The sequence below is a fragment of the Pseudomonas sp. Marseille-Q5115 genome, assembly GCF_916618905.1.
Classification (GTDB): domain Bacteria; phylum Pseudomonadota; class Gammaproteobacteria; order Pseudomonadales; family Pseudomonadaceae; genus Aquipseudomonas; species Aquipseudomonas japonica_A.
In genome coordinates, this window is record NZ_CAKAKI010000001.1 from 2,797,672 (window position 1) to 2,913,014 (window position 115,343).

General features: G+C 61.0%; 96 protein-coding genes, 3 pseudogenes and 1 riboswitch (2 of these 100 only partly in view). Of the genes and pseudogenes, 48 read left to right on the forward strand and 51 right to left on the reverse strand.

The window, feature by feature from the left end:
- A protein-coding gene (locus LG385_RS12890) for an autotransporter domain-containing protein (RefSeq protein ID WP_225774610.1) crosses the window boundary here: on the reverse strand, positions 1-591 show its 5' portion. The gene continues 2,364 nt to the left of window position 1, outside the view; 591 of the gene's 2,955 nt are visible here — the first part of the coding sequence; its start codon is at positions 589-591; its stop codon lies off the left edge, out of view.
- A gap of 323 nt (positions 592-914) precedes the next feature.
- On the opposite strand from LG385_RS12890, the gene LG385_RS25450 reads away from it, so the two are divergent.
- The gene (locus LG385_RS25450) at positions 915-2,912 is read left to right on the forward strand and encodes a M10 family metallopeptidase C-terminal domain-containing protein (RefSeq protein WP_263974693.1); all 1,998 of its coding nucleotides are present in this window, start codon (positions 915-917) and stop codon (positions 2,910-2,912) included.
- A 43-nt stretch (positions 2,913-2,955) separates the two neighbouring features.
- On the opposite strand, the gene LG385_RS12905 is transcribed toward LG385_RS25450, so the two are convergent.
- From LG385_RS12905 to LG385_RS12915, 3 genes are all read right to left on the reverse strand, one after another.
- Positions 2,956-3,792: an amidohydrolase family protein gene (locus LG385_RS12905; protein WP_225774611.1), complete on the reverse strand. Its 837-nt coding sequence runs from the start codon at positions 3,790-3,792 to the stop codon at positions 2,956-2,958.
- Between the two features lie 27 nt (positions 3,793-3,819).
- Entirely contained in the window at positions 3,820-4,242 is a 423-nt protein-coding gene (locus LG385_RS12910) for an RbsD/FucU family protein (protein WP_225774612.1), read from the reverse strand.
- 218 nt (positions 4,243-4,460) lie between these two features.
- A complete protein-coding gene (locus tag LG385_RS12915; RefSeq protein ID WP_225774613.1) occupies positions 4,461-5,369 on the reverse strand; it encodes a helix-turn-helix transcriptional regulator in 909 nt (302 codons plus the stop codon).
- A gap of 472 nt (positions 5,370-5,841) precedes the next feature.
- Between LG385_RS12915 and LG385_RS12920 the strand changes: the two genes are divergently transcribed.
- From LG385_RS12920 to LG385_RS12950, 7 genes are all read left to right on the forward strand, one after another.
- Positions 5,842-7,089, forward strand: coding sequence for an MFS transporter (locus LG385_RS12920; protein ID WP_225776237.1), 1,248 nt, complete (start codon positions 5,842-5,844; stop codon positions 7,087-7,089).
- A gap of 159 nt (positions 7,090-7,248) precedes the next feature.
- On the forward strand, positions 7,249-7,938 hold the full coding sequence (locus LG385_RS12925; protein WP_225774614.1) for a fumarylacetoacetate hydrolase family protein: 690 nt from the start codon (positions 7,249-7,251) through the stop codon (positions 7,936-7,938).
- A 44-nt stretch (positions 7,939-7,982) separates the two neighbouring features.
- Positions 7,983-8,747 carry an SDR family oxidoreductase gene (locus tag LG385_RS12930; protein ID WP_225774615.1) on the forward strand — a complete coding sequence of 255 codons (765 nt, stop codon included), beginning with the start codon at positions 7,983-7,985 and terminating at the stop codon, positions 8,745-8,747.
- A gap of 25 nt (positions 8,748-8,772) precedes the next feature.
- Entirely contained in the window at positions 8,773-9,729 is a 957-nt protein-coding gene (locus tag LG385_RS12935) for a 2-hydroxyacid dehydrogenase (RefSeq protein WP_225774616.1), read from the forward strand.
- A gap of 150 nt (positions 9,730-9,879) precedes the next feature.
- Positions 9,880-10,089, forward strand: coding sequence for a DUF2945 domain-containing protein (locus LG385_RS12940; RefSeq protein WP_225774617.1), 210 nt, complete (start codon positions 9,880-9,882; stop codon positions 10,087-10,089).
- A 132-nt stretch (positions 10,090-10,221) separates the two neighbouring features.
- Positions 10,222-11,409 (forward strand): hypothetical protein, encoded by a 1,188-nt coding sequence (locus LG385_RS12945; RefSeq protein ID WP_225774618.1) that lies wholly within the window; start codon positions 10,222-10,224, stop codon positions 11,407-11,409.
- Positions 11,410-11,490: 81 nt separating this feature from the next.
- On the forward strand, positions 11,491-12,780 hold the full coding sequence (locus LG385_RS12950; RefSeq protein ID WP_225774619.1) for a Gfo/Idh/MocA family protein: 1,290 nt from the start codon (positions 11,491-11,493) through the stop codon (positions 12,778-12,780).
- A 33-nt stretch (positions 12,781-12,813) separates the two neighbouring features.
- On the opposite strand, the gene paaZ is transcribed toward LG385_RS12950, so the two are convergent.
- The 9 genes from paaZ to paaG all read right to left on the reverse strand — a co-directional run bounded on the left by paaZ (position 12,814) and on the right by paaG (position 22,338).
- Positions 12,814-14,868, reverse strand: a complete 2,055-nt coding sequence (gene paaZ / locus LG385_RS12955; protein ID WP_225774620.1) for a phenylacetic acid degradation bifunctional protein PaaZ — start codon at positions 14,866-14,868, stop codon at positions 12,814-12,816.
- Between the two features lie 29 nt (positions 14,869-14,897).
- Positions 14,898-15,980 (reverse strand): 1,2-phenylacetyl-CoA epoxidase subunit PaaE, encoded by a 1,083-nt coding sequence (gene paaE / locus LG385_RS12960; protein WP_225774621.1) that lies wholly within the window; start codon positions 15,978-15,980, stop codon positions 14,898-14,900.
- A gap of 22 nt (positions 15,981-16,002) precedes the next feature.
- The gene (paaD, locus tag LG385_RS12965; protein WP_225774622.1) at positions 16,003-16,536 is read right to left on the reverse strand and encodes a 1,2-phenylacetyl-CoA epoxidase subunit PaaD; all 534 of its coding nucleotides are present in this window, start codon (positions 16,534-16,536) and stop codon (positions 16,003-16,005) included.
- Positions 16,523-17,284 (reverse strand): 1,2-phenylacetyl-CoA epoxidase subunit PaaC, encoded by a 762-nt coding sequence (gene paaC / locus LG385_RS12970; RefSeq protein ID WP_225774623.1) that lies wholly within the window; start codon positions 17,282-17,284, stop codon positions 16,523-16,525. Before paaC ends, paaD begins: the two co-directional genes overlap by 14 nt.
- A gap of 9 nt (positions 17,285-17,293) precedes the next feature.
- A complete protein-coding gene (gene paaB, locus LG385_RS12975) occupies positions 17,294-17,575 on the reverse strand; it encodes a 1,2-phenylacetyl-CoA epoxidase subunit PaaB (protein ID WP_181115941.1) in 282 nt (93 codons plus the stop codon).
- Between the two features lie 18 nt (positions 17,576-17,593).
- Entirely contained in the window at positions 17,594-18,586 is a 993-nt protein-coding gene (gene paaA, locus LG385_RS12980; protein WP_225774624.1) for a 1,2-phenylacetyl-CoA epoxidase subunit PaaA, read from the reverse strand.
- A 71-nt stretch (positions 18,587-18,657) separates the two neighbouring features.
- Positions 18,658-19,992, reverse strand: coding sequence for a phenylacetate--CoA ligase PaaK (gene paaK / locus LG385_RS12985; protein ID WP_225774625.1), 1,335 nt, complete (start codon positions 19,990-19,992; stop codon positions 18,658-18,660).
- A complete protein-coding gene (gene paaH, locus LG385_RS12990; RefSeq protein WP_225774626.1) occupies positions 19,989-21,533 on the reverse strand; it encodes a 3-hydroxyacyl-CoA dehydrogenase PaaH in 1,545 nt (514 codons plus the stop codon). The genes paaK and paaH overlap by 4 nt, the downstream gene beginning before the upstream one ends.
- 1 nt (position 21,534) lies before the next feature.
- A complete protein-coding gene (paaG, locus tag LG385_RS12995) occupies positions 21,535-22,338 on the reverse strand; it encodes a 2-(1,2-epoxy-1,2-dihydrophenyl)acetyl-CoA isomerase PaaG (protein WP_225774627.1) in 804 nt (267 codons plus the stop codon).
- A 262-nt stretch (positions 22,339-22,600) separates the two neighbouring features.
- On the opposite strand from paaG, the gene paaX reads away from it, so the two are divergent.
- Complete coding sequence (gene paaX, locus LG385_RS13000; protein ID WP_225774628.1) at positions 22,601-23,524, forward strand: phenylacetic acid degradation operon negative regulatory protein PaaX; 924 nt, start codon at positions 22,601-22,603, stop codon at positions 23,522-23,524.
- A 20-nt stretch (positions 23,525-23,544) separates the two neighbouring features.
- On the opposite strand, the gene LG385_RS13005 is transcribed toward paaX, so the two are convergent.
- Both LG385_RS13005 and LG385_RS13010 read right to left on the reverse strand, forming a co-directional pair.
- Entirely contained in the window at positions 23,545-24,540 is a 996-nt protein-coding gene (locus LG385_RS13005) for an aldo/keto reductase (protein ID WP_225774629.1), read from the reverse strand.
- A gap of 179 nt (positions 24,541-24,719) precedes the next feature.
- Complete coding sequence (locus LG385_RS13010) at positions 24,720-24,941, reverse strand: VF530 family DNA-binding protein (RefSeq protein ID WP_181115961.1); 222 nt, start codon at positions 24,939-24,941, stop codon at positions 24,720-24,722.
- Positions 24,942-25,145: 204 nt separating this feature from the next.
- Here LG385_RS13010 and LG385_RS13015 point away from each other — a divergent pair, with 204 nt between their 5' ends.
- Positions 25,146-26,135 (forward strand): aldo/keto reductase, encoded by a 990-nt coding sequence (locus LG385_RS13015; protein ID WP_225774630.1) that lies wholly within the window; start codon positions 25,146-25,148, stop codon positions 26,133-26,135.
- 57 nt (positions 26,136-26,192) lie between these two features.
- A complete protein-coding gene (locus LG385_RS13020) occupies positions 26,193-27,086 on the forward strand; it encodes a LysR family transcriptional regulator (protein ID WP_225774631.1) in 894 nt (297 codons plus the stop codon).
- A 12-nt stretch (positions 27,087-27,098) separates the two neighbouring features.
- On the opposite strand, the gene LG385_RS13025 is transcribed toward LG385_RS13020, so the two are convergent.
- On the reverse strand, positions 27,099-27,644 hold the full coding sequence (locus LG385_RS13025; protein WP_225774632.1) for a histidine phosphatase family protein: 546 nt from the start codon (positions 27,642-27,644) through the stop codon (positions 27,099-27,101).
- A gap of 41 nt (positions 27,645-27,685) precedes the next feature.
- Positions 27,686-28,870, reverse strand: a complete 1,185-nt coding sequence (locus tag LG385_RS13030; protein WP_225774633.1) for a XylR family transcriptional regulator — start codon at positions 28,868-28,870, stop codon at positions 27,686-27,688.
- A gap of 153 nt (positions 28,871-29,023) precedes the next feature.
- Here LG385_RS13030 and xylA point away from each other — a divergent pair.
- The 4 genes and pseudogenes from xylA to LG385_RS13050 all read left to right on the forward strand — a co-directional run bounded on the left by xylA (position 29,024) and on the right by LG385_RS13050 (position 34,245).
- Positions 29,024-30,340: pseudogene (gene xylA / locus LG385_RS13035) on the forward strand (xylose isomerase).
- A gap of 142 nt (positions 30,341-30,482) precedes the next feature.
- On the forward strand, positions 30,483-31,484 hold the full coding sequence (gene xylF / locus LG385_RS13040; protein ID WP_225774634.1) for a D-xylose ABC transporter substrate-binding protein: 1,002 nt from the start codon (positions 30,483-30,485) through the stop codon (positions 31,482-31,484).
- Positions 31,485-31,551: 67 nt separating this feature from the next.
- A complete protein-coding gene (xylG, locus tag LG385_RS13045; RefSeq protein ID WP_225774635.1) occupies positions 31,552-33,108 on the forward strand; it encodes a D-xylose ABC transporter ATP-binding protein in 1,557 nt (518 codons plus the stop codon).
- Positions 33,109-34,245 (forward strand): sugar ABC transporter permease, encoded by a 1,137-nt coding sequence (locus LG385_RS13050; RefSeq protein WP_225774636.1) that lies wholly within the window; start codon positions 33,109-33,111, stop codon positions 34,243-34,245.
- A 103-nt stretch (positions 34,246-34,348) separates the two neighbouring features.
- Here the strand turns inward: LG385_RS13050 and LG385_RS13055 are convergent, their stop codons facing one another.
- Entirely contained in the window at positions 34,349-37,339 is a 2,991-nt protein-coding gene (locus LG385_RS13055) for an autotransporter domain-containing protein (RefSeq protein ID WP_225774637.1), read from the reverse strand.
- Positions 37,340-37,577: 238 nt separating this feature from the next.
- Between LG385_RS13055 and LG385_RS13060 the strand changes: the two genes are divergently transcribed.
- On the forward strand, positions 37,578-38,948 hold the full coding sequence (locus LG385_RS13060) for a gluconate:H+ symporter (RefSeq protein ID WP_225774638.1): 1,371 nt from the start codon (positions 37,578-37,580) through the stop codon (positions 38,946-38,948).
- A 12-nt stretch (positions 38,949-38,960) separates the two neighbouring features.
- Here the strand turns inward: LG385_RS13060 and LG385_RS13065 are convergent, their stop codons facing one another.
- Positions 38,961-39,845: a LysR family transcriptional regulator gene (locus LG385_RS13065; protein ID WP_225774639.1), complete on the reverse strand. Its 885-nt coding sequence runs from the start codon at positions 39,843-39,845 to the stop codon at positions 38,961-38,963.
- A gap of 102 nt (positions 39,846-39,947) precedes the next feature.
- Between LG385_RS13065 and argC the strand changes: the two genes are divergently transcribed.
- Positions 39,948-40,865 carry an N-acetyl-gamma-glutamyl-phosphate reductase gene (argC, locus tag LG385_RS13070; protein ID WP_225774640.1) on the forward strand — a complete coding sequence of 306 codons (918 nt, stop codon included), beginning with the start codon at positions 39,948-39,950 and terminating at the stop codon, positions 40,863-40,865.
- 16 nt (positions 40,866-40,881) lie between these two features.
- Here argC and LG385_RS13075 read toward each other — a convergent pair whose 3' ends face one another.
- Together LG385_RS13075 and LG385_RS13080 are read right to left on the reverse strand one after the other, a co-directional pair.
- Complete coding sequence (locus LG385_RS13075; RefSeq protein ID WP_225774641.1) at positions 40,882-42,366, reverse strand: APC family permease; 1,485 nt, start codon at positions 42,364-42,366, stop codon at positions 40,882-40,884.
- Positions 42,367-42,617: 251 nt separating this feature from the next.
- Positions 42,618-43,532: a LysR family transcriptional regulator gene (locus LG385_RS13080; RefSeq protein ID WP_225774642.1), complete on the reverse strand. Its 915-nt coding sequence runs from the start codon at positions 43,530-43,532 to the stop codon at positions 42,618-42,620.
- Between the two features lie 104 nt (positions 43,533-43,636).
- Here LG385_RS13080 and LG385_RS13085 point away from each other — a divergent pair, with 104 nt between their 5' ends.
- The 3 genes from LG385_RS13085 (at position 43,637) to LG385_RS13095 (ending at position 47,889) form a co-directional block, all read left to right on the forward strand.
- Positions 43,637-45,376 (forward strand): amidohydrolase, encoded by a 1,740-nt coding sequence (locus LG385_RS13085; protein ID WP_225774643.1) that lies wholly within the window; start codon positions 43,637-43,639, stop codon positions 45,374-45,376.
- Between the two features lie 22 nt (positions 45,377-45,398).
- Positions 45,399-46,478 (forward strand): C45 family autoproteolytic acyltransferase/hydolase, encoded by a 1,080-nt coding sequence (locus LG385_RS13090; RefSeq protein ID WP_225774644.1) that lies wholly within the window; start codon positions 45,399-45,401, stop codon positions 46,476-46,478.
- Positions 46,479-46,557: 79 nt separating this feature from the next.
- Positions 46,558-47,889, forward strand: coding sequence for an MFS transporter (locus LG385_RS13095; RefSeq protein ID WP_225774645.1), 1,332 nt, complete (start codon positions 46,558-46,560; stop codon positions 47,887-47,889).
- A 15-nt stretch (positions 47,890-47,904) separates the two neighbouring features.
- Here the strand turns inward: LG385_RS13095 and LG385_RS13100 are convergent, their stop codons facing one another.
- Positions 47,905-48,522 carry a TetR/AcrR family transcriptional regulator gene (locus LG385_RS13100; RefSeq protein ID WP_225774646.1) on the reverse strand — a complete coding sequence of 206 codons (618 nt, stop codon included), beginning with the start codon at positions 48,520-48,522 and terminating at the stop codon, positions 47,905-47,907.
- A gap of 130 nt (positions 48,523-48,652) precedes the next feature.
- Here LG385_RS13100 and LG385_RS13105 point away from each other — a divergent pair, with 130 nt between their 5' ends.
- A complete protein-coding gene (locus tag LG385_RS13105; protein ID WP_225774647.1) occupies positions 48,653-49,093 on the forward strand; it encodes a hotdog fold domain-containing protein in 441 nt (146 codons plus the stop codon).
- A 76-nt stretch (positions 49,094-49,169) separates the two neighbouring features.
- Positions 49,170-49,985 (forward strand): carbon-nitrogen hydrolase family protein, encoded by an 816-nt coding sequence (locus LG385_RS13110; protein WP_225774648.1) that lies wholly within the window; start codon positions 49,170-49,172, stop codon positions 49,983-49,985.
- Here the strand turns inward: LG385_RS13110 and yjdN are convergent.
- The 4 genes and pseudogenes from yjdN to LG385_RS13125 form a co-directional block, all read right to left on the reverse strand.
- Positions 49,982-50,401: a VOC family metalloprotein YjdN gene (gene yjdN, locus LG385_RS13115; protein ID WP_225774649.1), complete on the reverse strand. Its 420-nt coding sequence runs from the start codon at positions 50,399-50,401 to the stop codon at positions 49,982-49,984. The genes LG385_RS13110 and yjdN overlap by 4 nt on opposite strands.
- 58 nt (positions 50,402-50,459) lie before the next feature.
- Positions 50,460-50,993 carry a methyl-accepting chemotaxis protein gene (locus LG385_RS25755; RefSeq protein WP_413247380.1) on the reverse strand — a complete coding sequence of 178 codons (534 nt, stop codon included), beginning with the start codon at positions 50,991-50,993 and terminating at the stop codon, positions 50,460-50,462.
- A gap of 12 nt (positions 50,994-51,005) precedes the next feature.
- A pseudogene (locus LG385_RS25760) lies at positions 51,006-51,875 on the reverse strand (PAS domain-containing protein); the annotation flags it as partial.
- Positions 51,876-52,115: 240 nt separating this feature from the next.
- A complete protein-coding gene (locus tag LG385_RS13125; protein ID WP_225774651.1) occupies positions 52,116-52,391 on the reverse strand; it encodes a DUF2790 domain-containing protein in 276 nt (91 codons plus the stop codon).
- 206 nt (positions 52,392-52,597) lie between these two features.
- On the opposite strand from LG385_RS13125, the gene LG385_RS13130 reads away from it, so the two are divergent.
- Positions 52,598-55,438: an autotransporter outer membrane beta-barrel domain-containing protein gene (locus LG385_RS13130; protein WP_225774652.1), complete on the forward strand. Its 2,841-nt coding sequence runs from the start codon at positions 52,598-52,600 to the stop codon at positions 55,436-55,438.
- Here the strand turns inward: LG385_RS13130 and LG385_RS13135 are convergent, their stop codons facing one another.
- The gene (locus tag LG385_RS13135) at positions 55,439-56,485 is read right to left on the reverse strand and encodes a class I SAM-dependent methyltransferase (RefSeq protein ID WP_225774653.1); all 1,047 of its coding nucleotides are present in this window, start codon (positions 56,483-56,485) and stop codon (positions 55,439-55,441) included.
- A 244-nt stretch (positions 56,486-56,729) separates the two neighbouring features.
- Between LG385_RS13135 and LG385_RS13140 the strand changes: the two genes are divergently transcribed.
- The 3 genes from LG385_RS13140 (at position 56,730) to LG385_RS13150 (ending at position 60,111) form a co-directional block, all read left to right on the forward strand.
- Positions 56,730-57,125, forward strand: a complete 396-nt coding sequence (locus tag LG385_RS13140) for a hypothetical protein (RefSeq protein WP_225774654.1) — start codon at positions 56,730-56,732, stop codon at positions 57,123-57,125.
- A gap of 171 nt (positions 57,126-57,296) precedes the next feature.
- Positions 57,297-59,363, forward strand: coding sequence for a calcium-binding protein (locus tag LG385_RS13145; protein ID WP_225774655.1), 2,067 nt, complete (start codon positions 57,297-57,299; stop codon positions 59,361-59,363).
- Between the two features lie 244 nt (positions 59,364-59,607).
- Positions 59,608-60,111: a DUF1543 domain-containing protein gene (locus LG385_RS13150; RefSeq protein WP_225774656.1), complete on the forward strand. Its 504-nt coding sequence runs from the start codon at positions 59,608-59,610 to the stop codon at positions 60,109-60,111.
- A 409-nt stretch (positions 60,112-60,520) separates the two neighbouring features.
- Here LG385_RS13150 and LG385_RS13155 read toward each other — a convergent pair whose 3' ends face one another.
- Together LG385_RS13155 and LG385_RS13160 are read right to left on the reverse strand one after the other, a co-directional pair.
- The gene (locus LG385_RS13155; RefSeq protein WP_225774657.1) at positions 60,521-60,943 is read right to left on the reverse strand and encodes a cupin domain-containing protein; all 423 of its coding nucleotides are present in this window, start codon (positions 60,941-60,943) and stop codon (positions 60,521-60,523) included.
- Positions 60,944-60,945: 2 nt separating this feature from the next.
- Positions 60,946-61,389 carry a carboxymuconolactone decarboxylase family protein gene (locus LG385_RS13160; protein WP_225774658.1) on the reverse strand — a complete coding sequence of 148 codons (444 nt, stop codon included), beginning with the start codon at positions 61,387-61,389 and terminating at the stop codon, positions 60,946-60,948.
- A 115-nt stretch (positions 61,390-61,504) separates the two neighbouring features.
- Here LG385_RS13160 and LG385_RS13165 point away from each other — a divergent pair, with 115 nt between their 5' ends.
- Entirely contained in the window at positions 61,505-62,419 is a 915-nt protein-coding gene (locus tag LG385_RS13165; RefSeq protein WP_225774659.1) for a LysR family transcriptional regulator, read from the forward strand.
- Between the two features lie 67 nt (positions 62,420-62,486).
- On the opposite strand, the gene LG385_RS13170 is transcribed toward LG385_RS13165, so the two are convergent.
- Positions 62,487-64,880, reverse strand: coding sequence for a glucose/quinate/shikimate family membrane-bound PQQ-dependent dehydrogenase (locus LG385_RS13170; protein ID WP_225774660.1), 2,394 nt, complete (start codon positions 64,878-64,880; stop codon positions 62,487-62,489).
- Positions 64,881-65,184: 304 nt separating this feature from the next.
- Here LG385_RS13170 and LG385_RS13175 point away from each other — a divergent pair, with 304 nt between their 5' ends.
- Complete coding sequence (locus tag LG385_RS13175; RefSeq protein ID WP_181122656.1) at positions 65,185-65,520, forward strand: general stress protein; 336 nt, start codon at positions 65,185-65,187, stop codon at positions 65,518-65,520.
- A gap of 287 nt (positions 65,521-65,807) precedes the next feature.
- Entirely contained in the window at positions 65,808-66,086 is a 279-nt protein-coding gene (locus tag LG385_RS13180; RefSeq protein WP_225774661.1) for a DUF1652 domain-containing protein, read from the forward strand.
- A 30-nt stretch (positions 66,087-66,116) separates the two neighbouring features.
- Here the strand turns inward: LG385_RS13180 and LG385_RS13185 are convergent, their stop codons facing one another.
- Positions 66,117-66,809, reverse strand: a complete 693-nt coding sequence (locus tag LG385_RS13185) for a dihydrofolate reductase family protein (RefSeq protein WP_225774662.1) — start codon at positions 66,807-66,809, stop codon at positions 66,117-66,119.
- Between the two features lie 377 nt (positions 66,810-67,186).
- Here LG385_RS13185 and LG385_RS13190 point away from each other — a divergent pair, with 377 nt between their 5' ends.
- On the forward strand, positions 67,187-68,152 hold the full coding sequence (locus tag LG385_RS13190; protein ID WP_225774663.1) for a DMT family transporter: 966 nt from the start codon (positions 67,187-67,189) through the stop codon (positions 68,150-68,152).
- Between the two features lie 28 nt (positions 68,153-68,180).
- Here LG385_RS13190 and LG385_RS13195 read toward each other — a convergent pair whose 3' ends face one another.
- On the reverse strand, positions 68,181-68,942 hold the full coding sequence (locus LG385_RS13195) for an SDR family oxidoreductase (RefSeq protein ID WP_225774664.1): 762 nt from the start codon (positions 68,940-68,942) through the stop codon (positions 68,181-68,183).
- A gap of 336 nt (positions 68,943-69,278) precedes the next feature.
- Between LG385_RS13195 and LG385_RS13200 the strand changes: the two genes are divergently transcribed.
- From LG385_RS13200 to LG385_RS13225, 6 genes and pseudogenes are all read left to right on the forward strand, one after another.
- Positions 69,279-76,631 carry a putative Ig domain-containing protein gene (locus tag LG385_RS13200; protein ID WP_225774665.1) on the forward strand — a complete coding sequence of 2,451 codons (7,353 nt, stop codon included), beginning with the start codon at positions 69,279-69,281 and terminating at the stop codon, positions 76,629-76,631.
- A 338-nt stretch (positions 76,632-76,969) separates the two neighbouring features.
- Positions 76,970-78,292: an MFS transporter gene (locus tag LG385_RS13205; protein WP_225774666.1), complete on the forward strand. Its 1,323-nt coding sequence runs from the start codon at positions 76,970-76,972 to the stop codon at positions 78,290-78,292.
- A gap of 50 nt (positions 78,293-78,342) precedes the next feature.
- Complete coding sequence (locus LG385_RS13210; RefSeq protein ID WP_225774667.1) at positions 78,343-78,591, forward strand: DUF1654 domain-containing protein; 249 nt, start codon at positions 78,343-78,345, stop codon at positions 78,589-78,591.
- Between the two features lie 2 nt (positions 78,592-78,593).
- Entirely contained in the window at positions 78,594-79,025 is a 432-nt protein-coding gene (locus LG385_RS13215) for a LexA family protein (protein WP_225774668.1), read from the forward strand.
- Complete coding sequence (gene umuC, locus LG385_RS13220) at positions 79,012-80,292, forward strand: translesion error-prone DNA polymerase V subunit UmuC (protein WP_225774669.1); 1,281 nt, start codon at positions 79,012-79,014, stop codon at positions 80,290-80,292. Before LG385_RS13215 ends, umuC begins: the two co-directional genes overlap by 14 nt.
- 34 nt (positions 80,293-80,326) lie before the next feature.
- Positions 80,327-80,934 (forward strand): annotated as a pseudogene (locus tag LG385_RS13225) (SOS response-associated peptidase family protein).
- 171 nt (positions 80,935-81,105) lie between these two features.
- Here the strand turns inward: LG385_RS13225 and dmeF are convergent.
- The 4 genes from dmeF to LG385_RS13245 all read right to left on the reverse strand — a co-directional run bounded on the left by dmeF (position 81,106) and on the right by LG385_RS13245 (position 84,246).
- Complete coding sequence (gene dmeF, locus LG385_RS13230; RefSeq protein WP_225774670.1) at positions 81,106-82,044, reverse strand: CDF family Co(II)/Ni(II) efflux transporter DmeF; 939 nt, start codon at positions 82,042-82,044, stop codon at positions 81,106-81,108.
- A 17-nt stretch (positions 82,045-82,061) separates the two neighbouring features.
- Positions 82,062-82,337, reverse strand: coding sequence for a metal/formaldehyde-sensitive transcriptional repressor (locus LG385_RS13235; RefSeq protein ID WP_225774671.1), 276 nt, complete (start codon positions 82,335-82,337; stop codon positions 82,062-82,064).
- A 322-nt stretch (positions 82,338-82,659) separates the two neighbouring features.
- Entirely contained in the window at positions 82,660-83,226 is a 567-nt protein-coding gene (gene mntP / locus LG385_RS13240) for a manganese efflux pump MntP (protein ID WP_225774672.1), read from the reverse strand.
- Between the two features lie 8 nt (positions 83,227-83,234).
- Positions 83,235-83,399: riboswitch (yybP-ykoY riboswitch) on the reverse strand.
- Between the two features lie 460 nt (positions 83,400-83,859).
- A complete protein-coding gene (locus LG385_RS13245) occupies positions 83,860-84,246 on the reverse strand; it encodes a response regulator (RefSeq protein WP_225774673.1) in 387 nt (128 codons plus the stop codon).
- A 184-nt stretch (positions 84,247-84,430) separates the two neighbouring features.
- Here LG385_RS13245 and LG385_RS13250 point away from each other — a divergent pair, with 184 nt between their 5' ends.
- On the forward strand, positions 84,431-84,691 hold the full coding sequence (locus LG385_RS13250) for a hypothetical protein (protein WP_225774674.1): 261 nt from the start codon (positions 84,431-84,433) through the stop codon (positions 84,689-84,691).
- A 168-nt stretch (positions 84,692-84,859) separates the two neighbouring features.
- Here LG385_RS13250 and LG385_RS13255 read toward each other — a convergent pair whose 3' ends face one another.
- From LG385_RS13255 to LG385_RS13270, 4 genes are all read right to left on the reverse strand, one after another.
- The gene (locus tag LG385_RS13255; RefSeq protein ID WP_225774675.1) at positions 84,860-85,372 is read right to left on the reverse strand and encodes a DUF1097 domain-containing protein; all 513 of its coding nucleotides are present in this window, start codon (positions 85,370-85,372) and stop codon (positions 84,860-84,862) included.
- Positions 85,369-86,304: an SDR family oxidoreductase gene (locus LG385_RS13260; RefSeq protein ID WP_225774676.1), complete on the reverse strand. Its 936-nt coding sequence runs from the start codon at positions 86,302-86,304 to the stop codon at positions 85,369-85,371. Before LG385_RS13260 ends, LG385_RS13255 begins: the two co-directional genes overlap by 4 nt.
- 43 nt (positions 86,305-86,347) lie before the next feature.
- A complete protein-coding gene (locus LG385_RS13265) occupies positions 86,348-87,088 on the reverse strand; it encodes an SDR family oxidoreductase (protein ID WP_225774677.1) in 741 nt (246 codons plus the stop codon).
- Between the two features lie 234 nt (positions 87,089-87,322).
- Positions 87,323-87,595, reverse strand: coding sequence for a hypothetical protein (locus LG385_RS13270; protein WP_225774678.1), 273 nt, complete (start codon positions 87,593-87,595; stop codon positions 87,323-87,325).
- Positions 87,596-87,733: 138 nt separating this feature from the next.
- Between LG385_RS13270 and LG385_RS13275 the strand changes: the two genes are divergently transcribed.
- On the forward strand, positions 87,734-88,624 hold the full coding sequence (locus LG385_RS13275; protein ID WP_225774679.1) for a LysR family transcriptional regulator: 891 nt from the start codon (positions 87,734-87,736) through the stop codon (positions 88,622-88,624).
- A gap of 275 nt (positions 88,625-88,899) precedes the next feature.
- Here the strand turns inward: LG385_RS13275 and LG385_RS13280 are convergent, their stop codons facing one another.
- Together LG385_RS13280 and LG385_RS13285 are read right to left on the reverse strand one after the other, a co-directional pair.
- Positions 88,900-90,987 (reverse strand): calcium-binding protein, encoded by a 2,088-nt coding sequence (locus LG385_RS13280; protein WP_225774680.1) that lies wholly within the window; start codon positions 90,985-90,987, stop codon positions 88,900-88,902.
- Positions 90,988-91,300: 313 nt separating this feature from the next.
- Complete coding sequence (locus LG385_RS13285; protein ID WP_225774681.1) at positions 91,301-92,848, reverse strand: calcium-binding protein; 1,548 nt, start codon at positions 92,846-92,848, stop codon at positions 91,301-91,303.
- 280 nt (positions 92,849-93,128) lie between these two features.
- On the opposite strand from LG385_RS13285, the gene LG385_RS25530 reads away from it, so the two are divergent.
- The gene (locus LG385_RS25530; RefSeq protein WP_318781395.1) at positions 93,129-95,684 is read left to right on the forward strand and encodes a M10 family metallopeptidase C-terminal domain-containing protein; all 2,556 of its coding nucleotides are present in this window, start codon (positions 93,129-93,131) and stop codon (positions 95,682-95,684) included.
- Positions 95,685-95,772: 88 nt separating this feature from the next.
- Here the strand turns inward: LG385_RS25530 and LG385_RS25455 are convergent, their stop codons facing one another.
- Both LG385_RS25455 and LG385_RS13315 read right to left on the reverse strand, forming a co-directional pair.
- On the reverse strand, positions 95,773-97,716 hold the full coding sequence (locus tag LG385_RS25455) for a right-handed parallel beta-helix repeat-containing protein (protein ID WP_263974694.1): 1,944 nt from the start codon (positions 97,714-97,716) through the stop codon (positions 95,773-95,775).
- Positions 97,698-97,907: a glycoside hydrolase family 55 protein gene (locus tag LG385_RS13315; protein WP_225774682.1), complete on the reverse strand. Its 210-nt coding sequence runs from the start codon at positions 97,905-97,907 to the stop codon at positions 97,698-97,700. Before LG385_RS13315 ends, LG385_RS25455 begins: the two co-directional genes overlap by 19 nt.
- A gap of 552 nt (positions 97,908-98,459) precedes the next feature.
- Here LG385_RS13315 and LG385_RS13320 point away from each other — a divergent pair.
- The 4 genes from LG385_RS13320 (at position 98,460) to LG385_RS13335 (ending at position 102,386) form a co-directional block, all read left to right on the forward strand.
- Positions 98,460-98,984, forward strand: a complete 525-nt coding sequence (locus LG385_RS13320; RefSeq protein ID WP_225774683.1) for a hypothetical protein — start codon at positions 98,460-98,462, stop codon at positions 98,982-98,984.
- Between the two features lie 155 nt (positions 98,985-99,139).
- Positions 99,140-99,760, forward strand: coding sequence for a tyrosine-type recombinase/integrase (locus tag LG385_RS13325; protein ID WP_225774684.1), 621 nt, complete (start codon positions 99,140-99,142; stop codon positions 99,758-99,760).
- A 432-nt stretch (positions 99,761-100,192) separates the two neighbouring features.
- Positions 100,193-100,531, forward strand: coding sequence for a hypothetical protein (locus tag LG385_RS13330; RefSeq protein WP_225774685.1), 339 nt, complete (start codon positions 100,193-100,195; stop codon positions 100,529-100,531).
- A gap of 355 nt (positions 100,532-100,886) precedes the next feature.
- Positions 100,887-102,386 carry a M10 family metallopeptidase C-terminal domain-containing protein gene (locus LG385_RS13335; protein WP_225774686.1) on the forward strand — a complete coding sequence of 500 codons (1,500 nt, stop codon included), beginning with the start codon at positions 100,887-100,889 and terminating at the stop codon, positions 102,384-102,386.
- 1,111 nt (positions 102,387-103,497) lie between these two features.
- Here the strand turns inward: LG385_RS13335 and LG385_RS13340 are convergent.
- From LG385_RS13340 to LG385_RS13360, 5 genes are all read right to left on the reverse strand, one after another.
- On the reverse strand, positions 103,498-104,175 hold the full coding sequence (locus LG385_RS13340) for a hypothetical protein (protein ID WP_225774687.1): 678 nt from the start codon (positions 104,173-104,175) through the stop codon (positions 103,498-103,500).
- A 500-nt stretch (positions 104,176-104,675) separates the two neighbouring features.
- A complete protein-coding gene (locus tag LG385_RS13345; RefSeq protein WP_027601721.1) occupies positions 104,676-105,029 on the reverse strand; it encodes a hypothetical protein in 354 nt (117 codons plus the stop codon).
- A gap of 83 nt (positions 105,030-105,112) precedes the next feature.
- Complete coding sequence (locus LG385_RS13350) at positions 105,113-106,219, reverse strand: hypothetical protein (protein ID WP_225774688.1); 1,107 nt, start codon at positions 106,217-106,219, stop codon at positions 105,113-105,115.
- 906 nt (positions 106,220-107,125) lie between these two features.
- Entirely contained in the window at positions 107,126-108,499 is a 1,374-nt protein-coding gene (locus LG385_RS13355) for a transposase (protein WP_225774689.1), read from the reverse strand.
- 205 nt (positions 108,500-108,704) lie between these two features.
- Positions 108,705-109,181 (reverse strand): Imm42 family immunity protein, encoded by a 477-nt coding sequence (locus LG385_RS13360; RefSeq protein WP_225774690.1) that lies wholly within the window; start codon positions 109,179-109,181, stop codon positions 108,705-108,707.
- Between the two features lie 202 nt (positions 109,182-109,383).
- On the opposite strand from LG385_RS13360, the gene LG385_RS13365 reads away from it, so the two are divergent.
- Both LG385_RS13365 and LG385_RS13370 read left to right on the forward strand, forming a co-directional pair.
- Positions 109,384-110,004 (forward strand): tyrosine-type recombinase/integrase, encoded by a 621-nt coding sequence (locus tag LG385_RS13365; RefSeq protein ID WP_225774691.1) that lies wholly within the window; start codon positions 109,384-109,386, stop codon positions 110,002-110,004.
- A gap of 218 nt (positions 110,005-110,222) precedes the next feature.
- Entirely contained in the window at positions 110,223-110,633 is a 411-nt protein-coding gene (locus LG385_RS13370) for a hypothetical protein (protein WP_225774692.1), read from the forward strand.
- A 171-nt stretch (positions 110,634-110,804) separates the two neighbouring features.
- On the opposite strand, the gene LG385_RS13375 is transcribed toward LG385_RS13370, so the two are convergent.
- Complete coding sequence (locus LG385_RS13375; RefSeq protein WP_225774693.1) at positions 110,805-111,110, reverse strand: addiction module antidote protein; 306 nt, start codon at positions 111,108-111,110, stop codon at positions 110,805-110,807.
- Positions 111,111-111,393: 283 nt separating this feature from the next.
- On the opposite strand from LG385_RS13375, the gene ycaC reads away from it, so the two are divergent.
- Both ycaC and LG385_RS13385 read left to right on the forward strand, forming a co-directional pair.
- Positions 111,394-112,014 carry an isochorismate family cysteine hydrolase YcaC gene (gene ycaC / locus LG385_RS13380; RefSeq protein WP_413247326.1) on the forward strand — a complete coding sequence of 207 codons (621 nt, stop codon included), beginning with the start codon at positions 111,394-111,396 and terminating at the stop codon, positions 112,012-112,014.
- A gap of 132 nt (positions 112,015-112,146) precedes the next feature.
- Positions 112,147-112,713 carry an antibiotic biosynthesis monooxygenase gene (locus LG385_RS13385; RefSeq protein WP_181116080.1) on the forward strand — a complete coding sequence of 189 codons (567 nt, stop codon included), beginning with the start codon at positions 112,147-112,149 and terminating at the stop codon, positions 112,711-112,713.
- 311 nt (positions 112,714-113,024) lie between these two features.
- On the opposite strand, the gene LG385_RS13390 is transcribed toward LG385_RS13385, so the two are convergent.
- Entirely contained in the window at positions 113,025-115,097 is a 2,073-nt protein-coding gene (locus tag LG385_RS13390; RefSeq protein ID WP_225774694.1) for a calcium-binding protein, read from the reverse strand.
- A gap of 171 nt (positions 115,098-115,268) precedes the next feature.
- On the opposite strand from LG385_RS13390, the gene LG385_RS13395 reads away from it, so the two are divergent.
- On the forward strand, positions 115,269-115,343 hold the 5' end (the start) of the coding sequence (locus LG385_RS13395; RefSeq protein WP_225774695.1) for a hypothetical protein. 150 nt of this gene lie beyond the right edge of the window; 75 of the gene's 225 nt are visible here — the first part of the coding sequence; its start codon is at positions 115,269-115,271; its stop codon lies off the right edge, out of view.

Consider the following 115,343-nt stretch of genomic DNA (forward strand, 5'->3'; position numbering starts at 1 on the left):
CGTGATACCGCTGGTGAACACGCCGCTGTTCACGAAGCTGCCCAGCACATGGCTGTTGGCGATTTCCGAGCCGCCGCTGCGGCTGGCGATGTTGCCGCTGTTGCGCACGTCGCCGTACACCAGCGTGCCTACCACCTGCAGGGGTGTGCTACCCGCCGTGATGCTGCCGCTGTTGATGATCGAGCCCGCCACCGAACTGCCTTCCACCACCAAACCACGGTAGCGGCCTTCGAGGCTGCTGCTGTTGCGCACATCGCCGGCCAGGTTGCTGTCGCGGATCAGCACAGCACCTTCGCTGGCGCCCAGCGCCTGGATAAGCCCCGTGTTGCTGAGCTGCCCCAGCACCGAGCGGTCGATGTTCACCACAAAGTCATCCAGGCCTTCGCTGCTCAGCGTGCCGGCGTTGAGGATGCGCGCCGTAGAGAAGTTCGCCCCCTGCATCGCCACGGCGGCGCCTTGCGCAACGGCGACGCTGCCCGTGGCGCTTACCACCAGGCTCTCGCCCGCGCTCAGCTGGCACCGGGCCGTGACTGGCCCTTCTACTACGGTCAGCCGGCGGGTGCACGTGTCCTCAGCTCGCGCTTCGGTCAAGGGGCTGCCTATGGCAACCATTACTGCAATGGCAAGCGCATGCCCACGTGAGCACGGGTGCAGGTTTGCAGAGGTATAGACGTACGAAGGGGCGGCCGACTGCCGAGGCTGACCAGGGTTGCAGCTGTCCATAGGGCACCCGGGTGTAGAGGCGTGTGAAGTGGGTATAGGCAGCGGCATGTGCCCTGTCAAAGCCGTGTATCGGCGTAGGTACACAAGCGACTGACCGGCGGTATTGGATCTCTTCTGGCTAATCGGCGATTCACGGCTAGGGTGATGTTTTCGCCGCCGCTTCGGCGCGCTCTGCTAACAAGGGAATGCCCATGGCCACTGTATCGACTTCCACGTATTCCACTCGAACGTCTCCCGGGATCGCCGTGATCGACGTTGCCGGTTTCGAGGAGGTAAACCAAAGTGTCAGCGTGCAGGCCGACGGCAAGATCCTCGTAGCCGGTTTCAGCTTTTACGGGGGCATCTTTGAAACCGATTACGATTATTCGATCGTGCGCCTGAACGCCGACGGCACGCTGGACACTACCTACGGCACCAATGGCCGCACGGTGATCAGCGCCGAGGTGTCCATCGACGAAGGCTACAGCCTGGCGGTGCAGGCAGACGGTTCGGTATTAGTGAGCAGCATTCACTTCGGGCCGACCAGCAGCGACTACGGGGTGATTCGCATCAAGGCCAACGGCGCGCTGGATACCACGTTCAACACCAACGCCGCCGCTAGCTTCCCCAGCGACACCGGCGATTCCAGCGCAACGGTGATGGCAAACGCCGACGGCTCGGTGCTGGTGACCACCTTGAACGAGGGCGACGTGAATGTGGTACGCCTGAATTCCAACGGCACACTGGACACCACCTTCGTTGACAACGGCGAATTCAGCTTCGCCGCCCCGTTCGACATCGGTGCCGATGGCGTGGAAGTGCGTGCGCTCGCCAATGGTCAATGGCTGCTGGCTGGCCTGAAATATGGCGGCGACTATCCCTACACCCTCGCCCGGGTGAACGCCGATGGCTCGCCAGACACCACCTTCGGCGACCAGGGCGTACTGACGCTCGATTCCGGCACGCTGACCGATCCCCGTGGCGGCGTTACCGTGCAGGCGGACGGCAAGCTCCTGTTGGCCAACAACGGCGAAGGTTACGACAGCTACACGATTGTGCGGCTCAACGCCGATGGCAGCTACGACACCACGTTCGGCACCGATGGCGTGGTCACTATCAGTACGTCTGACGGCTACGAATCGCCGCGGGCGATCACCGTGCAGGCAGACGGCAAGATCATCGTCGCTGGCGACAGCGGTGGCGATTACGGCGTGATCCGCCTGAACGCCAACGGCACGCTGGACACCCACTTCGCCAGCCCGGATGGCAAGCACCATGTGGACGGTTCACCGAACGCCGATGTGCTGCCGGGCTCGAGCGAGGGGGAAATCATCAAGGGGTTGGCGGGCGCGGACGTGCTGCAAGGCAATGGCGGCCGCGACCAGCTGAGTGGCGGCGCGGGGGCGGACGTGTTCCGCTTCGAGGCGATCAGCGACAGCTACCGCACAGCCAGCACCAATGTCAGCGACCGTATACTGGATTTCAATGCCAGCCAGGACCGCATCGACCTTACTACGCTGGGCTTCACGGGCATCGGCAATGGCCATGACGGCACCCTGGCCATCCAGGTGAACGCCGCCGGCACCCTCACCTACCTCAAAAGCTATGATGCGGACGCGGACGGCCAGCGCTTCGAGCTGACACTGGACGGCGACCTTTCCGGAAAATTGAATACCAGCAACCTGCTGTTCGAGCCGGCGCCAATCACCGGCACCGCAGGCGCGGATACGCTGATCGGTACCCCGGTGCAGGAAATTCTGCGAGGCCTGGCGGGTAACGACCGCCTGGACGGCGGGGCCGATGACGACGTACTGATCGGTGGCAGCGGGCGTGACCTGCTCACCGGCGGCAGCGGCAACGACACCTTCCTCTTTACCTGCGCCGATGACAGCTACCGCACAGCCAGCGCAAGCTCCACCGACGTGATCCAGGATTTCACCCGCTATCAGGACGTGATCGACGTATCGGCGCTGGGCTACACCGGCCTTGGAAACGGCACCAGCCACACGTTGAAAGTGACCTACAACGCCGAGCTCGACCGTACCTACCTTAAAGACTACGACGCCGACGCTTCGGGCCACCGCTTCGAAATTTCACTGGCGGGAGACTACCTGGTAGAGAATCGGCTGCGGCCGGAAAACTTCGTGTTTGCCGATGCGACCGAAGTAACTATCCTGGGCGTGGCGGCGCCGGAGCATGTGACGGTGTAACGTCGCCTGGTCGGGCGCAAGACAGCCGCGTAATACTAAAGCCTCATACGCCATAGAACCGCGCGGCGTTGCCTTCGAACAACTGGCTCATTTCTTCCGGCCCGAAGTGGCTGCCCAACAGCACCCGGGCCAGGTTATGCACCTCGGCGTAGCTGGCCGCCAGGGTGCACACCGGCCAGTCGCTGCCGAACATCAAGCGCTGCGGGCCGAAGGCGTTGGCTACCACGTCGATATAGGGCCGGAAATCTTCCAGCGCCCAGTCCGCCGAGGCTTCGGTGACCATGCCGGAGACTTTGCAGCACACGTTGGCCAGCCCCGCGACGGTTTGCATGTTGCTCGCCCAGCCTGCAAAGGCCGGGTCTGTAGGCCCCGCCCCGATCGCGGGTTTCGACACATGATCGATCACCGCCCGCAGCCCCGGGGTTTGCTGCAGTGCTTCGATCACATAGGGCAAATGGCGACTGAACGTGAGCAGGTCGAACCCCAGCCCGGCCACGGCGATCCGCTTGAGGTTGGCCAGCACCTGCGGGCGAAGAATCCAGGCGTCGTCGTCCAGCTCCTGCAGCATGGGGCGCAAGCCCACCAGCAACGGGTTACTCCGATAGCGGGCCAGTTTCTCGGGAAAATCCGCCGCTTCCAGGTCCAGCCAGCCCACCACCCCGGCAATGAAGTCCGTCTCTGCGGCGAGCGCCAGGAGGAAGTCGGTTTCGGCCTCTGTCTGCGCCGCCTGCACGACCACCGTGCGGCTGACCCCTGCGCGGCGCATTTCGCCGCGCAGGTCGTCTGGCAGGAAGTCCCGCAGCAAAGGCGCCACCTGTGTCCCCATCCAGCTGTAGTCCCCACGGTCCATTTTCCAGAAGTGCTGATGACAATCGAGCATGGTGCCTCCGAGGTGCTGATCTGACGATCAGGCGCGAATGACGCCCTTCTTGAGAATAATGTTGCCGTACAGCCGGCGCTCGCCGGTGGACACCACGGCGTAAGCCAGCTTGGCGCGATCATAGAATTCGAAGCGGTCGATCGGCTCAAGCGTCAGGGCACGGCCTTCGCTGTCATGGATAAGCGTGGTGAATTCGCTGTAAATCGCTGGCTGCCCATCGGGGCACGCCATGACCGCGGCCGGTTGTTCAACGAAATCATCCAGCGGCAGTAGTGACAGCACCGCCTGCAGCACCGAGGTTGCCGTGTGCCCCGGCAATTGAACCAGGCGCTGCGCAACCGCAGCGGCGGGGAAGTTGGCGTCGCCCAGCACCAACTCATCGCCGTGGCCCATGTCCGCGAGAATTTGCAGTAATTGGCCAGTAAGCAGTGGATCGATGGTTTTCAGCATGAATCTGTCCTTGTTGTTTTTGAAAACAGTGCATTACGTCGAAACTAGTACAAATGGCGCGCAGCCGTTCGGTTTTTTAGACGATAGCGGTGAGCGCGTCGCCGTAGTTGAATGTGTGCCGCCGAACGCACGGGCTGGTCGCCAATTCATTCTGTAGCAGCGTGGCTTGCCCGCGACCGGTACACCGCCGAACATCCGGGCGAGAACCCTGTTGCTCTCTACACCCCCGCATCCCGCCGCCGAAATTGCCCCGGCGGCAGGCCGTGGGCCTGGCGGAAGCGGCGGGAGAAGTAGGCTTCGTCGGCGAAGCCGCAGAGGGTCGCGATTTCCCCCACCGGGCGGGTACTGTTGAGCAGCAGGTTGCGGGCCAGGTGCATGCGCCGCTCGAGCACCAGTTCGCTGAAGGTCTTGCCGGTTTCCTTGCGCAGCCAGTGGGTGAGGTAGTTGGGCGAGAGGTACGTGGCGGCTGCCACGGTTTTCAGGTCCAGGTCGGGGTCGGCCAGGTGCTTGCGTACATAGTCGGTCATGCGTGCCAGCGCATCGCGACGGCTGCGTTGGGCCGTATTGCCGGCGGCCAGGGCCGTGAGGGGCTGGGCGTAACGGCGACACACAATGCCGATCAGTTGCAGCAGGCAGCCCTTGAGCTGCTCGCGGGTGCCGAATTCCCGGTTGCCGTCGAGCTGGCGCATCTGGTCGAGCAGGGCGAGCACCTGGGCCAGCGGCTCGCCTTCAAGCACGAAATCCACCTGGGCCTGGAACCGGAACGGCGTGAGCTCCGGCGCTTGCTGGATCGATACGTCTTCCAGGTCCAGCGGTGAGCATTGCAAATGCGGCAGTAAGAAATTCTGATCGAAATTGATTAACACGAACCGCCCGCCCTTCGGCGGCGGAATCAAATGAACCCGGTGGGGCAGGATGAACGCCACGGCATGCTGCGGGAATGGCCGTTCCACATTGCTGACGTAGTGCACCGTGTCTGCGCCCAGGTTGATCTGAATCTGGAAATATTCATGACGGTGCGCTGTCGCTTCGGCGTTCTCGGCGGTTTTCTCGCGAATATAAAAATCCGGCCGCTCGCTGCGCTGTTGCATACCGAACGTAGGCACGCGGGTAGAAGGTGGCGGCATCGTTACTCCTGTTCTGCGACCTTAAAAGAAGCGGCCTGCCCCAACATGTAGGACAACTTCAATTTCTGGCGGTGACATCACTGCGAAGGGGTTTACCGCCAAGTCCAAAAAACGCCAGCGCGCCGCACGTTATGGAACCGCTCTGCCGCAGGCATCTTATCGCGCCATCCCCTACGACGCCGACAAATCGCACCGGCCGGATTTCTTGCACTTATTTATCAACCTGCACCAACGGGCCTGTTTTTAATCCCTACCGGCGTTGACCAGGCCGAGTTGTACGATAACCTGAAACCTGCACCACTAACATCTATCAACAATAATTAGAAGGTGTTCGCCCATGCTCAATACACCGCGCGGCGCTGCATTCGCCCCTCCTTCCGGTCCCGACAGCGCGACCGCCGCTACCGGCGCCGCCACGTCGGCACGCTCGGCCAGCCGAGCTGGCGCCCTGCCCACCCGCAGGCGATGGTTCATGCTCAGCCTGCTGCTGATCGCCACCATCATCAACTACGTAGACCGGGTAAACATCTCCATTGCCGCGCCGTTCATGGCCAAGGACCTGGGCCTGGACAAAATCCAGATGGGGCTGATTTTCTCGGCCTTCGCCTGGACCTACGCCTTCGCGCTGGTGCCGGCTGGTTTTATTGCCGACCGCTTCGGCTCGCGCGTCACCTATGGGGCCTCACTGATCACCTGGTCGGCCGCTACTGTATGCCAGGGCCTGGTGGGCGGCTTTGCTTCGCTGTTCGGCCTGCGCCTGGCCGTGGGGGCAATGGAGGCGCCGGCATTCCCGGCCAACAGCCGCGCGGTGACGGTGTGGTTCCCGGCCCGTGAACGTGGCATGGCCAGCAGCATCTACGTGTGCGGCCAGTACCTGGGCACCGCGCTGTTCACCGGCGCCCTGTTGTGGATCGCCACCACCTACGATTGGCGTCATGTGTTCTACAGCACGGGCATCGTGGGCATTGTGTTCGGTGTGGTGTGGCTGTTCGTGTACCGCGACCCGCTTAACTGCAAGAAGGTGAGCAAGGAAGAACTGCAATACATCGAGGACGGCGGTGGCCTGGTGAAAAGCAGCCAGCAGCGTACGCGGTTCAACTGGCGCCAGGTCACCGAACTGTTCCGCTATCGCCAGGTGTGGGCTATCTGCATTGGCAAGTTCGCCAGCACTTCGGCGCTGTACTTCTTCCTCACCTGGTTCCCCACCTACCTGATGGAAGAGCGCCAGATGAGCACCATCAAGGTGGGGATCTTCGCCGTGCTGCCGTTCATTGGCGCCACGGTGGGCATTCTGCTGGCGGGGATCATTTCCGACCTGCTGATCCGCCGCGGCCACTCGCTGTCGTTCGCTCGCAAGCTGCCGCTGGTGGTGGGCTCCGCGCTGGGGATGTCCATTGTGCTGGTCAACTTCACCGACTCCAATGTGGTGTGTATCGCGGTGCTGACCTGTGCGTTCTTCGCTCAAGGTATTGCGTCGTCCTCCTGGGCGGCGGTGTCGGAAGTGGCGCCCAAGGAGCTGATCGGGCTCACCGGTGGGGTCACCAGCCTGGCCGCGAACATCGGCGGTATTGTCACGCCTATCGTGATTGGCGCCATCGTGCAAACCACCCACCAGTTCGCCTATGCCTTCTGGTTCATCGGTGCGGTGGCCGCCATCGGGACGCTGTCGTATTCCTTCCTGCTGGGACGCCTGCACCGCATCGAGTTGCAAGCCAGGTAACTGCGCATCCACCCTTGGGGCCGCCAGCGCGCGGCCTCCTTTTTACCCCCGCACGCATTGCCCGGTTTCGTCCACTCGCAACGCCGCTTTGTCCAACTTTCGCTTACTCCGCCGCCGTAGGATGGGCCCTGCCCAACCGCGATTACAAGGAACAACACCATGGCTGGACTGGCTTTCGAGGCACCGCCTGTGACCACGCTGCCGGTTCGCGACAGCGAACTGCGGTTTCCCGTGGCCCGGGTATTCTGCCTGGGGCGCAACTATTCCTGGGATGGGGTACCCGGTGCATCGAGGGAGAAACCGCTGTACTTCATGAAGCCCGCCAGCGCCGTGATCGACGCCACGGGTGAAATCCCTTACCCGCCCCTCACCGAGGAGTTCTGCCACGAAATCGAACTGGTAGTCGCCATTGGCAAGGGGGGCTCGAACATCGACCCGGCACAGGCGCTGGAGCACGTGTGGGGCTATGCCGCCGGGCTGGACCTCACCCGCCGCGACCTGCAAATGGCCGCCAAGGCCGTGGGCCAGCCTTGGGAAGCCGCCAAGGCATTCGACGGCGCTGCCCCGATAACGGCTTTAATGCCAGCCCAGCGCATCGGCCATCCGCAGGCGGGGGCGATCTGGCTAAGCGTGAACGGCCAGGAGCGCCAGCGCTCGGACCTTTCGCGGCAGATCTGGCCCGTGGCGGATGTGATCAGTCAGCTGTCGGCCTACATTACCTTGCAGCCGGGTGACTTGATCATGACCGGCACCCCGCCCGGGGTCGCGGCCTTGCAACCGGGGGATGTGGTCAATGCCGTCATCGACGGGATCGGTTCCCTTGAAATGCGCGTTGGCCCGCGCCCCTGACCTGATTTGTCACAGCCTGTTTTCCCACACAAGGAGCACCCACAATGACAACCAACGCCCCTGTGAAAGTCGCCCTGGTGACCGGTGCCGGCAGCGGTATCGGCCGCTCCGTCGCGCTGGGCCTGCTGGCGGACGGCTTTGCCGTAGTACTGGCCGGCCGCCGCCCTGAACCTTTGCAGGCACTGGTCACCGAAGCCGAGGCCCAGGGCCAGCAGGCGCTGGCAGTGCCGACCGATGTACGCGACCCGGCCAGCGTCGACGCGCTGTTCGCCACCATTGAAGAGGTGTACGGCCGGCTGGATGTGGCGTTTAACAACGCCGGCATCAACGCACCGGCCGTGCCGGTGGATGAGCTGGACGTGTCGCACTGGCTCAACGTGATCAATACCAACGTGACCGGCGTGTTCCTGTGCGCCCGCGCCGCCTTCGGGCTGATGCGCCGGCAGCAACCGCAGGGTGGCCGGATCATCAATAACGGTTCCATTTCCGCGCATACGCCCCGCCCCTTCACCGCGCCTTATACCGCCAGCAAACACGCCGTGCTGGGGCTGACCAAGGCGCTGGCCCTGGATGGCCGCGACTACAACATCGCCTGCAGCCAGATCGACATCGGCAACGCCCTTACCGAACTGTCGGTTCGCATGACCAAGGGTGTGCGCCAGGCCAACGGCCAGATCGCCGTGGAACCCATGGTGGACGTGAGCCATGTGGCCGACGCGGTCCGCTATATCGCCGCGCTGCCCCTGAGCGCCAACGTGCTGAACATGACCGTGATGGCCACCAACATGCCCTTCGTGGGCCGCGGCTGAGCCAGCCGCTTGAGGAGAACACCCGATGAAACCTGAAGTGCTGCAACTGAGCGCCATCCTGATTCCCGAAATCCTCGAAGAGCTGAACGCCCACTACACCGTTCACCGCTATTACGAACAGGCGGACAAAGCTGAATTCCTGCGCGAGCACGGCGCGAACATCCGTGGCGTGGTCACCGGCGGCCATACCGGGATTTCCCGTGAAGTAATGGAGCAACTGCCGAAGCTTGAAGTGATCGCGGTGAATGGGGTTGGCACCGATGCGGTGGACCTGGCCTATGCCCGGGACCGTGGCATTCATGTGACCGCCACCGTGGGCGCCTTGACTGAAGACGTGGCGGATTTGGCCATCGGCCTGCTGATCGCTGCCTGCCGCGGGCTGTGCACGGGTGACCGCTATGTGCGCGCCGGCCTGTGGAAACCCACCGCCACACCGCTGGCCCCGCTGCCCTTGGCACGGCAATTCAGCGGCATGCGCGTAGGCATTGTGGGCCTGGGCCGGGTAGGCCGTGCGGTGGCCACGCGCGCAAGCGCCTTCGGTTGCCCCATCCGCTATACCGACCTGAAGGCAATGGACGATGTGCCCTACACCTTCGTACCCAACCTGATCGAACTGGCCAGGGAGAGCGACGCGCTGATCGTCGCCGCGGCGGCCGATAACGCTCAGGGCATCATCAATGCCGCCGTGCTGGACGCGCTGGGCAAGGGCGGTTACCTGATAAACATCGCCCGGGGCAAGCTGGTGAACGAACCCGACCTGGTGGCGGCACTGGTGGAGGGCCGTATCGCCGGTGCCGGGCTGGACGTGTTTGTGGATGAGCCCGAAGTGCCGCCCGCGTTGTTCGGGCAGGAAAACGTGGTGCTGCAACCTCACCGCGCCAGCGCTACGGTGCAAACCCGAACCCGCATGGGGCGGATGGTGCTGGCCAGCCTGGCCGCCACCTTCGCCGGGCAACTGCCCTCGGCGCGGGTAACGGGCTAGGCCGGCTTGCTCCTGCACGTTCAGTTCTGCGCCTGGCCGCCGTCCACGAACAGCTCGGCGCCGTTCAGGCCGTGCCGGATTTTCAGGGAATTCTCCTTACGCCCTCGCATCCATAGGTAACGGGCACAGCACACACCTGGAGGGCGATCGATGAGCACACACTTCAAGGCAGGCGATAACGTGGCGTGGAACTCCCAGGCCGGAGAAACCCATGGCAAGGTCACCAAGGTGCATGTGAAAGACGTGGAGTTCATGGGCAAGCACCGCCCGGCGTCGAAGGACAATCCGCAATACGAAGTGAAGAGCGACAAGACCGGCCACAGTGCGATGCACCACGGGGATGCCTTGCGCAAGCTATAGGCGCTACTGGAAACCGACCGCACCTGGCCGGCCGCAACTTGCAGGTCGGGGTATGTGAGCTAAGCTGTTGGCCATCACGTCTTCAGGCTGCGGTCGACGACACCCTTCAGCGTTCCAAGCCCCGGCCCTGCCATGACCTCACGCCTTACCTTATCGTTGTGCATTCCCTTGTTGTTCGCCCCCTTCGCAGCCCTGGCTGATGGCATGCTGAGGCCCGGTTGGGGCCCCGTGGCCGAGCAGGCCCTGAACGATATCCGCGCCGCTGCGGTGCAACTGCCTCCGGGCGACGGCCAAGCCGCGGTAGGGGGCGACACTGCCCGGCCGGCCATCGAAGCCTGGATGAATGGCCGCGGTGGTGCTGGCGCTGGGGATTCGGACCTGACTGCGCTGTGGCAGGCCAGCGTGGGCAGCGAAGTGGGCAAGGAGAACGGCGCTGACCGGGTGGCCCGTGCTTTCACACTGGGCAATGCCACCTCGCAACTGGCCAGCAGCGTCTACGGCGGCCCGCCGGGCGCGGCCGCTTACGCCGCCTGGTGGGCTTATCGCCAACCCAACGCCACCCCGCTGGAGGCTCTGCGGGTAGGCGTGATCAGCGCCGCTGCGCTGTGGGACACGCAAAAGGATGCCACGGGCGCCGGCGTTTCGCCCCAGGTTGTACGCCGTACCAGCCTCGCTGCGGCGCTTGGCGGGCTGGCCATTGCCGCTGCGGGCGGAGATGAGCAGGCAGTGCGATCGCTGTTTTTCGAATCAGGGGCAGCCGTGCTGTTGCAAGAGGGCTCCAGGCTCGATTGCCTGTCCGCGACGGTGAAGTGCCAAGGCACGCCCGGCAAGCCTGTGGCTGGGCTGGAACCGGTGGCCGCCTACGAGGGCATGCTCGAAGCCGGGGGCGCTGGCAATCAAAGCGCTGCCCTGCCGCGCCCGGCGGGCAGCCTTGCACTGGAGCGTGGCTATACACTCGGCTGGCATGTACCCGCCAGCCTGCAAAGCGGCGTGCTGTACCCCATGGTGGTACTTACCCACGGCCGCGCGCCAGCCATCGCGGCCGCCGTGCCCGCCGCGCCGGCGGTAGAGCCAGACATGCTGCCGCCTACCGCAGCTGGCGCCACCCGTTACTTGTGCGAGAAACGCGGCGATACCCGGGCCATCTGGGTAGAACCCGGCAATCAGCCGCGCTCGGTGTGCCGCACCCTTTACCGGATCGACAAAACCACGGCGGTGTTATGGAACGCCCAGCAAAACCCGGAGGCGTGCGAGGCAAGAGCCAAGGCCCAGGTGAAGCGCGAGCAGGCCAAAGGGTATCAGTGCCGCCCCGGGCAATAACCTGCCCGGTGGCGACTCGGTGAAACCAACGCTTGGCCCGGGCGGTCGACTTTTCAACGTGCCCGCCAGCGAGACCTTCACATGAGCGAGAACCCGCCCACGTTCAATCGCCGTACCCTCTGCAAACTCGTCGCTGTGTCCGCCACCGCAGCGGCCGTGGTGCCACGGGCCATGGCCGAAACCTTCGCCGCGCCCTCCCCGGTCGATACGGGCAAGGTGGAACAAGGCGCGGTGAAGTTCCCCGCCTGGCGCGGCCCGGCGGATACACCCTCGGCACCGCCTCCCAAGCCCCTGCCGCCGGACCAGCGGGTGGGTTTTGCCATCGTGGGGCTGGGGCGCCTTGCGCTGGAGGAAATCCTTCCGGCCTTTGGCAAATCCCTCAAGGCCAGGCCGGTGGCGTTGGTGTCTGGCTCCCCGGAGAAATTGCAAACAGTGGCGGCGCAATACGGGATCAAACCTCAAGCCTGCTACAGCTATGAAGATTTCGACCGCATCCGCGACAACCCGGACGTGAAGGTGGTGTACATCGTGCTGCCCAATGCAATGCACCGAGAGTTCTGTGAACGGGCAGCGAAGGCCGGCAAGCATGTGCTCACCGAGAAACCCATGTCAGTTTCCTCGAAAGATGGCCAGGCCATGGTGGACGCTTGTCGCAAGGCCGGCGTGAAGCTGATGGTGGCCTCCCGCATTCAGTACGAGCCCTATAACCGCCGTGCCATGACGCTGGTGCGCAACAAGCAATACGGCCGGCTGGTGGCCTATCAGGGTATCAACACGCAAACGGTGGCGGCGGATGGCGACCGCCAATGGCGGCACAAGAAGCAGATGGCTGGCGGCGGTTCGCTGGTGGACATTGGGCTGTATTGCCTGAACACGGCTCGCTTCATCACCGGCGAGGAGCCGGTGGAAGTGTATGCCAATATCTGGTCCCCGCCTGGCGATCCGCGGTTCGCCGAGGTGGAAGAAACCGTGCAGTTCACGTTGCGCTTTCCGTCACATACCGTCGCCAACTGCCTGACCAGTTATGGCGCAAGGGATGACAAGCATCAGCACCTGAACCTCGAAGGCGCGGCCATCGACATGCCCAATGCGTTTCTCTACGAGGGCCAGCGGATGTCCATCATCGACCGCGACAACGACGCCACCCGCAATGCCGAGCTGACGCTCCAGCCCAAAGACCAGTTCGCCCAGGAAATCGACCACATGGCCGACTGCGTACTCACCGGGCGCGAACCCTACACGCCGGGAGAGGAAGGCGTGCAAGACCACAAGCTGATGGAAGCCATCTACGAAAGCGCCCGCACCGGCCAGCCGGTGAAACTGGCGCCCATCGAGGGCCTGGACCACTTCCGCGGCCCGCCGTTGGCCTGACCGCAGGAGCCGGCAAAGCCGGCGAAAAGGGCCTTACCCGCCACGCTTGAGCACCAGGGTAAGGATGTCGTAGCTGGCGACCATTTCCCCATGCTGGTTGGTGACGGCCACGTCCCAGGCGACCACGCCTTGTGGCTCGCCCTTGGGGCTTTGCTTGCCTTGGTCGATCTTGCGTTTGCAGGTCAGCCGCGCCTGAATGGTGTCGCCGATGTGTACCGGGTTGATAAAGCGCAGGGCGTCCAGCCCGTAGTTGGCCAGCACTGGCCCGGGGGCGGGCGAGACGAACAGCCCGGCGGCGGCCGAGAGCACAAAATACCCATGGGCGATGCGCTGCCCGAACTGGGACTCCCTTGCCGCCAGCTCGTCGAAGTGCATGTAGAAGTGATCTCCCGACAGGCAACCAAAATTGACGATGTCAGCCTCGGTAACCGTGCGCCGGTGAGTGAGCAGTGATTCGCCGATGCGCACGTCCTCGAAATGGCGACGGAACGGGTGCACCTCGGTTTCGATTACCGTTGCGCCACGCACGTACTCCTGGGTCACCGCCATCAACATGCTGGGCGAGCCCTGCACGGCGGCACGTTGCAGGTAGTGCTTCACGGCGCGCAGGCCGCCCAGCTCTTCTCCACCGCCGGCACGCCCCGGGCCGCCGTGTTTGAGCATGGGCAAGGGCGAGCCGTGGCCGGTGGATTCCTGCGCGGCTTCGCGGTCGAGGATATGCAGCCGGCCATGTAAGCGAGCCATGGCGGGCACCACACGCGCCGCCGTGGTCGGGCTGCGGGTCACCAGGGTGGCCACCAGGCTGCCCTGGCCGCGGGCGGCCAATGTGACGGCTTCGTCGATATCGCCGTAACCCATCAGCGTGCTCACCGGGCCAAACGCTTCGATGTCGTGGGCACCGCCAGGCGCATGGGGATCGCGGCTGAGCAACAGGGTTGGCTGGAAGAACGCGCCCTCGCTGGCGCCCTGCCCTTGCGGCTCAAAGCTTTGGCCATTGCCGAACAGCACCGTGCTGCTTTTCAGCAGTTGGGCCACACGCTCGCGCACATCCGCCTGCTGCGCATGGGAAGCAAGCGCGCCCATCTTCACGCCATCCATTGACGGGTCGCCCACCACCACGCTAGCCAGGCGCTGGCTAAGGCGCTCGGCTACTGCGTCCAGGTGGCGCGTGGGCACGATGGCCCGGCGGATCGCGGTGCACTTCTGCCCGGCCTTGGCGGTCATTTCCCGGGCGACCTCCTTCACGAACAGGTCGAACTCCTCGTCATCGGGGGTCACGTCCGGGGCCAGAATGGCGCAGTTGAGCGAATCCGCTTCGGCATTGAAGGCCACCGCGTTACGCACCAGGTTGGAGTTCACCCGTAGCCGCGCAGCCGTGTCCGCCGAGCCGGTGAAGGTGACGATGTCCTGGCCGTCGAGCAGGTCCAGCAGGTTGCCGGTGCTGCCGATCACCAACTGCAGGCTGCCTTCGGGCAGCAGGCCGGAAGCCTCCATCAGGCGCACCGCCGCTTCGGTCAGGTAGCTGGTGGCCGTGGCCGGCTTGACGATGCACGGCATGCCGGCGAGAAAGGTGGGCGCGAACTTTTCCAGCATGCCCCAGATGGGGAAGTTGAACGCGTTGATGTGCACGGCCACGCCACCCCGCGGCACCAGGATATGGGTACCCGCAAAGCGGTTCTGCTTGCCAAGGGGAATCGCCGGGCCCTCGTGCATCAGGTTGCCGGAGGGCAATTCCCGTGCGCCTACGCCCGCGTAGCTGAACAACGTGGCGGTACCGCCTTCGATGTCCACCCAGCTGTCCGCGCGGGTAGCGCCGCAATGGCGGGACATGGCGTACAGCTGTTCCTTGTGCTCGTTGAGGTACAGCGCCAAGGCTTTCAGCCGCGCGGCACGCTGCTGGAAATCCAGAGCCATCAGGCTCGCGCCACCCTTGCCACGCGCGTAATGCACAGCTTCGGCAAAATCGGGGGTTTCTTCGTGGGCATAGGCCACGGCCTGCCCGTCCACTGCACTACGCAGCAGTTGAGCGGCGTGCTGGCCCAGCCAGCGGTTGGCAATGAAACTCTGCAGCACAGAGGCCTGGGGCATTGTTGTTGTTTCTCCAGAGGCAAGCAGGTTTACAGCTGGTCGAAATCCAGCACCACGGTGTTCGAGAGCGGGAAGCTTTGGCACGACAGCACATAGCCGGCGGCCACTTCGTAGTCCTCCAGTGCAAAGTTGCTGTCCATTTCCACCTCCCCCTTTACCACCTTGCACTTGCAGGTGGAGCACACGCCGGCGCGGCACGAATACGGCAGTTCGGCGCCCTGCGCGTTGCCGGCATCCAGGATGCTCTGGCGGTTGCGCGGCATGCTGAACGCTACGGCCCGGCCATCACTGATCACCGTCACTTCGCTGGTTTCAGCGGCGCTGGCCTGCGCGGCGCGCGCCTGCCGGGCCTCACGCTTGCGCTCATCCCCTTGCGCCGCGAACAGTTCGAAATGAATACGCTCCGGCGCCATGCCATTGGCCGTGAGCTGCTCGCGCACGGTTTCGGTCAATGCCTGGGGGCCGCAGATAAAGGCTGCGTCCAGGTGTGCGACGTCCAGCCAGCGGGAGAACAACTGATGGCATTTGCTTTCGTCGATGCGGCCGTTGTACAGGTCGATGTCCTGTTGCTCGCGGCTGAACACGAAGATCAGGTTCAGGCGATCCAGGTAGCGATTCTTCAGGTCCTCGAGCGCGTCTCGAAACATGGCCGAGCCGCTGGACCGGTTGCCGTACAGCAATGTCACGCGGCTGTAGGGCTCGCCTTCCAGCGTGGTTTTCACGATCGACAGAATAGGCGTGATACCGCTGCCAGCGGCCACCGCCAGGTAATGGCCACGGCGGGATGGGTCCAGCGGCTGGCCGAAGTGCCCGGCGGGCGGCATTACCTCCAGGGTATGCCCGCACTTCAAGGCCTCGTTGGCATGCACGGAAAACAACCCACCGGCGACGCGCTTCACCGCTACCCGCAGCTCGCCGTCATTGGCGCCGCTACAAATGGAATAGGAGCGCAGCACCTGCTCGCCTTCTACCTGGGCGCGCACCACTACGTGCTGGCCATGGCTGAAGCGAAACTGCTCGCTGAGTTCAGGCGGAATGTCGAACACGATCGACACCGCGTCACGGGTTTCCGGGCGAACCTCACGTATCCGCAGGCTGTGAAACTTGCTCATGGGTGTTCTCCGTGCGCGCCGCTCAAATGCACTTGAAGTAATCGAAGGGCTCGCGGCAATCCAGGCAGCGGTAAAGCGCCTTGCACGCCGTGGAGCCAAACTCGCTCAACCGTTCGGTGTGGGCGCCGCCGCAGTGAGGGCAGGCAATCACTGGTGCGGGCCCCAAGAGGCTGCGCTTGCTGGCAGTGCCGCCAGGCGGGGCGATGCCATAGGCCAACAGCGCCTGGCGACCTTGCTCGGTGATCCAGTCAGTGGTCCAGGCAGGCGCAAGCCGAGCGGTGATACGCGGCAGCTCGAACCCCGCTGCTTCCAGCGCGGCACGGATATCCGCCTCGATCACTTCAGTGGCCGGGCAGCCCGAATAGGTGGGCGTGATCAGCACCCATACATGGCCGCCGTCCCAGCCCACCTCCCGCACAATCCCTAGCTGCACCACGCTCACCACCGGCACTTCCGGGTCCATCACGCCACCGAGCACCGCCCAGGCTCGGGCGATGTCCGCCGCCCCGCCTGCGCGGGCGCCGCGGTCGCTGCCGATCAGCTCACCAGCGCGCATTGGGATACGCCCGTTGCAGGTACTGCATTTCCGCCAGCAAAGGGCCCAGGTGCTCGGTGTGCAGGCCGTTGCGCCCACTCAGGTAATTGGGCACTGCGGGGGCCGGCAGCGGCACGGTGGCCTTCTCGCACACCAAGGCCACGGTGGCGTTCCAGGCCTCGGCACGCTGGGCCGGGTCGCCAATGATGCCGCTGGCGGCGAGCCGCGCCTGGGCGTCGTCCACTTCGGTCAGCTCGAAGGTGAACCGCCACAAGCGCTCCACCGCCGCGCACATGCGCTGGTGGCTCACCTCGGTGCCGTCACCCAGGCGCTGCACCCACTCGGCGGAGCGAGTGAGGTGGTAGGTCACTTCCTTGAGCGCCTTGGCGGCAATTGCGGCGATATGCTCGTCGCGGCTCGCCGCCATGCCGCTCAAGGCCGCGTGGTGCCAGGCGTCGTAGAAAAACTGCCGAGCCATGGTCACCGCGTAATCGCCGTTGGGCTGCTCCACCAGCAGCAGGTTGCGAAAGCTTCGGTCGTCGCGGCGGAAGGCCAGGTCGTCGGCGGTGCGCCCATCAACGAGCAGCACAACGGCGTATTCATACCAGTTTCGGGCCTGGCCGATCAGGTCCAGCCCCACGTTCATCAGCGCCAGTTCTTCTTCGATGGCTGGCGCGTGGCCGCACCATTCGCACAGCCGCTGGCCCTGGACAAGGGCGCTGTCTCCCAGCCGCAGCAGCCAGTGAATCTTGTCGTCCAAGGGGTTCATGGCAGCGCCTCACATATGGCCGACTTCGGGGGGCAGCTCATAGAAGCTGGCATGGCGATACACCTTGTCGTCCGCCGGGGCGAACAAGGGGTCCTTTTCATCCGGGGACGAGGCGGTGATCAGCGCCGAGGGCACCACCCACAGGCTTACGCCTTCGCTGCGGCGGGTGTACAGCTCGCGAGCGTTCTCGATGGCCATGCGGTCGTCGGCGGCATGCACGCTGCCCACATGCTTGTGGTTAAGCCCATGCTTGCTGCGCACGAACACTTCGTAGAGGGTCCATTCAGCCATGGCGTTCTCCCCTGCCGCTCAGGCGGCGGTGTGGCGTTGCTGTTGTTTACGGGCGTAGGCCACGGCGGCTTCGCGCACCCAGGCGCCGTCCTCATAAGCCGCGCGGCGTGTTTCCAGGCGCTCGCGGTTGCAGGGGCCGTTGCCCTTGAGCACCTGGTAAAACTCTTCCCACTGGATGGCGCCGAAATCGTAGTGCCCACGTTCCTCGTTCCATTTCAAATCGGGGTCGGGCGCGGTGCAGCCCAACAGCTCCAGCTGGGGCACGGTCTGGTCGATGAAGCGCTGGCGCAGTTCGTCGTTGCTCTGGCGCTTGATTTTCCAGGCCATGGATTGCGCGCTGTTGGGGGAATCCGCGTCGCTGGGGCCGAACATCATCAGTGAGGGCCACCAGAACCGATTGATCGCATCCTGCACCATGGCCTTCTGGGCGTCGTTGCCTTCGTGCATCAGGGTGAGCAGCAGTTCGTAGCCCTGGCGCTGGTGAAAGCTTTCTTCCTTGCAGATCCGAACCATTGCCCGCGCATAGGGCCCGTACGAAGTGCGCTGCAGCACCACCTGGTTGACGATGGCCGCGCCGTCCACTAGCCAGCCCACCACGCCCATGTCGGCCCAGGTGAGGGTGGGGTAATTGAAGATGCTTGAATATTTGGCCTTGCCCGCATGCAACCGGGCGATTTCCTCGTCGCGGTCGGCGCCCAGGGTTTCCATGGCGCTGTACAGGTACAGGCCGTGGCCTGCTTCGTCCTGCACCTTGGCCATCAGCTGCAGCTTGCGTTTGAGCGTGGGCGCCCGGGTAATCCAGTTGCCCTCGGGCAACATGCCAACGATCTCGGAATGGGCATGCTGGGAGATCTGCCGTATCAACGTTTGCCGGTAGGCCTCGGGCATCCAGTTCTTGGCTTCGATCTTGATTTCAGCGTCGATCTTTTCCTGGAAAGCCCGCTCTTGCGGGGCCATCTCGTCCAGGTTTTTCAAGCGCTTGATGCCGGTTTCAACCAATTGCGCGTACATGGATGGCCTCCAGGATGGTGACCCTATTATTAAGCGATACACTTACAGCAATCAAATGCTTTATTGGCGTATCACGTTAAAAGCGAATCACGGCTGGAACGGCGATCGAACACATGGCAGGCCTTGCCTTCAGAGCGCTTGAGGGACAGGCAAGGCTGCACCCGTACCTGCACCGAAATGCCCACATACGTCTTGATCCGCCGTGCAAGATCCAACGCAACGCGCTGCTCTGTATTGTCATCCGTAGGCGCCTGCTCGGGCCTGAACTCCACATGCACGTCCATATGATCCAGGTTGCCATCCCGATACAGGTGAATTTCGTAAAGCTCGGTCAGCTGTTTCGTTTTGAGCACCAGTTCTTCGATCTGGGTGGGGAATACGTTGACCCCGCGCACGATCAGCATGTCGTCGCTGCGGCCGGTGATCTTCTCAATCCGCCGCATGGGGCGAGCGGTTCCCGGTAGCAGCCGGGTGAGGTCGCGGGTGCGGTAGCGGATCATCGGCAAGGCTTCCTTGCTCAGCGTGGTGAACACCAGTTCGCCATATTGGCCGTCCGGCAGCACAGCCCCGGTGATGGGGTCGATGATTTCCGGGTAGAAGTGGTCCTCCCATACCGTGGGGCCATCCTGGGTTTCCAGGCACTCCATGGCCACGCCCGGGCCCATGATTTCCGACAAGCCGTAGATGTCCAGCGCGGTGATGCCCATGCGCGCCTGCACCGCCTGGCGCAGGGCGTCGGTCCATGGCTCGGCGCCAAAAATGCCCAGGCGTAGCGATAGGCTGCGTGGGTCCACGCCCTGGCGTTCGATCTCGTCGGCCAGGTTGAGCATGTACGACGGCGTAACCATGATGATGTCTGGCTGCAAGTCGCGGATAAGCTGCACCTGCTTCTCGGTTTGCCCGCCTGACATGGGGATTACCGTGCACCCCAGCCGCTCGGCGCCGTAGTGAGCGCCAAGGCCGCCGGTGAACAGGCCATAGCCGTAAGCGATGTGCACCTTGTCGCCCTTGCGCCCGCCGCCAGCCCGTATCGATCGCGCCACCAGCCCCGCCCAGGTATCGATGTCATGCTGGGTGTAACCCACCACGGTGGGTTTGCCGGTGGTGCCGCTGGAGGCGTGCAACCGCACAATGTCCCGCTGGGGCACGGCAAACAGACCATAGGGATAGTTGTCGCGCAGGTCACTTTTGGCGGTGAACGGAAACAGTGCAAGATCGTCCAGGGAGGCAAGGTGCTCTGGCCGCAGGCCAAGCGCATCGAAGCGCTGGCGGTAAAACGGCACGTTCTCGTAGGCATGGGCCAGGCTCCAGCGCAGCCGAGCCAATTGATGATGGCGCAGTTCATCGACACTGGCGGTTTCCAGCGGGTCCAGCTTGGCTCGGTCGGCGTTCAGCTCCATGTTCATGCGTCACCCTGTGCGTTTTGCAGGAGGGCGCCTGCGTGGAAGTACCCGCCTGTGGCGCACAGGCGGCGCAGCAGCAGCGAAGGCCGGTATCGCTCTTCGCCATAGGCCGCCTGCAGATTGGCCAGCGTGCGCAGCACGAAACCGGGCCCCAGCGCATCTGCCCAGGTGAGCGGCCCTTGCGGGTAATTCACCCCGGCGCGCATCGCCAGGTCGACGTCCGCAGCGCTCGCCACACCGTGCAGCACGGTATCGGCGGCCTCGTTCGCCAGCATTGCGACGGTACGCAGCACGGCCAGCCCCGGCGTGTCACTCAGCACTGCCACCTTCAAGCCGGCGCCCTGTAGCAGGCCGATCACCTGGGCGCGTGGGTGCGCCTCGATCGGCCCGAAACTGACCGCAAGGGCGCTGGCGGTGCGGTAATCCAATGCCAGGTCAAAGGTAGCGAAGTTGTTGATGCCCTCCTCCCGTGCACGTTCGCTGCCCAGCCGCCCATCAGCCAGCGCCACGGTCGCGCTGCCTACCCGCAGCATCCCCGCGCCAGGGCGGTTGTGCACGGTTACGCCTACCCAGCGAAGCCGCTCGACCAACCCCTGGGCTGGGCCGAGGTCGCCTTCGACCGTGCATTCGGTCACTGGTGTGGACGGCGCCATCCAGGCAGGCGCCGGCGGGGCGCTGCCCTGCGCATAGTCGAAAAAGCCCTGGCCACGCTTGCGGCCCAGCCGCCCGGCATCCACCAGCGCTTTTTGCAGTAACGAAGGCTGGTAACGGGTGTCGCCATAGCAGGCGTTGAATACCGAACAGGTCACGGCGTAGTTCACATCGTGGCCAATGAAATCCATCAGCTCGAACGCCCCCATGCGAAAGCCACCCGCCTCGCGCAGTACAGCGTCGAGGGTGGCGCAGTCGGCGGCGCCTTCCTGTAGCAGGCGCAGGCTCTCGGCATAGAACGGCCGCGCCACTCGGTTCACGATAAAGCCAGGGGTACACTTGGCGTGCACGGGCCGCTTGCCCCAGCGCACGGCCATGTCGAACAGCACCTGTGCGACCGCAGGCGACGTGGCAAGGCCAGACACCACTTCCACCAGTGGCATTACCGGCGCCGGGTTGAAGAAGTGCAGCCCGGCGACCCGCTGAGGGTGTTGCAGCCCTGCCGCCAAGGCACTGATGGCGATTGAAGAGGTGTTGCTGGCCAATATCGCATCGGGTCGGCACAGCTGCTCCAACTCCGCAAACAGCGCACGTTTGGCGCCGAGGTCTTCTACGATGGCTTCGATCACTAGCTCTGCATCCGCTACATCGCAGAGGTACTCGGCGGCGGTCAGTGCCATGCGCACCTGTTCGCAACGCTCGCCGCTGAGCTTGCCTTTGGCCACCTGGCGCTGAAGCTGCGCATGGATGTCTTCGATGGCCTGGGCGGCCGCGCCGGGCCGAGCGTCATGCACTACCACGCGGTGGCCCGCCTGTGCCGCTACCTGTGCGATGCCGGCCCCCATGGCGCCTGCGCCCACCACGGCCACAAGGGTATCGTCCTTGAGCACCATGTCAGCACCCCTTGAACACAGCGGGCCGCTTGGCCATGAACGCATTCACGCCTTCGCGGTAGTCCTCGCTGCGCCCGGCCTGGCGCTGCAGGTCTCGCTCCAGCGCCAGTTGCGCTTCAAAGCCATTGCCCGGGCTGGCGTTCAGGGCCTGCTTGATCAGGCCCAGCCCCAAGGTCGGCTGCGTGGCCAAGTGGCGGGCCAGGGCCACGGCCTCCTCTCGCAGCGCCGTGTCCTCTACCACCTTGTAGATCAGGCCCCAGCCCAGCGCCTGCTCGGCCGACAGCCGCTCACCGAGCATGGCCATCGCCTTCGCCCGCGCCATGCCCACCAGCCGTGGCAGCATCCAGGTGCCGCCAGAATCCGGGATCAGGCCGATCTTGCAGAAGGCCTGGACGAAGCTGGCCGATCGACTGGCGAGCACCAGGTCACAGGCCAACGGAATGTTCGCCCCGGCGCCCGCCGCCACGCCATTGACGGCGCACACCACCGGCAGCGGCAATTCGGTAAGGGTACGGATCAACGGGTTGTAGAACCGCTCGATAGACGCCCCAAGGTCGGGCACCTGCTCCCCCGGCGCAACGGTGCGTTCAGCTAGGTCCTGCCCAGCGCAAAAGCCGCGGCCTTCAGCAGTGAGCAACAGCACCCGCACGCTGGGATCACCGCGTACGTGTTCCAGCGCCGCGCGTACTTCGTCCTGCATCAGGCTATTGAAGGCGTTGAGCTGGGCCGGCCGGTTCAGGCTCAGATGGGCCAGGCCGTTGTCGAGCGTGAACAAAATATGTTCATAAGCGTGGGGGTGAGGCATAGCAACCTCCTGGCTTGTCGCGGCCAATGCCGCGCTATCTTGGAATTGTTATCGGAGGCAGCCATTGCCCCCGTGTGATAAACGCTGCCAGATCTGATACAGCTATTCAACATACAATTACGGTTTCTGTATCTTTTTACTGAGTATACCGGTTGCTGGGTCTTGCGCACCTGGGCCTTGCGCGCACCGAAGCGATACCATCCAAGCGGCATATCGAGGTTCAGCTGATATAGTGCGCGCTCCCGCACCACGCAGACGACCCATGAGCACCCTTGCGCCCCTCGACACCCTGATTCAGCGCTTCGCGCAGCAAACGCCCCTTCGCGCCAGCTCGTTGATCATGACGCTTTATGGGGATGCCATTGAACCGCGAGGCGGCACTGTGTGGCTTGGCAGCTTGTTCGGCCTGCTGGAGCCCATGGGCATTAACGAGCGCCTGGTGCGCACGTCGGTGTTCCGGCTGACCAAGGACCAATGGCTCACTGCGGAGAAATCGGGCAGGCGCAGCTACTACAGCCTCACGGCCCCCGGCCGCCGCCGGTTCGAGAAGGCATTGCGCCGGGTTTACCGCCCGGCAGTACCTGGCTGGGATGGCCGCTGGAACCTGGTGATGCTGCCTCAAGCCACGCCGGAAAAACGCAAGGAAGTGCGCCAGGAATTGGAATGGCAAGGCTTTGGCCCGCTGGCGGCGGGCGTGATGGCCTGCCCACGGGCCGATCGCGCCGACCTGCTCGCCACCCTGCGCGAGCTGGGCGTGGAAGACGAAGCGATTGTGTTCCGCACCGAAGCCATCGAGGCGCTGGCCCCCAAGGCGCTGCAGTTGCAGGTACGGGAAAGCTGGAACCTGGATGTGCTGGGCCAGCATTACGAGGAATTCCTCGGGCTGTTTCGCCCGCTCTGGGCGGCCGTGCGCGAGGCGCCAGCGCTCGATCCGCAGCAATGCTTTCTGGCCAGGCTGCTGCTCATCCACGAGTACCGCAAGCTGGTGCTGCGCGACCCTGAGCTGCCTGAGGAGTTGCTGCCCAACGGGTGGGAGGGGCGCGCTGCGCGGCAGCTGTGCCGCAACCTCTACCGCGCGTTGTATGAAGGCGCCGAGCAGTGGCTCGGGGCTGCGCTGGAAACCGCCGATGGCCCGGTGCCGGCGCCGTCGGCGGCGTTCTACGAACGCTTCGGGGGGCTGCGTTAGGGTTGCCCCCCGGTTAGCCGTCAGCTGAATCCACTCACCGCGTGAGGCACATACGGCGCTTCAAGGCGCTGGATTTCATCGGCGGTGAGTTCAAGGTCGAGCGCGGCCACGGCATCGTCCAGCTGGCTGGCCTTCGAGGCACCCACGATAGGGGCCGACACGCCTCGCTTGGCCAGCACCCACGCCAACCCGACCTGCGCCATGGGCACGCCGCGTTCGGCTGCGATCTGCTCCACCATGCCAATCACCCGAGCATCTTCGGTTTCGGTGGCGTTATAGAACGACTGCCCGGAAAGGTCGGTGCGGGTGCGCTCGGTTTCCTGGCCATGAGGGCGGGTCAAGCGTCCGCGCGCCAAGGGGCTCCACGGCATCAGGCCCACGCCCTGGTCGAGGCACAGCGGGATCATTTCACGTTCTTCTTCGCGGTACAGCAGGTTGAGGTGGTTCTGCATCGAGACGAAGCGGCTCCAGTTGTGCTCCTTCGCCACTTGTTGGGCCTTGGCGAACTGCCAGGCGAACATGGACGACGCGCCGAGGTAGCGGGCCTTGCCGGCCTTCACCACGTCGTGCAGCGCTTCCATGGTTTCCTCGATGGGCGTGTGGTAGTCCCAGCGGTGGATCTGGTAAAGGTCCACGTAGTCCATGCCCAGGCGGGTAAGGCTGGCGTCGATATTGGCCATGATGGCCTTGCGTGACAGGCCCTGTTCGTTCGGCCGGCTGGAGCCACCGAGCATGGCAGGCGGGAAGAACACCTTGGTGGCGACTACGATCTCCTCTCGCCGGGTGAAGGCCTTCAGCAGCTTGCCCACGATGAGTTCGGACGTGCCGGCGGAGTAGCTGTTGGCCGTATCGAAGAAGTTGATCCCCTGCTCCACCGCGCGCTTGACGATCGGCCGGCTGGCGTCTTCATCGAGTGTCCAGGGGTGGGTGCCGGCATCGGGCTCGCCGAAGGTCATGCAGCCCAGGCACAGCCGCGAGATGTCCAGGCCTGTGGTGCCCAGTTTGGTAAATTTCATAGCGCCTCCTGTTTACATTCCGAAACAGGGTAGCGGATGCACGCTGTGCGATGTAGCAACGCGGCCGGCCTGCGACCTTGCACCGCATAATCGGCCAGGCTGGCGGGCCGGTCGCCGCCAAGGCGTGCTGCTACATGAATGAATGATCCTGCGGCCAGGCAACCCGTCGTTCGGGAAGGTCATCGCCCCTGCCGAAGCTGCACGAACAGCGCTTCCACCTTTTCGCGCGCCCACGGGGTTTTGCGCAGGAAGGTCAGGCTGGATTTGATACTGGGGTCGCTCTTGAAGCAGCGGATGTCTACGCGCTTGGCCAGCTCGGGCCAGCCGTAATGGGCCACCAGTTCATTGAGCAGGTTTTCCAGCGTAATGCCGTGCAAGGGGTTGTTGGGTGTCTGGGTCATGGCCTGTTGAGGTTGGGCGGTAAAGGAAGGCGCAGCTTAGTGCAGTTCGCGCCGCGCCGCACGCCGGGCCATGTCGATTGATTAGCTGCGCTCATGACTTCTTGCCGATTTACCCCGCTAGTCGCAAGCGAGCCTCTCTTTTACCGTGTGTAGACCTACTCGATTACATTACTCACTGCTGGCTCACCAGCACGGAGGCCTCACATGCAGAAGCGAATACTGGGCAATAGCGCACTCGAAGTCTCGGCCCTGGGCCTTGGCTGCATGGGGCTGAGCTATGCCTATGGCCCGGCGACCGATACCAAAGCGGCGGTGTCGTTGATCCGTTCGGCCGTTGAGCGTGGCATCACGTTTTTCGACACTGCAGAGGTATACGGCCCCTACCTGAACGAGGAAGTGGTAGGGGAAGCCCTGGCACCGGTGCGCGAGCAGGTGATCATCGCCACCAAGTTCTGTTTCACCTTCGGCGACGACAACAAGCAGCAGATCCTCAACAGCCGGCCAGCGCATATTCGCGAGGCGGTGGAAGGCTCGCTGAAACGGTTGAAAACCGATTACATCGACCTGCTGTACCAGCACCGCGTAGATCCGGATGTCCCCATCGAGGAGGTGGCAGGCGCGGTGAGACAGCTGATTCAAGAAGGCAAGGTGAAGCACTTCGGCCTCTCCGAAGCCGGCGCTCAAACCATCCGCCGCGCTCACGCCGTGCAGCCGGTGACCGCCCTGCAGAGTGAATATTCCCTGTGGTGGCGCGAGCCCGAGCAGGAGATCTTGCCTACCCTCGCTGAACTGGGCATCGGCTTTGTGCCGTTCAGCCCACTGGGCAAAGGATTCCTTACCGGAACGATCGGGGCAGACGCCACCTTCGGCAGCGACGACTTCCGCAGCATCGTGCCGCGTTTCAGCCAGCAAGCGCTGCACGCCAACCAGGCCTTGGTCACGCTGGTTCGTGAAATCGCCACGCAGCACAGCGCAACCCCCGCCCAGGTGGCGCTTGCCTGGCTGTTGGCGCAAGCGCCGTGGATCGTGCCGATTCCGGGCACTACCAAGTTGCACCGCCTGGAGGAAAACATCGGCGGCGCTGCCTTTGCACTCAACGAAGCGGACCTCAAGGCGATCGAGGTTGCCTTGGCGCAAGTGAACGTCGAGGGCGACCGCTACCCTGAAGCGCTCAAGGCCCGTGTAGGCCGGTGAACTGCCGTTGCCCGCCGCCGGACACTCCAGCCTGCTTTTCTAGCGAGATACCTGCCGATGCCCCGCGCCAACCTCAATGACCTTCAGGCCTTCGTGGTAATCGCGCGGGAAGGCAGCTTTACCCGTGCCGCCGCGCAGCTGGGGGTATCACAGTCGGCCTTGAGCCATACCATGCGCGCGCTGGAGGCGCGTTTGGGGGTAAGGCTGCTCACGCGTACTACCCGCAGCGTGTCCACCACCGAAGCCGGGCAGCGGCTTTACCTGTCCATGGCGCCGCGTTTCGAAGAGATCGACCTGGAACTGGCCGCAGTCAGTGAGTTTCGTGACACCCCGGCAGGCACCGTGCGCATTTCCACTTCCGAGCATGCGGCGAACACCATCCTTTGGCCGAAGCTGGCGCGGGTGCTGCCGAACTTCCCAGACATCAAGGTTGAAATCACGGTGGACTACGCGCTCACCGACATCGTCGCTCAACGTTATGACGCGGGGGTGCGCCTGGGCGACCAAGTGGCCAAGGACATGATCGCCGTGCCCATTGGCCCTCCGTTGCGCATGGCGGTGGTGGCCGCGCCGGGGTATTTCGGCCAATGCCCGGCGCCTGTGGTGCCCGGCGACCTCGCCGAACACAACTGCATCAACCTGCGCCTGCCTACCCATGGCAACCTGCTGCAGTGGGACTTCGAGAAAGACGGCCATGAACTCAAAGCCAAAGTGGACGGGCAATGGACGTTCAACAGCAGCGTGCCGATCCTGCGCGCTGCCCTCGCCGGGTGTGGGTTAGCCTTTCTGCCCGAAGACATGGTCGCGGCCGAGCTTGCCGACGGCCACCTTGTACGGGTGCTGGAAGACTGGTGCCAGCCCTTCCCTGGCTACCACCTTTATTACCCCAACCGTCGCCAGCACTCTTCCGCCTTCAGCGTGGTTGTGGACGCGCTGCGCTATCCCGGCTAAGCAGCCTCAAGGTTACAGCCGCAGCCTCCACACGCCATTGAAACGCAGGTCGAGCGTGGACAATGGCGCGATGTCGATGGTGTGAAACGCCTGCGGTGGGCAACTCAACACCCGCATCAACGCCGCCCGCATTACCGAAGGGTGGGTGACCGCAACGATATGGCCCTCCCCGGCCAGCTGGCTCATCCACTGTTCAACCCGAACGCTTAACTGGGCCAGGGTTTCCCCGCCATGGGGCGCGACCTCCCTCCCCGTGAGCCAGGCCTGAAGCGCCTCGGGCTCGGCGCTGGCCACCTCGTCGATGCTTAGCCCCCGCCAGCGGCCGAAATCCAGCTCGCCTAATGCGCTTACGCATGCCGACCGGGCCGATAGCCGTTCGGCGGTCTGCCGTGCTCGGGCTTCCGGTGCGTGCATGAAGCGAGTGCGTTTGCCCATGGCGATGGCTTGCAAGGCGGCCGGCAGCGGGCCATCGAAGGCGATAGGGTCATCCGCAGGAAAGCGGGCGGTTTTCTGCGCCTGGGTGGCGGCGTGGCACACCAGCGTCAAACGCAGCGCCATGTGGGTACCCTGTGTAGTAGTGGCTGGGCGCGCAGGGTACCTCAGGCAGGTTGTCCCCGAAATTGCTGATACTCACGCGGCGTGCAGCCGAACTCCCGGCGGAACACCGTGTGTAGATACTGCGCGGATTTGAACCCGCAGCGCTGGGCGATATCGGCGATGGGCAAGTCAGCGCTCTGGAGCTCGGTGCCGGCCGCCGCCAGCTTGAAGCGCAGGATTTCGTCGTGCACGCTGCGCCCTCGCACCTTGCGAAAGTGCGCCTCCAGCGAAGAGCGCGACACACCGACGTAACCGGCCACCTGGGCGGTCTTGATGCCCTGGCAGGCGTACTGGCGGATAAAGTGCAGCGCCTGCATCACATAGGGGTTTTCCAATGGCTGATGCAGGCTGGACGCTTGCACGTTGATCGACTCGGGGGGCACCAGCACCTGGGTACCGGTGGATGGCATGCCGTGGAGCATCTGGTGAAGCAGGTGCGCGGCGGTGCGGCCCATGGTTTCGGTGCCCTGGATTACCGAACTCAGCGGCACCCGGGTAAGCGTTCGGGTGAGCGGGTCGTTGTCGATGCCGATCAGCGCCACCTGCTCAGGTACCGCGATGCCGGCGGTAAGGCAGGCCTGTAGTAACTGACGGGCGCGGGCGTCGGTCACGGCGATGATGCCGATCGGCTTGGGCAGGCTGCGCAGCCAGGCAATCTGCTGCTCCACGGCGCTGTCCCACAGTGGTGCGCTGGTGCCCAGGCCTCGATACACCTCGGCGTGCAAACCATCGCGCTGCATCAGTTGGCGGAAAGCGTTTTCCCGCTCCAGCGCCCAGCGGTTGGCTTGTACCGGCGGTAAACTGAAACAGGCGAAGCGGGTGAGCCCGGCTTCGATCAAGTGGTCGTAGGCCAGTTTGATCATGGCCGCGTTGTCGGTGGCTACGTAGGGAATGTGCCGGGGATAAGCGCTTGCGTCTTGGTAGGAGCCCCCCACCGCGACCACTGGCAGCGTGCTGCCCGCCAGTGCTTCACCGATCAGCGGGTCGTCGAAGTCGGCAATGATGCCGTCGCCCTGCCAGCGCTCTATACCCCGCAAGCGGCAGAGGTAGTCCTCTTCCAAGAACAGATCCCAGGACGCACGGGTGCTGCTGAGGTAGTTACCGATGCCGGTAATGATGCCGCGGTCGTAGATCTTGCTGCCGTTGAACAACAGGGCAATGCGGTGAACGGGGGGCGTTGTTTTCATTGTGGGTACCCTGGGCCGATGCGCACAGCCTAGGCCCGCCGGTGGGCTACGGCAATACGCAAAATCGAACCCTGCGCTGGTGATTTTCATAATCGCGGCCCACCGGCGCATTGTTAGCCTTGGCCCACCGACAAAAACAACAAGGACATCGCAATGGCGCACTTCCCGGGTATAGACAAGATTCGCTATGAGGGCCCGTCCAGCGACGCGCCGCTCGCCTTCCGCTATTACGACGCCGACAAGCTGGTGCTGGGCAGGCCCATGCGCGAGCACCTGCGAATGGCCGTATGCTATTGGCACACCTTCGTATGGCCAGGGTCGGATGTTTTCGGCTCGGGCACCTTCAAACGCCCGTGGCAGCGGCCCGCCGCGCCCATGGAAATGGCCATCGCCAAGGCCGAGGCGGCGTTCGAGTTCTTCTCCAAGCTGGGCGTGGACTATTACAGCTTCCACGACACGGACGTGGCCCCGGAAGGCGCTTCGATCCGCGAATACCGCAACAATTTTGCACAAATGGTCGACCAGCTCGAACGCCATCAGGAGCAGAGCGGCATCAAGCTGCTCTGGGGCACGGCCAACTGCTTCAGCAACCCGCGTTTCGCCGCCGGTGCCGCCAGCAACCCGGACCCTGAAGTGTTCGCCTTCGCCGCCGCCCAGGTGTGCAGCGCGCTGAACGCTACCCAGCGGCTCAAAGGCGCCAACTACGTGCTGTGAGGCGGCCGTGAGGGCTACGAAACCCTGCTTAATACCGACCTGAAACAGGAGCGCGAGCAACTGGGCCGGTTCATGCGCATGGTGGTGGAACACAAGCACAAGATCGGCTTCAACGGCGACCTGCTGATCGAGCCCAAGCCGCAGGAGCCTACCAAGCACCAGTACGACTACGACAGCGCCACGGTATTCGGCTTTTTGCAGCAGTTTGGCCTGGAGAAAGAGATCAAGGTCAACATCGAGGCTAACCACGCCACCTTGGCGGGCCATAGCTTCCAGCACGAAATCGCTACGGCCGCTTCCCTGGGGATTTTCGGCAGCATCGACGCCAACCGCGGCGACCCGCAGAACGGCTGGGACACCGACCAGTTCCCCAACAGCGTGGAAGAGCTGACCCTGGCCACCTATGAAATCCTCAAGGCCGGCGGTTTCAGCCACGGTGGCTTCAACTTCGACTCCAAAGTGCGGCGCCAGAGCCTGGACGAAATCGACCTGTTCTACGGCCACGTCGCCGCCATGGACGTGCTCGCGCTGTCGCTTGAGCGCGCGGCTGCGATGGTGCAGAACGATGAACTGCAACGCTTCAAGGATCAGCGCTACGCCGGCTGGAAAGCCCCGTTCGGCCAAAAGGTGCTGGCAGGCGAGTTCAGCCTCGAATCCCTGGCCGAGCATGCGTTCACCAACGCGATCGATCCACACGCCGTGAGCGGCCGCCAGGAAATGCTCGAAGGGGTGGTAAACCGGTTTATCTATCCATAAGTGCCACAGCGAGGCCTGCCGCGGGCCGTTACATTGTCGCGACAATTCTCTGCGCGCGGCGCTTCGCTACTCTCTACAGTTTCAGCGGCACCTCGAGTTTGTTTCGCACGTGTCTCCAACAACAATAAAAGGACGCACCTTCATGAATACGCTCAAACGTACTTTGCTCGCCAGCGCGCTGGCCTTGCTGTCGCTACCGGTGATGGCGGATTCCGCGCACCCGAAAATCGGCTTCTCCATCGACGACCTGCGCCTGGAACGCTGGGCCCGGGACCGGGACTACTTCGTGGCCGCGGCAGAGAAGATGGACGCCAAGGTGTTCGTGCAGTCCGCCGATGCCAACGAGCAGAAGCAGATTTCCCAGATCGAGAACCTCATCTCCCGTGGCGTGGATGTGATCGTGATCGTGCCCTTCAACGCCACCGTGCTCACCAACGCCGTCTCCGAGGCCAAGAAGGCCGGGATCAAGGTGGTGTCCTACGACCGGCTGATCCTCAATGCCGACATCGACGCCTACATTTCCTTCGATAACGAAAAGGTCGGCGAGATGCAGGCCAGCGGCGTGTTGCAGGCGGCGCCGAAGGGTAATTACTTCCTGCTCGGTGGCGCGCCCACAGACAACAACGCCAAGGTGCTGCGCGAAGGCCAGATGAAAGTGCTGCAGCCGGCCATCGACCGCGGCGATATCAAGGTTGTAGGCCAGCAGTGGGTGAAAGAGTGGAACCCCACCGAAGCGCTGAGCATCGTGGAAAACGCCCTCACCCGGAATAACAACAAGATCGACGGCATCGTCGCCTCCAACGACGCCACCGCTGGCGGCGCTATCCAGGCCCTGGCGGCGCAGAAGCTGGCCGGCAAGGTGCCTATCTCTGGCCAGGACGCCGACCTTGCCGCGGTGAAACGCGTATTGGATGGCACCCAGACCATGACCGTGTACAAGCCGCTGAAGCTGATCGCCTCCGAGGCCGCCAAGCTGTCCGTGCAACTGGCGCGTAACGAGAAGCCCAACTACAGCTCGCAATACGACAACGGCGCGAAAAAGGTGGACACCATCCTGCTCACCCCTACCCCGCTCACCAAGGACAACATCGACCTGCTGGAAAAGGACGGCTTCTACACCAAGGCGCAGATCGCCGGGCAATGACCTGTTAGCGGACACGCTCGGCGCCCTGCCGAGCGCACCCCTGTGGCCTATGCGCGAGTGAGTTGCCATGCCTGACTACCTGTTGCAAATGAACGGCATCGTCAAAAGCTTTGGCGGTGTGAAAGCCCTCAATGGCATCGACATCCGGGTAAAACCAGGCGAATGCGTGGGCCTGTGCGGCGAGAACGGCGCCGGCAAGTCCACGCTGATGAAGGTGCTGTCGGCGGTGTACCCCTACGGAACCTGGGAAGGCGAGATCCTCTGGGACGGCCAGCCGCTGAGGGCGCAGTCGATCAGCGAAACCGAAGCCGCCGGGATCGTGATCATTCACCAGGAACTGACCCTGGTGCCCGACCTGTCGGTGGCCGAGAACATTTTCATGGGCCACGAGCTTACGCTGCCGGGCGGCCGCATGAATTACCCGGCGATGTTCCACCGCGCCGAAGCCTTGATGCGCGAGCTGAAGGTGCCGGACATGAACGTCGCCTTGCCGGTGTCTCAATATGGCGGCGGCTACCAGCAACTGGTGGAAATCGCCAAGGCGCTGAACAAGCAGGCGCGCTTGCTGATTCTGGACGAGCCCTCCTCTGCCCTCACCCGGTCGGAGATCGAGGTGCTGCTGGACATCATCCGCGACCTCAAGGCCAAGGGTGTGGCCTGCGTGTACATCTCCCACAAGCTCGATGAAGTGGCGGCGGTGTGCGACACCATTTCGGTGATCCGTGACGGCAAGCACATCGCGACCACCGCCATGGCGGACATGGACATCGCGCAGATCATCACCCAAATGGTAGGGCGCGAAATGAGCAGCCTGTACCCCACCGAGCCCCATGAGGTGGGCGAGGTGATGTTCGAGGCGCGCCACGTGACCTGCTACGACGTGGACAATCCCCGACGCAAACGCGTGGACGACATTTCATTCAAGCTCAAGCGCGGTGAAATCCTCGGGATTGCCGGGTTGGTAGGCGCCGGCCGCACTGAACTGGTGTCCGCGCTGTTCGGCGCCTACCCCGGGCGCTACGAGGCCGAAGTGTGGCTGGAAGGGCAACGCATCGACACCCGCACGCCGCTGAAATCCATCCGCGCCGGCCTGTGCATGGTGCCCGAGGACCGCAAGCGCCAGGGCATCATCCCGGACCTGGGCGTGGGCCATAACATCACCCTGGCCGTACTCGATAACTACGCGCGCCTCACCCGGATCGATGCCGAGGCGGAGCTGCGCAGCGTGGACGAGGAAATCGCCCGCATGCACCTCAAGACCGCCAGCCCCTTCCTGCCGATCACCAGCCTGTCGGGTGGCAACCAGCAGAAGGCGGTGCTGGCCAAGATGCTGCTCACCCAGCCCAAGGTGCTGATACTCGACGAACCCACCCGCGGCGTGGACGTGGGCGCCAAGTACGAGATCTACAAGCTCATGGGCGCGCTGGCGGCCCAAGGCGTGTCGATCATCATGGTGTCCTCGGAGCTGGCGGAAGTGTTGGGCGTGTCCGACCGGGTGCTGGTGATCGGCGAAGGCCAGCTGCGCGGCGACTTCATCAACCACGAACTGAGCCAGGAACAGGTGCTGGCCGCCGCGCTCAGCCACCCCGACGGGCAGAACCCTGACAACCGGAAGTCTGCGTAGATGAACCAGGTCAAACAACTTTTTACCCGCTACAAGATGCTCGCCCTGGTGATTGCCGTGGCGATCATCTGGCTATTTTTCAGCTGGCAAACCGAAGGCGGCTTCATTACGCCGCGCAACCTCTCCAACCTGCTGCGGCAGATGTCTATCACCGGGATATTGGCGTGCGGCATGGTGCTGGTGATCATCAGTGGCGAGATCGACCTGTCGGTGGGCTCCCAGCTTGGGCTGCTGGGCGGGCTGGCGGCGATCCTGGACGTGATCTATCACGTTCCACTGGTGGCTAACCTCGGAATAGTGGCGCTGTGCGGGCTGGTGATCGGCATCGCCAACGGCGCCATGACGGCGTACCTGCGCATTCCCTCGTTCATCGTGGGCCTGGGCGGCATGCTGGCCTTCCGCGGCGTGCTGCTGGGGATCACCGGTGGTACCACCATCGCCCCGGTGTCGCCGGCGCTGGTGTATGTGGGCCAGGGTTACCTACCGCCCGCGGCGGGCGTGGCGCTGGGCGTGCTGCTGTTTGTACTGGCGGTGTTCCTCACCTGGAAGCAGCGGCGCAACCGCGCGCTTCACGGCTTGGCGCCACACGCGCTGATCCGGGACGTTGGCCGGGTGGTAGCGATTGGCGCGGTGCTGGCGGGGTTCGTAACCACCCTTAACCACTACGACGGCATCCCGGTACCCGTGCTACTGCTGTTGATCCTGTTCGGCGTGTTCAGCTACGTCACCAGCCAGACCGTGTTCGGCCGCCGGATTTATTCGGTAGGCAGCAACATGGAGGCCACGCGCCTGTCAGGCATCAACGTGCAGGCGGTGAAGCTGTGGATCTTCGGCATCATGGGCGTGATGTGCGCCCTGGGCGGGCTGGTAAACACTGCGCGCCTGGCCGCGGGCTCCCCTTCGGCCGGCAACATGGGCGAGCTGGACGCCATCGCCGCGTGCTTCATCGGCGGCACGTCCATGCGCGGCGGCTCCGGCACCGTATACGGCGCGCTGCTAGGGGCGCTGGTGATCACCAGCCTGGACAACGGCATGTCGATGCTCGACGTGGACAGCTACTGGCAGATGATCGTCAAGGGCAGCATTCTGGTGCTGGCGGTGTGGGTGGACGTGAGTACCCGGGCCGGTAGGCGATAGTCAGCGTTCGCAGGCTCGCGCCAGCTCCTACCTGAGCCCGCGCTGAACCCGTGTAGGACCGGGTGAAGCCCGGGAACAAGCAAGGCGCGGAAGCGGACCGGACTCAGAACCTGAGCGACCACTCCCCTACCACGGCGTGATTGCGGCTGTTGCTGCCCAGTTCGCCGCTGTAGCCAACCCCCACGGTTTGCCGGGCGCTGACGCCAAGGGTCAGGCCCGCTTCGGCCACCAGGGTATCGCGGTCCAAGGCGCTGCCTTCTACGCTGAACCCATCGCCGCCGGCAATAAAGGCCTGGCGGGTCTGGCTGTTCACACTGCCATAGGTGTGGCGCCAGCCCAAGGTGGCGCGCGGGGTGAGGCTCATGCCGTTGTCCAGATACCCCAGATGCGCCAACCGCACGCCGAAGGTGCTGGAAAGGTTGTGCTGGGTATCGGACTCCACTGTCAGCGCCGCGTCCCCGCCTTTTTCCCGGTAGCCGTCGCGGTGGTAGCGCTGGTAGCCCAGGTTGGCGAAGGGCTCGGCGCTCAGGCGGCCACTGCCCATGGCGTAACCCAGTTCGGCGAAGGCCTGCTGGCTGTCAGCTTTATAGTTGCTCTTCAGGCGCTCGTCGAAGGTGCCGAAGCGCACACTTCGCGTGCTGTCACCGTCATGGCTGCTGTAGGCCGCGCCCAGACGCAGGGCGAGCGGGCCGGCTTGGCGCAGGGCATACAAACCGGCATGCCAGCTGTCCAGATGGCCGTCCGCGCCAGTGGCATCCAGCCGGGTGCGGGAGTAGCCGCCGAGCACACCCAGGCGCCAATCGCTCCCCGCAGCCCAATCCACCCCCAGCCCCCCACCGCCTGTACGTTGTTCGAGGCCACCGCTGCCGTGGCTGCCATCCACTTTTCCATAGCTGCTCAGCCCTTGGGCCCACAGCCGGCCGCGTGCGTTCGGGTCGTTGAGGTTGCGTGCGCTTTCGGGCACGCCAGTAGCCGCAAGCGCGGGTGTTTGTTCGTTATTCATGCCCACAAGCAAGCCGCCACTGCTACCCATGGATTGCATGGCACCAAGCATGGTGGTAGCGACCTGGCTGCTGCCGCTAAGGGTAGCGGCGGCCAGGTTGGCGCTGCTGCTCCCGGCCAGTTGCTCAATGGCAGTGCTGGCCGTCGCGGTGGACGTGCCCAGCAAGGCGCTATAGAGCGTACTGCCCGTGCCCAGCGTGGCGAGGCTGCGCGCGGCGGCGCCGCCGTTGCCGGTGCGTGCGTATTGCTCGAAGGCAACGTCGTTACGGGTGTAGCGCAGGCCCACCGAAGTGCTGGCGTAGGTAAGCGTAGGCGTGAGGAAGGCATAGTCGCTTGTGACCTGGCCGAAGGTGCCGTTGACAGCGCCTGCGGTCAGCACGGTGTACTGGCTCTGCCATGGGTAATCCCCTACGGAAGGCTGAATGCGCAACGTTGCGCCGTTGAGGTTGGCGGTGCCGCCGATGTTCAGGGGCGCGCTGCTGCCATCGGCGTTCACGCCATAGGCCAGGGTGGCGCCGCTGCTGAGGTTCAGGTCGCGAGTGACCGTGGCCACACCCAGCCCTGTGTTGGTCAGCAAGGTGCCATTGACCATCAGCCCGCCCACCGAGCCGCCACCCGCGTAAGTTGCCCCGGTATCCACCAGCAACTCACCAAGCACGCTGCCTTGGTTGATCAACGTGGCGCCGGCTTTGACTTCCCCACCCTGGCTGAAGTCTCCCGCGCTGGTCAGGGTCCAGCTGCCACTGGTCACCCACAGTTTTTCAAAATTTGCGCTGTTGCCAAAGGCACCACTGCCCATGCCGCCGAGCGTGAGGGTATCGATACCTTCGCCACCGTCGACCAGGCCATTGAACACACCGCGGGTATCGAGGATAAGCCTGTCGTCGCCAGCGCCCATGCTCAGTGCCAACCCGTTACCGCCCGTAATGGTGCCGCTGTTGCTCACGGTGTCGGCATAGTTGCCGATCAGCTTGATGCCGAAGCCGCTTTCGCCTTCGATCAGGCCAGCGTTGGTGATAGTGGTGGCCGCCACGCCGGAACCCTCGGCGCCGTCATCCACCAAAATCCCGTTATCTACGCTGCGGATCACCCCGCTGGTGGTATTGATGATGGTACCGCCGCCCATGGCGATCCCCTCGCTGTTGTTTGGGCGCCCCCCACTGTCCACGCCCTTGGCGCCCAGGCCCTGAATGGTGCCTTCGTTGTACACGTAGCCCACCAGGTCGATGTCTACGCCGTCGCCGTCACCGTTGAGCTTGCCGTCGGCGATGGCGCCAGTGAGGGTGCCGTAGTTGTACACCGTGCCACTGCCGTCGGAGCCGAAGCCCGAACCATTACGCCCGGTGATGCTGCCGCTGGCGTAGTTGTAGAGGGTGGCGTCGGTTTTCAGATCGATGCCGTGTCGATCGGCGCTGATGGTGCCGTAGTTGTAGACGCTCACGCCGGTGGATTCGTCGATCTTGATGCCGTCGTACTTCTGGTCCAGGCCGTTGGCGTCCTGCGGCGCGGTGTCGGTATAGACCAGGCCGTAATTGGCGACCACCGCGTTGGAGCCCGTCTTGATGGCGTCATTGCCCACGGCATGGATGACCCCCGTGGCCTGGTTGACCAAGGTGGTGGTGAACGCCGGATTGTCCAGCGCTTCGAGGTCGATGGCCTGGCCTTCTTCCGCTGATCGGATGGTGCCCGCGTTGACGATGGCTAGCGTGCCGCCGGCGGTGGGGTTGGTCTGGAAGCGGATGCCGTCGTTGGTGCCCTGGATCAACCCGCCTGTAAGGTTGTTGATCACGTAATGGCTGACGTCGGTGCCGTTGTCCTTGGTATCGATCCCGCGGCCATCGGTGGAGCGAATGATCCCGGCGTTGGTGACCGTGAGGGTGTTGCCGCTGGTGTGCTTGGGCAGGATCACCCCGTCGTCATCGCTGGCCACGATGCTCCCGCTTGGCGTTACGTTAAGGGTGTCGACTTTGTTCAGTTCCAGGGTGCTTGTGCGAGCGCCGGTGATCTCGTAGTTCGTAGCAAAGGCGAATGGTGCGAAGGCAGCGCTGCCCAGGGCGACGGAAAGGGCCAGACGGTGGGGCGTAAAAAGCATGAAGGGGACCATGAGGGGCAATTTGAAGCTGGCCACTATGGCAAGGCGATATTACGGTTTGATTGATACATTCGTGCGGGCTGTGTATCCGTGAGCACGTTTTATAAACCTGCACCCCATGCACTGAATAAAGCTTCATGGGCGCGAAAGCTTCGCGAAAGGTTGGCTCCGTTAGTCTCGGTGGGTTTTGCAACGCCTGTTGCAGCGGTATTCACACCAATAACAAAGGAGTACCTCCGTGGAGTTGAACCACGTGGCCTGGCTGGCCCATGACAGCCGCCTGATCTTCTGCTGCGTGCTCGCCATCGCCAGCATCGTGGTGCTGATCAGCGCTACCCGTCTCCCACCGTTCCTATCCATTCTGGTTGGTACCTTTATCGCTGGCATTGGCGCTGGCCTGGCGCCGGAAGAGGTGGCCAAGGCGTTCAGCAAAGGCGCCGGGAGCATCCTTGGCGAGGCGGGCATCATCATTGCGCTGGGCGCCATGCTGGGGGCGCTGATGGCCGAATCCGGGGCGGCTGACCGGATCGCCAGCACCTTGCTGCAACTGGGCAAGGGGCGCGCGCTGCCGTGGGTAATGGCACTGGTGGCGATGATCATCGGGCTGCCGCTGTTCTTCGAGGTAGGCCTGGTGATGATGGTGCCGATCATCTTCGTGATGGCACGCCAATCCGGCCAGCCACTGCTGAAAATAGCTATTCCCGCGCTGGCAGGCATGACTACTTTGCATGCCCTGATGCCTCCGCACCCCGGCCCGCTGATCGCCGTAAGTGCCCTGCATGCCGACCTGGGCCTGACCATGTTGCTCGGCTTTACCCTGGCGGTGCCGGCAGTGATCCTCGCCGGGCCGCTGTATGGCTTGTGGCTGTCGCGCCGCATGCCACTGGAGATTCCCGCCGAACTGGGCGACGTGTTCAGCGCCCGTCCCACCGCCGCGCGGCAGCCTGGGTTCGGCGTGTCGCTGGGGATTATTCTGTTGCCCGTTGTGCTGATGCTGGGCAGCACCCTGGCGAAGATCGCGCTGCCGGCCGAGAGCTCACTGGCCCTTGCGTTGAAGTTCGTCGGCGAACCGCTGGTGGCGCTGGCCCTGGCGGTGCTGGCGGCCGTGGTATTGCTGGGCTGGGCCAATGGCATGGCCCGCGAGCAGGTAGGCAACACCCTGCGCAAAAGCCTGGCGCCCATTGCCGTGCTGTTGCTGACCATCGGCGCCGGCGGCGGGCTGAAGCAAACCCTGCTCGATGCGGGCGTGAGCCAGACCATCAGCAAAGTGGCCGAAGGCGCCCACATGCCCTACCTGCTGTTGGCGTGGCTGATCGCCGTGGCGCTGCGCCAGGCCACCGGTTCCGCCACCGTGGCGACCACCACCACAGCGGGCATCCTCGCCCCGCTGATGGCCGGCCTTGCGCCCACCCAAAGCGCGCTGGTGGCGCTGACCATCGGCGCGGGCTCGGTGTTCTTCTGCCACGTCAACGACGCCGGCTTCTGGATGGTCCGTGAATACTTCGGGCTGCAGCTCAAGCAAACCCTGTGGGTGTGGTCGGTGCTGCAGACCATCGTGTCGGTGGTGGGCTTGATCGGCGCCTCCCTGCTGTGGATGTGGCTGGTGTAGCGGCCGCCTTCCCTACTGTTCGCCAATGGCCGCGAGCGCGCCCAGCACATGCTCGGTCGCGCGCTCAACGGCCCCTGCCCGGTGCGCGATACCCAGGGGCCGCCATAAGGGCGGCTGCACCGTACGCACGTCGATGCGGGTATCGAGCAAGGGCGAGCCACCTTCGTGGGGCAGCAGCGCGGCCCCGTAACCCGCGGCAACCAGGCTTTTGATGGCATCGTTGTAGTTGAGCTGGATTCGCGCGCGCGGCGCATGACCTGCCGCTGCAAACCATTCATTGGTCACCCGCGCCAGCTGCGTGCCGGGGTCATTGAGGATCAGCGCACGCTCCGCCAGCCACCGGGCGTCCACCGGATCGGGCGCCTGCCAGGCCGACGGCACGAACGCCATGATCGGGTCGCTGCGCCAAGGCTTCACCGCCACACCCGCCGGGATCGGTTGGGGCAGCGCCACCAGGCCAATGTCCAAGGTGCCAGTGCGCAGCCGCGCAAGGGATTCACCAGAGGTCAGCACTTCCACCTGTACGTCCACGCCTGGGTGTTCCAGCCGCAGCCTGGCCAGTGCTTCAGGCAGCAGGTACGCCAGCGCACCAGTAGACGCGCCCAGCCGCACCCGGCCCGTGACCCCTTTCACTTCCCCCTGGATGTCCTCGATCAACTGGTCGGCCTCGGCCAGCAGCCGCCGCGCCCGGCCCAGGAGGCTGTCGCCAATGGCGGTGGGATGAACCTGGCCACGCTTGCGGGTAAGCAATGGCGCGCCAATGCGGGCTTCCAGCTCGGCGATGTGAAAGGTAACGGTAGGTGGCGCCAGGTTGAGCCAACGCGCAGCGGCGGCAAAGCTTCCGTGGTCGGCAATGGCTACGAGGGTACGGAGGCGGTCGAGGCTGAGTTCGCGCATTGTTCAGGTTTCTTGAATGAGCGCTGCAGTATATTCAAATTTTCTTTTGCTGCAGTAGCGCTGACGATAGCGGCATCCTTTTTACCCATAGTGAGTAACACCATGTCCAAGCCAGTTGTGTTCATCGACGGTGACCAAGGCACCACCGGATTGCAGATCCATGCACGCCTGGGCGGGCGCCAGGACATCGAGTTGCTGACGCTACCCGAAGCGCTGCGCAAGGACCCCGCGCAGCGTGCCGAAGCGATCAACAGCGCCGACATCGCCGTGCTCTGCCTGCCTGACGACGCTGCTCGTGAGGCCGTGGCCAGCATTCATAACCCGGCCGTGCGGGTGATCGATGCCAGCTCGGCGCACCGGGTACATCCCGACTGGGTGTACGGCCTTCCGGAACTGAGCGCCGACCAGGCCGAGCGCATCGCCCATGCCTCTCGCGTGAGCAACCCGGGCTGTTACCCCACCGGTGCCATTGCGCTGCTGCGGCCGCTGCTCCAGGCAGGGCTGGTACCGGCGGACTATCCAATGGCGATCCATGCTATCTCCGGCTATTCGGGCGCTGGGCGCGCTACGGTCGAGCGGCATGAGGCCGGCGAGGAATCCGGTGTGCGCGTTTATGGGCTGTCGCTGGAGCACAAGCACGTTCCGGAAATACAACAATGGGCAGGGCTGGGCACGCGGCCGTTTTTCGTGCCGGGTTATGGCAATTACCGCCAGGGCATTGTGCTGACCATTCCGCTGATGTTCCGCCTGCTACCTGCCGGGGTCACCACAGAGCGTTTGCAACAATGCCTGGAGCAGGCCTACCAGGGCGCTGCCCATGTGCAGGTGGCCGCGCCCTCCTCCCAGGTGAGCCAGTTGGACCCGGAAGCGTTGAACGGTACCGATGGCGTGCGCTTGCACGTGTTCGGCAATGATGCTCAGGGCCAAGTGCTGTTGGCGGCGGTGTTCGACAACCTGGGCAAGGGCGCGGCAGGGGCTGCGGTGCAGAACCTCGACCTGATGCTGATGGGGCAGCCCTGACGCTTACGCCTATGGGCTATCGGCCGATGGTCCAGGCATCGCCCGCTGGGGCGGTGCCGGTGTCGTAAGGCTTGGCCAGCCACATGTACAGCAGCCCCAGGCCGATCACCAGCGCGGTACTCACCACCATGGCGTAATTCACGTACCAGGGCGCATCCGGGGTACGCGGCCAAGCCATGTTGATGATCGCCGCCACGCCATACACCAGTGCGCCTACGTTCACCACCATCCCCCATTTACCCAGCCTGAACTGCCCACTGGGTTGCCAGCCGCGGGCCCGCGCATACAGCGCCCCCAGCACGATCATCTGGAAGGCCAGGTAAATACCAATGGCCGCAAAGCTCACGATGGTCGCCACCGCATCCTGCAGGAAGAACCCGGCCACGATGATCAACGCGGGCAGCGCCGCCGCCACGAACAAGGCATTCACCGGCACCTGGGTGCTGGCCGACAGGCGTTTGAGTACCGCGCTGCCGATCACCATCTCGTCCCGGGCATAGGCATAAAGCAAACGGCTGGCTGCGGCTTGAAGGCTGATCACGCAGGACACGAACGACACCATTACCACGGCCATGACCACACGGGCGCCTACGCTGCCGAAGGCATTGTTCAATACGGTGGTGACCGGGTCCTTGTCGGTACCGTTGATCACAGCGGCCATGTCCGGCACGGCAAGGATTAACGCCAGGCAGGCGAACATGGCGGATATGCCGCCGATGTAGATGGTCATGCGCATGGCCACGGGGATGCGCTTGCTGGGGTTGGGGGTTTCCTCGGCCACATCGCCGCAGGCTTCGAAACCGTAATACAGGAACATCCCCGCCAGCGACGCCGTGAGGAACGCTGGAAGGTAGGAGCCGTCCACGCGGATGTCGAAGGTACTGAACAGCACACTGAAGGGCTGGTGCCGTTCGAAGATCAGCAAGTAAATGCCTACGACCAGCGCACCGATCAGCTCGCAGAGAAACCCAAACATGGCGATACGGGCGAGGATGCGGGTGCCACTGAGGTTCACCAGCGTAGCGAGCAGGGTTAGCACCAGGGCGATGCAGATGTTGGTGGCGTTGTTCGGCTCGAACCCTAGCATCACGGCCAGGTATGGCCCTGCCCCTACCGCTACGGCGGCGATGGTCACGCACAGCGCGATGGCATACACCCACCCCACCATCCACGCCCAGCGCTTGCCCACCAAACGGCGGGCCCAGGGGTAAACCCCGCCCGAGATTGGGAATTGCGACACCACTTCGCCGAAAATCAGGCACACCAGCAATTGGCCGAACCCTACCAGCAAGTACGCCCAGAACATCGGCGGCCCGCCGGCGGCCAGGCATAAACCGAAGAGGGTATACACACCCACTACTGGCGACAGATACGTGAAGCCCAGCGCAAAGTTCTGCCACAGGCTCATGCTGCGGTTGAAGTTAGAGGTGTAGCCCAGCTTTTTCAGCTGTTCTGCATCACTGTCGGCACCAGCCAACGCGGGGTTATGCGGCGTGCTCATAGGTTTGCTCCGAAGGGGGCGGCAGGATCATCCGGTGTTGGGCCAAGCCGCGCTAATAGCGGGCCCGGTTGTTTTTTTATAAAAATGAATGCCTGGCGCCCCGTGCACACCTGGCGCGATGCGCCCAGGTCCAGAGCGTGTTTATGATGGGTTGCAGCCTAGTAAGCGGGGCGGCTAACTACAAATACGAAATAGCGAAGGGGGCGTTCGGTTTAATCGATAGGTGGCCGACGGCTGCTTAAGGGGTGTACTCAAACCAGCCCCTGCTGATGGAGGTGCCGTTTCAAAACGTCGATGAATACCTTTACCTTACGCGTGTGCCGCCGGTGAGGCAGGTACAAAACATGAACCGTTGCCCCAAACGCGCTGGGGTCCCGCCAGCATTCCGGTAACTGCTCTATCAGTTGGCCGCGCGCCAGGTACGGCAAGGCGCTCCATTGCGGCAGGAATTGCACGCCCTGCCCCGCCAGCAGGCAACCTAGAAGAAAGTCATAATTGTTACTAGCCACGCGCGGCACCGGTTGCTTGAGCCGGAGGCGTTCGCCATCCCGGGTGACCCACCAGAAGTTCCGGTTCAGCAAGGGATGACGAAAAATCAACCAATCATGTTCGGCGTAATTTTCCAACGTCACACCCTGCTGCTTGCGCTCCAGGTACGCTGGGCTGGCGCAAAGCATCAGGTGATTTTCCAGCAGCGGTTGGGCGATCACCCCGGGCAAGTCGGTGGGCCCATCCCGCAGTGCGACGTCGTAGCCCCCTTCCACCAGGTCGGCGAATTCATCCTGCAGGTCCACCTCCAAGCGAACTTGCGGATACTCGTTCAGGAAGGCACGACACACCTCCTCCAGGAAGGCTGGGCCAAACGAAGGTGGGGCGGCGATGCGCAGTGTGCCGCGCAGGTCTGTCTGCAATTGCTCCACCTCCGCGCCTGCCATTTGCAGATGCAGCACTGCCTGCCGCGCGCCGGCCAGGTAGATGTGCCCGGCTTCAGTGAGCGTCATCCGCCGGGTAGTACGCTCGAATAATCGCGCGCCCAATTCCGCTTCCAGCTGTGCCACCCCCTTGGTGATGGCTGATGGGGTTTTGTTCAGATGTTCAGCTGCTCGGCTGAAACCACCGTGGTCGGCGGTGGCGACGAACATGGTGATGGCAGTCATCTTGTCCATGTACTTGTTCCTGGCAGGCACAAAAGATGTGCGGGAAGTCTGCGTTCTGGTTGCCTCAAGCTTTGCTTAAGCTGCGTGCACTGGCACACAACCGAGGCGCCGCAATGAAAATACTGATTCCAGCACTGGTGTCCATGGCCTGGCTTGTTTCCTCAGGGGAAAGTATAGCGGCGGCGGATCTGATTCTGCACAGCGGCAGGGTATACACGGCAGAGCCAGGACAAGCGCTGCAACAGGCGGTTGCCATCGAAAACGGCAAGGTGGTAGCGGTGGGCAGCGATAACCAGGTGTTGCGCCTGAAAGCGGCCCATACCCGCGTGTTGGACCTGCACGGCAAAGTGCTGATGCCCGGGTTTATCGACTCCCATAGCCACACCGTGAAAGGCGGCTTGCAGATGCTGCAGGCCAATCTGGATGGCGAGTGGGTGCCTGTTGCCGAGTTGGAGAACCGCCTGCAGGGATGGCGCGCCAATGGCAAGGCACAACGTGGCGCTTACCTGAGCATCGGCGGGTTGCCCTCTACCTACTGGGGTGACATCGCTGCGCTCGAAAACACGTTCAATCGCGGCCAATGGGCCGAACAGCCAATACTGCTACTAGGCTGGGACCTGCACACTGGCTGGGCCAACCAGGCCATGCTTGCCGCAGCCGGGGTAGACGCCGCCAAAGTCGCCTCACTTCAGGGTGAAGAGAACGCAACCCTCGGCCGTCACCCCGACGGCACCCCCAATGGCTTTCTGGTAGACAGCGGCCTGTACCCTGTGCAAGCCCTGCTGCCGAGGCCCTCTACCGAGACGCTTACCCGAGGGGCGTATGCCGCCTTGCGCTATTACAACAGCCTGGGCATTACCGCCTGGCTGGACCCCCTCGCCAACGAGATCCCGGGCGCGGATATCACAAACGCCGCCACGGGCGTGCTGCCGATCTACAAGGCCGTGGCCGAGAAAGGCGACCTCTCGGCCCACGTGGCTGCACTGCTGATGGCCGATTCCAGGGCCACCCCCAAGGACCTGGACGCGCTGGACCAGGTGCGACAGCAGTTCCTCGGTGTGCCGAACCTCACCCTCCCGGGCATCAAGGTGTTCGCGGACGGCGTGGCCGAAGTGCCGGCACAGAGCGCCGCCATGCTCGAGCCCTACACCAATTCCCACGCATCCGGCGAGCTGTTGATCGATCCGGGACACTTCGGCGAACTCGTGAGCGCTGCCGACGCGCGGGGCTGGCTGGTGCACGTGCACGCCATCGGCGACCGCGCCGTACACGAAGCCCTCAATGGGGTGGCGCAGGCGCGCAAGGATCGCAACAGCGGCATACCGCATTCCATCACACACTTGCAGATGGTGAACCCCATGGATTTCGAGCGCTTCAAGCAGTTGAACGTGATCGCTTCCATGCAGCTGTACTGGGCCAGCGCGGATGAGTCGAGCATCGACCTGGTGAAGCCCTATGTGGACGAACAGGTGTTCAAGTACACCTACCCTGCCCATTCCCTGCTTGCGCACGGCGCTACGTTGGCCGGGGCCAGCGATTGGCCGATCACCACGCCCAACCCCTGGAAAGCAATCTATCAGGCCCTTACCCGCAAGGGCCCCAAGGGCGTGCTCAATGCCGACGAGGCGGTCGATCGGCAGGTGATGTTCCAGGCCTACACCCTCAACGCCGCGCGGATGATTCGCCTGGAACACAGCATCGGCTCACTGGCGCCGGGCAAACAGGCCGACATGGTGCTGCTCGACAGGGACGTGTTCAGCGCGCCGCCCGAGGCCCTGCGCGACACCCAGGTATTGGCGACCTGGTTCGCCGGGCGCGAAGTGTACCGCCAGCCGCCAGCAAGCAAGCCCTGATAGACCCCTCAAGGACCCTTCCATGATTATCCATTCCTTCGTCAGCGATACCCATGAACCCTACGAGCGGGGCCGCCAACTGGGTGCCCGGTGGGGCACCCAGATTGGCCGCACGGTAGCGCTCTATATGGAATTCTTCCCACAGGTGGGCATCGCAGCCGGGCAAGTCCGGCAAATCGCCGAGGCCAGCCTGGTCGCCCTGGCAGCCTGGTGCCCTGCGCTCGCGAGAGAAATCGAAGGTATGGCGGTAGGGGCCGGGGTGCCGTTATGGCAGCTGGCCGCGCTCAACAGCCGCACCGAGATCCTCGCAGTGATGCCCGCGCGGCCTGTGGAAGGCGAATGCTCCACGGCAGTTTATGCGCCGGCCAACGCCGCCGTGCCATTGAGTATTCAAACCTGGGACTGGCATGACAGCCTGGTGCCCGATGGCTTGATGTTGCAACTGCGCGCTCGCAGCGGCCTCACCGTCAAGCTGTTCACCGAGTTCGGCATGCTGGGCAAGATCGGCGTCAACAGCGCGGGCTTGGGTGTGCACTTTAATATCCTCCACCATGCAAGCGATAACGCCCAGGGCGGGGTGCCCGTACATGCCGTGGCCCGGCGGGTGCTGGAGGAAGCCACCACCGTGGAGCACGCCATCGACCTGATCGGTTCAGCCCGCGTGAGCGCGTCCACCGTACTGACTGTATTCAGTCACCACCCCGCCGAGCTTCGCGCCGCAAGCATTGAAATGAGCCCTGCCGGCATGGCCGTAGTGCCGCCTCGTAGTGACGGTTGGGTGCTGCACACCAATCATTTCCTCGACCCGGCCCTGGCCCGGGGTGAGCGCACCGCAGATGTGTCCACCACATATGCGCGCCACGATCACTTGACCGCTGTGGTCCCAGACATGGCAAGGGAGGCACTGGCTGAACGGGCCGACGCCTTCTGTGGCAGCGAGGGCGACCAGGCGGTGGTGTGCTTCCACCCGGACCCGTCGCAACCGGCCACCGAGCGTTGGGAAACCTTGCTTACCATCGGCCTGGACACTGCGGGCTGCAACCTGGAGTACGTCGCCGGTACGCCGACCGCTTTGGCTCGCAACGCGCCGCGACGTTTTTAGCTGTCGTCCACTCTGACCGCAGCTGTTCAAAGGCAGCGGTCACTCACCTTCATCGCCACAAAAACAAGAGCAAAACCTGATGAACAATTATTCTGCTGTACAGCCCGGTTGGCGCGCTGCGTTGAAGACGTTTGCGGTATCGGGCATGGGCACGGCGTTGGAGTTCTATGACTTCGTGATCTACGGCTACGCCGCCGCGCTGGTGTTTCCGAAGCTGTTCTTTCCTGACCTGGATCGCCTCACTGCAGTGTTCGTCGCGTTCGCTGCCTTTGGCGCAGGGTTCCTGGCCCGTCCGCTGGGCGGCGTGGTGTTCGGTCACATGGGGGATCGCCATGGGCGGCAGAAGGCCTTGGTGATCACCCTCTTGCTGATGGGCCTGAGTACCCTGCTTATTGGCTTTCTTCCCACCTACGCAACACTAGGCGCGGCGGCACCGATACTGCTGGTAGTGCTACGATTGGTGCAAGGCTTTGCGGCCGGTGGCGAATGGGGTGGTGCGGCGTTGTTCGGTATCGAAGCCGCACCGCGTGGCCGGCGGGGGTTGTGGGGCAGCTTCACCAGTATGGGCATCGGTATCGGCGGCATACTGGGTTCCGCAGTGTTTGCGCTGCTCAGCGTGGCCTTTGACGACAACCTCAGCGGTATCGCCTGGCGCATTCCGTTCTGGCTCGGTGGTGTGCTGGTGCTGGTCGGCCTGTATGCGCGCCTCCAGCACGCGCCGCCCATCGTCCGCCGTCAACCCACTACCCGGCTACCGCTGCTGGGAGCGCTGCGCCAGCGGCCACGCGAGCTGATGCTGTGTACCGGGATCGCCTTTGGCTACATCACAGTGGCATACATCAGTACCTTCTTCCTGGCGTATGCCACCGACATTGGCTACACCAGCAGCCAGGCTTTGCTATTTGACTTCGCGTTGTCCATTGCCATCGTGTTGTCCGCACCCTTCTTTGGCCATCTTTCCGACCGCCACGGCCGCCGCCCGGTAATGATCTTCGGCGCGGCGATCATGGCCGTGGGGCTGTTCGTATTCTTCCCGCTCCTGGGCACGCACTACCTGGGGGTGGCGCTGGTAGCCTACCTCCTCGTGGGCCTGTTCATGGGCGCGACACAAGGGCCGATCCCGGCGTTCCTGGCCGAGCAGTTCCCGCAGGCAATGCGCTACTCTGCCATCTCGGCCAGCTATCAGCTGGGTGCGGCCCTGGGGGGCGGTACAGCGTCAAGCGCAGCAACCGCAATCCTGATCCTCAGCGGCCATCAACCGGTTTATGTAGCCCTGTACGGCGCGGCGGCGATGGCGCTGGTCGCGATCTGTACCCTGGCGCTTCGAGAAACCGCCCACCGGCAAATGGATGAGCTGGACGAGCCTGACAGCGCCTACGGCGGGCAGGTTGAGGCAGCATCAAGGCCCTGAGCCTGTCACGCCTCCTTACTGCGGCTTGATGGAGTTCCATGCAGCACTACCGAGCAGGTCCCGGTAGTGCCTGGGGCTTTTGTCCACGCGTTTGGACAGCCACGCACGGGAATAGCTTTCCGCCTGGCCAATGATCAGCGACGGCAGTAGCTCAGCGGGGATGTGGGCGAAGTGCTCTACGCCGCCATGCTCGCCCATCCACACCATCAGCTTCTTGTTGCGTTGCCTGTTACGCGCAACCAACTCGTCCTTGAACGGGCCTGTAGACACTGCAGCCCGCGCCTGCAATACGAACCGCGCCCATTCGGGCTGTTCGTCTACCCAATCCACATAGCTGTGCACCAATGCCAGTACGCCGGCTTCGGCCGAATCGGCTTCGCTCAGGTATTGCTCGCGCAGCCGTTCCTGATCATCCAGCGCCGCGTAAAACAATGCCGCCACCAGCCCTTCCTTGCTCTGAAAGTGGTGGTAGATCGCGCCAACACTGGCGCCGCACGCTGCCCGCACATTCTCGATGGTAGTGGCCTCGATGCCGGACGCGTTGAAGCACTGCAATGCCTGACGAAGGATGGCGCGCTTGAGTTCACCGCGCCTTCCGGGGAACACGCGGTCGAGCAGATCTGTGGAATCCATGGGTTATCGCCAAAAAAGCTGATGGTAAAGGCTACACCCCGCTCGCTGGAAGCGCCTTGACAGTATCCCGCCAGCAGAATAATGTTCTGTAACCGAATACTATTCTGTAAAAAACAACAAAGGTAACCTCATGAGCCAAGCCCTCAGCATGTTCAACAGCGTCGGCCCTTCGGCCTTTACCCACATGGTTTGCCAGATGGCGCCGTACTTCAGCACCATCGCGCCGGAGATTTCCGAACTCAAGCCTGGGCATGCGGTGGTCACCGTGCCCTTTCGCAAGGAAGTCACCAACCACCTGGCGTCCGTTCACGCCATCGCGCTATGCAATGCCGCCGAGCTGGCAGGCGGCATGATGACCGACGCCTCCGTACCTGCCGGGGCGAAGTGGATTCCCAAGGGGATGACAGTCGAATACCTGGCCAAGGCGAAAAGCCAGGTGCGCGCCGTGGCGGATGGTGCAGGTATCGACTGGAGCACTGCGGGGGATAAGGTAGTGCCGGTGGCGATATTCGACGAAAGCGATGTAAAGGTGTTTACCGCGAACATCACCATGAATGTGAAGTTGGGCTGAGCCAGGTTGGGCGAAGCGCAAACGTGGCAACCCAAACGCCGTCACGCTAGCATCGACGGCTTTTGCGGAGCTCGTGATGTCGATACCTGTTCTAGCCGCCGCCCAATGCGCGATCCGCGATGGGGACCTCAAGGGCAATGTAGCGCTGCACTTGCAGTTCATGCAGCGCGCGGCCGAACTGGGCGTAGGGCTGCTGCTGTTCCCCGAGCTGTCTCTCACCGGCTATGAGCCTTCAACCGCCAGCGCCCTGGCTCAACCTCTGGCTAGTCCACTTCTCGAACCGTTGCAAGCGTTCGCGCAGCGGGTGGGCATGACCACAATCGTCGGCCTGCCGCTGCGTGTATCTGGGCAGGCCAAGCCGCACATTGCGGCTTGTGTTCTTCACGCCGATGGAGCGATCAGCGCTTATACCAAGCAGTATTTGCACGCCGGAGAGGAGCAGTTCTTCTCTGCGGGAAATGGCGGCGAGCTGTTATCCATTTCGGGCGTGTCCATTGCCTTGTCTGTATGCGCTGACTTTGCCCAGCCTGCGCACGCGTCCAACGCAGCCAGTAGAGGCGCCGATGTGTATGCGAGCAGCGTACTTATTGGGGAGCCGGGTTATCCCCACGACAGCGCGATCCTGCAAGGGTATGCGCAGCAGCATGGAATGGCCGTGCTCATGACCAACCATGGCGGGCCGACAGCAGGCTGGGCCGCAGCCGGACGAAGCGCATTCTGGGATGAACAGGGCCAGTGTGTGGCTTCTACCGAGGGCGCAGGCAATCGATTGCTGGTGATTTCCAGAAGGCTGAAGGGCTGGAGCGGCGTGTCCATTCCCGGGCCAGACGCCGGATGGCCGGCCCCCCAGCTCCCACAGGTGCGGTCAGCTCAATCTGTGGAAAACCGCTAGGCCTTCTTCTCCACGTTGACCATCCACGGCACGCCGAAGCGGTCGGTGAGCATGCCGAAGCCTTGGGCCCAGAAGGTTTCGCCGAAGGGCACGCGCACGCTGCCGCCATCGCTCAGGCCATCGAACCAGGCTTTGCCCTGCTCCAGGTTTTCGCTCACAAGGGAAAGCGCGTAGCCCGAATGGGCCCTCTGGTCGGCGCTGGGGTCGTCGCTCATCATAAGCTGACTGGCGCCAATCAACAGGTTGGCGTGCATGATGCCGTCGGGTGGCGCGGCGGGGCAGTCGGAGCCGGCCGAAGGTTCTGGCGCTTCGGCGAAGGTCATCTTGAATTGCACCTCGGCACCCAGTGTTTCGCAGTAGAAATCCATGGCTTGCTGGCACGTGCCAGCAAAGAACAGGTAGGGCTGAACGTTCATCACGTTGCGCTCCCGGCAGTGGCGACACGAGATGCGCCGCCCACGGAGAGTCTAGGCCTCAGCGGCCCAGGCGGGTGGCGAACTGCTCCACGGCACTGACCACTTTCTGCGCGCCATCCTGGATTTCCACGATCACCGAGCCCGCCTGGCTGGCCAGCTCCAGGCCATCCTCTGCTTGCTTGCGGCCAGTGCCGATCACCGTTACCGCTTCGGAGGCCAGGCGCTGGTTTTGCTGAACCACGCCGGCGATCTCCGCGGTGGCCGTGGTGGTACGCGAGGCCAGCTGGCGCACTTCATCGGCCACTACGGCAAAGCCCCTGCCCTGCTCGCCCGCCCGAGCGGCTTCGATGGCGGCGTTCAAGGCCAGCAGGTTGGTTTGCTCGGCAATGCTGCTGATGGTCTTGATGATGGTCGTGATGATCTGGCTTTGCTGGTCGAGCGCTTCGATTCCCTCGGCGGCATCCTGCATATGGCGGGCGAGCCCGCGCATCACGGATACCGTTTGCTGTACCACTTCCGCGCCGCGCTGAGCGGTGGTATCGGTTTGCACCGAGGTGGAATAGGCGATGGTGGCGGCCTCGGCCACGGCCATTTCCTGCTTGACCTGATCGGTGATCACAGTGGCGAACTTCACCACCTTCACCAGCCGGTTGCTGGCATCGAACACCGGGTTATACGAAGCCTCCAGCCATACCGTACGGCCGCCGGCGTCGATGCGCTTGAACCGGCTGGCCACGAACTCACCCTTGCGCAGCCGCTCCCAGAACGCCGCGTACTCTTGCGAAGCGGCTTCCTCGGGGGTGCAAAATTGCCGGTGGTGCTTGCCCTTGATCTGTTCCAGGCGAAAACCCATGGCCTGCAGAAAACGATCGTTGGCAACCAGCACGTGCCCCTGAAGATCGAATTCGATCACTGCCGTGGAGCGCTGCAATGCCTTGATCATGCCCTCCTGCTCACGGGAGGTTTCAATGGTGCGGGTGAGGTCGCTGGCATAGATCACAAACGAACTGAGTTTGCCCTCCGCCGTACGAATTGGGTGCAGGAGTATTCGCAGCCAGGCTTCGCGGCCATCCTTGCGCAGCAGGCGCATGGCACCGCTGAAGTTTCCGCCCTGCTGCAAGGCAGCCCACACGCGACGATGGAAATTGTCCTGGCGTACATCCTCGGGTACCAGCTCCGACAGCAGCCGGCCCTGCAGCTCACTATTAAGGTGCAACATCTCCCGCTCGAAGTTGGCGTTCACATGCTCTACCCGCCCGGCGGCGTTCAGGCGCATGACAATCATGTCCTGATCAAGGCCGGCTCGAATCTGTTCAACGGTTGCCAATTCATCACGAAGGGCAGCCAGTTCAGCTTTGTTCTGCTTATTGAAGAGCATGTGCGGACCTATACGGAGCGGGAGGGAGATGACAGATAGCCATCGGCCGAAAAGCTGTACACATAAGCACATTTGTACAATTCCGACCAGTGGCATTATGCTAGCAACCCGGCGGGGCGACGGCTATTCAACCTTCGCTATAAGGCCGATAGAGCCTAGGTATTCGGATCCAGAATCGTTTCAGGCGGGAGGGGGTGCCGCAGAGACGAAAACCATACGTCCCTTCAGTTTTGTACAAGCTTGTGCCAACCCAGCCGGGGACTACAGCGCAATGCAAAAGCCCCGAACAAGTCGGGGCTTTGGGGGTGCTGCGTGGGCTGTGCGGAGCGCTTGGGTTTACCCATTGGCGTTATCGTCGTAACCGCCCCGCTGCAGGAACTGCACTTTATGCACTTGGCCGTGGCTGTCCTGGTACACCATGATCACTGGGACAACTCCGCTTTTGTTGCTCACATCGGTTTCCGAGATCACCTTCTGAACATCCAGCTTCATCCCGTACTGGTAAGTCTCCACGGGAAGATTACTGGTGACACTACGGTCCGATCCGTCCTGAGCGAAGGCACCGGTGGTAACGACTGCGGCAAGGGCGGCGATGGCGAAAGTCTTTTTCATGATTCAATTCCTCTGGAGTAAGAACGGTGTGGTTTGGCTGTGGGTTCAGTAAACCGCGCCGGGCCGATCCGGAGAAATTGAACACGTCACTGGCGTAAATCATCGAAGTCGATAGTACCTTTGAGGTGCCGCGTGGTCTGTCGGCGTTGACTTCCGGCACACGCTGGCTATACCCAGAACTTACACCTCTCGCTCAGGGTACTCTCATGGATCGCCTCTACCCTGGCCAGCGTTTGCAGTCGGCCGTGTCACCCGGCAGCCTCAACCCCCACCCACCGCTGTGCAGGTTAAGCCTTGCAGTGATGCTTGCAGCACTTGGCCTGCCGATGGAGGGCGCGCTGGCAGATGCCTGCACTAGCCGTACTACCGTGCTCGCGGGCACGAGCCAAGCGGCCTGCGTGCTGGATGGCGGCGAACAGCTGCAGCTGCAAACCGGCGGGGAGCTCAACGTACCTGGCGGCCCGGCCGTGATGGTCAATGAAGGCACCACTGCCCGGCAGCTGCTCAATAGTGGCGTGATATCCGGCCAAACCGGCTTGCTGGGGAACAATGCCCGCCTGGCCGGCACGGTGTTCAACGCACGCACGGGCCAAGTGACCGGTACAGAAGCGGCGGTGCATATCCGGAACAGCACCATAGGTGCCCTGGCCAATGTAGGCAGCCTGTCGTTGTCGGGTGGCCCCGGCGTGGACCTCCCCGCCGTGACGATCGAGAACAGCACCGTCAATGGAGACATCAATAACGCCGGCACGATTGAAGTAGTGAACGACTCGGGCTATTCGGCGTTGGTTATCGACGGTAGCCGGGTGAAAGGCAGCATCAAGAACAGCGGCGCTATCGACGGTTATTACTATGGACTGATCATCGGTAACAGCACGGTTGACGGCTCGTTTCATAACAGCGGGACGATCTTCGCCGGTTCCGCCGTAGGCGTGTACAACACAACGATCGGCCACGACTTCATTAACAGCGGTGAGGTCACCAGTACCTTCGCTTTGACCAACGTGACCATCAAGGGCAACTTCATCAATACCGGGGTGATCGACGGCGGGGACTTCGCGTATATCCGCGACAGCCATATCAGCGGTGACGTGATCAACACCGGGACCATTACCGCCGAGTCGGGCACGGGAATCGGCGCGGATATCGAGGGCCGCCTGGTCAACACCGGCATTTTATCGGGCGAAGCACGGCCGTTCGGCATTTCAGGCAATATCCGTGGCGGCCTCTATAACAGCGGTTCGATTACCGGCGGAGGGGATTTCTCGACCGGTGCCACCCTTTCTGCACAGGCCCCCGTGGTGGTCAACACCGGAACGATTTCCGGCCTGTCCGGTGGGCTATTTATCAGCGACGACGCCAGGATCGGTACGCTCATCAACAGCGGTACCATCAGCCGCTACGCCGACTTCAGCGGGAGCGAGACCTCCCTGGAAATAAGCGAAGCTGCCCAGGTAGGCTCGGTTCAGATCGCTGGCAACCATGCGCGGTTCGATGGGCGGGTCCAAGCCCCCACCGTGCCGTTCTTCGTGAACCCGGGCGCCAGCTACAGGTTTATCGCTAACGATGTGATGGCGGTACGCTCGCTCACAAACCAAGGCACCCTGGTGCTGGCTGCCCCGGTGGATAACGCCGCAGCCCCAGCCACCATCGTTGGAAACTTCAGCCAGGCCGCAGATGGGGTGTTGCGCACCGAAGTGCTCGACGCCACGCACTATGGCCAGCTGGCGGTAACCGGCACCGCTACCCTGCCCGCTCAGGCGCGGATCGAGGTAGACGTGGCGCAGGCCAGCCAACCCTTGAGCCTGTCCCGCCTGCAGGATGTACTGAGCGCCGGCACGCTGGTGTCGGATGGCACGTTCGCGGTGACCAGCAACTCGGCGCTGTTTGGTTTCTCGGCGGTGAAAGATGGCAACACCGTGGACCTGTTGCCCGTTGCCCGCTCCAATCGTGGCGTGCAAGCCGCTGTGCAGGCTGCGGGCCTGGGCGATACGATCGCGGCGGCAGCGGTGGTGGACGCCCAACTGGCCAAGGGCAGCAACAGCGCGCTCACGCCGTTGTTCGCCACGGCAACCGACAACCGTGAAGTCGCCGCTGCGCTGGCCGCCAGCCTGCCGACAGGTAACCATGCCCTGCGCGCCAGCCAGAGCGCCCTGGCATCGATCAACCGGCTGGTTGACCAGCGGCTTGCCGGCTTCGCACCCGGCGCGCTCGGCGGCCAGACCCTTGCGCCCTTCTGGGCCGAACCGTTCAATTTCAGCAGCGTGAGCGGTGGCCAGAGCGAACAGGCGCAGGGCACTGTCATCGGCACGGACACCCGGATGGCCAACGGCAACCATGTGGGCTTTGCGTTCGCCTATGCACAGGGTGAGGCCACCGCGCAGGCAGCGAGCGCCCAAGGCAGCAGCCTGGACCTGTGGCAGTTCATGGCTTACGGCAGCCATGCGCTGGATGAACGCACCGACGTGCACGTGTATGCCGGTGCCGGTAACAATCGCGTGCGCACCGAGCGCGACTTTGCGATAGCGGGCACCGCAGGCGCCGCCAGCGCCGACTACAACGCGATGATCGCCACTATTGGGGCACGCCTGGGTCAAACCTTGGCAATAAGCGAAGCCACGCAGTTCCGGCCATCACTGCGGCTGGACTACAACCACGTGCATGAGGGCGCCTATCGCGAGCGAGGCACTGCCGCGCTACAGCCACTGTTGCTTCGCGTGGATGAGCGCGACAGCGACCAACTGGTGCTCGGCCTGGACGGGGCAATGGAGCATGCGCTCACGCCCCTTGCCCATCTGCGGCTAGGCCTGGGGGTGGGCTACGATCTGCTCGACCAGCCCTCGGCGACCACGGCAGCCTACGCCGCTGCCCCGGGGGAACGATTTACGGTCATGTCTCCAGGCAGTAACCCGTGGGAAGTCACCGGTAGCCTGGGGCTGGTCGCGCGCTGGCGCAATGGCAACGAGGTGTCGGTGAGTCACGAGGCGCAGCAGCGCGGCGATTTCAGCGACCAGGTGACCGCACTGAAAGGGGTGATGCCGTTCTAGCTACTTGCGCGCCTCCAGAATAAGGTTGAACGGCGTTTCCGCCGCCCGGCGGAAATGGCTGAACCCGGCGGCGCGGAATACTTCACGCAACCGGGCTTCCCCGGCTTGCGCGCCCAGGCCCAGCCCTACCTCCTGCGAAAGCGAGTTAGGCGTGCAAATGAACGTGGACGCCGCATAATACAAACGCCCTACCGGCGTAATGTTTTCGTCCAGCGTGTCATGGGCGTAAGGCTCCACGAGCAGCACCGTGCCGTCGGTTTTCAACGCCTGGTAGGCCTGCCGCGCCGCGCCAATGGGGTCGCCCATGTCGTGCAGGCAATCGAAGTAACACACCAGGTCGAAGTCATTGCCAGGAAAGCCTGCGGCAGTGCCTTGGGCAAAACGGACTCGGTCGCCGACCCCGCTCTCTTCAGCCCGCGCCGTGGCGGTCGCAATAGAAGGGGCATGGTAATCGAAACCCATGAAACTCGACGCTGGAAAGGCTTGGGCCATGACGATGGTCGAGGCTCCGTGCCCACAGCCGATGTCAGCTACCTGCGCACCCGCATTGAGCTTGTCCACCACGCCCTCCAGCGCAGGCAACCACTGAGGTACCAGGTAATTCTTGTACCCAGGGCGGAAAAACCGTTCAGTGCCGCTGAACATGCAAGGGTGGTGATCGCCCCAAGGCAGCCCACCATCACCGCGCATGGCAGCCACAAGTTTGTCCTTGTCGTGGAACATCGACGCCACCACCAGCATGCCCCCTGCCACATACACGGGCGAATCCTCGATGGCGAGCGCCAGCGCCTGCGCTTCGGGTAATACAAACATCCCGTCGCTATGCTCCACGTACCCCGACGCCACATTGGCGCTCAGCCATTCGCGGATCAGCCGGGCATTGCAGCCGGTAAGGTTGGAAAGTGCTTCGGGGGTAGTGGGCTGGCTATCGGCCATGGCCTTGTACAGCCCCAGCTCGTCTCCAAGGATCACATTGGCCAACATGGCGGCGGCGCCCATGTCGGATACCACCTTGCCCATGAATTCATGCAGCTTTGCCTCGTCCATTGCGTACCCTCCTATTAAGAAGGCCACCGTCGGCACGGGCATCTGAACCTGAAAGCTGTTAGCGGTGGTCGGATAAACCACGGTACTGCGTGTGGTGAATGTGCAACGACTGAAGTCTAGCCCTTGCTGGCGAGTGCGTATGGGCTGTGTACCGAGACCGCCGGGCACCTGTATCAAAGCCGCAGCCTGTATCGCCTAAGCTTTATCCACCGGGGCGTTCCCGGAACGACAAGGAAGGTGTGATATGGCTTCTTCGAAGTTCGGTCCATCACTGTTGTTGTTATGTCTGACGGGCTGCGCAACCTCGCCCACTTCCGCTCCGCACGCAGTCCCTGCCTCCGCCGTCACGCTCAGTGACCAGCAGATTCTTTCCACGTTGATGGAGAAGAAGCTATACGGCACCACGCAGAAAGGCGGCCACCTCTACACCATCACCTTTTCTGCGGATGGGACCGACGTGTTCCATATGCCGCCGACCCCCCCTGAAACCGAGCGGTGGACGCTGTCGTCAGGCGTTGTTTGCGTGATGCCCAAGCAGTACCCGAAAGAGTGCAGTGTGGTGAAAACGGATAATGGTGAGTACTGGTTCGTGGACCCAAACAGCGGAAAGGTGAACGCGTATCTCAAAACCAGCCCGTGACTGATCAAGCAACGCTAGCGCCAAGGTTGGCACCCTCTCGGTCCCGAGCGTGATTTGGCGTGCACTGAAATGCCGCTTGTCGACTCGCCAGCGCACCAACGATGGGCGACCGTGCAAAAATCCGATGCGCTTCTAAAGTAACGGATCCAACACATTTAAAGGATTAACCCCATGGCGACCACCGCTGACACTTCGGTGAATACCCATACCGTGAGAACCGGCCCAGGCACCGTTCAAGTGGACCTCAACGGCCAGTACGATGACAACCAGAGCATTACCGTTCAGGCGGACGGGAAGATACTGGTCGGGGGCTATACCGACTACCTGGCGTGGGGCTACCCCGGTGCGCCCGGAGAGGAAAGCTACGGCTACGAGCAGAACCACTCGGTGATCCGCCTGAACGCCGACGGTAGCCTGGACACCCGCTTCCACGAAGGCGGCGTGGACATCGTGCCCGCGGCTGTAGCGCCGGACTCCCGCTACGAGGTCACTACCGTACAAGCCGATGGCAAAGTCGTTGTGGCGATTTCCCTCGATAACAGCGTGCGGGTGGAGCGCTTGAACAGCGACGGCACCCCTGACAAAACCTTTGGCACCAATGGTGCGGTGGTGGTCGATATCGCCCATGGCTTCAAGGACATCGACATTAGCGCCAACGCGGACGGCACGCTGCAAGTCAGTGCCCGGGGCTTCGATCAAGCCACTGTAAGCAAGATCGGCAGCAACGGTACACTGGTGGATACCTTCGGCGACAACGGCGTGCTGGTGGTGGGCATTGCCGAGGATCAGTACTACAACGGTGGCATCTCTACCGCATTGCAGGCCGACGGCGGCGTGATAGTGGGCGCCGCGTACAATGCCGCCGGCATTGGTGACCCCGTGTACGCGCTGCAACGCTATGCGGCCGACGGTAAGCTGGATACCGCCTTCGGCGACAACGGCGTACTCAATCTCGATCCCGCGCTGGACTTTGGCGAGGACGCGGTGGTGGCCGTGCAACCGGACGGCAAAATCCTTGTGCTGGGCCAAAGCGGCAACGACGGCCAGGCCAGCCTGCTGCGCCTCAACGCCGACGGCTCGGTGGATAACACCTTCGGCGCCAATGGCACCTTTACCTTCGAGGCGGATTACGCGACCTCCCTCACCGTCCAGGCCGACGGCAAAATACTGGCCGCGGGCACGAGCCATGGAGACTTCACGGTTATTCGCCTGAACGGCGATGGCAGCGTGGATACCGGCTTCGGGAGCCCGGACGGCAAGCTGCATGTAAATGGCTATACCGGCGACGAAATCCTTCGCGGCACCGACGCCGCCGAAGTCATCCGTGGCCTGGCCGGGAATGACGTGCTGCAAGGCAATGGCGGCAATGATGTTCTGCAGGGTGGCGCCGGCGCGGACATTTTCCGCTTCACCGACGTCAGTGACAGCTACCGCACCGCCAGCCAGAACGGCGGCGACCGCATTCGGGACTTCGACGTTACCCATGACCGCATCGACCTGATCGGCTTGGGCTTCACTGGCATAGGCGATGGGCACAACGGCACCCTGGCCGTGCAGGCCAGCGCTGACGGCACCCGCACCTACTTGAAAAGCTTCGATGCCGACGCCTCCGGGCAACGCTTCCAGCTCACGCTGGACGGCGACCTGGTGGGCCAGTTGAACAGCACCAACCTGGTGTTTACCCCGCCTACCCTCGAGGGCACGGCGCGCGGTGACGTGATCACCGGCTCGGCCTTGTCGGAGATCATTCAGGGCGGCGCTGGCAATGACCGGATCAACGGCGGCGCCGGCGCGGATGTGATCGTTGGCGGGGCGGGAGCCGACCAGTTGAATGGCGGCGACCGGGCGGACATCAACCTGCGCACCGACAACCACGAAAACGACGACGTGTTCCGCTACATCTCCACAGACGACAGCTACCGCACCGACAGCCAAAGCTTCGTGGACCTGATCAGCGGCTTTGTTGCGTACAGCGACAAGATCGACCTGTCGGCCCTGGGCTACACCGGTTTTGGCAACGGGACCGATGGCACACTGGAGCTGGTGTACAACAAGGCGCTGGACCGTACCTACCTCAAGGATGACGAAGCCGACGCCCAGGGCCACAAGTTCCAGATCGGCCTGGCAGGCAACTGGCTGGAGCAGCTGGATGAAACCAACGTGGTGTTCGCGCCGCAGACGGAAGTAACCCTGGTAGGCGTAGCGCCCGAGGCTGAACAGGCGCACTTGCTGGCGTGATAGCCCGGCCTTTCCCACGGGCTATGCCTGCGAACCGCGATCTGTAGATCGGCGCCGCAGGTGTAGCCCGGGAAAGGCCGGCACTGGATTCATAGGCCGCGCCCTATTCGCGAGCTACGCCTTCGGCTCCGCTTGCTCCCACAAGGGCCCGTGCAGTCTGTAGGAAGCGCCTTCCACAATGCGATGGCTGGTCGCGCCCATTTGCCTTACCTTCCAGTTTTAGGAAGCGTCAAGGATTCAACCCATGCTGTACGTTGTGCTGCTTGGAGGTAAACACCCCAGGGCCCGCATCGAGGTCCACGACATCGCCTGCGCCGTGGGCGACTCACTTGAAGCGATCTACCCTCAACTACGGGCTGCATGGTTTGGCGGCCCGAAAGGGTTGCATATCGACGCGTGGATGGCGGTGGATGGCATAGAGCAATGGAAAGTGGAGCTCAGCCCGCTGGCGCCAGCTGCGGGGGCGCCGCGTTTGTATTTCATCAACCTGGGCGGCTACGAGGCCCAGGCGTTCGGGGAAGCGCACCACTATTTACTGGTGGTGGCGCAAAACCCGCGAGAGGCAAAGGCCAAGGGCAAGCGACAAGCGCTCAAACACTGGCACCAGCCTCATACCGATGCGGTGGTAGACGTTGACGATTGCGTACCGATCGACCAGGTGGGCGGCCACTATGTGCACCTGATTGAGGCCCCGCATAACGGGGTGATGCAGCGTAACGAGTACATCGTGATCGGGCCCGGTAGCTAGCCGGTGCGCTTGGCCAGTGTGTGTCGGGTACCCTGTGCGGAAAATTGACCTGGCATGGCGCCTTGCGCTTCAGCTATAGCGCTATCAAGCACATCCCAGGGCTGAGCGCCATCGGCTGCACGCCTGCACGTGCTGGCGTGAAGGAACGGCTGGGCCCGATCCTTTTCCTGCTGAACAGACCCACACGCGCGGCAAATGGCGTTCCCGCCCAGCAGTTTCCACCGTTCATTCCAAAGAAGCAGATTGCCGTTACACATCAGGTTTCCCTCCCAAGCTTATGCTGTGGATGACAAAAACCGCTACGAAGTTCTGTCTGTGAGGGCACATACGACTAATGGACGGGTTTGTACAACATTAGCGGGGCCGGTACAGCCTCTGGATAACAAACCGGACCACGCGGGTATTTGGCCTACGGATGCGGATGCACTGGCAGTGGCTGCACCAACGGCGCTTTGCCGTCCGATAACAGCCATGCCACCAGTACTGCGGGCTCGGTCTTGCTCGGGTTGCGCGTAACCCGGTGTTCCTGCCCCGGCGCTTCGTACCAGGCGTCCCCGGCCTTGTAAGTGTGCACCGGCCCATCGTCCAGGGAAGACTCTACCGCGCCGCTGACCACTACCACGAACACCGGCCCAGGGTGCCTGTGCGGCCGCGACGCAGCACCCGGGGCGAACGCCACTCGCAGCGCTTTTGCATCAGAACCCACCGTGGCCGGGAGTTGCGCCTGGGCCACCGGTGTTACCGTTTCATCGCCGGCACCGCCGCCGTGGGCATTCGCCAAGCCGCTGCACAAGGCGAGGGTTAATGCGGCCAATCCAATCGAGGCGCGCATGGTCACACCCCCGGTTGCATGGCAAAGCCCACACCGAAGCGGTTCCAGGCATTGATGGTGGCGATGGCGAAGGTGAGGTCAGACAGTTCGCGCTCGTTGAACTGGGCGGCCACTTGATTGTAAACAGCCTCTGGGGCGCCACGGTCGGCCAGCAGGGTCAGCGTCTCGGTCCACAGCAAGGCAGCCCGTTCGCGCTCCGTGAAAAACGATGTTTCATGCCACGCCGAGATCGCGAAAATGCGCCTTGGCGTTTCACCCAGCTTGATCGCGTCAGCCGTGTGCATATCGATGCAGTAGGCACAGTTATTGAGCTGCGAGGCGCGGATCTTCACCAGTTCGTGCATGGACTTTTCCAAAGACGATTCGCCCATGGCTTTCTCAAGCCCCAGCAGCGCCTTGAACGCATGGGGAGCAACTTGGGCATAGTTCACGCGTGCTTCGGTCATGACGGTTTCCTCAGTAATTACCGGCTGGATGCCGGGCATGAACCTACTGTAGGCTTGCGCCTGACCCGGATAAACCAGCCGAAACCGGAAACATTAGACGAGTAATCGGATAATCATGGCCTTCGACCGACTTAAGGCGATGCGTGCGTTTTGCCGAATCGTAGAACTGGGCAGCTTTACCCGAGCCGCCGATGCCATGGCTACAGCCAAGACCACGCTGTCTGGGCAGATCCAGGCACTGGAGCGGCAACTTGGGGTGAAACTGCTGCACCGCACCACGCGCCGCGTGACACCTACCACTGATGGCGCCGCCTACTTCGAGCGGGCACGGGCATTGCTGGAGGACATGGATGAGCTGGAAGCCAGCGTGTCGCTTACCCGCACCGTGGCCCAGGGCAAAGTGCGGGTAGACATGCCCTCCCCCGTCGGGCGCTTTCTGGTGATACCGGCGCTTCCAGAATTCGTTGCCGAGTACCCGGACATTCAACTGGACATCGGCTGCAGCGAGCGGGTAGTGGACCTGGTTCAAGAAGGTATCGACTGCGCGATTCGCGGTGGGGTAGTGACCGATCCGGATCTGGTGTGCCGTGCCATCGGCAAGATGCGGTTCGTGCTTTGTGCGGCGCCGGCTTATCTGGATGCAAGGCCCGCCATCTACACCCCGGCCGACCTTGCCGCGCACCGTTACCTGGCCTTCGTGTTTCCCGCGACGGGTCGGCAGAACCCGGTGCGCTTGAGCTGCGGGGACAACAGCGTGCTCATTGAACAAACGCCTGCCATGCGCTTCAACAGCGGCGGCGCGTACCTGGCGGCGGCGGAGGCAGGCCTGGGTTTTGTCGGGGTACCGTTATGTGAAGCAGCCCCGCTGCTGGCGGCTGGCAAGCTCGTACAGCTACTGCCCGATTGGCACCTGGCAAGCATGCCCATGAGCCTGGTTTACCCCAGCGCGCGACGGCTGTCGGCGCGGGTGCGCGCGTTCACCGATTGGGCCTGCGCGACCATGGCGGCAGATCCGCTGTGGCGTTTATAGGGCCGTTTGGCACAAACCCTCCTGTTCGAGGAGGGTTTGCGTGAGAGGGCTTCAGGTCAGCGCCGAGTCACTTCGGCAAGGCATACGCGATCAGGTAGTCGCCCATCTGGGTGCCGAATGAGGCGTGACCGCCCGCCATGATCACCAGGTACTGCTTGCCGTTGGCCTCGTAGGTCATGGGCGTAGCCTGACCACCGGCGGGCAGGCGCGCCTGCCACAGCAGGTCCCCGTTGGTCACGTTGTAACCACGGATGTAGTTGTCCTGCGTGCCTGCAATGAACATCACGTTGCCCGCCGTGGAAATCGGGCCACCCAGCATGGGCACGCCAATTTTCAACGGAGGCAGTTGGATACCCTTGAGGCTGTCGCGGATGGTGCCAATACGCTTGCGCCATACCACCTCATGGTTCTCCATGTTCACACCGGCCACATAACCCCAGGCTGGCTCCTTGCACGGCAGCCCCAGTGGCGACAGGAACGCATTGATTTCGACACCATAAGGCACGCCGTATTGCGGCTGGATACCCATCTCGGTACCCGTGCCCGCACCGGTCAAGCCCTCTTTGGGCCACAAGGGGTTGTTCGGGCCGCGCGGGATGAGCTTGGACACGAACGGCAGCGCCATCGGGTTCATCAGCGCCACTTGGCGATCCGGGTTGACCGAAATGCCACCCCACTCGAACACGCCCAGGTTACCCGGGAATACCAGCGTGCCCTGTTCAGACGGTGGCGTGTACTGGCCATTGTAGGAAAGCCGCTTGAAGATCACCCGGCACATCAGCTGATCGAACATGGTGGCGCCCCACATGTCCTTGTCGGCGAGTGTCTGGATGGACGTGAGGTTAAGCGCCGAACGCGGCTGGGTCGGGCTCACGCGATCACCTGGCGCGGCTTCCCCCGCCGGCACCGGCATTTCAGTCACCGGCACGATGGGCTTGCCGTCACGACGGTCGAGCACGAACAGGTTACCGGCCTTGGTGGGCACGTACACGGCAGGCACGTCGCCCGCTTTGGTTTTCACCTGGGCCAGCGTCGGCTGGGCAGGTACGTCCATGTCCCACAGGTCGTGGTGAGTAGTCTGGAAGCTCCAGGCCAACTTACCGGTCGAAGCATTCAAGGCCACGATGGCGCTGGCGTAGCGCTCCATCACAGGGGTGCGGTTGCCGCCCCAGATATCCGGCGTAGGGTTACCGGTCGGGATGTACACAACGTCCGACTGCGCGTCGTAGGCCAGCGGCGCCCAAGCGTTGGGGGAGTTGTTGACCAGGGTCTGGCCTTCGCCTGGCATCGCGTTCGGGTCCTCGGCACCGGTATCGAAGATCCAGCGTAGGGCGCCGGTATTCACATCGTACCCACGGATAGCACCCGATGGCTCGTGCACGGAGAGGTTATCGGTGACCGAGCCACCGATGATGATGGTTGTCCCGGTCACCACCGGTGGAGAGGTCGGCTCCAAGCCACCCGGGTAGGTGTAAGGGTGCATATGCTTGAGGTCCAGCTCGCCGTTCTGGGCGAAATCGCTGCAACGCTGGCCGTTATCGGCATTGATGGCAAACAGGCGACCATCGTTGACCGGCAGCAATACTTTGCGAGGGCAAGCGGTCTGGGCAGGTGTTACGTTTGCCAGGCTGGCGGCGAATTCCGTGGTGTTGGCCTGATCATAGTAGGCGACACCACGGCAGGTCAGGTGCTGGAACGAAGGCTCGGACTGTAGCTTGGGGTCGAAGCGCCATTTTTCCTTGCCGGTTGAAGGGTCCAGGGCTACGAGGATCTGGTGGGTGGTGCAGATGAACATGTTGTCGCCCACTTTGATAGGCGTCAGCTCATTGGTGGTTTCTCCGGAGTCCTTCTCGGTTTTGCTCTCGCCGCTGCGGAAAGTCCAGGCTACTTGCAGGTCCTTGACGTTGCTGTCGTTGATCTGGCTGAGCGGCGAGTAGCGCGTTCCCGCCTGAGTGCGGCCGTACGCAGGCCAGTCAGCGTCGTTGACGCCTGCCACCGGCTGGGGCTTGGGAGGCTGGGTGGCGGCCAGGCTACCGTTGATCTCCTGCGGGTCGTTGAAGATCGAGTAGATCAGCACCGCAATGGCAAACGCCAGGCTCAGGGCGAGAACGCCACGACTGCGCTTTGCGTCAGGCCCGACGCCGCGGGTAGCGGCAGGTATCAGCAACCAGAGGCCAAGCACGCCGAGGATGTCCAGGCGAGGTACCAAGGCCCAGAAGTCAGTCCCCGCTTCCCACAGGCCCCAGATCACCGTCGCGATCATCAGCAGGGCGTACAGCCAGAGGCCTGCAGTGGAGCGGCGACCCAGCATCCCGGCCACCACGAGCAATACCACCCCGGCCACGAGGTAATACAGCGACCCACCCAAGGTTGCCAACCATACCCCCCCGATGAGGAGTACTAACCCGAACAGCGCAGCGATCACGACGCTGACATTTCTTGAACCTGATCCGTTCGCCATTGTGCTCACCAGCCTCTCTGAGATAGCCCTGATGACGTGACTGACTTCGCCCTGTTTTGGTTCCAAGGAAATGCCAAGCCATCTCCGAATCGCTTTTCGCGGTGTCGCTGCACGCCTTCGCCCATGCGTCGGCCCTAGGTGTTGTGTGCGCCAGATTTCAGCGCAAAATCGTTCCCACTTTCAAACTAACCATAGTTTGTTTATTAGTACATTTCGTCTGCTGGACGTCAGATTGTTTATACATTCCCACCTATAGGCTGTCTGGTATAGGGCAATACCTGTTAACTCACAGAGGGCAATGATCATGGCTAACAATCAGAACCAAACCGGCAACTCCAATTCTGGAAATTTCGCGAACGATCGCGATAAAGCGGCTGAAGCCGGGCGCAAAGGTGGCCAAGCCTCCGGTGGAAACTTCGCAAATGACCCGGAACGCGCTGCCGAGGCAGGGCGCAAAGGCGGAGAGATGTCTGGCGGCAACTTCAAGAACGACCCGGAGCGCGCCTCGGAAGCGGGGCAGAAAGGAGGACAGGCTTCGGGAGGCAATTTCGCGAATGATCGGGAAAAAGCATCCGAAGCGGGCCGTGTGGGCGGCCAGCATAGTCATGGAGGTGGACGCCAAAGTGACGACAACCGCTGATTTCTGCTAAGTACCCTTCCATACAGCCAGGCCAGCCGAGCTCCTCCCCCCGCCCTTGACTCTGCTGGCCTGGCCGCCTCGGCACCTCTATTACTTATACGATAAACGGCAAACCGCTACAAAAATCCACTGCTCGCCTGGCGGCCGGCTAACCGCCTGATGCGCAGAATAAAAAAGCGATGCAAACCTTATTCAGGTTGGCGTTTCAAAAGTATTAGGTTAGCCGGCTAATTAAACATATGGAGATAACAACATAATATAGGGATTGGATTTAAGGAATCAGCCCCATGAAAGATTACGCCCTTTCCGATCTGGAGATTCAAAACCTACTGGAGCGCGCTTTACTACCTGATGTTTGCATGTGCCTGTGTAAAGGCGATGCTCTTACGGTTACGCTTACAAGGCAGAACGACCCAGGCACTTCCGTTTCGCTTGGCAATATAAGCATGCAGTCGCTGCAATCCAGCAGGTCGATCGCCTACCTGGTAGGAGAGCTGCGCTACTTGCTCTCCGTTGGCGAAAAAGCGTCGCAGCAGTCAACAGAGCGTCGTTTCGGGCGGCTCTGAACTGCGCAGCCAGGCGAGGCAGTACGCGCTTTACGCCTGCGTTTTCTTATAACGCAACCATACCGCGCCTCCCTCTTTCACCTCGGCGGACGCCAGGGCGAGGTGAACAGGGCGTTTCCAGGCTTTGGGTGATATCTCGAACGAAGCGGGATGCTCGCCACGGCCATCCACCAGCGGAAGGATGATCACACTCACTTCATCTACCAGGCCGGCATTGACGAACGAACCACTGACGTGAGGGCCGCCCTCGATAATCAGCCGCTTGCGCCCCAGCTCCGTGGCAAGAATGTCCACGACCCGCGCGAGATCGATCTCGGTTTCGCCAGCGAATACATAAGACACGCCTATGGATTGAAGGTACGCCAGGTAGTCGTCCGAAACGCGTTCAGTGAGCACCTCGACCACATGGGAACCCAACGCCTGGTTGGTTTTCCAGCCCACCTTCCCTTCAGGGTCGATAGAGACGGCGTAGGTTTTGGCCGCTCGGTCAGCAAAATGATGCGTACGCGGAATCGGCCCCTTGGCCATGCCCTTGGGGTAGCCTTCGTCGTGAGCGACTTCCTGCATGGTTACCCGCCCGCAGATCCAGGCATCGAATGCGAAGGTTTGCGCCAGGTTTTCATACAACGCGTTAGCGGACTTCTTGAATTCGCGATCCCAGCCGTCCGTAAGGGCATGGCCGTCGAGGGAGGACATCATGTGGCAGATCACGTAGGGCTGCATAACGGACTCTTCCGAAGAGAAAAACGATTTACAGCCGACCGGGCCGAGGCCGAAATGGTTCAGCACAGAGGTGAATGTTCATATTCCCGGCTGGCTTGCAGGCCCCCCAGCTCGGAGCAGCCTCAGGCTAGCCTGCTTTCTCTACAGCGAATTGCAACCGCAACGAAGCAGTCGTACGATGTCCTAGAACCTCTCAACTGTATGTATTTTTTATAAAGCCTTTCCTGCTACACCGGCTGCCGCGCAGACCATCGTTTATACGGTGAGCTTCGCTTGAGCCGGTGCGCCCACTCAACCTGGGCGAGAAAAGCTTTTGGCCACTGTCATCACCGTTATGGCACGGCCTGCTCCTCTCATTCTAAAAAAAGAGCCATGCAATGAACCCTTCCGCTACGCGCCCTGCGCTGCCGTTCTTCTCTCAACCCAAGATCGTGCTGGCATTGGCCACACTGTGCTGCGTTTTATGGGGCAGCTCTTACCCGGCAATCAAGAGCGGCTATGAAATGCTCGAGATTGCCGCGCAGGACGTACCGTCCAAACTGGTGTTCGCGGGCTATCGCTTTTTGATAGCCGGGCTGTGCCTGGTCGCCGTGGCGGTGGTGATGCGCAAACCCGTATTCCGGCTGGGCACGCGCGAGGCTTGGCAATTGACCCTGCTGGGCGTGACGCAGACGAGCCTGCAGTATGTGTTCTTCTATATTGGCCTGGCGTATACCACAGGCGTTCGCGCCTCGATATTGAATGCCACCACCACGTTCTTCAGCGTACTGCTGGCACATTTCATTTATCACAATGACAAGCTGTCCACGCCCAAGGCGCTGGGTTGCCTGCTCGGTTTTGCCGGGGTGTTGACCGTCAATGCTGGCGCCGGCCCGCTCGATGCACCGCCATCGCTGCAAGGCGAAGGCTTCATCATCATCGCCGCGTTCGTGCTGTCTGCTGCCTCAATCTATGGCAAGTCCATTTCCAACCGCATGGATGCCATGGTCATGACTGCCTGGCAGTTGGCTATTGGTGGCCTGGCCTTGCTGATAGCGGGCTACGCCACCGGCGGTAGCATCGGGAAGATGACACCGGCAGCCATGGCTCTATTGGTATACCTGGCGTTGCTGTCGGCAGTCGCGTTCACCGTGTGGAGCCTGCTGCTCAAACACAACCCGGTGGGCAGGATCACCGTTTTCGCGTTCCTGGTACCGGTATTCGGCGCCTTGCTGTCCGCGTTGTTCCTGAGTGAGACCATCCTTGAATGGAAGAACCTGATAGCGCTGCTACTGGTGTGTGCGGGCATCCGGCTGGTCACGCGTATGAAGGTGCCGAAGGCCGCCGGATCCAAGGCGACCTAGCAGCATTCAACGAGCGCCACTTTGTGCGTTATCTGCCACCGGTAACGTCGAGGAAAGTGCCGGTGGTATAGCTCGCCTCCTCGCTGGCCAGCCAAAGGATCGCCCGCGCGACTTCCTCTGGCTGGCCGCCCCGCCCCATCGGGATAGACGCTTTCACGCGGTCCACCCGCCCGGGCTCGCCGCCGCTGGCATGCATGTCGGTGTAAATGTGCCCCGGGCGGATGCAGTTCACCCGTATGCCGTCGCGCGCGACTTCTTTGGCGAGGCCGATGGTGAACGTCTCCAGTGCCCCCTTGGACGCCGCATAGTCCACATACTCGTTGGGGCTGCCGAGCCTGGCGGCGCCGGAGGAGATATTGACGATGGCACCCCCTCGCCCTTGATAGCGGGTCGCCATTCGCCTCACCGCCTGCTGCGAGCAGAGGATGGGGCCGATGGCGTTGACGGCAAAAATGCGCTGCATGCGCTCGAAATCCAGATCCTCCATGGGGGACTGCCGGGCGAGTATGGCGGCGTTGTTTACCAGCACGTCGAGCCGCGCGAAATCCCGGTCGATGGCCGCGAACAACGCCCCGACCTGTTCGGGGTCTGCACTGTCGGCCCGCATCGCCAAGGCCTTGCGGCCAAAAGCGCGAACGTCCGCCGCCACCGCCTCGGCGCTGGCTTGGTCGTGGATATAGCTGATCGCTACGTCGTAACCCCGTGCGGCCGCCAGGCGAGCCGTCGCTGCGCCAACGCCGCGGCTTCCTCCAGTTATCAGTATCAACGGTGCCTGGGAAGAACTCGCCATTGCGATGCTCCAAAAAGGTGGGGTTGTCAGGCTGGGCGCCCATAGCCGGCTATAGGCTGCCGCCAGAATGCCTTTGGGCAACCACCAACGGAAGCGCCAAAAAAGCATTTCGCTCGCCTGCTTTTTGACGGACACGTGGTGTAACAGCGTGCTTACAAAGGAACCGCCGCCAGCAAGCCGACGTTTACAGGTTACTAACGCTAAAAGATAAGAATATTTGACGAAGTGATCCCATTTGAACCATTTCCTTTTGTGAACTCTGTCATAAAACGTCCCAGCCGGACGCCGAGCGATTGGCACCGGTCCCCTACATTTTCTCCGCGGACGGACAAGCACATGATTTTCAACGTAAAGGATTTCGGCGCTGTAGGTGACGGTGTGACAGACGATACGGCAGCCATGCAGGCCTGTATCGACGCGGCTGCCGCGGCGGGCGGCGGTACGGTTTTCGTGCCGAGCGGGACGTTCATTGTTTCCGCAGGTGAAGAGCCTTCCGATGGCTGCCTGATGCTCAAAAGCAACGTGCACATGGAAGGCGAAGGCGCCGGCAAAACCACGGTGAAAGTAGCGGACGGCTCCGACACCAAGATCACCGGTGTGATCCGCTCGGCCTACGGCGAGGAAACCCACGACTTCGGCCTCAGCAACCTGACCATCGACGGCAACCGGGACCACACCACCGGCAAGATCGACGGTTGGTTCAACGGCTACATCCCTGGCCAGGATGGCCACGACAGCAACGTCACCCTCAGCGGCGTGGAAATCAAGGACTGCTCGGGTTACGGCTTCGACCCCCACGAGCAAACGATCAACATGCTGATCGAGAATTGTGTGTCCCATGGCAACGGCCTCGACGGCTTTGTCGCGGACTACATGATCGACACCAAATATGTGAACAACGTGGCGTACGACAACGACCGCCACGGGTTCAACATCGTCACCAGCACCAACGACTTCACCATGACCGGCAACGTGGCCTACGGCAACGGCGGCAACGGTATCGTGGTGCAGCGCGGCAGCGAGAACATCCCTTCGCCCTACAACGTCACCATCGAAGGCGGCGACGTGTACAACAACGGCGCCGAAGGCGTGCTGGTGAAGCTGTCCAGTGACGTGACCGTGACCGGTGTGAATATCCACGACAACGGCGGCTCGGGCGTGCGCATCTATGGCAGCACCGATGTCACCATTACCGGCAACACCCTGACCAACAACGGGCTGAAGGCACCGGTCCCGGAAGTAGTCATCCAGAGCTATGACGACATCGCCGGCGTGTCCGGCAAGTTCTTCCCCGGCAGCGACAACCTCATTACCGACAACACCATCACCGGCGGCGCCAATTCCACCTATGGGGTGGCCGAACGCAACGAAGACGGCACCGACCGCAATACCATCCTGGACAACGACATCAGCCATACCACCAAGGGCTCGACCCTGACCTACGGTGACGGCACCACCGTGGGCACTACCCCACCGACGACCACGCCGCAAGGCACCGCCGGTGATGACACCCTTGTGGGTACCACGGGCAATGACACGATCAAGGGCCTGGCCGGCAACGACAACATCAGCGGCGGCGCGGGTAATGACACCCTGGACGGCGGCGCTGGCGTAGACACCCTCACCGGGGGCGCCGGTGCCGATACCTTCGTGATCGCAAGCCGCCTGGACAGTTACCGCAACTACAACACCGGCGGCGTTACGCGGGTGGATACCATCACCGATTTTGCGACGGGCCAGGACCGCATCGACCTCTCGGCGCTGGGCATCACTGGCCTGGGCGACGGCCGCAATGGCACGGTGTACCTCAGCCTCAACGCTGCCGGGGACAAAACCTACGTCAAATCCCTGGAGGTCGATGCCAGCGGCAACCGTTTCGAACTCGCCCTTTCGGGTAACCTGCTCAACACCTTGAAAGCGACCGACTTCGTGTTCGCTGGCGTGACACCGGTGAACCATGCGCCAGTGGTAGCCGCCCCTCTGGCCGACCAGAACGCCACCGAAACCTCCCCGTTCAGCTACGTGATCCCTGCCGGTGCCTTTACCGACGCCGATAACGACACCCTGACCTTCACCGCCACCCTGGCCGACGGCAGCGCCCTGCCCGCCTGGCTGAAGTTCGACGCCGCTACCCGTACCTTCAGCGGTACGCCGGATTCGAACGCGGCGGGTAACTTCAACGTGATCGTCACCGCCAACGACGGCAAGGCCGGGATCGTCACCGATACCTTCGCCCTGGCCGTGAAGGACACCCCGGACACCACGCCGATCAAGACCCTTACCGGCACCTCCGGCAAGGACACCCTGACCGGTACCGCAGCCAACGAGCAACTGCTTGGCCTGGCGGGTGCCGACACGCTCAACGGCGGTGCCGGCAATGACATCCTGGTGGGCGGCGCGGGCATCGACAAACTCACCGGTGGCGCAGGCGCGGACATCTTCCGCTTCACCACGCTGACCGACAGTTACCGTACTTCCAGCACCAGCTATTCGGACACCATCACTGACTTTGTGGTGGGTGTGGACAAGATCGACCTTTCCGGGCTGGGCTACACCGGGCTGGGCAACGGCTACAACGGCACGTTGTTCCTGCAATACAGCTCCAGCTCCAACACCACCTACATCAAGAACTACGAGCCCGACGCCAGCGGCAAGCGCCTGGAACTGGGGGTTACCGGCAACCTGCTCAACACCCTCAAGGCCTCGGACTTCATCTTCAACAGCACGCCTTCGGTGAACCACGCGCCGGTACTGGCCACGCCGCTGGCTGACCAGACCGCCAAGGAAACCACGGCCTTCAGCTACACCATCCCGGCCGGCGCCTTCACCGACGCCGACAATGATGCGTTGACCTTCACCGCCACCCTGGCCGATGGCAGCGCCCTGCCGGCCTGGCTGAAGTTCGATGCCGCTACCCGCACCTTCAGCGGTACGCCGGATTCGAACGCGGCCGGTAACTTCAACGTGACCGTGACCGCCAACGACGGCAAGGCCGGTACCGTGAGCGACACCTTCGCGCTGGCGGTACAGGACACGCCTGCTTCGGCTAACCACGCCCCTGTGGTGGCTGTCCCACTGGCTGACCAAAACGCCACCGAAACCTCGCCGTTCAGCTACACCATCCCCGCCGGCGCCTTCACCGACGCTGACAACGACACCCTGACCTTCACCGCCACCCTGGCCGACGGCAGCGCCCTGCCCGCCTGGCTGAAGTTCGATGCCGCCACCCGCACCTTCAGCGGTACGCCGGACTCGAACGCGGCCGGTAGCTTCAACGTGATCGTCACCGCCAACGACGGCAAGGCCGGGATCGTCACCGATACCTTCGCCCTGGCCGTGAAGGACACCCCGGACACCACGCCGATCAAGACCCTTACCGGCACCTCCGGCAAGGACACCCTGACCGGTACCGCAGCCAACGAGCAACTGCTTGGCCTGGCGGGTGCCGACACGCTCAACGGCGGTGCCGGCAATGACATCCTGGTGGGCGGCGCGGGCATCGACAAACTCACCGGTGGCGCAGGCGCGGACATCTTCCGCTTCACCACGCTGACCGACAGTTACCGTACTTCCAGCACCAGCTATTCGGACACCATCACTGACTTTGTGGTGGGTGTGGACAAGATCGACCTTTCCGGGCTGGGCTACACCGGGCTGGGCAACGGCTACAACGGCACGTTGTTCCTGCAATACAGCTCCAGCTCCAACACCACCTACATCAAGAACTACGAGCCCGACGCCAGCGGCAAGCGCCTGGAACTGGGGGTTACCGGCAACCTGCTCAACACCCTCAAGGCCTCGGACTTCATCTTCAACAGCACGCCTTCGGTGAACCACGCGCCGGTACTGGCCACGCCGCTGGCTGACCAGACCGCCAAGGAAACCACGGCCTTCAGCTACACCATCCCGGCCGGCGCCTTCACCGACGCCGACAATGATGCGTTGACCTTCACCGCCACCCTGGCCGATGGCAGCGCCCTGCCGGCCTGGCTGAAGTTCGATGCCGCTACCCGCACCTTCAGCGGTACGCCGGATTCGAACGCGGCCGGTAACTTCAACGTGACCGTGACCGCCAACGATGGCAAGGCCGGTACCGTGAGCGACACCTTCGCGCTGGCGGTACAGGACACGCCTGCTTCGGCTAACCACGCCCCTGTGGTGGCTGTCCCACTGGCTGACCAAAACGCCACCGAAACCTCGCCGTTCAGCTACACCATCCCCGCCGGCGCCTTCACCGACGCTGACAACGACACCCTGACCTTCACCGCCACCCTGGCCGACGGCAGCGCCCTGCCCGCCTGGCTGAAGTTCGATGCCGCCACCCGCACCTTCAGCGGTACGCCGGACTCGAACGCGGCCGGTAGCTTCAACGTGATCGTCACCGCCAACGACGGCAAGGCCGGGATCGTCACCGATACCTTTGCCCTGGCGGTCAAGGACATGCCGGCAGGCAACGGCAGTGTGCTCACCGGGACGTCCGGCAAGGACACCCTCACCGGCACCGCCGGCAATGACCAACTGTTCGGCCTGGCCGGGATCGATACCCTTAAAGGCGGCGCTGGCAATGACCTGCTGGTGGGCGGCGCGGGGGCGGATAACCTGGCCGGCGGCGCGGGGGCGGACACCTTCCGCTTCACCACGCTGACCGACAGCTACCGTACTTCCAGCACGGCGTACAGCGACCTCATCACCGACTTCGACGCGAGCGTGGACATCCTCGACCTGGCTGGCCTGGGCTTTACGGGCCTGGGCAACGGCAACAACCGTACCCTGCTGGTGCAGTACAACAGCACCAACGACCGCACCTATCTCAAGAGCAACGATGCCGACGCCAGCGGCAACCGCTTCGAGCTGGTGCTGCAGGGCAACCACCTCACCACGTTGAAAGCCAGCAACTTTGTGTTCACCAGCGGCAACCTGCCGGGGAACAGCGCCCCAGTGCTGACCGACCCACTGCAGGACAGCACAGCGACTGAAAACAGTGCCTTTACCTACACCGTGCCGCAGACGGCCTTCACCGACGCCGACAACGACGCGCTGACCTACACCGCCACCCTCCAGGACGGCTCGGCGTTGCCTTCGTGGCTGACCTTCGACCCGAAAACCCTGACCTTCAGCGGCACCCCGAACGACAACGCCGCCGGCGTCTACAACTTCCTGGTCACCGCCACGGACAGCAAGGGTGCCTCGGCCAGCGACCTGTTCGCGCTGACCGTCGCCGATGCGCCACGCACCACCATCACCGGCACCTCGGGCAAGGATTCCCTGACCGGCACCACCCACGATGACCTGATGCTGGGCCTGGGCGGCGCGGACACCCTCAAAGGCAACACCGGGGCAGACATCCTCGATGGTGGCGCTGGCGCCGACACCCTGACCGGCGACGCGGGGGCAGACACCTTCCGTTTCTCCGCCGTCACCGACAGCTACCGCGACTATGACGCCGGCGGTATCACGGCCACTGACACCATCACCGACTTTACCGTTGGCGTAGACAAGATCGACGTGAGCAGCCTGGGCATCCTCGGCCTGGGGGATGGCAGCCATAACACGCTGTACATCACCACCAGCGCCGACGGCAGCAAGACCTACATCAAGTCGGCCGAGTCCGATGCCGATGGCAACCGCTTCGAAGTGACCCTGCAAGGCAACTATTCCTCCACCCTCAGCGCCAGCGACTTCGTGTTCGCCGAGCGGGCCGAGCAGGACATTCTCTTCCTGCCGACCCTGGGCCAGAGCAACGCGCGCATGCTGCGCATGACCGAGGATGACGATCAGTCGGGCATCACCGAGATGGTCAAGGACCTGAGCAAGTACACCGATTACGACGTGCGCAGCCAGTTCACCGATGCCGACGGCAATGGCATCGACATCGCCGTGGGTGGCAGCACGGTGAACGGTTTGTCCACCGGCAGCGAGGAAGAACTGCGCCTGTCCTGGTGGCTTGGCGACACGAACAAACCGGGCCCTGCCCTGCTGCGCGCCGTTGAGTTGCTAAAGGAGCAGCTTGCCAGCCTCAAGGCCACCGACAACGTGACCATGGGCATCGTGTGGGGCCAGGGCGAGGAAGCCGCCCAGGAAATCGGCCGGGCCAGCGACCCGGCGGCGCAGGCTGCGGCCTATAAGGCCAACACTCTGAAGGTGTTCGACTACCTGCATGCGCAGCTCGGCGATTTCAAGGTGTACATCATGGAAACCGGGCACTACGACGCCGATGCCGCGCGGGTACGCGGCTACGACGAAACCAAGATCGCCCAGATCGAGAAAGGCGTGCTGGCGGTGCGCGCGGCGCAGGAACAAATGGCCGCGGAACGCTCGGACGTGGACCTGGCCGTAGACTACACCGACCTGCCGCTGCGCCAGGAAGCCGACCCCGTCACCTACCCCGACGACGTGTGGCACCTGCACGAAGAGTCGGCCGAGATTGTGGGCCAGCGCCTGGCCGACTACATTGCCGCCGACCTCGGCTACAAAGGCTACCTTGGCGACAACCGCACCGCTCAGGACGTGTTCAACGACGTGGCGAGCCAGAACGGTGGCTATATCCTCGGTACCGACCAGGATGACACGCTGGTGGGCAGCGCCTACGGCGATACCCTGGACGGCGACCTGGGTGCAGACAACATGACCGGTGGCGATGGCAAGGACGTGTACATCGTCGACAACGCCCAGGACGTGGTCACCGAAACCAATGCCTCCACCGCTCAGATCGACACGGTGAAAGCCTCGGTCAGCTGGACCCTGGGCAATAACCTGGAGTACCTGGTACTCACCGGTTATTCGGCCATCGACGGCACCGGCAACGGGCTGCGCAACTTCCTCACCGGCAACGACGCGGCCAACGTACTGGACGGCAAGGGCGGCGCCGACAGCATGACCGGGGGCAACGGCTCCGACACCTACTATGTGGACAACGTCGACGACACCACAGTGGAGAAAAGCAGCGACAGCACCGTGGGCGGGATCGATACGGTGTACACCAGCCTGGCCACCTGGACCCTGGCCGCGAACGTGGAAAACCTGGTAATCAATACCGCTGGCGCTGCCAACGGCATCGGCAACGCGCTGGACAACACCCTGTTCGCCGGCACCGGCAACAACGTGCTGGACGGCCGCGACGGCATAGACACCGTGTCCTACGTCGCAGCCACCGGGGCAGTGACCGTGAACCTGAGCAGCAGTGCCCAGCAGAATACCGGCGCCTCTGGCCTGGACACCCTCAAGTACATCGAGAACGTGATCGGTAGCCGTTTCAACGACGCCCTCACCGGCAGCAGTGCAAACAATGTGCTGGACGGCGGCGCGGGTAACGACGCCCTCGTGGGGGGTTCCGGTAACGACACCCTGATCGGCGGCGCAGGTACCGACACGCTCACCGGCGGTACGGGTGCCGACACCTACAAGTTCGTGGCCCTGACGGACCTGGGGCTGGGCAACTCGCGGGACGTGATCAGCGGGTTCAAGAGCACCGAGGGTGACAAGCTCGACCTTACCGGCCTGGACGCCAACACCTCCACCGGCGCCCACGACAACTTCAACTTCATCGGCAGCCAGGCATTCAGCGCCGCCGGCCAGTTGCGGTTCGAGAACGGCGTGCTGTACGGCAGCACAGATTCCGACTCCACCCCTGAGTTCGAGATCCAGCTGGTAGGTGTGACCCAACTGCAGCAAAGCGACTTCGCTGTGTAAGGGACCAAGCCACGGGCCAGCCCGGAACGGATGCCCTGACAATCGTCAGGTGCCATTGTGTTCCGGGCTGGCCTGTTATTCCAACTTCTAGCTCGCGCCACGCTGCATCCCCGCAGGACCCGGCGCAGCCGGGGAACTGCACCACCACGCATCATCAATCCCCCCACAGCCGAAATTTTTTCATTGCCCAGAGCGGCTGATGCGCCCTGCTTTGGCCTGCAACTACTCACACAATATAAAGAGAACCGTTGGCTGGATTACCCCTTCGCAGCCTGTGGCGATCGCCATGCCGTTAGCATCCTGAGTACCCATTCGACAAGAACAAGGGCAGGCCTGGCATGCGATTAGGTTGGTATTCGGCACTAACGCCCACTGAAAAGCGTACCTACTGGGCGTGTTTCGGTGGGTTCACGCTGGACTCGATGGACTCCACCATCTACTCGCTCATGATGCCAGTGCTGATGACGGTACTGTCCCTGAGCAAGTCCGATGCGGGCCTGCTTGGTTCGGTATCCCTGATCGGCAGCGCCTTGGGTGGCTGGGCCGCCGGGTTGCTGGCGGACCGTTTCGGCCGCGTGCGGGTGATGCAAGGGACCGTGTTGTGGGTCGCGTCCTTCACCTGCCTGGCCGGGCTTTGCAGCAGCTTCTGGGAATTTTTGCCGGTGCGTTTTCTGCAAGGCATCGGTTATGGCGGCGAAGCCGTCGTCGGCGCGGTGCTGATCAGCGAGGCCATTGCGCCAGCGCTCCGCGGCCGGGTCGCCGCCTCGGTGCAAAGCGGGTACGCGGTGGGCTATGCAATTTCTCTGACCTTGATGCCGGTCGTGTTTGCCTGGCTGCCCGAGGAAATCGCCTGGCGCGCGTTCTTCGCCATTGGTTTGTTGCCCGCCCTGCTCATCTGGTTCATCCGCCGCCTGGTACCGGAATCTCACGCCTTTACCCAGGCGAACAAGGGCCCCAGGAAAGCGCTGAACGTTCGAGAGATCTTCGGCCGTGATCATCGCAGGGTGACGGTGATCAGCACCATCCTCGCCAGCGGCATATTCGGCGGGGCCTACATCATGATCACCTGGCTGCCGACCTATATGAGGATGGTGCTCAACCTACCGGTGGCCTCTACCTCCGGTTATCTTGCGGTGAACATCCTGGGTTCGCTGCTAGGCCCCTTCATCTACGGCCGTATCAGCGACCACATCAGCCGCGGCAAGGCATTCATGCTGTTTCTCCTGTGCCAAGCCTGCGTGGTAGGCGTTTATACCTTCGCGCCCATCAACATGGGCGTCACCCTGGGCCTGGGCTTGCTACTGGGAACCTTCCAGGGCGGCCTGGCCTCAGGGTTGCCGGTGGCGTTTGCAGAGCTTTATCCCACCCGCATCCGCGCCAATGGGGCCGGGTTCTGCACCAGCTTCGGTCGCGGTTTCGGCTCGATCATGCCCGCCGCAGTCGGCTTTGCGTCCACCAGCATGGGCCTGCCCGCCGCCATGGGGGCGTTTGCCATCAGCTCGTACCTGATCGCGTTCATCGCAGCGCTGTGCCTGCCAAACGCTACCGGCGCGGACATGACGACAGAGGCTGCGGTCGGTGACGAGGCTGGGCATAAACGCTCGTCACCGAGTAGTGACGAGGCTTATAACCCGATGACTGGAAAGAAAAATTCTTGCTGAGCAGGTTTCGCCTGTAATACTGTAAATATATACAGTTAAGAGTCGTCGTTATGACCAAGCAACCTTCCACGCCCGTACAACCCCAGCCCTATGACCTTTTGGCGATGCGCCTGCAGCGCGCCATTAACCATCCCGGCGCGCAACAGGCCAAAACGGCCCTGCTTGAACGGCAAGACGGCGACTCGGAAGAAGCCTGGGAACGGATCATGGAAGAGCTGGGGGAAAACGATAACGTGACCCTGGCTTACCGGGACGATGGCCATATCCAGATTTTCTGGACCGTGCTGCAGGACGACTGACCATGGCGTTTTCTGTCCTGGGCCCGCTGGCACCGTCAGTGTACCCCCTGCCCTTTTTCGCCTGCCGCGTGCCGGCCGGCTTTCCCTCGCCGGCGGCGGACCATCTCGAAAAACACATTTCCCTGGATGAGCTGTTCGACCTGCGCGCTCCGCATATCTACCTGGTGAAGATCGACGGGGACAGCATGAACGGCGCCGGCCTGTTTTCCGGCGACCTGGTGATCGTGGATCGCGGCCGCGAGGCCCGGCACGGTGACATCGTGATTGCCGCGCTCAATGGCGAACCCGTGTGCAAGCGGCTGCACTGCAAAGGCAGCGAAATCATCCTCCAGTCCGAAAACCCCGCCTACCCCCAACGCTACGTGCTGGAAAGCGATGACATGACCATCTGGGGTGTAGTGCGTTACAGCGTGCGCGATCATGCCTACGCCTGAACCGGTATTCGCCCTGGTGGACTGCAACAGCTTCTACGCCTCCTGCGAGCGGGTGTTTAGGCCGGACCTGGCCAAAACGCCGATTGTGGTGCTGTCGAACAACGACGGCTGCGTGATCGCCCGCAGTTACGACGCCAAGCCCTTCGTGAAAATGGGCGCGCCGTACTTTCAGATCAAGGACACGCTGCGCCAGCATGGCATCGTCGCTTTCAGCAGCAACTATGCGCTGTATGGAGAAATGTCCGAGCGGGTGATGACGATCATTGAGGGCATGGTGGCCGGCGCCGAAGTCTATTCAATTGACGAGATCTTCTGCGACCTTACCGGCCAGCCGGGCAACCTGACCGCCCTGGGCCGGTCTATCCGGGAGAGGGTGCTGCGTTGTACCGGCATTCCAGTCGGTGTCGGCATTGCCCGCACCAAGACGCTCGCCAAGCTGGCCAACCACACCGCCAAGCGCTTGCAACAGCAAACCGGCGGCGTGGTGGACATCTGCGACCCGTTCAAGCGTGACTGGGTGCTGCGCAACACCGCCGTATCCGAGGTGTGGGGAGTAGGCCGACGCCTGAACGCGCACTTGCAGGGCATGGGCATCCACTCCGCCATGGACCTGGCCAACGCCGACCCCGTGACCCTGCGCGCCAGGTTCAGCGTGGTGCTGGAACGCACCGCCCGCGAGCTCGCCGGCGTGCCGTGCCTGGAACTGGACGAGCCCGACCCGCCGAAGCAGGAAATTTGCTGTAGCCGCATGTTCGGCAAGCGGCTGACCGACCTGGCCCCGATCAAGGAAGCGGTCGCCAGCTACACCGCACGCGCGGCCGAGAAGCTGCGCGCCCAGGGCTCGATGTGCAAGAAGATGCGCATTGCCGTGCGCACCGGCATGTTCAACCCGGACGAGGCCAAATACGCCAATGGCGTGCTGGTCGAACTGCCCTACCCCGCCCACGACACCCTGCTGATGACCAACGCGGCCACACAGGCCGTGGAGCGAATCTTCAGGCCAGGCTATCGCTACAGCAAGGCTGAAGTGCTGTTGCTGGACCTGCGTCAACCCGGCGAGTACTCCGATGATTTGTTCGCCCAGACGCAGCCGAAAAAATGCGAACAGCTGATGCAGGTGCTGGACACGATTAACGGCCGTTGGGGCCGCGGTACGCTGCGCTCAGCCACGGTGCCGATAGCGCCGGACTGGGGAATGCGGCGAGAGTTGATGAGCCAGAGTTTCACGACGCGGATTGACCAGCTGTGGACCGTAAAGGCGCACTAGTGCCACGCCCGATCAACTGAAAGGCAGGCAAACCATGTGTGGACGCTATTCCGTGTACGAGGCGATGGACTACTACCTGCGTGAGTTGGCCCCATGGCAGCTGGTGATCGACTATGTGCCGTCTGAACCGATCAACCGCTACAACGTGGCCCCAGCACGAAGTCACCGGTGATTCGGGCTGACGACAAGGGCCTTCGCCTGGACGCCGTGAAATGGGGCTGGGCGCCCATCTGGGCCAAGGGTAAACGGCCCGATCCGATCAATGCGCGGATCGAGACGGTGGCCAGCGTCAAGTTCTTCAAATCGCTGTGGCCCCAGGGCCGCGTCCTGGTACCCCCGATGTTCTTCGCCGACTTGGCTCAGGTTCATCCAGGGCTTGAGCCGCATGATGACGACGGCTTTGTCATCATCACGGATGCCAGCGATGCCGGCATGGTGGACATTCATGATCGGCGCCCGGTGGTGTTGGGGCCTGAAGCCGCAAACGCATGGCTAGAGCCGGGGCTGGAGGGCGATGCCGCTCTGGCAATCGTGCAGCAGCAGAGCCGGCCGGTGGCTGATTTTGAGTGGTACACGGTGGACAGGGCCGTGGGCAACGTCCGTAACCCGGGCAGCGGGTTGATTAAACCCCTAGCGGAATGATTAGCCTCGGCGTGTTTCTGAGGTGTGTTATTAGAAGCTGTCGCCTATCTGGAAGCCAAATGCCAAGCATGAGGGGACGCGCTGCCCTGGCGGGGTAAAAAACCCCGCAAAAGGCGGTTTTCCCAGCTCCTGCAGGTCGGTCGTTGGCCACCGACCCTGGTAGGAAAATAGTTAGGCTGTAGATGATATGGCTCGATACTCCACGGTGAGGTGGCCGACTTCGTGGACGGGCTTCAACCGTTCACGGATGCTATCCGCGTCCATGGTGGATTCACCAAGCACGCTGACAATGGCGGCATGAGCCCCTGGGCCGACGCGCCAGACATGCAGGTCGGTAATTTCGGCGTCGCCAGGCTGTTCAACCAGCTCGCGGATCTCTGCCGCAACGTGCTGGTCCGTCTCATCCAGTAGAACACTGGCGGTCGCCCTCGTCAGGCTCCATGCCCACCGTGCGATCACAATGGCTCCGACGACACCCATGGCCGGGTCAAGCCAGACCCATCCAAGGTAGCGCCCAGCCAGTAGGGCGGCGATGGCCAGGACAGACGTTAGGGCATCGGCAATAACGTGTACGTAGGCAGACCTAAGGTTGTTATCGGTGCGCGGGTGGGCCTTGTGATTAGCGTGGTCATGGTGGTGCTGGTCATGACCATGGTGGTGACCGTGCCCCAGCAACACCGCGCTTAGGACGTTCACGGCCAGGCCCACAATGGCGATGAGGATGGCCGTTCCAAATTGAACATCCGCAGGCTGGAGCAAGCGAATCACGGACTCTATGCCTACCCCCAAGGCGACCAGCCCCAAAATCAGGGCCGAGGCAAAGCCTCCCAAATCACCCACCTTACCCGTGCCAAAGCTATAGCGCGCGCTGGACGCATGGCGCTTGGCATACGCGTATGCGCCGGCAGTGATACCTAGGGCGCCGGCATGGGTTGCCATATGAAACCCATCCGCGAGCAGGGCCATGGAGCCGGTGAGGTACCCTGCTGCAATCTCTCCGATCATCATGACGACGGTGAGCATCACGACCCAGAGGGTGCGTTTTGCATTTTCATCGTGTGTTGATCCGAGGAAGACGTGCTTGTGTGTAAATCGGGTACTGCTGTTCATATTCAGGCCTGCGTTCATCACTTGGAGTAGCGCCGAATGGCTTCTAAGAGTTCCTCGACGCCTTTATTGCGTTCCTGCTCGCTCAGTGCAGGGTTCGCCACGTGCTCCCTGGCGTGATCCTCAATGATTTCGTCCATCAGTCCATTGATGGCCCCGCGGGTGGCGGCCACCAAATGAAGGGTCTTTGCACAGTCATGATCGGATTCCAGCGCCCGTTCAATGGCTTGAATCTGTCCCGCGATCCGTTTGACGCGCTTGAGTAAATCGTCTTTGTTTGATGCCAAATGAGCCATACGATACCCCCCTTACCTATATAAAGAATGACATACGTGCATTTTCCGGCGCAAGGGACAGGCGCGGCTTGTGTAGGCGCAGCATTCACTGCTGCGCGTTCAGTGTTGAAGGGCCGCTTGCGGGTAGTTACGCCTGAGGCCAAGGAACAGGGTTACCGCCCTATGGCATTGCTTACGATCGGGCTATGACCCGGCTGCAGGTAGTGCTTTGCGCAGGTGACACAGCCAGGGTTGTCCACGATGGAGTCGCATAAGTCTTCATGGCGCTATCCGAACGGATGATCGCACCACACCATCATGCCCTGCCGTGCGTGGCTATTCATCACACCGCAGACAAGTGCTCATAGAGGATGGTCGATCCAACTGTCATCAGCACTACACCCCCGATGATCTCAGCTCGTTTACCCACGACCGTTCCCAGCACGCGGCCCAGCATCATGCCGACCGTGACCATCACCGTCGTGGCGACGCCGATAGCCGAGGCGGCAACCAGGACGTTCACATTGACGAAGGCCAAGCCAACCCCGACGGCTAAGGCGTCAATGCTGGTGGCAACGGCCGTCGCGGCCAGGATGAAAAACGAGTGCTGGTTGGGCTTCTCTTCCTCTGCTTCCTCGTGCTTGAGGCCGTTGTAGATCATGTGTACGCCCAGCGCCAACAGGAGGAAGAAGGCGATCCAGTGGTCCCAGTTTTCAACGTATTTGGCAGCGGCTTGCCCGATGACCCAACCTACCAGGGGGGTGATCGATTCAATCACGCCAAAGATAAGGCCTGTGCGCAGCGCTTCGGTAAAGCGTGTCTTATGGAGGCTTGCGCCCTTACCAATGGCCGCTGCGAAAGCGTCCGTGGACATTGCCAGGGCAAGGAACAGAAGGGAAATGGGGCTCACGGTTAACGTCCAGTCGGGCTTTGAGTCAACGACACAACCACACGCCCGACTTCAAGCATGGATGCATCGTCGGTCTCGCCAACCAGAGGGTGTTCGTGCCACGGCATGCTGCCGAGAATGTTGACACGAACGCTCTAGATCAGGTCTAGAGCAGGCTACTCCCCAACAAGGGGCGCCACTATAGCGACGTGAATGTAAAAAAGACATCAATCCACTCTGCAGATGAATCCCCACGAAGCTGCCATGGCTACACAACCAGCACACACGGCAGAGTGCCTAAGATAGCGACGGGTCGCTTTCAGTACCTGAGTCTGAGGTAACAAGTGTCTCAGTTGCCGCTTGGCTATGGGTGTGGCTCATATGCTGGGATACCATTTGGACGTCGGGGTATGCTGGGTCCCTGTCGACGGGGCTGCCGGCTATGACATAACTATTAAGCGCACACTTCGCGAACTAGGGTGGTTACGGGGATCATCGGATCGCGCCCCGTTGCCAACGGAGCGCTCTACCTGTTGCAGGAGCGCAGCCGGTCGGTGGCTGATTTTGAGTGGTACGCGGTGGATAGAGCGGTAGGCAACGTCCGGAACCAGGGCAGCGATTTGATCAAACCCCGTGCGGAGTAGGCCCGGAAAGCTACCGGACTTTCATCATTTCACGCCAATAACGACCGCTTTCGATGATCTTTTTGGCAGTATGCAGTAAATGGTCAATCGCAAATGGCTTTTGCAGCACGGTGCCGACGGGTTCGCGGCTCCCCTCGAGGGCATGGCCGGTCATGGTCAAAACGGCAAGGTCCGGATAGCGTTCGGCAACTAGGTGCCCAAGCTCCAGCCCGTCCATACTTCCTGGCATTCTGACGTCAGTGATCATCAACGCGATGGGCTGCGAGGTAAGCCGCAGCATCTCCAAGGCCTTCTCGGCATCATAGGCCACCAGGGGATTGTAACCAGCGTCCAGAAACGCCTGTGACATCATCAGCGCAACCAAAGGATCGTCGTCAACAACAAGAACAGTCTTCAAGATTAGGTCACCGGACCGTTTGGACATGCCACCCCAATCACGCCGTAGCGTAAGCACGGGAGGCGGAGCGTACCGCGATAGGGGCAAGATAGACAGGTTCTCCGATGAAGGGTCCTGAACTCTTGAGCCGTAGATCTCCTCCCATGAACATTGCCTTGGATAACGGTGTATTGGAATGGGTTACATGACTTCGATCCAATCAACCTCTGCGGACATGATGCGGTGGAATGCTCTTGTCGCTAACATCGAATCGGCGGCGCAGCAGACCGACGCAGTGGAAATGGCCGCTGAAGCGAGGGGCTATTTACGTTGCCTGCACGACGTAGGCCTCATCAGTGCCTTTCAACGCAACCGGATGGCAACCGACCTAGAGGATGCCTGTGCAAGGCGCACTGAAAAGGACTTCAGGCTGAAGCGCTGCGCTGCCGTCTCCCGGAGCTACTAGTTACCACGGTTTCTACCGGGTCATAAAATGTCGAAGCGCTAGCGCATGACTATGCAGCCACTACGATGACCATTTCGAGGGTTGCAGCCAGTGACGGAAAGCCCGCGGTTGGCGGGCTTTCCGTTATTTGATTTGCTCTCGACAGCAGCCGTCTCTGCTGCGTTCCTACTACGCCTTCAGTCGTTGCTGCATCTGCAGCGAGGCCCAGGCCGCCACACTCCCGATGGCGGATGCACCTCCCAGCCGCACTCCAGTTTCCAGCGAAGGCTCCAGATGGGCAGCGAAGAACGAGACCAGCCCAAGAAAATAAGCCAGCACATTGTTCATCACAGGGGCGGCCCTGAGGGACACCACCAGCATGGCAACTACAAAAACCACCGTGGGCAGGGCCAGCTTGCCGAGCGACGGCCCCAATGTGGCGATGACGATCGCGGCGCCCATGCCCAGCGCGATACCTATCAGCACGCCGGCGTAACTGGCCAGACCGGTCCGGATGGTGTGCCCAGTGGAAAAGAACGCGATCCAGCCAATGAACATGGCCCAGACGGGCAACCCCAGCCCGAGACTGGCTCCAGCCGCCGCAGCGGCGGTAGCCGCGGCGATGGCAGTGATGCTGTTAAACCGCAGCTGTGCCTGAAACCTCGAAGCGGGCAAAGCGCTGTTTTGGGCGAGCGTGCTCATTGGTCGCACTCCTGATCCAGGGTCTTGTAGGACGGCGCGTTGATGCGGGTATGAAGCAGGTCTTCCAGGCCAATACGGCGCAGCATTTCAGCGCGAACGCGGTCAGCCATGGCGTTGACGATCTCCGCGCCGTCCTGAGACGGGTCAACATGGCGGCGGAACGGGCGCTGGCCTGAAGGCATCCCAACAATCTCGACAATGGCACGCGCCACGTCTGCTACGTCGGCATCCTCAGGCTCCAAGGCGGCCAGGCCTTTCAAGCTTTGTTCGGGAACGCCTGCATACGGGCCTTTATGGTATTCGGCGGCTCTTTCGCGGTCGGCAGGGGTGCCGGAGTGGACGAAGTGATTGGTCCCTTTGGTGAATGCTCCCGGCACCACAATGGAGGTGTCGATACCCCAGCGGGTCAGCTCGCCGGCATAGGACACGGCAAGCGAATCCATGGCCGCCTTGGCGGCGAAGTACGGCGCCAGGTAAGGCGGCGTGCCCCCGCGTGCGCTGCTGGACGATACCCACAACACCAGCCCGCTACCCTGCTGACGCAGGTAAGGCAGCGCAGCGCGGTTCACCCGCTGGGTACTGAGGACGTTGATGTCATACAGCTGCGCGAACTGCTCCGGGGAGAACGCTTCGGCCGGGCCGAAGGACATATGCCCGGCGTTGTGAATCACCACATCGAGCCGTCCGGCTTCGGTAATTACCTTGGCGATGCCGGCTTCCACGGATTCTGTCGAGGCCACGTCCAATTCAACACTGCGCAAGTCAACCTGGTGCGTATCGGCGTAGCGGGCAACTTCCTCGACCTGCGGGGCATTTCGGCCCTGTGTTTCACGCATGCTGGCATACACGGTATGGCCGGCCCGGGCGAGTGCGCGGGCAGTCAGTGCGCCGAAACCGCTGGAGGCACCGGTAATGATGATGACCTGTTTCATGGGGTTGCTCCTGGTAGCGATGGGATAGGAGGTTGGCGGCGGCTCAGATGATTCCGCCGTTGGCACGCAGGGTTTGCCCATTGATCCAGGAACCATCGACACTGGCCAGGAAGGCCACAGTAGCGGCGATGTCCTGCGGTTGGCCCAGGCGCTCCAGTGGAGCGAGTTTGGAAAGCCGATCCACTACGTCCTGCGGCTTGCCGTTCAGGAACAAGTCTGTAGCAGTGGGGCCGGGGGCAACCGCGTTGACAGTGATGTTGCGGCCGCGCAGTTCTTTGGCAAACACGCTGGTCATCGCTTCTACCGCCGCCTTGGTACCGGCATACACACCGTAAGTGGGTTGCAGCATGGCGACCACGCTTGACGAGAAGTTGACGACCCGGCCGCCATCGCGCATCCGTTGGGCCGCTTCACGGAGGGTGTTAAAGGTGCCTTTGAAGTTGATGTCGATCTGGCGGTTCACGCTGTCGTCATCGGTTTCGGCAAGGGTGGCCAGGGCCATGATGCCGGCGTTGTTGACCAGCACATCCACGCCGCCGAAGTGTTGCTCCGCCTCGTCGAACAGGCGCTTTACCTCCTGGGCGCTAGCGACGTTTGCCTTGACTGCCAACGCTTGACCGCCCTGCGCCTGGAGGGTGGCCACCAGGGTGTCTGCCTCTGGCGCGCTGCTTGCATAGTTGACGACAACGGCGAAACCCTCCTGGGAAAGGCGCTTGGCGATTTCACTGCCGATGCCACGAGAGGCGCCGGTGATGATTGCTACTTTGCGGTTGGAAGTGTTCATGGTTTCGCCCTGCCTGTTAGTCATGTGGGGTTGGTGTGGACGTAGATTCCCATAGCAGTAATCTCGAATAAATACCGTTTATTTGGCTTAACTATTCAATATTTGCCAACAATCGGAACGTACGCAGGCAGGCTCGTGCTTGGCGTATAAGGCGATGCATGGGCTGGAGAGTTGTGAGCTAGCGAGATAAAGGCGGGAAGGTCATTGCAGTGGGGGCGCACCGTACAGCGCGAATCAGCCGAGGGTCGGTCGAGTGCGTTTCGCCTGCCATCGGCCCAAGGCCAGCCCGCTGACCGGGACCAGGAAAATAAGTGCGCCAATGGCCAGCTCCATGCCGACGCCAAACCCAGCCGCAACGCCTAACAGGCCATGAACGACAGAGGCGATCAACCACAGTGCAGCGAACGTTGCATCGACCAGGTTTCGCCGTAGCCGGAGCCTTTGCCCGGCCTTCTGAAATAACCACATCAGGGAAACTCCAACCACAATTGCCGTCAGCGTGTGCATCAGTGTTGTCCCCATAAGCGTGGCTATATGAACGCAGGTGCTTTCAGCATAACGGCAGGTTGAAAAGCACAGTTCTTGAATAAAAGCGGTGAGGTTCGCGATACTGCTCCATCAGCAAAAGTGACGGAAGCAGGCGCAGTGGATCAGGTTCGTGCCATGAAAATCTTCGTTCGTATCTACGAGCGCAGTAGCTTCACCGCCGCCGCTGAAGACCTTGAGCTTCCTCGAGCCACCCTCACGCACGTGATGAACCAGTTCGAGCAGTGGCTTGGGACACGCCTGCTTGAGCGTAGCACCCGCCGCGTACGGCCCACGCTCGATGGTGAAGCCTATTATCGCCGCTGCGTAAACCTGTTGGCTGAACTGGAAGAGGCCGAGCTCGCCTTCCGTCAAAGCGTACCCAAAGGGAGGCTGCGGGTAGACCTGCACGGCACCCTGGCGCGGTTTTTCGTGATACCGGCATTGCCCGACTTCATGCAACGCTATCCTGGCATCGAGCTGTCGTTCAGTGAAACCGACCGTTTCGTTGACCTCATCCAGGAGGGTGTGGATTGCGTAGTTCGCGCCGGCACGCTGGGCGACTCCTCGCTCATTGGCCGGCATCTGGTGGATCTACCTCAGGTGACCGTTGCCAGCCTTGCGTACATCCGCCGCTATGGAGAGCCCGCATCCCTTGGAGACCTGGATAAGCACAAGGGCATCAACTACGTCTCGCGCACCACTGGCAAGCCGTTTCCCTTCGAATTCCAGGTAGACGGTGCTGTGCAGGAATGGGCGATCCCTACGGCGATTTCCGTGTTCGGTGCGGAAATCTACACCGCGTCGGCCTTAGCCGGGATTGGCCTGATCCAGGTACCCCGCTATCGGATTGCCGAGGAGTTGCGGCGGGGTGTTCTGCAGGAGTTGTTGCCTAACTACCCGCCTCCCGTAATGCCCGTCTCCGTCCTGTATCCGCAGAACCGCCACCTCTCTCCACGAGTGCGGGTATTTGTGGACTGGTTGAAGGAAATCTTCACGGCTGAGCCCTGATGGTCCGCCTTGTTTTCAGATGCGAGCGATGCCGACAGGGTAGGCATTCATGACTGCCGCCCGGTGGTCTTTGGGCCGGAAGCCGCAAGTGCCTGGCTTGAGCCGGACCTGGGAGATTTAGCCAATGTGTTGCGGCCACCGGTTAAATCCACAGCCGATAGCTACTCATGGTGAAAGGCAGCTACGGAGCGGTTGCAGCCAATAGCAGTAGTCAGCACCGACCCAAAGCAACCTACGCCGCCCTCAGGCAGCGTAGTGAGGTGATGCAGCGCTAATTAGCCAATATGCTGGTCATGCTCCGGCGCAGTTGTAGCCACCCCTACCAATTCAACTGCCACTGGCGGCGCGAATACCATGTTGTCGTCGTTCAAAACATCAAGCCAGTTACCGGCCAAGGCAATTTCGAATTTATGGCCTTGGCTGTCTGCTTCCACATCCTTGAGGTAGGTACGGTCCAGATCCCGGTTGTAGGCCATCTTTAACGTAGTCCCTGTGCCGTCCCCGAATTCGGTGTAGCCCAACTGCGACACATCGATCTTGTCGCTAGGGCCTGCGAACCCTACGATAAGGTCGACAAAGCTTTTCGAGTCGGTACGGTAGCTGTCGTCGGTAGACAGGTAGCGGAAGGTATCGTCGTCTTGATGGTCATCGACCCAGTAGGAGAAATCGCCTCTGTCACCGCCATTGAGTTGGTCAGCGCCCTGCCCCCCAATCAAGATATCGGACCCTGCCCCGCCGTTGATGCGGTCGTTGCCAGCCAGGCCATAAATCACTTCCGACAGGGCCGACCCGGTAATGGTATCCGTGCCCGAGGTGCCTTCGATGACAGGGCGTGCCGTCACCACATTATCGCTGTTCAGCTGACTGGCCAGGTTGCCGTCCAGCACCAGCTCAAAGCGATGCCCGGAGGCGTCGGCATCGTAACTCTTCAAGTACGTCCGGGTACCTTCGGCATTCGTTTGTACTGCGAGCGTGCCGTTGTGGCCGTTGCCAAGGCCAGTAAAACCAAGCCCGATCAGGTCAATCCGGTCCTGGGACGCATCAAAATCCACAACACGGTCGCTGGCTTGGCCGGTACTCGTGTGGTAACTGTCCGCTATGTCAGTGAAACGGAATATATCTCCCCCGGCACCGCCGGTGAGCACGTCCCGCCCGCCACCGCCCTGCAAGACATCGTCGCCCGCAAAGCCGTTAATGAGTTCAGAGGCCTCCGTGCCTCGCAGGATGTCCTGCCCCACATAACCGTCGATATGGACCTTGCCGTCCTGGCTACCGAAGCTGGTATCGAGGCTGCCGTCTGCATTGAGACGCGTGACGTTAAAGTCCCGGTTGTGCAGGCCCGCGATCACGATTTTGCCGTCTGCTTGTACCGTCACAGCATCTGGAGAGCTATCGTCGATAGTGACCATACCCTTTTCGCCGAAGCTGGTATCAAAGGAGCCATCGGCATTGAGCCGCAGTACACTCGCCACCGAAGTTTCGACGTTATGGCCTGCAACAATGATTTTCCCGTCCGCTTGAATGGTCACACCAGAATCGCCTCTGAAACCCAAGGCTGGATCGAAGTAGAGGATCCCCTGATCCCCAAAGCGGGTGTCCAGCTCACCGTCCGGCGTAAAGCGCTGGAGTGCGTACATGTCAACAAAGCGGATGTCCGTAGGCGAATCGTGCGCAACCTCGACAGAATAGAGCGCGCCGAGAAGGACACTGCCATCAGCCTGGACAGTGGTTGAAATATCACCGGCCCCTGGGTCTGGCGTGGTGTTCAATGTCAGTGTTCCCTTGTCACCAAAGCCTGTGATCACGGTACCGTCGCCACTCAGTTTAGTAACCTCGGCTTGACCGTCGTCGCGAATGCTTACATACAAGGTGCCATCCGCTTGGGCCTTGATATCAATGCCGCCGTAGAGGCCGCTAGTGATCGTCAGCGCGCCGCCCGTGGCGAATGTACGGTCAAGCGTACCGTCACTGTTGAATCGCTCTACCCGTATGCCGCTGTCTACCGAACTCGCGACCACCACTCTCCCGTCGGCCTGAACAGCCATGACTTCATAGTCCCAATCAAGATCTACGCTGGCCGGAACGACATCTACGCCTCCCACGCCAAACGCGGTGTCCAGGCTACCGTTCGTGTTGAGCCGCAGCACAGAATGATCAAGCTCGTAGCCATAGCTTTCCTCACCCGGCGCGCCGGGGTAACCCCAGGCAAGGTGCTGGCTATAGCCACCTACCAGGATCTCGCCGTTGGCTTGTACCAATACGCTCTCTGCGTAATCCAGCTGCCCTGTAAGATCGACCGTGACCGTGCCGACGCCGGTGGTGACAGTGTGGGTAAGTACCGACTTGCTATCGCTGGTTTCCACTGTTTAATCCTTTAATGATGCCGATTGGATCCTCCACTGTAGTTCACTTTTGCAGTCTGCATTCGGCCAGGCCCGGCGAGGCACATGACAGTCGCTGTACGGTCATCGCCTACTGTCATAGAGGTAGATAGCGAAGCTTGGTTGTGCTTCATCGCTGGCAGGGCGGTATCGAGAGTACGAAGGGTTCGACCATATAGGACAGTGCTGGATAGGGTTCACCTTAGGCTGCTATCCATAGCTGCCGTTCAGCACCACGCCGTAGCGGTTGCATAAAGTAAAGGTGGGTGCTGATAGCCGACTATCAAGGATAGTGTTAGCTCACGTGGTCTACAGCGGGATGTCCAATGAGCGCCACCTCTGGCGTATCGGCAGCCACCAGGTCGGCATCGGTGAGCACTTGCGTGTAGTCGAACCCGGCTAGCGTGACCTGGAAGGCGTGCCCATCGGCACCTGGCTCGCTACTGCGCAGGTAGGTACGGTCGGTGTTTTCATCGTAGGTCATGCGCAATGTGGCGTCGCGGCCGTTGCCCAAACCGGTCACGCCGAGTGCGGCGACATCCAGCTTGTCTTCGCCCCAGATGAAATCAGTGATCAGGTCGCTGCTGCCGACATAGCTGTCAGCACTGCTAGCGAACACGAAACGGTCGTTGCCTCCACCGCCGGTGAGCTTGTCCGCGCCCAACCCACCGGTCAGCACGTCGTCCCCGGCGTTACCCTCCAGCGTGTCGTTTCCGGCGCCGCCGGCCAGCGTGTCGTTACCCCAGTAGCCATACAGAATGTTCGCTTTGTCGTCGCCGACCAGATTCACTGGTGTGATCGGCTGCGGGGTGGTCACCGCTGTCGCGTCACTGGGCGGGGCGAACAACACGCTGCTGGTATTCAGCTCACTGACGTGGTTCCCACTGAGCAGAATTTCGAAGCGGTTACCGTTGGCATCGGCCTCCAGGGATTTAAGCGCGGTGGTATCGCCTGCCAGGTTGAGGACCACCTTCAGCGTACCGTTGTAGCCGTTACCCAGCCCGGTGAAGCCCAACGCAGACACGTCGATCATGTCATGGCCGTTTCCACTGAAGTCGGTGATCAGGTCGCGGTTGCTGTAGCTGTCACTGACATCGTTACGGTAGCTGTCGCTGAGCTGGGTATACAAGAAGTTGTCGGCACCCGCGCCACCGCTCAGGGTGTCCCCGCCAGCGCCGCCGAGTAGCCGATCATTGCCCACACCCGCTTCGACGGTATCGCGGCCGGCGCCGGCTTTTAAAGTTTCGCTGGCGTCGGTGCCTTCGAGCAAATCGGTGTGCGAGCTGCCCTTGATCAGCGGTTGTAAATTGGCATCGGTAATAAGGCCGCTCATGGAAAGGAACTGTACGGCAAAACGTTGGCCGTTATGGCCCTGCTCGTAGTTTTCCAAAATGTAAATGCCGCGCAGGGGCTCTTTTCGTATGTGAAGGGTATCGCCATAGCCGTCGCCCAAATGGCTATAACCCAGGGCCGATACATCCAGGATATCGTGGGCGGGGTCAAAATAGTCGATGCCATCGGTGAACTCGCCTGCAGCATTTATATAGCTGTCACTGATTCGGTCGAAGCGGAATATATCGTTGCCGTCGCCGCCGAGCAGAGTGTCTAGTCCCGCACCCCCGACCATCACATTGTTGCCACCCCCTCCGATGAGGTAGTCGTGCAGGCCCCCACCCATTAACAGTTCATTGGCCAGCCCACCGCGTAGGGTATCCCTCTCTTGAGTGCCCTGCACGATGAGTTCGATCGGGTTGCTGCTGACCTGGCTACTAGCGCTTGTAGCCTGTAAATCTGTAAGCGCCGTGTCGCTGGTAATGTCCTTGATGCGGGAAACTTGGGTCATGCCTGCTCCTTACCTGCGGTTGGGTCACTAGGAATATAGCGTGACGCCAGTAATGCCGTTTTGTTGAAGGCAATGGGCCGGTATCGACGGAGAGCTCACACGCGCTATTGCCTACACGGTCTTCCGTTGTGTTGAAGGAAAAGGACCAGGCGGACTTTCATTCACCGGCGGTCTTACATGCAAAAAACAGCTAGTTGCGCTGCTACCCTCAATGCTGCCCGGCTCGTTCATTCCTGCCTTATCTACCCACTGCGAACGGCGCGCGGCATGGGAGATAGCTATGGCTTCATTTTACGATGTGAAGGATTACGGTGCGCTCGGCGACGGCGTGACTGACGATACGCAAGCCATCCAGGCGGCAATTGACGCTGCAGCCGCGGCCGGAGGCGGCACGGTGAGCGTTACCGCAGGTACCTATCGGGTTAGCGCCAGCGATGACGCGCAAGGCGGCTGCCTGTTACTGGGCGATAACGTCTCCGTGGTGGGCGTGGGCATGGGCAAGACGATTATCAAGCTCGCACAAGGCGAAGGGGATGTAGCCGGCATGCTACGGGGGGGTGGCGACCATGTGAGTGTCAGCGGGCTGACCCTCAACGGTTTGGGCGACGAGGCCTTCGGCGCTGTCGACTGCTGGGTAAGCGGAGACAGCAGTGATGTGCAGCTAAAGGATGTAGAAGCCACCTGGAGCCGCGGCTATGGGTTCGACCTGCGCAACGCTGGCGGCCAGGTGACCATGCAAGGCTGCATAGCGGCGATAACCGGGGACGACGGCGTGATTGCCGACGGCCTGGCACGCGCGGTTATCCAGGACACGGTCTCTTATACTAACCAGGGGTCGGGGTTCAATCTGGGTGGCCCTGTCCAGCTATTGGACAGCGAGGCCTACGACAATGCAGTCGCAGGTATCAATGTGGTCGAAGGGACCTCACCGGCAGGTTCCGGCAATGTGCGGGTAGACGGCGGCAGCGTGCACGGCAACTACCAGAACGGTGTGGCCCTCACCGAGGTGGATGGCTTCGAGATCAACGGCCTCGAGATCTACGGGAACGTGAATTACGGCATTACGGTTCACGGCGGCTCCTTGGGCACCCTTTCTTATAACACCGTGCACGGCAACTCGCTGGAAGCCCCGGACGTTGAAATCAGAATCCAAAGCGATGGTATTTCTGCTCCCTCATCTGACCCCGATTATGCTGTAAAGGTACGAGACAACATCATCGTTGGTGAACAGCCCTACCATAGCGGTCTATACGCGTCTGGCAGCGGCTATATCCAGGTGTTCGATAACGTTGCCAGTGGTGATGACTTCTTTGGCGACATTATCGGGGTGGATGAGCCCTACGGGTGGGCCCGGGGGAACACGGAATTCTTGCATATTCGGGGAACGTCCCAAGGCGATGCGCTGAACGGTGACCTCACCCGCGACATCTTGCAGGGGAACGCAGGCGCTGATCGCCTGGTGGGCGCTGGCAATGACGACGTGCTGGCCGGGGGCGCCGGGGCGGATCAACTCAGCGGCGGTGCCGGGAGCGATGTGTTCCGCTTTACCGCGCTCAACGACAGCTACCGGACCGCGACCCAAAGCCACGCCGACCGGATACTTGACTTCGACCTGCGCGCCGATCGCCTGGATTTGACCGCGCTGGGGTACAGCCATGTCGGAAACGGGCATGGCGACTCGGTGAGTATCGCCTATGACGCGGTCAAGGACGTCACCTACCTGAAAAACCTTGACCCGGACACCCATGGCAATCGCTTCGAGTTAGCCCTCGCGGGCGACTACCGGGCGCTGACTGATGCTCACCTGCAAGCCCTGCTCACCGGTACGGCGGGCAGCGATACCTTGAAGGGTACGGTCGATGCTGAAACCTTCCACGGGTTTGCAGGGCGGGATCATCTCTATGGCGACCGCGGCGATGATCTTCTTTACGGTGACGCCGGGGGTGATCAGCTTGAGGGCGGCAAAGGGGCGGACATCTTTGTCTATCGCAGTATGAGTGACAGCCTGCGCAGTGCCAGCGTAAGCGACGACCCAGGGCGCGACACCCTGATGGATTTTGATGGCGCGGTCGGTGACCTTATCGACGTCTCTGCGCTGGGGTTTACCGGGCTTGGTGATGGGCACAATGGCACCTTGAAGTTGAGCATCAATGACGCAGGAACACGTTCGATTCTCAAATCCTTGGATACGGACGCCGGAAGCAATCACTTCGAGCTTGCTATAGGCGGCGACGCCTTGGCGGAGCTTGGCGCAGCCAACATAGTGTTTGCCCAGGCTTTGGCGGGCCAGGTCACCAGCAGCGCGCCCAACGAAGCCCTGCACCTTACGGGAACGGCCGCAGCAGACGCGCTCAAAGGGTTCTCGGGCGATGACACGCTACAGGGCGCCGGCGGAAATGATCGGCTGACGGGCGGCGTCGGGGATGACCTGTTGATTGGCGGCACGGGCGCTGACCGGCTTGTCGGAAGCTCCGGCGCGGACACTTTTCGCTTTGCAAGCGTCACTGATAGCTACCGTTCAGGGAGCCAGGTGTCCGTGGACACCGTCACCGACTTTTCAGCCTCTCGGGATGTGATTGACCTGTCTCGCTTGGGATTCTCCGGGCTGGGCAATGGTCATGCCGACACCCTGCGGTTGAGTTATGAGCAATCAACCCACCAGACCTTCCTGACCGACCTTGACGGCGACGCGCAGGGGCGGCACTTTCAGATTCGTTTCGCCGCAAACCAGATCGATGCCCTGAACAGCGACAGTATCCTCTTCACCGATGGTGGCACTGCCGAGCCGCTGCAGTTGCTGGGTGACAGTGCCATGCCGCCCGCAGCTGTGGCCTAGGAAAAAGCCGGACTCCACCCAATAGCCGTCCGGGCAGGGGGACAGGGAAGGCCATGCAGGCTTGTCACCCCTGTCGCCCGAAGCTGCGTTACACCACGGCCTCTGCTTGCGTTGCACTGCCCAGAAGCGTTAGCGGCGTCTCCAGTTCTGGTGGAGACAACAGCCCATCAGGCAGGGGCTGGCTGTCATAGCCGTCAGGGTGGGCAAAGATGATCGCTGTATCGGAGCGTAAAGACTCGATGTTGAGGTTGTTGAAGCTGATTTCGAAATGGCGCCCCAATGCGTCGGTTTCCATGGATCTAAGGACCATTCCCACGGGGACAGGGTCCCACTCGAACAGCAGGGTACCGTTATAGCCATTGCCCAGCCCGGTAAAGCCCAGGGCACTGACGTCAATGCTGTCGTTCCCTTTGAGGTCGAAGTCGAGGATAACGTCCCGGTGTATCAAGACGTCGTTATCGCCGCGCCAGCTGTCAGTCAGGGCTTTATACACAAAGGTGTCGCTCTCCTTGCCACCGGTTAGCCGGTCTGCCCCCTCGCCGCCGATGAGCCGGTCTTCACCGTAGCCTACAAGCGTGTCGGCGCCGTTGCCCCCGATCAGCGTTTCCGCTGAGTTGCTACCTTCCAACAAGTTGGCGGCCGCGTCGCCCTTCACCAGTGAGCGAAAGTCGTCAGGGTTCAGTGCTGTGCTGCCGGTGAAGTCGCCGTGCAGCGCCAGCTCGAAGCGATTGCCATGGCTATCGGCGTCAAAGCTTTTCAAGTAGGTCAGGTCGTGGGCTTTGTTGTACACGGCCTTGAGGCTGCTGCCGTGGCCGTCCCCTATGCCGGTGAAGCCGACTTCGGTAAGGTCGAGCCAGTCATCAGGGTTGAAATCCCCGATCACATCAGCATGGGACGTGGTTGCCGTACGGTAGCTGTCGGTCAGGGCACTAAATCGGAACGTGTCGCCGTGCTGGTACTCACTAAGCCCGCCCAAGAGGTAATCGCGGCCAGCGCCACCGACCAGAATGTCGTTATTGTCCCCGCTGTCCAGGCGGTCGTTGCCCGTACCTCCTACCAGCAGGTCTTGCGCGAGCGTGCCTGTCAGCTTGTCAGCTGCTGCCGTGCCGAAACGGTGAATGAATGCCTGGTTATCGGTCGCTGTGCTATGGATGCCCCCCTGCTGCGTGGGGTATTCAACCTCACTTATCACATTGTCCGTAATGCGGTTGTTGTCACCCGCGTCATAGCCTTCAGCAATGCCAAGGTTGGAATTCGTCCAGACGCCGCCCGTAACGACATTACCGTATACGTCGATATATTCCGCGCGCAGCGTCGGCATGGAAGCAACACCGGTGAGCAGGATTTCTGCGCCAGTGACCTCGCCGTTGTTCTCGTGGACGTTGCTGAAGCTGATTTCGCCATGCTTGCTGTCGTCGCTGTGCACCCCGTTGGCATGGTTACTGTGGGCGTCGATACCGGTCACACGGTAGCCATCCACAGTGTCGATATGCACGCCTGAATCGCCGTTCTCCCAAAAGGCACCGCCGCTAACCAGGATATTGCCCACCTGGTCATCCTTGGCGGTGTCGGTGGCCCTGCCTTCCACCAGGTGGATGCCATCGCCGCCGTTTCCATAGCCGTCGCTGTCAAGCACGCGCAGGGTACCGCCCAGCTGGTAGCCGTCGCCTAAGTTGTTGTAGGAAACATTGTGCTCGAACACGCTAGTGCGCAGGCCATCGGCTATTACGCCGCCTTTCGCGTTGTCATGAGCGCTGCTGTTGCGCAGCGTTACGGTGCTGCCCCCGCTGCGCAGGTCGAAGCCGTAGCCGCTGGCGTTGTGCACCTCCACGTCATCGAGCAGCAGATTGCTGACAATGCCGCTGACCACACCGTCCACGGCGCCTGCATCGGTCGCCGTGTTGTTGCCATCAATGCTCAGGTGGCTGACCTGCACACCTTTACCCTCGGCCCGCAGGATGCCGGCCGCCGTAGTAACGCCGCTCGCCAGTTTGAGTATCGTGCCCTCAGTGTTCAGCCCTTCCAGTGCCACCCCGCTTTGAGCAGCAGGCAGCCTCCGTCGGCTGCGTCGTTCGGGCTGAGCCGAAAGGTCCCTGCGCCTATTGTTACTTGCCCGCCACCCGCCGCCGACGCGGCATTGATCGCCGCCTGGATCGCCTGGGTGTCATCGGTGACGCCATCGCCCTTGGCGCCGTAGTCTTTCACATTGAATTGTGTCGCCATTAGCCTTCTCCCTGCCGCGACACGTTCGCAGTGAATGGAGAAAACAGGAAAACGCAGCGCGGGCTCTGAGCCTAGTTAATTGTTGGGGTAACACGGTAGGCAGCGGACGTGAGGTTGCCGGGCAACGCGGACACGTCAACCATGTCATGGCCGTTGCCACTGAAGCGGCTGGTGTAGCTGCCACTGGCATCATGCGTGCTCGGTACCTGCGGTGGGCCCACTCAAGTGTGGTGCAACGCTATTGATGCCGTTTCGTTGATGACATTGGCCGGTATCTACGAAGGGATGATAAGCGGCGGGCTTGATGCACATCATCACGCGGCAGGTGTTGGCGTTAGCCGGTCGATGCGAAGGGCCGCAATGGGTCGGTTGCTGACAGCCGCGGTAGGCAGCTACCGACCCAAAGCTGACGTTGGTGACAGGTAGAGATCGGCCAGAAACTGACATTCGCCGGTGTCTTTTGGCCTTGCGTCAATCACTTCCAATGTGTGTAATTAAAGCATTTGAAAAAGATACCCCTCAATCGGCTCTTGATACCTTAAGGTGGATGTAATGAAAATTTATCAGGGTAAAATTCCTAAAGAGACGTTGAATCTATTTATTTCAGATATTGGATTCGGGGAGTTTTTTTCATATGTAGGAAATCTGGTTTCACTGGAACAAGCAATTTCTGTCCTGGGTTTGCTTTCTCCTGATTTTATTGAGGTTGATGGCTACGTTTTCTGGCTGCCTAGCGCTCAGCAGTACGACTCGCAGAAATTTCACTTAAAGGGTCTGGTTGAAACCGAATCTGGTGCGTTGGAGCAAAGCGTATCGCGTAGAGATGTTGAGCGATATAGAAATATATTTTCAATAAATCAATTTTTTTCTAAGTGGGAATCTGTGCCAGGCCGGCTTGTATATAAAGTTGGCCTGTCGGAAGAGGAATACCGTCTTTGTTATTTATTTGCTGAGCATATTGCTCGATATTGGATGCGCTCGTTATTAGACTCATTTCCAGAGAAATTGTTTCAATTTGAAATTGCTGATAATATTCTCGATGAATATGGGGTTTGCCTGACATTCTGGCAAACTTAGATTAAACGCTGAAAGAGTCAATTGTTACGACTTGATAAAAATCGATACGCGGAAGCTTTTGGCCTTAGCCGATTAATTCGAAGGACTGCTATGGGTCGGTTAGCGCCCATGGCTCGCGATGACCATCCTTGTCTTCCCAAAGAGGAGGACAAGCTATGAAAACGATTACGACCCACGTCCAGGAACCTTGGAACAAAGGAAAATTGGTCGGCCAGAAAGCCCCGCTGCGACTCAAAGATATCTGGGCCATTCGCGTAAGGCTCCAAATCGCGCAGGAAGCTCGTGATTTGGCCCTTTTCAATCTAGCCATCGACAGCAAGCTACGAGCCTGCGATCTGACCAAGCTTCGTGTACGAGACGTGGTTCATGGGCAGCATGTGTCATCGCGAGCAATAGTGATGCAGCAGAAAACCCAGCGACCTGTGCAGTTTGAGATTACGGAGCAAACACGGATTGCTCTGAAGGCATGGATACATCAAGCCCATCTCCACAGTGAGGACTGCCTTTTTCCAAGCCGGCTGCACGCCTCCCAGCATCTCTCCACCCGGCAATACGCTAGGATCGTCAAGGCGTGGATAAAGGCTATTGGCCTTGATCCAGCCCTGTATGGTACTCACACGATGAGACGCACGAAGGCATCGTTGATCTATCGGAGGACGAAGAACCTGAGAGCGGTTCAGCTCCTGCTCGGGCATACGAAGCTTGAGAGTACCGTGCGATACCTAGGCATTGAGGTCGATGATGCTTTGGAGATGGCAGAGCAGACGGAGGTCTGACACGCTAGCGACAGTGGAGGTACGGCTGTCGCTATCCGACCCATAGCAGCCGTTGGCGGAGGGCAGCGAATGGCCGTAGCATTTGTCTGGATATATCCAGAAAAACAGCAATGAGACCGATATCGAATGGAATTCATACTTGATTCGATAGCACACCGTATTGGCGTTAGTGTGCTGAACCTGCTGAGTGGTGGCCGCTTTAAGGGGAGAGCGACTATGCATGGGGCTGGGCGGTCGCCGTCGGCGATTTGGTTCCGCTTACTTAATTCCCGGCTTTCTTCCTTTGGCTTATATGTAGCAGTGGCGATTGGATTGATAACCACTTTGTGGTGAGTGCCGCCTGTGGCTGGTGAGGAGCTTCGACCGTCGCAAAGCGGCCCTTGCGCAGTATAATAAACTAAGGGCTACTGAAATTATCTGGATGCATTTATAGTGAATATAACAACTGATTTATGGCTTTATATCATATGGCCATTTGCCTTTGGCGTTGTCGCTTCTATTTTTATAATATTGCTAATGGCAGGCATTTGCTTTGTCCCGCTAGTTTTATTGCGTAGTGATGCTGGAAATTTAATTTCCAAGTCAATTTTCTGGTCTGGTGTGGTTTCTCTGTCTTTAATTTTATCGGCTATAGTTGGCCTCGAGTGGAATTTAAAAGGCCTCAAGATGGCTTTTGTATTTGGTTATATGTCGCCATTTATTATAATGGCGATTTTAAAGTTAAAGAAAAATCGTAAACAGCCAATGCCGTTAGGTAGAGGTCGTAGATAAATTCAATGATCTTTTTTAAAAGAGGCAGCTTTCTGTTGGTTAGCTCTTGGTTTGGCAGACAACCATGCGCCCACCTTTTTGACCGAAAGCGCCTGTTGCGATCGGATGCTATTGGTCGGTAGGGGCCAGTCGCACAAACGGCAGCAACCGACCCCTAGCAGCCATTGACCGTCCAAGGTGTCAGACCTAGTGATCGGCCGTCCTGATGAGCTGTCTGGTGGAGATGGAGCGCGTTGACGAGCTTATGCAATTCATCTAGTACATGACAGCAACAGTCGTGTTGGTCTAGCCCGGTAGGCTACCTGCCTGTGTTGCCGACCCAGGCCCAGAATTCAACCTACTCAGGATCGATACCGTGCCTACAGCCTCCAAAACTGCCCTGCAAGCCGCGCTCGATGAACAGGTCACCGTTCACAATCGACCTTCTTTCCGTACCTATACCGGTACGTCGGACGATGACGTAATTAACGGTACCTACTGGTATGAGCATTTATTCGGCGGCGCCGGGAACGATACCCTGAATGGCCAGGGCGGCTTCGACACGTTGGTAGGTGGTGCCGGGGTTGATGCCCTCACAGGCGGCGCAGCCGACGGATATGTGGTGAAATTCGTGTTCACGTCACTCACGGACAGTTACGCCAATGCTGAAGGTTCTTACTCCGACCTGATTACCGGCTTCAACCAATACGACATATTAGACCTGACAGCCCTTGGCCTGGAGCGAATCGGTAACGGCCACAATGGCGACCTGGCCGTCAGCTATGACGCCGCTGCGGACATCACCTACCTACAGTCGCTAGACAAAGACGCCAGCGGCAATTTCTTTGAGGTGCGCCTGGCAGGCGATTTCCGAGGCCAGCTAAGCACGTATAACTTTGTACTGCGCCACGACGGCACAGCCGGCAACGATACCTTGGACTACAGCTTTAGCACCAAGCAGTACGTGCTCAATGGTTTGGACGGCGACGATACACTCACTGGCGGGAAATTCGTCAGCGTACTGAATGGCGGCGCGGGTGCTGATCACCTGATCGGCAATAGCGGCGACGACACTTTCCTCTACCATCAGGTCAGCGGCAGTTTCGTCAACGACGCCTCGGGTGAGTCCAGCATTGGCCTTATCAGCAATTTCAACCTGTTCGACAGGGATGTATTGGACGTTTCCGCGCTGGGCTTCACTGGCCTGGGCGACGGCTATAACGGCACGCTGAATTATGCCTATGACAAAACCCTTGGGCATATCGTGGTGCAGTCTTTTGAAGCCGATGCCCAGGGCAATCGCTTCAAAGTGTATATCGACCAGTCCGACGGCCATGATAGCGGCGCTTATCAAGATGCCGATGGTTTTATCTTCGCCGGGGATAACAATCATAACGATGCCGAGCAGACCCTCACCGGGAGGCCGGTTTGGGATTCGCTGCACACGCCGGATGCGGGCGGTATTCTGATTGGTGGCGGGGCGGGCGATGCGCTGTATGGCAGCGATGGGTTAGATACCTTCCGCTATCTAGACAGCAGCGACAGCGTTCATGGTGCGGCTGACATGATCACGGACTTCGATGTGACCCAGGACAAGATCGACGTGGCAGCCCTCGGCTATACGGGCCTGGGCGATGGCACCAACGGTACCTTGAAGCTGGTGTACGACACAGACCTGCACCGCACCTATCTCAAGGACTACGACCTGAACGCCGAGGGTGAGCGCTTCGAGGTCGCTTTGGAAGGCGGTGGCTACACCAGGACATTCACCGCAGACAACCTGGTCGTTGCGAGCACCGTTTCAACAGCTGAATATGTCCCCGATGCGCCTATTGAACTAGTAGGTGTTGCACCTAGTGATATCCATGCTGCTTAAGTGAGAGACCGCTTTAGGTAGTCGTCAGTAGTCCTTCGTTACTGCCGGCTGCCGTTCCAAGGTTGTCGTTAGCGACCGGCCGCTTCGGGTCGGGCAGCTTAACAAGGAAAATAAATGCTATATATAATTTTCGCCATCGTCACAATTTTTATTTTATGGGCCATAGGAAAATACACGTCATCACTGAGAAAAAAAAGCACAAAGCATAGGGTATTAGTGTTTTTAGCATTCTGTCTGGTGATCTTCTTTGACGACGGGGCAGCACTACTCAGCTATAGCGCTGCCTGCATGAAAGCGGGCGTTCACATTGAAAAAAAGATCCCCTCTACTGGATTTTATGCTCCAACAGCTGATTTATTATTTGCCCAGCGATATCTACGTAGGGGCTATTCTTATGTCGAAACTGGGGGCTTGGGGTCACCGATAATCAGACATACTCGCCAAGGTAGCACGACTGCCCGGGATATCATTAGTGGCTACCAAGTAAATTCCGGGGATTTCAAACTATGGTACAAAACCGAGATAAATAAAGCGACTATCGTTCGGATAGCGAACGGAGAAGTTGTTGGCTACGACTCCATCGCGTCTACAAAAGGAGGATTCATTCTACAAGCGATCAAACAATATGTTTTTTTAGACAATACCTATATTTCGTGCTCGGGGTCCACCATAGGGGCGGGACCCACGGGGGATTTAATACCCGCAGTTCTCCCGCCGCTGAAGTAAATAATAATTTATATTATATAAATGGTTCTGCGACTCTAGCTTAAATCAGCGCTCGGCGCTCACGAGTAATCGGTCCGTTCTCGGTCATTGTAAGGTGATTTGTTTTGGCCGATTACAGCCCTTCACGAAGGGCAGCTTTGGGTCGGGAGCAGCCTGCGGCGGTCGGCTGCTACCTAGCCAAAGCGGACGCTTGTAGATACTGCCTGGAGTCAGTAAGCCTTAAAAAGCTGATGGGCTAGCAGTCCCAGTGTAGAATTGATTCACGGGTTTCGTAGTCTAGAGACCTCATTACTTGGCTTAGATTTGGGATGCCTGTCGTCTATCCTTCAGTCCGTATGGACTCCAGCACCTAGTGCGCGATTGAAAGCACAGAACACAACCATGTCTACTCCTGTAGATTCCTACTTGCCAGGTTGCTAAATGTTTTTGATATGTGCCAGACATCACCTTGATCGGCGGCCACAGATGCAAAGTATGTGACCGCCCAAGCTCTTTTACTTATGCTTTGAAGGGCAAAGAACGTTGCCGCTTCTCCTGACTCTATGATCGCCAATGTTTCCCCTTTACCTTCCTCTGATTCCCATTCGTCAATTATCCATATTGATTCAGCATCCGGTGGCCCATGAATTTTAAGTTTTACCACTGGGCGGGGATCCCAGACAGCCGACGTACCCACATTTTTGGCTGTAATTGTGAGTGCGTGAAGGTTGTCATCCAATGGGGTGTCGTGAACAGACACGCTTATTGATACTTCCAGTCTTAACGACAGTGTGCGTCCGCGGAAAAAGCGGTAATACGAAAACCCCGCACCAATCACTAATATGATCATGGTTACACAGCTATTCAGAACAGAAAAAGTGTCCTTTTGATCTCTTAGCCACTGGGCGGAAACTAGCCCGTGCTTGAGCGCATTTGCCATCCCCAAAATCATTACGAAAACAGTGAGCGCAAAGATTACGCCGCCTCGGTTGCGGTTCAACCAGGTCAGCTTCTTCCCAGAAATCAAACCCATATCAAAAAGATGAGAACCCCGGCAATCACCATAAGAATGATGACCAGCCAAGGCTGCCCGGCAGGTGGTGGAAATTTATGGCGTGCATACACGAGGCACCTCCCGATGGCAAATCTAATAAGACGACAGTTAGCGTAGTCGATGACCGCTGATGCAGCCAGAGGCTGCAAGTGCTGCATTGGCAGAAACCAATTGGACAAATTTGCGTTTGGCATTGGTCCAGCTTTTGCTATACAGGTAAGTGCTAGCTCGTCAGCTACATGACCGCTTTCGGCCGATTTCACCCAGTACCGACCGGCCGCTATGGGTCGGTTGCTGACAGCCGCGGTAGGCAGCTACCGACCCGACGCTGCCCTTCACGAAGGGCTGAAATCGGCCAATTGCTGCCCTTCGTGGATGGCTTGAACCGGCCATTAGGGATCGTCTGGCGTCTACGAAGCTAGGCGCGCGATTCACCGCGTTTCGGGGGACTGGGTCGGTTTAGTGTCAGGGGCTTGGTGACTACCTGGATGGGTTGGGCGGAGGCTTTGGCCCCCCACCCAACCGTTGGATCAGGTGTTGATTTCCTCGAACAAGGACTCGATTGCATCAGCGCAAGTACCAGTCACCGCGGCGGGCTTTGCATGGTGCAGTTCGGGGACCTTCGGCAGGCTCGCCAGGTGATGGGTAAATTCCGAGCCGCTTAGGTTGCCCAGGTCCTCTTTCACCAGTGCTCGGGCTGCAAGTTTCGTGATGACTGTTGCGGCGTCGATGCTCTTTGCGACATCTCCACCAGTGCTGAGAACAAGGCGCAGATGGATGCGCATGGCGTCTGCGGTGGCGTCGGTGTAATGCATGACCCCATTGGGCATGCCGATGTTCTGTTCAGTGTGCTCAACCTGGGTGCTGGGGGTGAACTCTTTCATGTCGGATCTCCTGAATAGGGAGTAGGAGCGCGCGGCTGCTCTGTAGCTCGCGCACTCAGGGTCAGCGTTGGGAATGGCTCGAATCAGAGCGCCTCGCGCTCTGCGATTTCATCCGCGATGGCGTCTTCCAGTTGCCTGGAGCATCGGGTCGACGCCAGGTGGCGACAGCCTTCCGCCGCAACTCTCAGAGGCTCCAGTTCTAGGAGGTCGAGTGACTCAGCAGTATCAAGCGCCAAATGGAAGGCCTTGTACGACTGCCCCGTGGACATGTGGCCCCAGGCTAGGCCGTCCTTCCAGTTCAGGACGTAGCCAGCCATCCACGCGAGCGAACCGTTTTTCTCTACGGGGATTTCGGCGCACATGCGCCCTGCTGCCCTACCCGCTTCGAATTCGTCATCGTCGAGGTCTTCGCCAGGCTGCACGTACGGTACCTTATCCCGTTCAGCGTCGGTGCGTTGATCGTATGTGGGCGTTTCGTTCAGCTTGAACGTGGGGTAACGCCAGCCTCTACGGCCACTGGGCACTATCCGTACGGTTCCACTGAAGGCGAGCTGGCGGTTGTATTTGAAAAACGAGGCTTCTTGATCGGCGCCCAGATCAAGGTCGTAGCTGACGGTCAGCGGAAAGCTGATGGTGCGGCCCAGGTGGTAGCTGCTTGGGAAGTCGCGCGGGACATTGAGCTCGTAGGTGAAGTAGTCTTCTGGGTTGTCGTCACGAATGAATTTCCAGAACCACCGGCGCAGGGGGCGGTGTTCATCGTCATCCAGATCATCGATGAACTCGCGCTTCAACCTCTCGCGGTTGGCGTAGTCCTTGGTACCGTTTATGAGTGTCCGGGGACCGGAGAGGTCATCGTCATATCCCATGCGGCATTTGACTGCAGGACCGTAGGTGCCGGCGCTCTCAAACAGTCTGACCAGCACCGGCAGCAGTTGCTCGGGGTACTGGAGGCCGTTAACCATCCGTTGCGCGATCATCTTGCTGTCGGGGATGTAGTACCCAACGCAGTGTTCTACGCGGTTTTTGACGGCTTTGAGGTAGTCGAATTGGTTGCGATAGCCGAAGCCGGCTGCTGCAAGAGTTTCAGCGTGGCGCGGAGAGAAGTTCTCCAGCTTGCTGATGGTGGGGTGTTCGTTGAGCAGCTTCGTAAGGTGGGATACGAGCAGTTTGAAACGCGTCTGTGCGCTCATGGTGATCCTCGGTTTTTGTGCCATGTGAGGTGGACTAAGAAAACTTTCGTTGTGGGCTTGTTTTCCTAGCGCACCCACGGATCAATCCGCGGATGAACGGGACAGCCATTGGCAAGCTAATGGCCGTCAGTAACGCACTTTGTACGTAGGTGGTTCACAGACAGGAGATGCCCACGCCTCGTGTCCAAGGAATGCCGTTTAGGCGATTCCAGCCGCTATCTAGCCGTGAGTGGCTCTGCAAAGTCAATCCTTTCGAATCCGTTGAAGGCGCAGCGTACTGACCATGAAGCTTTCAGGGTGGTCCGCCCCGGGCTGAGTGGACACTGACTTAATGTGGAGAATATCCACCGCAAGAAGTGTTCATGACCCAGACCAGACGACGTTTCCCGAATCCTTCAAACGCGAGGCGGTAAACCAGGTGCTTGCCGGCCTTGGAAATATCGAAGGTGCAGGAGTCGGAATGGTCAGCGAAGGTGGTGGCTTTCGACTGGGCTTGATCCTGGAAACCCAAGGAGATTGGCTGCTGTTCTATATCCCTGATGGCGGCCCAACCAGAGGTACAGCTGGTGAGGTCAGGGCCCTCCCAGCGGTAGAGGTGATAGTCACCGACATACCATGACTATCACTTCAGGCGTGCCTACGTCGTGGAGGAAGAGGCACTCTGGAACTAGCGGCCAGTTACCTCGACGCCGGCAAGCCGACTGCTCTGACTCGGCCAGACTGACTGCCCAACGTCCGCTATGGGTCGATTCTGTTGAAAAAGTCGGAATTTCAGACTGGAAGACTTCGAGGTTGGTCGTCTCTTCAGAACCTATTCACCACGCTGGGTGGCTTTTCGGTTCTGCATTGACCGTTGCAGCTTGGTTAATGGGTTAATTTGAGGTTTTTTGCTTACTCCGGGCGCACCTATCCCGTCGTTGGCGGCCTTTGAGAGGTAAGTTTGGCCAGTCTCCTCAGATTCTGTACTGCTGCTGCCATCGTGAATTCATCGTTCGCACCGCTCATGCCGCGTAGTCGCAATCGATCCAGTCTCAGGATTCGCTTGAGGTGAGCGAACAACATTTCGACTTTCTTGCGCTCATGGCGAGAGCACACGTATTGAGGTGTTGTGGCGATCCGCCGAGCAACATCTCGCGCCGCTTCATGGACACTACGGGCGATTTTTCGGAACGAAGTGTTCGGGCAGCAGCGCTCTTTCATCAAGCATTTAGCGCAATCGGTTTGCCGTGATCGAAAGATGATGGTGTCGGCTTTTGTGACATGTGAGCGCTGGTTCTTGAAGGCACGCCACTCACTGCGCAGGGCGTGTCCGGTGGGGCAGCGATATTCCTGCGTCCCTTCATTCCATTGAAAATCGCGGATAGAGAGGCTGTCGTTCTTGCGTTCGGTTTTGTCCCAAACCGGCACATGTGGCTCAATATCTTTTTCCTCCACCATCCAGGCCAACATCGGTGCGGTTCCATAAGCGGTATCGCCGATCAGTCGATCCGGCTTGATATCGAACTGCTCTTCGACTCGCTCAATCATGGTCTTGGTGCTCTCGACCTCGGCTGTTCGATGAGCCGGCGTGGGCTCTACGTCCATGATCACGCCATGTTCGACATCAATCAGATAGTTGGTCGAGTAAGCGAAGAACGCCGGGCCTCCTGGCGCTGCTGTCCAACGAGCGAGGGGATCGGTCAGCGACAGGCGTTTGGGAAGTGTTTCAGCCAGAGCCTCTTCATCCAGCGCTTCAAGGTACTCACGGACGGCACGAGTACTTAACGACGGATCGCTCCAGTTGACCTCTCCATCACCAGGCACTCCACGCTGGCGACTGGCATCCGCCTTAATGACGCTGGCGTCCACGGCAAACCCTTCGCCCTTGACCAGACCTGCGTCCATGCAGCGGCGCAGCACCTCGTTAAATAGCCAGCGAAACAGCGAGCTGTCGCGGAAACGACCGTGCCGATTTTTGGAAAACGTAGAGTGGTTGGGGACTTCGTCTTCGAGACTCAAGCGGCAAAACCAGCGATACGCCAAGTTCAAATGAGCCTCTTCGCACAACCTGCGCTCGGAGCGAATACCGTAGCAGTAGCCCACGACCAGCAGGCGAATCATCAGCTCAGGATCAATCGAAGGACGCCCAATCGGGCTGTAGAAATCGGCGAGGTATCGGCGCAGGTCGCTCAGATCGAGACATCGATCAATGCTGCGCAGGAGGTGATTTGCTGGGATGTGATCTTCAATGTTGAACGAGTAAAACAGCCGTTCCTGTCCACTCGACAATTGTCCCATCATGCTGCGAATCCTCCCGCCGGCCGATGTCCATATTTTGCCGCAGACCAGGCAGGAGATCTACTTTTTCAACAGAATCGGTCGGTTGCAGCCTGTCGCCACTGGCCGCAGCCGACCCTTTGCCGCTGTTCGACATCCGGCCCGAATCGGCCAAAATTATCCGTCGGATCTCTACGAAGCCAGGGGCGACGCAGTAAATTTAATCTACTTATCTCCATTTTAAGTCATCTTCAAGGATCTTTTTTAACTCTGAGGCTACCAAATAGAATGTCCCACTCGGAAGAGAGGCGCTCTCAATATTTTCGCCGCCATTTAAACTCCAAACAAAAATTTCCGATTCGGCGCACCCTATCCAGTAAGCATGGCATCCGGCATCAGCCATCATAGTGCATGTTAGATCGTAGACACCATCAATATAATCTGTGCCGTCGCCAAACAAGTAACTATTGGTTTTTTCGTAAATATATTCTGCAGCAATACCCTCCAGCCCATTAGAAGCAACAATATCTTCCAATTTAATATAGCACGCTAAGCTTGCCCTGAGCTCCGTCACATCAAGAATGTTAGGCAAGCGCACTCCATTTATGTAAAGTGAAAATATTCCATTTCGCCAAAATTCATCTGAATTCCACTGCTCGACCATATCAAATTGGACGGCAAAATTAAACGGATCCCCTACAATCATCCTTTTACTCCTAAAGGCTTTCTAATAACATTGGGAATCTAATTGGCATAGGGACCTCTCCCCGTCGAACCCAGATGATGCTCATTGAAATGCGTCGAAGCAATCACTAAGTTGTCACTAAACAGTCAACGTCCGCTTTGGGTCGGTTAGCTCCCATGGCTTGCAATGACCATCCTTGTCTTCCCAAAGAGGAGGACAAGCTATGAAAACGATTACGACCCACGCCCAGGAACCTTGGAACAAAGGAAAATTGGTCGGCCAGAAAGCGCCGCTGCGACTCAAAGATATCTGGGCCATTCGCGTAAGGCTCCAAATCGCGGAGGAAGCTCGTGATTTGGCTCTTTTCAATCTAGCCATCGACAGCAAGCTACGAGCCTGCGATCTGACCAAGCTTCGTGTACGAGACGTGGTTCATGGGCAGCATGTGTCATCGCGAGCAATAGTGATGCAGCAGAAAACCCAGCGACCTGTGCAGTTTGAGATTACGGAGCAAACACGGATTGCTCTGGAGGCATGGATACATCAAGCCCATCTCCACAGTGAGGACTGCCTTTTTCCAAGCCGGCTGCACGCCTCCCAGCATCTCTCCACCCGGCAATACGCTAGGATCGTCAAGGCGTGGATAAAGGCTATTGGCCTTGATCCAGCGCTGTATGGTACTCACACGATGAGACGCACGAAAGCATCGTTGATCTATCGGAGGACGAAGAACCTGAGAGCGGTTCAGCTCCTGCTCGGGCATACGAAGCTTGAGAGTACCGTGCGATACCTAGGCATTGAGGTCGATGATGCTTTGGAGATGGCAGAGCAGACGGAGGTCTGACACGCTAGCGACAGTGGAGGTACGGCTGTCGCTATCCGACCCAAAGCAGTCATTGGCTCACCATTAAGGCGAGCACGCCGAGCGCCTCTGGCGAAACGGTAGTGGACAGGGGGTAACGTGCGAAGCTATCGCTCGGGAAGGATAATGAATAGTCCAAATCGACATGTTTGGCATAATCAGGTCACCATTGCTGGACTGAGATTTACCGAGGACTTGTTTTGGATATCGACAGGCGGTTGAAGAAGCGGCAACTGAATGTGCAAGAGCAGATCGCGATTGTTGCACATGAAATCGCGCTGACCGCCAACTTTTGGCGTGAGCAGGGCATTCCTGTTAGCTTGGCCAAGTACGCCGAGAGCCAAGGAATATGCTGGTCAAAAACCATCATCCTCGAACTAAATGTCGATTTTCCCGGAATGCCCCGCCTGTTCGGTCTACTGCTCACACAAACAGGACGATTCATTGCGTTTGAGCTTGATACGGACATCACACACCGCGAGCTGGAAACCGTGGACAGGTGGGAGGATGTATCAGCTCATCAGGACTATTCGGTGACGAAGAAAGGCACGAAAAAGGGCTATGCGGCTATAGCCTTAGAGGTAAGACGTGACTTGTTTAGACTGCCGTAAATCCAGCCCTCTCAACGCCCGAGATGGCGTGAGGTCGCTGGCTCACAAGACCTTGTCCCGCTAGTTTTCCAATCACCTTCGAGAAAACCACAGCTGGATCGCCTTTCGCCACGGTCCGCTTTGGGTCGAAAGCGCCCATCCAAAATGCATGCCCGTAGCATGCAATTGGCGTCACGCACTTCCAGCTTCTTGAAGCCGTTGGGGACGGATGGTCAGATCAAGGCCCAGCGCCCGGGTGACGTCTAGAAGGGTGCGAAGGGTGGGGTTCCCCTTTTCCAGACTTTCACCCAGAAGCGTCAGGGGCAGGCCCGTTTCACTGGCAATCTCACTCCGGCCCTTGGCGCTGCAAACGATGGCCAGCGCCTTGGTAATGTAATCAGCATCGCCGCTTTCGAAGGCGTCGACCAGAAAGACCTCAATGGACTCAAGGTCTGTGAGCCCCTCCGCCGGGTCGTAGCTGTGTAATTCTTCTTTCATCATCGCTCCTGGGGCCTGCTAGCGCATCGCATCTTGAATGTCGCGTGGTTGAGTATGCGACCCATCATCCCCGAACAATACACAACAACATCGGCAGCTCTGGTTAATCGACGTCCGCCGTTAAGCGGCACCGTTGTCCCTTATTTAGAAACAAACAGATTCTACATCGCCTGATTGTTTCGATAGCTGTCGCTAAGTACATTGGCTCACATGCACCGGCGACGTACTTCCACTCGGTTGCCATACCCCAATTTGAACACCCTTCACTCAAAGGAATGCCCTGATGCCTACCTACAACCGCCTGAACAAAAACGACGCCGTACTGCTGCTGGTTGACCACCAGACGGGCCTTATCTCGCTGGTACAGGATTTCTCGCCGAACGAGTTCAAGAACAACGTGCTGGCCCTGGCCGATTGCGGCAAGTTCTTCGGGCTGCCCACCATCCTGACCACCAGCTTCGAGCAGGGCCCGAACGGGCCGCTGGTTCCGGAGCTGAAGGAAATGTTCCCCGACGCGCCCTACATTCCACGCCCTGGCCAGATCAATGCGTGGGACAACGAGGACTTCGTCAAGGCGATCAAGGCCACCGGCCGCAAGCAGCTGATCATTGCTGGCGTGGTGACTGACGTGTGCGTCGCCTTCCCCACCCTGTCCGCACTGGCTGAAGGCTTCGATGTGTTCGTGGTCACCGATGCATCGGGCACCTTCAACGAAACCGTTCAGCAGGCATCCTGGGCCCGCATGTCCGCCGCTGGCGCCCAGCTGATGAACTGGTTCAGTGTGGCCTGCGAGCTGCACCGCGACTGGCGCAACGACATCGAGGGCCTGGGCAACCTGTTGTCGCAGCGCATCCCCAACTACCGCAACCTCATGAACAGCTACGCGGCATTGACGGCCAAATGAAAGGCTGAACACGCAATGGGGTTACTCGTAGCCCCAACCGCACCGATCCCGCTGATTACCAGCACAGGCATTCAATATTTCACCGCCGGGTGTCGCTGCCTCGAGCACCGCTATATTCCAAGGAAAACAAACATGGCCAGCCCCGCTCCCCTGACGGACATCGTGACCCTCGTCGTTCGCCATAAGGTACGTCCCGATGCCCTTCACACCTATGAAGAATGGCTAAAGCGATCCGTTCGCACCGCCATGTCACAAGACGGTCACCTGGGTGTGAATGTCATACGCCCTACCGAAGAGGATCACACCTTCACCACTGTGGTTCGTTTTGCCAAGGCAGAAAAACTGCAGGCTTGGGTCAACTCATCGGTGAGGCGTTCACTCATCGTCGAGGTCACGCCCTTGCTGCAAGACATCGACGCGCCTGAGGTGAGCAACGACCCAGAGTTCTGGTTCACCCCTACGCATGCTGACAAAAGCCAGCCGCCCAAATGGAAACAGGCGGTACTGAGCTATGTGGTGATCGCGCCATTGTCCATGGTCATCCCCCAGCTCTGGAGCCCCTTGTTCCAGCAGCACCCTGCCCTGGGCGGGGTGGTTGCGAGCAACCTGATCATTACGTTCTGCATCGTCGGGCTAGTGACGTTCGCAATCATGCCTTATGTCACTCGCTGGCTCGCGGGTTGGCTTACCGCCAAGTGACTCCTCTCAGGCGTTTGTTGAATGCTTGGGTAGTCAATGTAGCCTCGCTAGTCACCTCCGAAGAAAGTGGCCGGCTCGGGAGCGTTAAGTTCCAGCCCCTCCCGGATTCGGCGAGGCAGGGTAACTTCCGGACTGCATGAGCTTGCCAGGCTGGACTATTCGGCCATGGATATCATTCGCAGCTCCAGCCTGGCGGCTCACCTGCGCCTGCAGCCGGGCCAGTTCCGCGGCGTGGGTGGCCAAGCCGCTCCGGCTCGGCCACGTGCGCGGTGTCGGTCGCCGCGAATTCGGCTCCAGGCCGCTAGTTCCTGTCAGCCCAACACATGCCCCTGATCAACCTCCTCCGCCACCCCTATCAACCCAACCTGATCGCCCCCCGCAAACACCACGTTGCGCTCATCCAGGCTCTCTCTCCAGTCACCACTGATCGCGATCTGAAACTTGTGGCCCTGTGCGTCTGCTTCAACATCCTGCAGGTAGGTACGGTCCAGGTTGCTGTTGTAGGCCACTTTAAGCGTGGTGCCGGTGCCGTCGCCGAAGCCGGTATAACCCAGCTGCGCCACATCGATCTTGTCGTCCACCGTCAAGTGGTCGATCAGGTCGACGAAGCTCTGGCTTCCCGTGCGGTAGCTGTCGTCGGTGGAGGTGTAGCGGAACACGTCGTCGTTCTGGTGGTTGTCGGTCCACAAAGAGATGTCGGCTCTGTCTCCACCGTCGAGGCGGTCGGCGCCAGCGCCGCCGATGATGACATCCGCACCAGCGCCGCCATTGATCCGGTCATTGCCGCCCAGCCCGTAGAGGATTTCCGACAGGGCAGAGCCCGTAATCGTGTCTTTGCCCGAGGTACCCTCAACGGTCGCCGGGGTGAACACCAGGTTTTCGCTGTTCAATTGGCCTACCAGGTTGCCGTCCAGGGCCAGTTCGAAGCGTTGGCCGGAGGCATCGGCGTCGTAGCTTTTGAGGTAAGTACGGTTGCCGTCGGCACTGGCTTGCACGGCCAGGGTGCCGTCATGGCCATCGCCGATGCCGGTGAACCCCAGGCCGATCAGGTCGATACGGTCCTGGGCAGCGTCGAAGTCCTGGATGCGGTCGCTGCCGTTCTGGGACGCGGTGCGGTAGCTGTCGCTGAGTGCGGTGAAGCGGAAGATGTCTGCGCCAGCGCCGCCTTGCAGCAGGTCGCGGCCGCCATTGCCCTGGAGCACGTCGTCGCCCGCCAGGCCATGAATCACCTCGGCCGCATCGGTGCCCTTGAGGATTTCTTCGCCCGTGTAGCCGTCGATATGCAGCTTGCCGTCCGGGCTACCGAAGCTGGTATCCAGGCTGCCGTCGGTATTGAAGCGCACGATGCTGAAATCACCGTCGGTAGTACCCGTGGCGAGGATCTTGCCATCGGCTTGTACGGTCAGCGCCATCGGCGCGTCGGTCTCGAAGGTTACTTTGCCGTTGTCGCCGAAACTGTTGTCGTAGGAACCGTCCGTATTGAAGCGCGCCACGGTGGCCCTGGTGTCGCTGTCACCATGGCCCATCAGGATGATCTTGCCATCCTCCTGCACGGCAAGCACCGAGTCGTCGCCGAACCCCATGCTTGGGGTGAGAAAGAGCCGGCCATTCTCACCGAAACGGGTATCCACCTGACCGTCAGGATTGAAGCGCTTGAGGATAAACAGAGGATCCGCAAGGAGCAGAGGGCTGTACGAACCTCCGTACACAACACTGCCATCGGCTTGCACCGCAGTGGAAATCTCTTCGGTGTAGTAGTAGTCGTCGATAGGAATAGGCAGGGTCAGGATGCCCTTGTCGCCAAAGCTGTCAACCAGAGTGCCGTCATTGGCAATCTTGATTACTTCCGCTTCGTCGAATCCGCGGACGCTGAGCAGGGAAGTGCCATCTGTACCGACCTTCAGCTCCATCCCTACGAAATAAGCGCCAGTGTCAACAGTAATAGTACCGTTCTTGCCAAATGTTAGGTCGCGGGTCCCGTCGCTGTTGAAGCGCTCCATTTGCACACCACCATCCCAGGCGGGTTCATCTATGGCAATGAGTACCTTGCCATCAGGCTGCACCGCCGTCACTTCGGAGCGCGACGCCGGGGCAATCGCAGCGGGAACGATGTCGACGCCACCCTCATGAAAGCCGGTATCCAGGCTACCGTCTGCGTTCAGGCGGATGACTGAATGGTTCTGCTCGTAGCCGTAGCTTTCTTCGCCAGGCGCGCCGGGGTAACCCCATGCCAGGTATTCGGTATACCCACCCAGCAGAATCTTGCCATCGGGTTGGATCACGATGCTCTGGTTGTCGTCAAACTCGCCAGTGAGGTCGACCTGGACAGTGCCGGGGCCAGTTCTGACGGTATGAGTGCTCGCAGACGCGCTATTGGAAGTCATCACGAGGGTTTAGCCTTTGAATGGATGAGCTTATGACCTTAGCAGGCCTATATGAATGTTCACTTGCTCATCTCTTTATCAGGTAGGTCGAAGTACTCTCGATATCAGACACGCATAGTCACGCTGTACTATCCCCGAATAATGATGTTTGGAAGCTTTCAGGAAGGCCAGATGACTGACCGCTACCCGGGGAAAAACGAGGCACGCTGGCCCTTCGTTCTGATTGCGGCGGCGTTCTGGATATTA

Excerpts from the sequence above, each read along its gene's own strand:
- LG385_RS25450 (WP_263974693.1), top strand. The coding sequence starts at position 915 with ATGGCCACTGTATCGACTTCCACGTATTCCACTCGAACGTCTCCCGGG.
- LG385_RS12905 (WP_225774611.1), bottom strand. The coding sequence starts at position 3,792 with ATGCTCGATTGTCATCAGCACTTCTGGAAAATGGACCGTGGGGACTAC.
- LG385_RS12910 (WP_225774612.1), bottom strand. The coding sequence starts at position 4,242 with ATGCTGAAAACCATCGATCCACTGCTTACTGGCCAATTACTGCAAATT.
- LG385_RS12915 (WP_225774613.1), bottom strand. The coding sequence starts at position 5,369 with ATGCCGCCACCTTCTACCCGCGTGCCTACGTTCGGTATGCAACAGCGC.
- LG385_RS12920 (WP_225776237.1), top strand. The coding sequence starts at position 5,842 with ATGCTCAGCCTGCTGCTGATCGCCACCATCATCAACTACGTAGACCGG.
- LG385_RS12925 (WP_225774614.1), top strand. The coding sequence starts at position 7,249 with ATGGCTGGACTGGCTTTCGAGGCACCGCCTGTGACCACGCTGCCGGTT.
- LG385_RS12930 (WP_225774615.1), top strand. The coding sequence starts at position 7,983 with ATGACAACCAACGCCCCTGTGAAAGTCGCCCTGGTGACCGGTGCCGGC.
- LG385_RS12935 (WP_225774616.1), top strand. The coding sequence starts at position 8,773 with ATGAAACCTGAAGTGCTGCAACTGAGCGCCATCCTGATTCCCGAAATC.
- LG385_RS12940 (WP_225774617.1), top strand. The coding sequence starts at position 9,880 with ATGAGCACACACTTCAAGGCAGGCGATAACGTGGCGTGGAACTCCCAG.
- LG385_RS12945 (WP_225774618.1), top strand. The coding sequence starts at position 10,222 with ATGACCTCACGCCTTACCTTATCGTTGTGCATTCCCTTGTTGTTCGCC.
- LG385_RS12950 (WP_225774619.1), top strand. The coding sequence starts at position 11,491 with ATGAGCGAGAACCCGCCCACGTTCAATCGCCGTACCCTCTGCAAACTC.
- paaZ (WP_225774620.1), bottom strand. The coding sequence starts at position 14,868 with ATGCCCCAGGCCTCTGTGCTGCAGAGTTTCATTGCCAACCGCTGGCTG.
- paaE (WP_225774621.1), bottom strand. The coding sequence starts at position 15,980 with ATGAGCAAGTTTCACAGCCTGCGGATACGTGAGGTTCGCCCGGAAACC.
- paaD (WP_225774622.1), bottom strand. The coding sequence starts at position 16,536 with ATGCGCGCTGGTGAGCTGATCGGCAGCGACCGCGGCGCCCGCGCAGGC.
- paaC (WP_225774623.1), bottom strand. The coding sequence starts at position 17,284 with ATGAACCCCTTGGACGACAAGATTCACTGGCTGCTGCGGCTGGGAGAC.
- paaB (WP_181115941.1), bottom strand. The coding sequence starts at position 17,575 with ATGGCTGAATGGACCCTCTACGAAGTGTTCGTGCGCAGCAAGCATGGG.
- paaA (WP_225774624.1), bottom strand. The coding sequence starts at position 18,586 with ATGTACGCGCAATTGGTTGAAACCGGCATCAAGCGCTTGAAAAACCTG.
- paaK (WP_225774625.1), bottom strand. The coding sequence starts at position 19,992 with ATGAACATGGAGCTGAACGCCGACCGAGCCAAGCTGGACCCGCTGGAA.
- paaH (WP_225774626.1), bottom strand. The coding sequence starts at position 21,533 with ATGGTGCTCAAGGACGATACCCTTGTGGCCGTGGTGGGCGCAGGCGCC.
- paaG (WP_225774627.1), bottom strand. The coding sequence starts at position 22,338 with ATGCCTCACCCCCACGCTTATGAACATATTTTGTTCACGCTCGACAAC.
- paaX (WP_225774628.1), top strand. The coding sequence starts at position 22,601 with ATGAGCACCCTTGCGCCCCTCGACACCCTGATTCAGCGCTTCGCGCAG.
- LG385_RS13005 (WP_225774629.1), bottom strand. The coding sequence starts at position 24,540 with ATGAAATTTACCAAACTGGGCACCACAGGCCTGGACATCTCGCGGCTG.
- LG385_RS13010 (WP_181115961.1), bottom strand. The coding sequence starts at position 24,941 with ATGACCCAGACACCCAACAACCCCTTGCACGGCATTACGCTGGAAAAC.
- LG385_RS13015 (WP_225774630.1), top strand. The coding sequence starts at position 25,146 with ATGCAGAAGCGAATACTGGGCAATAGCGCACTCGAAGTCTCGGCCCTG.
- LG385_RS13020 (WP_225774631.1), top strand. The coding sequence starts at position 26,193 with ATGCCCCGCGCCAACCTCAATGACCTTCAGGCCTTCGTGGTAATCGCG.
- LG385_RS13025 (WP_225774632.1), bottom strand. The coding sequence starts at position 27,644 with ATGGCGCTGCGTTTGACGCTGGTGTGCCACGCCGCCACCCAGGCGCAG.
- LG385_RS13030 (WP_225774633.1), bottom strand. The coding sequence starts at position 28,870 with ATGAAAACAACGCCCCCCGTTCACCGCATTGCCCTGTTGTTCAACGGC.
- xylF (WP_225774634.1), top strand. The coding sequence starts at position 30,483 with ATGAATACGCTCAAACGTACTTTGCTCGCCAGCGCGCTGGCCTTGCTG.
- xylG (WP_225774635.1), top strand. The coding sequence starts at position 31,552 with ATGCCTGACTACCTGTTGCAAATGAACGGCATCGTCAAAAGCTTTGGC.
- LG385_RS13050 (WP_225774636.1), top strand. The coding sequence starts at position 33,109 with ATGAACCAGGTCAAACAACTTTTTACCCGCTACAAGATGCTCGCCCTG.
- LG385_RS13055 (WP_225774637.1), bottom strand. The coding sequence starts at position 37,339 with ATGCTTTTTACGCCCCACCGTCTGGCCCTTTCCGTCGCCCTGGGCAGC.
- LG385_RS13065 (WP_225774639.1), bottom strand. The coding sequence starts at position 39,845 with ATGCGCGAACTCAGCCTCGACCGCCTCCGTACCCTCGTAGCCATTGCC.
- argC (WP_225774640.1), top strand. The coding sequence starts at position 39,948 with ATGTCCAAGCCAGTTGTGTTCATCGACGGTGACCAAGGCACCACCGGA.
- LG385_RS13075 (WP_225774641.1), bottom strand. The coding sequence starts at position 42,366 with ATGAGCACGCCGCATAACCCCGCGTTGGCTGGTGCCGACAGTGATGCA.
- LG385_RS13080 (WP_225774642.1), bottom strand. The coding sequence starts at position 43,532 with ATGGACAAGATGACTGCCATCACCATGTTCGTCGCCACCGCCGACCAC.
- LG385_RS13085 (WP_225774643.1), top strand. The coding sequence starts at position 43,637 with ATGAAAATACTGATTCCAGCACTGGTGTCCATGGCCTGGCTTGTTTCC.
- LG385_RS13090 (WP_225774644.1), top strand. The coding sequence starts at position 45,399 with ATGATTATCCATTCCTTCGTCAGCGATACCCATGAACCCTACGAGCGG.
- LG385_RS13095 (WP_225774645.1), top strand. The coding sequence starts at position 46,558 with ATGAACAATTATTCTGCTGTACAGCCCGGTTGGCGCGCTGCGTTGAAG.
- LG385_RS13100 (WP_225774646.1), bottom strand. The coding sequence starts at position 48,522 with ATGGATTCCACAGATCTGCTCGACCGCGTGTTCCCCGGAAGGCGCGGT.
- LG385_RS13105 (WP_225774647.1), top strand. The coding sequence starts at position 48,653 with ATGAGCCAAGCCCTCAGCATGTTCAACAGCGTCGGCCCTTCGGCCTTT.
- LG385_RS13110 (WP_225774648.1), top strand. The coding sequence starts at position 49,170 with ATGTCGATACCTGTTCTAGCCGCCGCCCAATGCGCGATCCGCGATGGG.
- yjdN (WP_225774649.1), bottom strand. The coding sequence starts at position 50,401 with ATGAACGTTCAGCCCTACCTGTTCTTTGCTGGCACGTGCCAGCAAGCC.
- LG385_RS25755 (WP_413247380.1), bottom strand. The coding sequence starts at position 50,993 with ATGGCCGTGGCCGAGGCCGCCACCATCGCCTATTCCACCTCGGTGCAA.
- LG385_RS13125 (WP_225774651.1), bottom strand. The coding sequence starts at position 52,391 with ATGAAAAAGACTTTCGCCATCGCCGCCCTTGCCGCAGTCGTTACCACC.
- LG385_RS13130 (WP_225774652.1), top strand. The coding sequence starts at position 52,598 with ATGGATCGCCTCTACCCTGGCCAGCGTTTGCAGTCGGCCGTGTCACCC.
- LG385_RS13135 (WP_225774653.1), bottom strand. The coding sequence starts at position 56,485 with ATGGACGAGGCAAAGCTGCATGAATTCATGGGCAAGGTGGTATCCGAC.
- LG385_RS13140 (WP_225774654.1), top strand. The coding sequence starts at position 56,730 with ATGGCTTCTTCGAAGTTCGGTCCATCACTGTTGTTGTTATGTCTGACG.
- LG385_RS13145 (WP_225774655.1), top strand. The coding sequence starts at position 57,297 with ATGGCGACCACCGCTGACACTTCGGTGAATACCCATACCGTGAGAACC.
- LG385_RS13150 (WP_225774656.1), top strand. The coding sequence starts at position 59,608 with ATGCTGTACGTTGTGCTGCTTGGAGGTAAACACCCCAGGGCCCGCATC.
- LG385_RS13155 (WP_225774657.1), bottom strand. The coding sequence starts at position 60,943 with ATGCGCGCCTCGATTGGATTGGCCGCATTAACCCTCGCCTTGTGCAGC.
- LG385_RS13160 (WP_225774658.1), bottom strand. The coding sequence starts at position 61,389 with ATGACCGAAGCACGCGTGAACTATGCCCAAGTTGCTCCCCATGCGTTC.
- LG385_RS13165 (WP_225774659.1), top strand. The coding sequence starts at position 61,505 with ATGGCCTTCGACCGACTTAAGGCGATGCGTGCGTTTTGCCGAATCGTA.
- LG385_RS13170 (WP_225774660.1), bottom strand. The coding sequence starts at position 64,880 with ATGGCGAACGGATCAGGTTCAAGAAATGTCAGCGTCGTGATCGCTGCG.
- LG385_RS13175 (WP_181122656.1), top strand. The coding sequence starts at position 65,185 with ATGGCTAACAATCAGAACCAAACCGGCAACTCCAATTCTGGAAATTTC.
- LG385_RS13180 (WP_225774661.1), top strand. The coding sequence starts at position 65,808 with ATGAAAGATTACGCCCTTTCCGATCTGGAGATTCAAAACCTACTGGAG.
- LG385_RS13185 (WP_225774662.1), bottom strand. The coding sequence starts at position 66,809 with ATGCAGCCCTACGTGATCTGCCACATGATGTCCTCCCTCGACGGCCAT.
- LG385_RS13190 (WP_225774663.1), top strand. The coding sequence starts at position 67,187 with ATGAACCCTTCCGCTACGCGCCCTGCGCTGCCGTTCTTCTCTCAACCC.
- LG385_RS13195 (WP_225774664.1), bottom strand. The coding sequence starts at position 68,942 with ATGGCGAGTTCTTCCCAGGCACCGTTGATACTGATAACTGGAGGAAGC.
- LG385_RS13200 (WP_225774665.1), top strand. The coding sequence starts at position 69,279 with ATGATTTTCAACGTAAAGGATTTCGGCGCTGTAGGTGACGGTGTGACA.
- LG385_RS13205 (WP_225774666.1), top strand. The coding sequence starts at position 76,970 with ATGCGATTAGGTTGGTATTCGGCACTAACGCCCACTGAAAAGCGTACC.
- LG385_RS13210 (WP_225774667.1), top strand. The coding sequence starts at position 78,343 with ATGACCAAGCAACCTTCCACGCCCGTACAACCCCAGCCCTATGACCTT.
- LG385_RS13215 (WP_225774668.1), top strand. The coding sequence starts at position 78,594 with ATGGCGTTTTCTGTCCTGGGCCCGCTGGCACCGTCAGTGTACCCCCTG.
- umuC (WP_225774669.1), top strand. The coding sequence starts at position 79,012 with ATGCCTACGCCTGAACCGGTATTCGCCCTGGTGGACTGCAACAGCTTC.
- dmeF (WP_225774670.1), bottom strand. The coding sequence starts at position 82,044 with ATGAACAGCAGTACCCGATTTACACACAAGCACGTCTTCCTCGGATCA.
- LG385_RS13235 (WP_225774671.1), bottom strand. The coding sequence starts at position 82,337 with ATGGCTCATTTGGCATCAAACAAAGACGATTTACTCAAGCGCGTCAAA.
- LG385_RS13250 (WP_225774674.1), top strand. The coding sequence starts at position 84,431 with ATGACTTCGATCCAATCAACCTCTGCGGACATGATGCGGTGGAATGCT.
- LG385_RS13255 (WP_225774675.1), bottom strand. The coding sequence starts at position 85,372 with ATGAGCACGCTCGCCCAAAACAGCGCTTTGCCCGCTTCGAGGTTTCAG.
- LG385_RS13260 (WP_225774676.1), bottom strand. The coding sequence starts at position 86,304 with ATGAAACAGGTCATCATCATTACCGGTGCCTCCAGCGGTTTCGGCGCA.
- LG385_RS13265 (WP_225774677.1), bottom strand. The coding sequence starts at position 87,088 with ATGAACACTTCCAACCGCAAAGTAGCAATCATCACCGGCGCCTCTCGT.
- LG385_RS13270 (WP_225774678.1), bottom strand. The coding sequence starts at position 87,595 with ATGCACACGCTGACGGCAATTGTGGTTGGAGTTTCCCTGATGTGGTTA.
- LG385_RS13285 (WP_225774681.1), bottom strand. The coding sequence starts at position 92,848 with ATGACCCAAGTTTCCCGCATCAAGGACATTACCAGCGACACGGCGCTT.
- LG385_RS25530 (WP_318781395.1), top strand. The coding sequence starts at position 93,129 with ATGGCTTCATTTTACGATGTGAAGGATTACGGTGCGCTCGGCGACGGC.
- LG385_RS13315 (WP_225774682.1), bottom strand. The coding sequence starts at position 97,907 with ATGGCGACACAATTCAATGTGAAAGACTACGGCGCCAAGGGCGATGGC.
- LG385_RS13320 (WP_225774683.1), top strand. The coding sequence starts at position 98,460 with ATGAAAATTTATCAGGGTAAAATTCCTAAAGAGACGTTGAATCTATTT.
- LG385_RS13325 (WP_225774684.1), top strand. The coding sequence starts at position 99,140 with ATGAAAACGATTACGACCCACGTCCAGGAACCTTGGAACAAAGGAAAA.
- LG385_RS13345 (WP_027601721.1), bottom strand. The coding sequence starts at position 105,029 with ATGAAAGAGTTCACCCCCAGCACCCAGGTTGAGCACACTGAACAGAAC.
- LG385_RS13350 (WP_225774688.1), bottom strand. The coding sequence starts at position 106,219 with ATGAGCGCACAGACGCGTTTCAAACTGCTCGTATCCCACCTTACGAAG.
- LG385_RS13355 (WP_225774689.1), bottom strand. The coding sequence starts at position 108,499 with ATGATGGGACAATTGTCGAGTGGACAGGAACGGCTGTTTTACTCGTTC.
- LG385_RS13360 (WP_225774690.1), bottom strand. The coding sequence starts at position 109,181 with ATGATTGTAGGGGATCCGTTTAATTTTGCCGTCCAATTTGATATGGTC.
- LG385_RS13365 (WP_225774691.1), top strand. The coding sequence starts at position 109,384 with ATGAAAACGATTACGACCCACGCCCAGGAACCTTGGAACAAAGGAAAA.
- LG385_RS13375 (WP_225774693.1), bottom strand. The coding sequence starts at position 111,110 with ATGAAAGAAGAATTACACAGCTACGACCCGGCGGAGGGGCTCACAGAC.
- ycaC (WP_413247326.1), top strand. The coding sequence starts at position 111,394 with ATGCCTACCTACAACCGCCTGAACAAAAACGACGCCGTACTGCTGCTG.
- LG385_RS13385 (WP_181116080.1), top strand. The coding sequence starts at position 112,147 with ATGGCCAGCCCCGCTCCCCTGACGGACATCGTGACCCTCGTCGTTCGC.
- LG385_RS13390 (WP_225774694.1), bottom strand. The coding sequence starts at position 115,097 with ATGACTTCCAATAGCGCGTCTGCGAGCACTCATACCGTCAGAACTGGC.